Here is a 115,343-nt window from a genome sequence, read left to right as displayed (position 1 = left end):
GGTAGTGGTAAAACGCGAGTGTTGGTGCATCGTATCGCTTGGCTGCAAAGCGTTGAGCAAGCATCACCGTTCTCTATCATGTCGGTTACCTTCACCAACAAAGCGGCAGCAGAGATGCGTGGTCGTATTGAAGAGTTGATGATGGGTAGCTCGTCAGGCATGTGGAACGGTACCTTCCATGGTATCTGTCACCGTATCCTTCGTGCTCACTACCTAGATGCAAAACTGCCAGAAGATTTCCAGATCATCGATTCAGATGATCAGATTCGTTTGCTGCGTCGCTTAATCAAAGCGCAAAACCTCGATGAAAAACAGTGGCCTGCTAAGCAAGCTTCTTGGTGGATCAATGGTAAGAAAGACGAAGGGCTGCGCCCAAGTCACATTGACGCCTACCATGATCCAATAACTCAAACGTGGTTAAAGATCTACTCTGCTTACCAAGAAGCATGTGACCGTGCTGGATTGGTCGACTTTGCGGAAATCTTGTTGAGATCGCATGAACTATTGCGCGATAAGAAACACATCCGAGAGCACTACCAAGCTCGCTTCAAGCATATCCTTGTCGACGAATTCCAAGATACCAACAATATCCAATATGCTTGGCTGCGTATGATGGCAGGCCCAGATTGTCGCGTGATGATCGTAGGCGATGATGACCAATCTATCTATGGCTGGCGTGGTGCGAAGATCGAAAATATTCAGAAATTCTTGGATGAATTCCCAGGTGCTTCGACGGTTAGACTTGAACAAAACTACCGTTCAACCAAAACCATTCTGCAGGCGTCGAACGAGCTTATTTCGAACAACACCGAACGTATGGGTAAAGAGCTGTGGACCGATGGTAACGATGGCGAGCCAATCTCTGTGTACTCGGCTTATAACGAGTTAGATGAAGCGCGTTTCACGGTTAGCAAAATCAAAGAGTGGCAGGAGAAAGGCGGTGCGTTAGAAGATACGGCAATGCTATATCGTAACAACGCACAATCGCGTGTTCTTGAAGAAGCTTTGATCCAAGCTGGTCTACCTTATCGAATTTACGGCGGCATGCGATTCTTCGAGCGTCAAGAAATTAGAGACGCCTTGAGCTACATGCGCCTAATGAGCAATCGCGGTAATGATGCGGCGTTTGAGCGTGTGGTAAACACGCCAACGCGTGGCTTGGGTGATAAAACGTTAGAAACGATTCGTCTTGCAGCGCGTGATCGTGGTGCAACCATGTGGGAAGCAAGTGTTGCTTTGATAGAAGAGCAAGTGCTACCCGGTCGTGCTGCGGGTGCATTGAGCCGCTTTATCGAGCTGATTAATGCGCTTGAAGATGACACTTTAGAACTGAGTCTGCATGAACAAACTGACCACGTGATCAAATCGTCGGGTCTGTTTGCGATGTACGAGCAAGAGAAGGGTGAGAAGTCGAAGGCACGTATTGAGAACTTGGAAGAATTGGTAACGGCAACGCGCCAGTTTGAAAAGCCGGAAGAAGCGGATGAGATGAGCATGCTGACGGCGTTCCTAACTCACGCAGCTTTGGAGGCGGGTGAAGGTCAGGCCGATGAGTTTGACGATGCGGTTCAGTTAATGACATTGCACAGTGCCAAAGGCCTAGAGTTTCCAATGGTATTCATGGTGGGTGTCGAAGAAGGCATGTTCCCAAGCCAGATGTCGGCCGAAGAAGCGGGGCGTTTAGAAGAAGAGCGTCGCTTGTGTTACGTAGGCATGACCCGTGCGATGGAGAAGCTTTACATCACTTACGCAGAAATGCGTCGTTTGTACGGTCAGGACAAGTACCACAAACCATCACGTTTTATTCGTGAGCTGCCAGAGACCTGTCTGGATGAAGTGCGTATGAAAGCGCAAGTGAGTCGCCCGGCAAGCAGTGGTCGCTTTAGCCAAACTGCTGTGAAAGAGAACTTCAATGAAACAGGCTTTAGTTTGGGGTCTCGTGTGAAGCACCCTAAGTTTGGTGAAGGTACTATCATCAACTTCGAAGGGAGTGGTCCACAGAGTCGAGTTCAAGTGGCATTTAACGGTGAAGGGATTAAGTGGTTAGTGACAGCTTACGCGCGTTTAGAGCAACTGTAATCGTTACTTCATCATCTAATAACCGTTCATTATTGAAAACAAAAAGAGCAGCCAATGGCTGCTCTTTTTTATTGCGTATCGCTTTAAGCGATCGCAATACATGACTGACTAGAAGGGAGCTTACAGTGCTGCAAGTGCAGCTTCGTAGTTTGGTTCTTCAGTGATCTCTGCAACCAACTCGCTGTGTGTTACCACACCTTTTTCATCAACAACGACAACTGCACGTGTTGTTAGGCTTGCTAGTGGGCCTTCAGCAATTGCTACGCCGTAGTCTGATGCGAATGCAGGAGAACGGAAAGTCGAAGCGTGCTGAACGCCTTCAATGCCTTCAAGTTCGCAGAAGCGACCCGCAGCAAATGGTAGGTCAGCAGAAATACAAACAACAACCGTGTTCTCAAGTTCTGCCGCTTTTGCGTTGAACGTACGTACGCTCGTTGCACAAGTTGCTGTGTCGATGCTTGGGAAGATGTTTAGAACCACTTTCTTGCCTGCAAGAGAAGCAAGAGTCAGTTCAGAAAGATCGCCTGCAGTCAGTGCAAAGCTTGGTGCCTGTTCGCCAGTTTGTGGGAATGTGCCAGTTAGCGGTACAGCAGCGCCTTTGAAGGTAACGTGTGACATGAATTTGTCCTTAATTTAATTATGGTTATGAAACTAGTTGAGCCTAGTAAGACTTACGTTACTCGGAAGTGGTTAAGAAGTGAATGGTTTAAATGTCAGAATTGTAATCAAAGGTCTTTGATTTATTTGTTTTAGATGAAGAAAAGGTGAGACGACAGATAAAGAAAAACCCCGAGAGCTTGCGCTCATCGGGGTCTATAGTCTTACTCGCAGCAATCCGGCTACTAAGTGTGCTCCATGCATCAAATCCATGATAGTGTGCTGTTATCCTTCAGCGTATTCCTTTCGTCGCCTTCCTAGCGGTGTCCTTGATCCTATCCTGATCTGCCAACAATCCTCGTTAGCGCGCGTCACTTGTTCCTTGAGCGGTGTCCTTTACATCATCCTGATGTTCAGTCCTTTCCTCGTCCAGAGGTGTCCATTGTCTTTCCTTAGTAGCAACCATCCTAGTTACTATTGCGTCCATTCAATGTCCATTTCGCTATCCATGCCGATTATTCATCCTGAGTAATCGAATCTTCATCCTGAAGATAACCAAGTCCTTGGCGTTTCCTGTTCCGTGTCAGCATCCTTCCGACACCATTCATATTACCGATTCCTTATTTATCAGCAATGGTGCATAAGCGAATTTCTATATAATTATTTGAGCGATAAATGCACGTATTGTTTTATTTCAATTGCTTACAATATATTAGTGCCTAAATTCGCAGTTAGATATCGATATTTACTCACTGCCTTGTGAGAGATCTCGCACAAGACAGGGAGTAAAAAGGGAGTATTTTCCCTTATTGGCCGATAGCGGCACCTTCACGACGAGGGTCTGCAGCACCTTCTAGACCATCTTTTGTGATGCGAATAGCGTGTAAACCCGAGTTAAGATCGCGAACGTTGACCTCAAATCCCATCTTTTCGAGCTCAGGTTTAAAGTTTTCCGCCGATGTTCCTTTTTCCAAATCTAGCGTACCGAAGCGGTTTAGGAAGTGTGGTTGGTTGATCGCTTGTTGAATATCCATATCCCATTGGGTGTGGGCAATAATGGCTTGTGCCACATAACCTATGATTCGACTGCCGCCCGGAGAACCGATCGCCATGTAAGGTTTATCGTCTTGCATGATGATGGTCGGTGCCATTGAAGAGCGTGGACGCTTACCCGGCTCAAGTCGGTTCGCGATAGGCTTGCCATCGTTATGAGTCTTGAACGAGAAGTCAGTCAGTTCGTTGTTCAGTAGGAAGCCTCTCACCATCAAGCGTGAGCCAAACGCATTCTCAATGGTGGTGGTCATGGAGACGACATTGCCATCGCTATCGACAATATTGAAGTGGCTGGTGGACGGCAATTCAATAGATACATCTTGGCTGCGCAGCATGGCATGATCCCACGGTGGGGTACCTGATGGTGCACTGTCTAGTGCCTTTCCAGCAGTAATTAACTGGGCTCGTTCCTGCAAATAGTCAGTATTCACTAACCCTTGGGTTGGCATCGGAACGTAATCTTGGTCTGCCATGTACATACCACGGTCTGCAAAGGCTAGACGAGAAGCGTCCGCTAACACTTGCCAAGATCTCGCGTCGTTTGGCCCCCATGATTTAAGATCAAACTGTTCGGTCATCGCTAAGATCTGCCCAACCGTTAATGCACCTGAACTCGGTGGTCCCATTCCGCATATATCGTAACTCTCATACGCGGAACAAACCGGTTCACGTTGCTTAATTGAATACGCATCGAAGTCTTTCTGTGCCAATACGCCAGGATTACCTTTGGCGGTTTGAACTGTATTGATGATGTCAGTGGAAATTTCGCCTTGATAGAAAGCTTTAGCACCATCTTTTGAGATAGCGTTTAACGTTGCCGCGTATTCTGGGTTCTTAAGTAGCGTACCTGCGGTTTTCGGGCTGCCATCGGCATTAAAGAAGTAGGCTTTGGTTGTGGCAAAGCGGCTTAGTCTTTCTTGGTCATTTTCAATCAAGGTGGCTAAACGTGGACTGATGGTAAAACCTTTCTCAGCAAGTTGAGCGATAGGTTTGATTAGGGATGCCCACTCTAATTTGCCGTATTTCTGGTGAGTGTCCCACAATAGTTGGACTGTACCCGGAGTAGCAACAGAACGACCACCAACCACGGCATCATAAAACTTAAGTGGTTGACCGTTTTCGTCTTGGAACAGACGTGGTGTTGCATCAAGTGGTGCGGTTTCACGGCCATCGTAGGTTTTGAGTTGCTTGTCCTTGCCATCAAAATAAACAAGGAACGCGCCACCGCCAATACCTGATGATTGAGGTTCCACTAAGCCAAGCATAAGCTGCACAGCAACCATGGCGTCAATCGCGTTACCACCACGAGCAAGTACATCGGCTCCCGCTTGGGTCGCCAGTGGGTTAGCCGCAGTGACCATCCAGTCGTTGGCTTTAACGAGTTGTTTGGTTTCTAAACCACTACTTTGTTCGGGAGCGACGGAATCGGCAGCTTGATTTGCCCAACTGACGTGAGAGGCAAAAAGTAGGGTAGAAGTGGCGAGGGTTGTTAGTTTTGTTTTCCACTGCATGATCTTCTCCTTTTAATATGCAGAGCTAGATTGGCAGTGGAAAGATAAGATAGCCAGTATGTTGTTAACGAATTGTAATCTTGATTCGAATTTAAGCGATTAAACCAGACAGCGACTGCCAAAGAATACTCAGGCCAATCAGGCTGAATACCACGCCACATAAGCCATCAATGTATACCGTTGCTTCGCTCAGCTTTTTCTGCAGTGCTTTAGTTGAAAGCATCCAAGCCAGTAGCGAGAACCAGAATAGCGAAAGGCCGAATAGGATAAGCAGAGCAAAGCCTTTACCGGATAGAGACATGTCGGCAGGTACTAGGCTCGACATCAAGCTGATAAAGAACACTAATGCTTTTGGGTTGAGAATATTGGTCGCAAAGCCTTTCGAAAATGCTTGGCGCTTGTTGGTTAGAATTAGATCTTTCGAATTGACTGTATCGTCGTCATCGTCGTGGTTCTGAATGATTTGCCAGGTTGCTTTAAGTGCACCGTAGCCTAAGTACAGCAAGTAGCTACCGCCGGCCAATTGGATAATGGCAAATATGGTTGGTTGCTGGTGGACTAGGTAACTGATTCCCGTCAAGCTCAGTAACGAATGCAGCAAGATTCCGCAAGATAAACCAAGCGCAATGTACAAGCCTGTCTGGCGCCCGTGACGCGTCGCATTTTGCACGACTAACGCAAAGTCTGGGCCGGGGCTCATCAAAGCGATGAAGTGGATAGAGGCGAGGGTGATCAGTATGGTGACTTCGTTCATGTCAGTTCTCAATAACGTTGCCGCTATTTTTTAAATAAGTAATCGTATTGAGCGTAGCTTACCGTGATTTGAAATCGAGCAATTGTAAATTATCAACACTTAGTTGATTTGTGAGGGTGGTACACCGAATGTGGTTTTGAACGCCTTGGAGAAGTGTGCTTGATCATAGAAGCCCACTTGGTGCGCGACTTTGGTACCACATATCCCAGACTTAATCAGGCGCATGCTCTGCTCCATGCGTAAACGGCTCAGCCAAGCGTATGGGGTAATGCCCATCTTGTTTTTAAAATGGCGCTGAAACTGTGTTGTGGTGAGATCGCACAGTTCAGACAGCTGCTCTAGACGCACCGGTTGGTCGAGGTTTGCCATCAGATAGTCTTTGAGCGTGTAAACCGACTGAGTACCAAGCTGTACCTGAGTTCTCGATCCAAACTGCGCGTAACGATCAACTATTGTCGAGAATCCTTCGAATGGTAAGCAATCTTGAGCGAGTTGGCTGATGTTTTGACTGATTAATAGGCCATGTAAGTTACACAATTGTAAAAATGTAGCTTGATCGGAGAGGATCAGTTCAGAGAAGCCTAATGTGTGACCATTTTGCTTGGGATCGGCAAGATCTTGAAACCATTGGGGAGAAACTGCAAATACACTGACTTGATAGCCCGAATCGAGTTTGGAGTGCCCATCATGCAGCTCATCAGGTGGCATGATAACAACTTGGCCAGCACCAACATGGTGGCTCGTCCCTTTATAGGCGAATTTTTGCTGCCCTTGGGTAATCAAACCGATGTGAAAGTCCAAATGATAGTGGCGTTGAAAGGCAAACTCTTGGTATTGAGCTTGGATCAGGCTGATATCTTCTGTTGGTGTTGAGTAATAGTGGACTTTATCCATGGTACAAAAAAGCTTGGTTAAATAGTCATCAATTCAACCAAGCTTATCTTCGTATTCAGCGATTGTCTTGTAAAAAACGATCAATATCACTGTTTCGCGCGTTTGTTCTTCTTGTTGTTACGCAGGCCATCAAAGCTGAAAATAACCAGTGCTCCCCATATGAAAGCAAAGGTGATCGCTTTATCTGAGGTAAAGGCTTCACCGTAAATCAGAACCGCCAGTAAGAACATCAAGCTTGGACCGATGTACTGGAAGAAACCGAGTGTTGATAGCTTCAAGCGAGTTGCAGCGCCAGTGAAACATAGTAATGGAACCGTTGTAATCACACCGGCAGCAACCAATAACAGGTTGAGTTGCATCGGGTTCATCGATAGGTTTGAGGTCGGGCTATCGGCAATAAACAGTAAGTAGGTTGCGGCAAGAGGGAGCATCACCAGAGTTTCAATGAACAATCCTGTTTGCGCTTCTAAGCTGACTTTCTTACGTAGTAAACCATAAAAACCAAAGCTGAAGGCTAGGGCAATGGCGACGATCGGCACTGAGCCAAATGCAATCAGTTGGACTAATACACCAATGGCAGCCAGAGCAACCGCAAACCATTGTAGTTTACGCAAGCGTTCGCCTAGGAAGAGCATACCGAGCAACACGTTAATCAGCGGGTTGATGTAATACCCTAAACTGGCATCAAGCATGTGATTGGAGTTGACCGCCCAGATAAAGATCAGCCAGTTGGCACCCACTAAAGTAGAGGTCGCCACCAAATAGAGCATTTTTGGTTTTGATGTCAAGGTGTCGCGAACTTTACGCCAGCTGCGGCCAATGTGTAGTAAAAAAGCGAGTAGGAAAAAAGACCATACTACACGGTGGCTAAGGATCTCTAACGGGGAAACGTCACTTAAAGATTTGAAATATATAGGGGCGATACCCCACATGGTGTAAGCACCGACAGCAAGCAAAATACCTTGGCGCGTACGTTGTTGTTCTTCTGGAGTCATGCATCTTTCTCTAGCACAGAGTGCTTATTAATAAGATTTATAAGAGAGTTGGTCAGTATAGGAGCGATAACCCTTTTCACCTAACAATTTGCGGTTTAATTCACCAGCGTTCCCCTCTACAATGTGCGACTTGCTTGCCGAAGATGCTTGCTGATTTCATACCTCGATTAGGAACCACAATGACCGCCACTCTGATTGCTGAGCAAATACCAACTCCCGCGAATGATGCGCAAACCATCTTACAAGATGTGTTTGGCTATCAAAGCTTTCGCGATGGTCAGCAAGAGGTCATTGACCTGGCCGTTGAAGGCAAAGACAGCTTGGTGATAATGCCAACCGGTGGTGGTAAATCTCTGTGTTACCAAATCCCCGCTTTGGTTCGTGAAGGTCTGACTCTGGTTATCTCACCGCTGATCTCGCTGATGAAAGACCAAGTCGACCAACTGAAGGCCAATGGTGTTGCAGCTGAGTGTATTAACTCTTCCATGCCCCGTGACCAGTTGCTGAATGTGTTCAATCGTATGAATTCAGGCCAATTGAAGATGGTTTACGTGTCACCAGAGCGTGTGTTGATGCGCGACTTTATCGAGCGTCTTCAAGGTTTACCGCTTTCGATGATTGCGGTAGACGAGGCGCACTGTATCTCTCAATGGGGACATGACTTCCGCCCGGAATACGCATCATTAGGTCAACTTAAGCAATATTTCCCACATGTGCCTTATATGGCGCTGACGGCAACCGCTGATGATGCAACACGTAAAGACATTATCTCGCGTCTGCAGCTTGTGGATCCGCATACCTACTTGGGCAGCTTCGACCGTCCTAACATTCGCTATAACCTCGTCGAGAAGCATAAGCCCGTGTCACAGGTGGTTCGCTACTTAGAAACACAGAAAGGCAATTGCGGTATTATCTATTGTGGTAGCCGTAAGAAAGTGGAGATGGTGACTGAGAAGCTGTGCAACAACGGTATTCGCGCCGCGGGTTATCACGCTGGTATGGACACCGATGAGCGCGCTTATGTTCAAGAAGCCTTCCAACGTGATGATATTCAGATCGTTGTCGCGACTGTAGCTTTCGGTATGGGTATCAACAAACCCAATGTGCGCTTTGTGGTGCACTTTGATATCCCACGCAACATCGAATCTTACTATCAAGAAACAGGCCGTGCGGGTCGTGATGGTTTGCCAGCAGAAGCAATGATGCTGTTTGATCCGGCTGATATGGGTTGGCTGCGTCGTATGCTGGATGAGAAAGAAGAAGGCCCGCAAAAGCAGGTTGAGATGCACAAACTGAATGCGATGAGTGCTTTTGCTGAAGCGCAAACCTGTCGTCGTCAGGTTCTGCTTAACTACTTTGGCGAATATCGCGAGAAGCAATGTGGTAACTGCGATATCTGCCTCGATCCACCTAAGCACTTTGATGCGACTCAAGAAGCGCAGAAGGCGTTGTCTTGTGTGTACCGTGTGAATCAGTCGTTTGGTATGGGCTACGTGGTTGAAGTGATGCGCGGTATGCAGAACATTCGTGTCCGCGATAATGGTCATGACAAGCTTTCTACCTATGGTATTGGCCGCGACCACAGCCATGATTACTGGATCAGTATCTTCCGTCAGTTAATCCATAAAGGTTTGTTGTTCCAGAACATCACCCGTAATTCGACTTTACAGTTAACAGAAGAAGCGCGTCCGCTACTGCGTGGTGAGATGTCTTTGGAATTGGCGGTGCCTCGTTTGGATACGGCGGTGCGCAATGCTAAGTCCGATAAACTCAGCAGCAAGAATTACGATAAGAAGTTGTTTGCCAAACTGCGTAAGCTGCGTAAGTCGATTGCTGATGAAGATGGTTTGCCACCTTATGTGGTATTCAGTGATGCGACCTTGATTGATATGGCTGAAGTACTGCCTACCTCATACGGTGAGATGCTGGCGGTTAACGGTGTTGGTCAGCGTAAACTCGATAAATACGCCGACCCATTCTTAGATTTGATTCAAGCACATATCACGACACACGGCTAATTTTCAGGATCGTTTTCAGATAAGTCATAGTTTATAAAAACGATTGGATCATAGAACAAGAATAAGGTTGATAGGGACATGACAACACCAACAGAATTTGGCTTAAGAGAGTATTTGGCTGAGGAAGGACGTTTATTGATTACGTCTCCAAGTTTTGATTTTGATTCTTACGAAGTGTTAGGTGAAAAGCTGGTGGCATTGTTATCTGCTTCTGTGGTTGAAAAACAATGGGACGCTGACATGCACTCTTGGTTGATCGATTTTGAAGATTGTCGGATGTTCTTAAAGTCTGAGCATTACAGTGAATCCATTTGGTTTGAGTCGTTAAACGCGGAAGAGAGCCGAGAAGAGTTTGATTATCTCGCGACGCTTTTCAAACGCGGTTTTTAACTTCGCTCACCAATAAAAGTGAGAATAAACGTTTGCGTCTGTTCTCACCGTTGCAGCCAATATTGATTAATGTATAATCGCCCGCCGCTCGATAGAGCAAATTTTAGAAACATTTTAAATTCACATTATTGGTAAGAGCTTTCTTAGTTTATTCGAAGAATTGACTCGATTTGGGTTCCCTCACCCCCAAACCAAACTAAAAAGGTACAGCATGAGTAACTTTACCCCTGCGCAACAGCGCAAAGCCCTAGCACTATTAGTTTTGTTCCATTTAGTCATCATTGCGTCAAGCAACTATCTGGTTCAGCTACCTTTTACCGTTTTCGGTATGCACACCACTTGGGGTGCTTTCACTTTCCCGTTTATCTTCCTAGCGACTGATCTGACTGTACGCATTTTTGGTGCGCAGCTTGCTCGTAAAATCATTTTCTTAGTGATGCTACCTGCACTGGCCGTTTCTTACTTTTTGTCAGTGGTGTTCTTTGAAGGTTCATTCCAAGGGTTTAGCCAACTAGGCGAGTTCAACCTGTTTGTTGCACGTATCGCCGCGGCGAGCTTCATGGCTTACCTGCTTGGTCAGATTTTGGATGTGCATGTTTTCAACCGCTTACGTCAGCTTAAACAGTGGTGGGTTGCCCCAACGTGTTCAACGTTGTTCGGTAATGCGATTGATACCATCGCTTTCTTTGCGATTGCTTTCTACCAAAGCCCAGATCCATTCATGGCTGAACACTGGACTGAGATTGCACTGGTTGATTACGGCTTCAAACTTATCATCAGCTTAGGTTTATTCGTTCCGATGTACGGCGTGCTTTTGAACTACATCGTTAAAAAGCTGACGGCGGTAAACCCAGACTTTAAAGCGACAGGTGTTAACGCTTAAGTTTGAGATTTGTAACACAAAGCATTAATTCAGCGATAGAAAAAGCCCAAGTTAGTCTACTAACTTGGGCTTTTTTAATTTCTAGCGTCAGATACTAATATCAGAGGCATTCAATATTCAATGGCCAGCCAATATCGGTCTGTCTATTCGACTCGATCTCTAGCTCAGCAGCTGTCAGCGGATTGTCTGCTAGCCATTGCTTAGAAAGCGTCAAGGTCAGGTTGTTACCATCAGTTGCAAGCTTAAAATCAGGCTCTAGCGCTGGATTGCGACGGTGGGTCAGCAAAATAGCTAAACGCAGAATTCGTAAAATACGCTTGCTGCTGGTGCCTGAGATTGCATGTTGCTCTGGCAATGAGGTTAACTGTTCACGGTAGCGACGAGTTAACTCACCCAAGTAGTGCTTTTGCGCTCGAGTAAAGCCTGGCAGGTCTAAGTTCTGCAGTAGGTAAGCGCTGTGCTCGCCGCCTTTTTTGAAATCGATGGTTAAACCAATCTCATGAAGCTTAGCTGCGGTTTGTAATAGCACGCCAGCTTGAGGCTCTGAAACCCACTCTTCGGCGCCCGCTTGCTCTAACAGAGTTTGTGCGACTACAGCAACTTGTTCACCGTAGCTTACGTCCATTTGATAGCGTGATTGCACGCTCTTGACGGTACGCGCTCGAATATCTTCTTGGCGAAGTTCATCCACCATCTCGTAGGCTAGGCCTTCACGGAGTGCACCGCCTGCGAGTGTCATTGAATCAATTTCAAGTAGCTCAAAAATAGCGATAAGAATAGAAAGGCCACTTGGGAACACTAATGCACGCTCTAGTGTTAATCCTTCTATTTCTAGCTCTTCCAAGCGCTCGGTAATCATGGCTTGTTTCTGTAGACGCTTAAGCTTGGCATGAGTAATGACTTCATCCATGCCTTGCGCCAACATGATTTCTTGCAGTGCTTGAACGGTACCACTGGCACCAACACACACATCCCATCCAATATCCGTGTAGCTATCTAGAATAGGAGCCAACGTAGACTTAGCCGCTTCAATGGCATTGTTAAAGTTGGTTGCGGTTAATTGGCGATCTTTAAAGTGGCGCTCAAGCCAGGTAACACAGCCCATCTTCAGGCTAGTTAGTGCTTTCGCTGAGAAGCCTTCACCTATGATCATTTCGGTGCTTGCGCCACCTATATCAACGACCAGTCGGCGGCCGCTGCCACCAGAAGTGTGTGCTACACCTTTATAGATAGTCGCAGCTTCTTCTTCACCAGAGATAACATTGATGTCGTAACCAAGGATCTGGTTCGCTTTCTCTAGAAAGATATCCACATTGATAGCGGTACGTAGGGTCGCTGTACCGACAATGCGGATATTTTCTTTCGGAATATCTTGCAGTCGCTCTGCAAAGAGACTCAAACAGTCCCAGCCGCGCTGCATGGCTTCTGTACTCAGCGCATTATTTTCATCTAAGCCTGCAGCTAAACGCACTTTACGCTTAATTTTAGCCATGGTTTGTACGCTGCCATCGATATGACGCACAACGAGCATATGAAAACTGTTCGACCCGAGGTCGATTGCAGCGTAAAGCGGGGGTGACACTGTTTGACTCATAAGCGACTAAGCTTCCTTGTTATGACGCGGTTGGCGTGGGCGACGGTTCTGGTTTGGTTTACGGTTACCGTTGCGTGGGCCATTATTGTTTGAGCGGCGTTGTTGCGGGTTACGTGTGCGTAAACGCAATGGTGCTGGTAGATCTTCTAGCAGTGCAGAAGCATCGTAGTCAGACACAGGGATAGCGTGCTCAATGTATTCTTCGATTGGTGGCAAGTTGATTGCGTAATCTTCACAAGCAAAGCTGATCGAGTGACCACTTGCGCCAGCACGACCGGTACGGCCGATACGGTGAACGTAATCTTCACAGTCATCAGGTAGATCGAAGTTGAATACGTGTGTTACTTGAGGAATGTGTAGGCCACGTGCTGCAACGTCGGTTGCGACAAGTAGGTCAACATCACCTTTAGTGAATTGCTCAAGAATCTTTTCTCGTTTCTTTTGAGGAACATCGCCAGTTAGCAAGCCAACGCGGTGACCATCTGCAGCTAGGTGACCCCAAACAGACTCACACTTGTGCTTCGTGTTAGCGAAGATGATGGCGCGCTCTGGCCACTCTTCTTCAACTAGCGTCTGTAGCAGTGCCATTTTGTGTTCGTTTGATGGGTAGAATAGCTCTTCCTGAATACGGTGACCTGTTTTACGCTCTGGCTCAACAACAACATGCTCTGGGTTGTGCATGTGTTCGAACGCTAGTTCTTGCACGCGGTAAGACAATGTCGCAGAGAACAGCATGTTCAGGCGATCTTTTGGCTCAGGCATACGGCGGAACAAGAAGCGGATGTCTTTGATGAAACCAAGATCGAACATGCGATCGGCTTCGTCTAGAACAACGGCTTGAATGTGGTTAAGGTTAAATACCTTTTGCTTGTAGAAATCGATGATGCGGCCAGTCGTACCAATTAAGATATCTGCGCCTTCTTCGATCTTACCTAGTTGTTTGTCGTAGCTTTCGCCACCGTAAGCAAGTGCTGCCTTGATACCTGTGCTTTCAACCAGAGAGTCAGCATCGTTGTAGATCTGAATCGCGAGTTCACGCGTTGGTGCCATAATAATCGCACGTGGCTGGTTAGGCTTACGCCCTTCATGCTCAGGTGTTTTTAGCAGGTGGTTAAAAGTAGCAGTAAGAAACGCAAGCGTTTTACCAGTACCCGTTTGGGCCTGGCCTGCAATGTCTTGGCCGGTGAGCAGTACCGGGAGCGCCAAGGCTTGGATAGGGGTACAATAATCGAACCCTTTTTTCTCCAATCCTTCAATGACTTGCGGAAGTAAATCCAAGTCGGCGAACTTTTGCTCTGTGATATGCGTCTTTTTCATTGCTATAGAATATCAGCTTAAGCTTGCAATACGAAAGTAAATACATTCCAATAGGGCATCTATTTACTGGTTATCATCCAACCAGTTCTAAAAAACACATTGGAGTGGAAGATGAGTGATAAGATTTTGCAGCTAACTGATGACGGTTTTGATAACGATGTAATCAACGCTGCAGGCCCTGTTCTTGTTGATTTTTGGGCAGAATGGTGTGGTCCATGTAAAATGATTGCGCCGATTCTTGACGAAATCGCAGACGAGTACGAAGGCAAGCTCACAATCGGTAAATTAAATATCGACCAAAATGCTGGTACTCCACCAAAATTTGGTATTCGCGGCATTCCAACGCTACTTCTTTTCAAAGATGGCGGCGTAGCAGCGACTAAAGTTGGTGCATTATCTAAAACTCAACTTAAAGAGTTCTTAGACGCTAACCTTTAATCAGGTCAGCATTTGAAAAGAAACCGTGCAGTTAACAAATGCGCGGTTTTGTTTTTTCTAAGCTATGGACTAGTCTTAGTTTTAGTGCTAATTTATCGCACGTTAATTGAACGAATTTCTCTTCTTGGTCGATCCTGTGACCAAATCCTTCTTAACTTAAGAAAACAGATCCTATTTTGACTAAACAAACTTCCACCACTATGAATCTTACTGAACTGAAGAACAGACCTGTGTCTGAGCTTGTTAAACTTAGCGAAAGCTTAGGTCTTGAAAATCAAGCTCGCCTAAGAAAACAAGACATTATCTTCTCCATCCTTAAAGCGCATGCAAAAAGTGGTGAAGACATCTTTGGTGATGGTGTTCTAGAAATTCTTCAAGACGGTTTTGGTTTCCTACGTAGCGCCGACAGTTCATACCTGGCTGGCCCAGATGATATCTACGTATCTCCAAGCCAAATTCGTCGTTTTAACCTTCGCACAGGTGACTCTATTGGCGGTAAAATCCGTCCACCTAAAGATGGCGAACGTTACTTTGCACTGCTTAAAGTAAACACGGTTAACTACGACAAGCCAGACAACGCTCGTAACAAGATTCTTTTCGAAAACCTTACTCCTCTTCACGCCAACGAACGTATGGTGATGGAAGCGGGTAATGGCGCGACTGAAGATATTACGGCTCGTATTCTTGACCTTGCATCTCCGATTGGTAAAGGTCAGCGTGGTCTGATTGTTGCTCCGCCTAAAGCGGGTAAGACAATGCTTCTGCAAAACATTGCTCAAAGCATTGCTCGTAACCACCCTGAGTGTGAACTAATGGTTCTGCTTATCGATGAGCGTCCAGAAGAAGTAACGGAAATGCAGCGTCTAGTTAAAGGCGAAGTAGTTGCTTCAACATTCGATGAGCCAGCATCTCGCCACGTACAAGTTGCAGAAATGGTTATCGAGAAAGCGAAACGCCTTGTTGAACACAAGAAAGACGTAGTTATCCTACTGGATTCTATTACTCGTCTAGCTCGTGCTTACAACACTGTGATCCCTTCATCAGGTAAAGTTCTTACTGGTGGTGTTGACGCGAATGCTCTACATCGTCCAAAGCGTTTCTTCGGTGCGGCACGTAACGTAGAAGAAGGCGGTAGCTTAACGATCATCGCAACAGCACTGGTTGATACTGGTTCTAAGATGGATGAAGTTATCTACGAAGAATTCAAAGGTACAGGTAACATGGAACTGCACCTTAACCGTAAGATTGCTGAAAAGCGCGTATTCCCAGCTATCGACTTCAATCGTTCTGGTACTCGTCGTGAAGAGCTTCTTACCAAGAACGATGAACTACAGAAGATGTGGATCCTGCGTAAGATTGTTCACCCAATGGGCGAAATCGATGCAATGGAATTCCTTATCGACAAGCTAGCAATGACCAAAACGAACGATGAGTTCTTTGACGCAATGCGTCGTCAGTAATATTGATTAGCTGATCGTTATTTAATAAGCGCTGCCCTCGGGTGGCGCTTTTTATTTGCATTTTGTAGCGGCAGCTTGCAGAATGAGCAAAAGTGTTACAAGGAAGTTAAAATGCAACATGGACTGTTGTCATCATTACTCTTGTCTACTTCACTGTTATTTTCACCGGTTGGTATGAGCTATGCCACCGAGATGTCTCCACTTACAGTAGAGTCTTGGCTTGAGAATGATCAAGTAAAACTGAAAACTGCTGAACTACTCGAGCTTGTCGTACGTGACGAAGTCAATTCACTACGCTTTGCGCTTGAGCGCCTGACATTTCCCCAGCAAGAGGTGGCTCGTTACCAACTCTTGAAGAAGCTTGAACAGCAAAAAATCGTACTCACACCCAAGATGTCTATCTTCATCGAGCAGCAACTCGCTATCACGCCCACTTATCAAGTATTAGAGCGTGGAGATGGTTACGAGTTTACGGTACCTGCCTTTAATTATCCTTCAATTGCTAATCGTCTCATCAAGCAGTGGCGTCAAGATCAGAAGACACTGGTGTTTGTGCTAGATGCAGAGAAGCAGGACCTCGACTTAAAAGAGTGGTTATCTGGATCTGAACATCAAGTTCAAACGCGAGAAGCGCTGCTCATTAGAGAGCTAGATAGTTTGTCTCCTGAAGCGGTTGGTTATCTAACTAAGCAACTCACCGCATCTTCTATTGTTAGCTGGTTACCTTCCACTGAGGTGGTGGTTCGATTAGCGCAAGTGAGCGAAGATCCAGAGGCCTATAAGATTTTATGGCGAATGAAGGCCGATTATCATAGCCAAGCTGAGCTAGTTCGCCTTGCTGACACCAAACAAGCATTCGCGTTAGAACAAGTAATGGCTGCGACTAAAAATCCGCGTTTGAAAGATGAAGCGATTACCTTGCTCACTAAGGTTAACCCGTTATCAGAAGAGGTGAAGCAGTTTCTTGTCTCTAGGATGGCGATTGCCGATGAAGCCCCATTAGTCGCGCGTGAACTCGCCAAACAAGGTCATACGCGATGGTTGCAAGATCTCGTCAATGATAACCCTCAGGTGAAGAGCTCTTTGATTGAGCAAGCATTACCGTAAAGTGGATTTTGCCTCTCAATAACCACACTAAAAAGGGGGATCTCAGCGTCACCCTTTTTGATATACTGAGCGCAGAATAATCAGCATGTAGAAGTCCTATGAGTTTTAAAGATTTACGTGATTTTATCGACCATCTTGAAAGTATTGGTCAGTTGAAACGCATTTCTCACCCAGTCGATCCAGACTACGAAATGACCGAGATTAGCGACCGTACTCTACGTGCTGGTGGCCCGGCTCTTTTGTTTGAAAACCCAGTAGGCTATGACATGCCTGTTTTGACTAATCTATTTGGTACACCTAATCGGGTTGCTATTGGTATGGGGCGTCAGGAAGTCAAAGAACTGCGCGAAGTGGGTAAGTTGCTTGCTTACCTAAAAGAACCAGAGCCACCAAAAGGCTTTAAAGACGCTCTTGATAAACTGCCTGTGTTTAAGCAAGTCTTAAACATGCCAGCTAAACGCCTTCGCAAAGCGGCTTGCCAACAAGTGGTATGGCAAGGCGATGACGTCGACTTAGATAAAATCCCCGTGATGAGCTGTTGGGCTGACGATGTCGCGCCATTGCTAACGTGGGGATTAACGGTTACTCGTGGTCCGAACAAGAAACGCCAAAACTTAGGTATCTATCGTCAGCAGAAGATCGGTAAGAACAAAATCATCATGCGTTGGTTAGCCCACCGTGGTGGCGCGCTGGATCTACACGATTGGATAGAAACCAACCCAGGTAAACCATTTCCGGTATCGGTAGCATTTGGTGCCGACCCTGCCACCATTCTTGGTGCGGTTACGCCAGTGCCGGATACTTTATCTGAGTACGCGTTTGCAGGCTTACTACGTGGTAGTAAAACTGAGGTCGTTAAATCAATCAGCAATGACTTAGAGGTTCCTGCAAGTGCGGAAATCGTGATGGAAGGTTACATCGACCCGAATGAATTTGCGGATGAAGGGCCTTACGGAGACCATACTGGTTACTACAACGAGAAAGAAAAGCACCATGTGTTTACTATTACTCATGTAACTATGCGCGAAAACCCTATCTATCACAGCACCTATACTGGCCGTCCACCTGATGAGCCTGCGGTATTGGGTGTTGCACTAAATGAAGTGTTTGTGCCTATTCTTCAAAAGCAGTTCCCAGAGATTGAAGATTTTTATCTACCGCCTGAAGGTTGTTCGTACCGAATGGCAGTCGTGACCATGAAGAAGCAATACCCAGGTCACGCCAAGCGAGTGATGATGGGTGTATGGTCTTTCTTACGCCAATTCATGTACACCAAATTTGTATTGGTGTGCGATGAAGATGTCAATGCACGCGATTGGTCTCAAGTAACCGCAGCGATGTGCGAACATATGGATCCGTCACGCGATAGCTTGATGATAGAGAACACGCCGATCGATTCATTGGATTTCGCATCGCCCGTGGTTGGGTTAGGTTCTAAGATGGGCCTAGATATCACTAAGAAGTGGGATGCAGAGTTAGCGCTATCTCCAGATATTCAATCAGCACCTACAAATAGTGAACATATAGAGGGTAGCTTGGCTGAGTTAACTAAGGCTCACCCTGAAATTATTGATATTCACCTACAGAACGACAACGCCAGTATGGTTGTGGTGTCTATTGATAAGCAAGCTACAGGTAATGGTAAGAAAATCATGGAAGCAGTTTGGTCTCAATTTGATGAGAACAAGTTTGTTATCGTGTGTGACGGCGATGTCAACGTGAGTGATTGGAATGACATTATTTGGGCGGTAACGACAAGAATGGATCCGGCGAGAGATACGTTATTCCTACAGAATGAAAATGGACACTCCAAAATGGGTCTCGATGCGACCAATAAGTGGGAAGGTGAATGCCTTCGTGAGTGGGGTGTACCAATCACAAAAGATCCTGATGTCGTCAAAAAGATTGATAGCATCTGGGAACAGCTAGGAATTTCATGAGCTACCAAGTAGTCTTATACCCAGAAAACATCAGTTTCACCGTAGAAAAAGGGCAAACGGTCTTGGATGCTGCGCTCAACAGCGATATCTATTTCCCAAACCGTTGCCAAGTTGGCGCATGCGCAATGTGTATGTGCAAAAAATTAGAAGGGCAAGTGAGTTACCACCTTGAACCCATGCTCACAGAGAAAGAGCAGCAACAAGGCTGGATTTTTGCTTGCCAAGCATTTGCAGAAAGTAATTTAGTTCTAACCTTTGCCGATTAAGGGTTAGTAAGAGGAAGAACATGACTATTAAATGTAAAGTGAAGTCTATCGAGCCTTTGGCTTGTAATACTTACCAAATCCTACTTCACCCAGAAACACCCGTCGCTTTTAAAGCGGGCCAGTATCTGATGGTTGAAATGGGCGAGAAAGATAAGCGCCCATTCTCTATCGCAAGTAGCCCTTGCCGTCACGAAGGTGAACTTGAACTACACATAGGCGCTGCTGAGCACAATGCTTACGCACTAGAAGTGGTTGAAGCGATGAAGAAGGCACAAGCTGAAAATGGCGATATTGCTATTGATGCTCCACACGGAGATGCTTGGATTAAAGAAGAAAGCGATCGCCCTCTATTATTGATTGCTGGTGGTACTGGTTTCAGTTACGTGCGTTCTATTCTGGATCATTGCATCGCGCAAAATAGCTCGAAAGAGATCTACCTATATTGGGGCGCGAAAGATGAGTGCCAGTTATATGCGAAAGAAGAGCTGGTTGGCATTGCAGAAAAGCATAGCAACGTACATTTTGTACCAGTAGTAGAAGAAGCACCGGAAGTGTGGCACGGTCAAACAGGTAATGTGCTTGAGGCTATCACGCAAAGTTTCGAATCATTAGCTGATTTTGATATCTATATTGCAGGTCGTTTTGAAATGGCGGGTGCTGCAAGAGACCTATTTACTCAGAATAAAGAAGCAAAGCGTGCTCATATGTACGCTGATGCTTACGCATTTATCTAACAATACCTTTAGATTTTGAGTAAAAAGAGAGCAGAAATGCTCTCTTTTTTACGTTTAGGTGAACTATTAGGCAGTTAACCCCTATTTATTCATTTTTTATGAAAAAGTAGTTGCTAAGCTGAGAGGGTTCCCTATAATGCGACACCACTGAGACGGCAGACGCCACAAGGCTTCAGCAAGAATCAGTAAGACGGAAAGCGACAAAAAATTAATTTTCAAAAAGTGTTTGACACTGAATGTTAATTCGCTAGAATGGCCGTCCACTTCGAGAGGCTCCTTACTTAAAAGGAACGCTTAAGAAGTTAAGCTCTTTAACAATTTAAACCTATCAATCTGTGTGGGCACTCGTTGATGAATATCAAAACGTTATTACTTAGGTAATAGCAGTTACTTCGGTAACAAAATTGATTTCAATGAACTGAGTGACCAATACAAATAACCTCGGTTATTTGGCACAGTCAATTCATTACCATTCTGTTGGAATGGTAATAGCTTTAAAATTACATAGTAGTTTTGAAGTCAGTATTCGTTGAGTCACAAAATCTTAAATTGAAGAGTTTGATCATGGCTCAGATTGAACGCTGGCGGCAGGCCTAACACATGCAAGTCGAGCGGAAACGACACTAACAATCCTTCGGGTGCGTTAATGGGCGTCGAGCGGCGGACGGGTGAGTAATGCCTAGGAAATTGCCTTGATGTGGGGGATAACCATTGGAAACGATGGCTAATACCGCATAATGCCTACGGGCCAAAGAGGGGGACCTTCGGGCCTCTCGCGTCAAGATATGCCTAGGTGGGATTAGCTAGTTGGTGAGGTAATGGCTCACCAAGGCGACGATCCCTAGCTGGTCTGAGAGGATGATCAGCCACACTGGAACTGAGACACGGTCCAGACTCCTACGGGAGGCAGCAGTGGGGAATATTGCACAATGGGCGAAAGCCTGATGCAGCCATGCCGCGTGTATGAAGAAGGCCTTCGGGTTGTAAAGTACTTTCAGTTGTGAGGAAGGGGGTAGTGTTAACAGCGCTATCTCTTGACGTTAGCAACAGAAGAAGCACCGGCTAACTCCGTGCCAGCAGCCGCGGTAATACGGAGGGTGCGAGCGTTAATCGGAATTACTGGGCGTAAAGCGCATGCAGGTGGTTCATTAAGTCAGATGTGAAAGCCCGGGGCTCAACCTCGGAACTGCATTTGAAACTGGTGAACTAGAGTACTGTAGAGGGGGGTAGAATTTCAGGTGTAGCGGTGAAATGCGTAGAGATCTGAAGGAATACCAGTGGCGAAGGCGGCCCCCTGGACAGATACTGACACTCAGATGCGAAAGCGTGGGGAGCAAACAGGATTAGATACCCTGGTAGTCCACGCCGTAAACGATGTCTACTTGGAGGTTGTGGCCTTGAGCCGTGGCTTTCGGAGCTAACGCGTTAAGTAGACCGCCTGGGGAGTACGGTCGCAAGATTAAAACTCAAATGAATTGACGGGGGCCCGCACAAGCGGTGGAGCATGTGGTTTAATTCGATGCAACGCGAAGAACCTTACCTACTCTTGACATCCAGAGAAGCCAGCGGAGACGCAGGTGTGCCTTCGGGAGCTCTGAGACAGGTGCTGCATGGCTGTCGTCAGCTCGTGTTGTGAAATGTTGGGTTAAGTCCCGCAACGAGCGCAACCCTTATCCTTGTTTGCCAGCGAGTAATGTCGGGAACTCCAGGGAGACTGCCGGTGATAAACCGGAGGAAGGTGGGGACGACGTCAAGTCATCATGGCCCTTACGAGTAGGGCTACACACGTGCTACAATGGCGCATACAGAGGGCAGCAAGCTAGCGATAGTGAGCGAATCCCAAAAAGTGCGTCGTAGTCCGGATTGGAGTCTGCAACTCGACTCCATGAAGTCGGAATCGCTAGTAATCGTAGATCAGAATGCTACGGTGAATACGTTCCCGGGCCTTGTACACACCGCCCGTCACACCATGGGAGTGGGCTGCAAAAGAAGTGGGTAGTTTAACCTTTCGGGGAGGACGCTCACCACTTTGTGGTTCATGACTGGGGTGAAGTCGTAACAAGGTAGCCCTAGGGGAACCTGGGGCTGGATCACCTCCTTATACGAAGATATTCACGATAAGTGTCCACACAGATTGATGGTTTAGATTTAGTTAAAGCCAGAGCTTTAATTAATAACGTAAGTTATTGATTAAAGCTTTTTGCTTTATGCTCTTTAACAATTTGGAAAGCTGACTGATTGATTACTTACGAGTAATTCAATCAAATTTAAAAGTTCTCAATGTTTACCTTTATGGTAAACACAACAAACACATTCAAGTGTCTTGTATTCGAATCAAACTTAGTTTGATTCACATTGAGTCCGGCAAACAGTCATTGAGAATTAACCCTTCTTAATGACAACCAAAAACCTTGGTTAGTTGCCATACGCTAAGACCCTTTCGGGTTGTATGGTTAAGTGACTAAGCGTACACGGTGGATGCCTTGGCAGTCAGAGGCGATGAAAGGCGTAATAACTTGCGATAAGCCCAGATTAGGTAGTAATAACCTTTTGAGTCTGGGATTCCTGAATGGGGAAACCCACTTACATAAGTAAGTATCCTGTTGTGAATACATAGCAACAGGAGGCAAACCGGGGGAACTGAAACATCTAAGTACCCCGAGGAAGAGAAATCAACCGAGATTCCGAAAGTAGCGGCGAGCGAAATTGGATTAGCCCTTAAGCTTTTAATGAGACAGATGAAGGCTCTGGAAAGTGCCGCAACAAAGGGTGATAGCCCCGTAATCGACATCTCATAATCAGTGAAAACGAGTAGGGCGGGACACGTGATATCCTGTCTGAATATGGGGGGACCATCCTCCAAGGCTAAATACTACTGACTGACCGATAGTGAACCAGTACCGTGAGGGAAAGGCGAAAAGAACCCCTGTGAGGGGAGTGAAATAGAACCTGAAACCGTGTACGTACAAGCAGTAGGAGCACCTTCGTGGTGTGACTGCGTACCTTTTGTATAATGGGTCAGCGACTTAATTTTAGTAGCAAGGTTAACCGTTTAGGGGAGCCGTAGGGAAACCGAGTCTTAACTGGGCGTACAGTTGCTAGGATTAGACCCGAAACCAGGTGATCTAGCCATGGGCAGGTTGAAGGTTGAGTAACATCAACTGGAGGACCGAACCGACTAATGTTGAAAAATTAGCGGATGACTTGTGGCTAGGGGTGAAAGGCCAATCAAACCTGGAGATAGCTGGTTCTCCCCGAAAGCTATTTAGGTAGCGCCTCGGACGAATACTACTGGGGGTAGAGCACTGTTAAGGCTAGGGGGTCATCCCGACTTACCAACCCTTTGCAAACTCCGAATACCAGTAAGTACTATCCGGGAGACACACGGCGGGTGCTAACGTCCGTCGTGGAGAGGGAAACAACCCAGACCGCCAGCTAAGGTCCCAAAGTATAGCTAAGTGGGAAACGATGTGGGAAGGCTCAGACAGCCAGGATGTTGGCTTAGAAGCAGCCATCATTTAAAGAAAGCGTAATAGCTCACTGGTCGAGTCGGCCTGCGCGGAAGATGTAACGGGGCTAAGCTATACACCGAAGCTGCGGCTACGTACCTTAGGGTATGTGGGGTAGGGGAGCGTTCTGTAAGCCGTTGAAGGTGGTCTGTAAGGGCTGCTGGAGGTATCAGAAGTGCGAATGCTGACATGAGTAACGATAAAGGGAGTGAAAAACTCCCTCGCCGGAAGACCAAGGGTTCCTGTCCAACGTTAATCGGGGCAGGGTAAGTCGACTCCTAAGGCGAGGCCGAAAGGCGTAGTCGATGGGAAACGGGTTAATATTCCCGTACTTCTTACAATTGCGATGGGGGGACGGAGAAGGCTAGGTGGGCCTGGCGACGGTTGTCCAGGTTCAAGTACGTAGGCGGGTGGTTTAGGTAAATCCGGACCGCTACTAACGCTGAGATACGATGTCGAGCTACTACGGTAGTGAAGTCATTGATGCCATGCTTCCAGGAAAAGCCTCTAAGCTTCAGATTGTAAGGAATCGTACCCCAAACCGACACAGGTGGTCGGGTAGAGAATACCAAGGCGCTTGAGAGAACTCGGGTGAAGGAACTAGGCAAAATGGTACCGTAACTTCGGGAGAAGGTACGCTCTTATCAGTGAAGTCCCTTGCGGATGGAGCAGACGAGAGTCGCAGATACCAGGTGGCTGCAACTGTTTATTAAAAACACAGCACTGTGCAAAATCGTAAGATGACGTATACGGTGTGACGCCTGCCCGGTGCCGGAAGGTTAATTGATGGGGTTAGACTTCGGTCGAAGCTCTTGATCGAAGCCCCGGTAAACGGCGGCCGTAACTATAACGGTCCTAAGGTAGCGAAATTCCTTGTCGGGTAAGTTCCGACCTGCACGAATGGCGTAATGATGGCCACGCTGTCTCCACCCGAGACTCAGTGAAATTGAAATCGCTGTGAAGATGCAGTGTACCCGCGGCTAGACGGAAAGACCCCGTGAACCTTTACTACAGCTTGGCACTGAACATTGAACCTACATGTGTAGGATAGGTGGGAGACTTTGAAACCGCGTCGCTAGATGTGGTGGAGTCGTCCTTGAAATACCACCCTTGTAGTTTTGATGTTCTAACGTTGGTCCCTGAATCGGGATTACGGACAGTGCCTGGTGGGTAGTTTGACTGGGGCGGTCTCCTCCCAAAGAGTAACGGAGGAGCACGAAGGTGGGCTAAACACGGTTGGACATCGTGTGGTTAGTGCAATGGCATAAGCCCGCTTGACTGCGAGAATGACAATTCGAGCAGGTGCGAAAGCAGGTCATAGTGATCCGGTGGTTCTGAATGGAAGGGCCATCGCTCAACGGATAAAAGGTACTCCGGGGATAACAGGCTGATACCGCCCAAGAGTTCATATCGACGGCGGTGTTTGGCACCTCGATGTCGGCTCATCACATCCTGGGGCTGAAGTCGGTCCCAAGGGTATGGCTGTTCGCCATTTAAAGTGGTACGCGAGCTGGGTTTAGAACGTCGTGAGACAGTTCGGTCCCTATCTGCCGTGGGCGTTGGAAAATTGAAAGGGGCTGCTCCTAGTACGAGAGGACCGGAGTGGACGAACCTCTGGTGTTCGGGTTGTCATGCCAATGGCATTGCCCGGTAGCTAAGTTCGGAATCGATAACCGCTGAAAGCATCTAAGCGGGAAGCGAGCCTTGAGATGAGTTTTCCCTGACGCTTTAAGCGTCCTAAAGGGTTGTCGTAGACTACGACGTTGATAGGCAGGGTGTGTAAGTGCTGCGAGGCATTGAGCTAACCTGTACTAATTGCCCGTGAGGCTTAACCATACAACACCCAAGGGGTTTTGTGGACTCAAAGACAGACCTTGAATGAGTTTGAAAGAGACTTTTAAATCAGTTTTCCGAATTTTAAAATTTGCTTGGCGACCATAGCATTGTGGACCCACCTGATTCCATGTCGAACTCAGAAGTGAAACACAATAGCGCCGATGGTAGTGTGGGGCTTCCCCATGTGAGAGTAGGACATCGCCAGGCTTTAATTTCGACTTTGTCTACAAAGTAGACAAGTCACCATAGAGTTCTAAGTTTTCTTAGTATTTTATGTTGACTTTCAAAGTAGAAAGCGTATTATACGCGTCCTGCTTGAGTGCTAAGGCACTGAAAGCAAAGCTCTTTAACAATTTAAACCTATCAATCTGTGTGGGCACTCGTTGATGAATATCAAAACGTTTTATCGTTAGATAAAACAGATTCTTCGGAATCAAAATTGATTTCAATGAACTGAGTGACCAATACAAATAACTACTTTCTCTTGTAGAAAGAAGGTATTTGGCACAGTCAATTCATTATCATTCTGTTGGAATGGTAATAGCTTTAAAATTACATAGTAGTTTTGAAGTCAGTATTCGTTGAGTCACAAAATCTTAAATTGAAGAGTTTGATCATGGCTCAGATTGAACGCTGGCGGCAGGCCTAACACATGCAAGTCGAGCGGAAACGACACTAACAATCCTTCGGGTGCGTTAATGGGCGTCGAGCGGCGGACGGGTGAGTAATGCCTAGGAAATTGCCTTGATGTGGGGGATAACCATTGGAAACGATGGCTAATACCGCATAATGCCTACGGGCCAAAGAGGGGGACCTTCGGGCCTCTCGCGTCAAGATATGCCTAGGTGGGATTAGCTAGTTGGTGAGGTAATGGCTCACCAAGGCGACGATCCCTAGCTGGTCTGAGAGGATGATCAGCCACACTGGAACTGAGACACGGTCCAGACTCCTACGGGAGGCAGCAGTGGGGAATATTGCACAATGGGCGAAAGCCTGATGCAGCCATGCCGCGTGTATGAAGAAGGCCTTCGGGTTGTAAAGTACTTTCAGTTGTGAGGAAGGGGGTAGCGTTAATAGCGCTATCTCTTGACGTTAGCAACAGAAGAAGCACCGGCTAACTCCGTGCCAGCAGCCGCGGTAATACGGAGGGTGCGAGCGTTAATCGGAATTACTGGGCGTAAAGCGCATGCAGGTGGTTCATTAAGTCAGATGTGAAAGCCCGGGGCTCAACCTCGGAACTGCATTTGAAACTGGTGAACTAGAGTACTGTAGAGGGGGGTAGAATTTCAGGTGTAGCGGTGAAATGCGTAGAGATCTGAAGGAATACCAGTGGCGAAGGCGGCCCCCTGGACAGATACTGACACTCAGATGCGAAAGCGTGGGGAGCAAACAGGATTAGATACCCTGGTAGTCCACGCCGTAAACGATGTCTACTTGGAGGTTGTGGCCTTGAGCCGTGGCTTTCGGAGCTAACGCGTTAAGTAGACCGCCTGGGGAGTACGGTCGCAAGATTAAAACTCAAATGAATTGACGGGGGCCCGCACAAGCGGTGGAGCATGTGGTTTAATTCGATGCAACGCGAAGAACCTTACCTACTCTTGACATCCAGAGAAGCCAGCGGAGACGCAGGTGTGCCTTCGGGAGCTCTGAGACAGGTGCTGCATGGCTGTCGTCAGCTCGTGTTGTGAAATGTTGGGTTAAGTCCCGCAACGAGCGCAACCCTTATCCTTGTTTGCCAGCGAGTAATGTCGGGAACTCCAGGGAGACTGCCGGTGATAAACCGGAGGAAGGTGGGGACGACGTCAAGTCATCATGGCCCTTACGAGTAGGGCTACACACGTGCTACAATGGCGCATACAGAGGGCAGCAAGCTAGCGATAGTGAGCGAATCCCAAAAAGTGCGTCGTAGTCCGGATTGGAGTCTGCAACTCGACTCCATGAAGTCGGAATCGCTAGTAATCGTAGATCAGAATGCTACGGTGAATACGTTCCCGGGCCTTGTACACACCGCCCGTCACACCATGGGAGTGGGCTGCAAAAGAAGTGGGTAGTTTAACCTTTCGGGGAGGACGCTCACCACTTTGTGGTTCATGACTGGGGTGAAGTCGTAACAAGGTAGCCCTAGGGGAACCTGGGGCTGGATCACCTCCTTATACGAAGATATTCACGATAAGTGTCCACACAGATTGATTAGGTTTAGAAAAGTTAAGAGACGATATTGGGTCTGTAGCTCAGCTGGTTAGAGCGCTCGCCTGATAAGCGGGAGGTCGGTGGTTCAAGTCCACTCAGACCCACCAATATCGACCTAGATGGGGCTATAGCTCAGCTGGGAGAGCGCCTGCCTTGCACGCAGGAGGTCTGCGGTTCGATCCCGCATAGCTCCACCATCTTTAAGGGTTTTTCCCTAAGAATCTTTAAAAATGGTTTCGAAAGAAATCAAGCTCTTTAACAATTTGGAAAGCTGACTGATTGATTACTTACGAGTAATTCAATCAAATTTAAAAGTTCTCAATGTTTACCTTTATGGTAAACACAACAAACACATTCAAGTGTCTTGTATTCGAATCAAACATAGTTTGATTCACAATTGAGTCCGGCAAACAGTCATTGAGAATTAACCCTTCTTAATGACAACCAAAAACCTTGGTTAGTTGCCATACACTAAGACCCTTTCGGGTTGTATGGTTAAGTGACTAAGCGTACACGGTGGATGCCTTGGCAGTCAGAGGCGATGAAAGGCGTAATAACTTGCGATAAGCCCAGATTAGGTAGTAATAACCTTTTGAGTCTGGGATTCCTGAATGGGGAAACCCACTTACATAAGTAAGTATCCTGTTGTGAATACATAGCAACAGGAGGCAAACCGGGGGAACTGAAACATCTAAGTACCCCGAGGAAGAGAAATCAACCGAGATTCCGAAAGTAGCGGCGAGCGAAATTGGATTAGCCCTTAAGCTTTTAATGAGACAGATGAAGGCTCTGGAAAGTGCCGCAACAAAGGGTGATAGCCCCGTAATCGACATCTCATCATCAGTGAAAACGAGTAGGGCGGGACACGTGATATCCTGTCTGAATATGGGGGGACCATCCTCCAAGGCTAAATACTACTGACTGACCGATAGTGAACCAGTACCGTGAGGGAAAGGCGAAAAGAACCCCTGTGAGGGGAGTGAAATAGAACCTGAAACCGTGTACGTACAAGCAGTAGGAGCACCTTCGTGGTGTGACTGCGTACCTTTTGTATAATGGGTCAGCGACTTAATTTTAGTAGCAAGGTTAACCGTTTAGGGGAGCCGTAGGGAAACCGAGTCTTAACTGGGCGTACAGTTGCTAGGATTAGACCCGAAACCAGGTGATCTAGCCATGGGCAGGTTGAAGGTTGAGTAACATCAACTGGAGGACCGAACCGACTAATGTTGAAAAATTAGCGGATGACTTGTGGCTAGGGGTGAAAGGCCAATCAAACCTGGAGATAGCTGGTTCTCCCCGAAAGCTATTTAGGTAGCGCCTCGGACGAATACTACTGGGGGTAGAGCACTGTTAAGGCTAGGGGGTCATCCCGACTTACCAACCCTTTGCAAACTCCGAATACCAGTAAGTACTATCCGGGAGACACACGGCGGGTGCTAACGTCCGTCGTGGAGAGGGAAACAACCCAGACCGCCAGCTAAGGTCCCAAAGTATAGCTAAGTGGGAAACGATGTGGGAAGGCTCAGACAGCCAGGATGTTGGCTTAGAAGCAGCCATCATTTAAAGAAAGCGTAATAGCTCACTGGTCGAGTCGGCCTGCGCGGAAGATGTAACGGGGCTAAGCTATACACCGAAGCTGCGGCTACGTACCTTAGGGTATGTGGGGTAGGGGAGCGTTCTGTAAGCCGTTGAAGGTGGTCTGTAAGGGCTGCTGGAGGTATCAGAAGTGCGAATGCTGACATGAGTAACGATAAAGGGAGTGAAAAACTCCCTCGCCGGAAGACCAAGGGTTCCTGTCCAACGTTAATCGGGGCAGGGTAAGTCGACTCCTAAGGCGAGGCCGAAAGGCGTAGTCGATGGGAAACGGGTTAATATTCCCGTACTTCTTACAATTGCGATGGGGGGACGGAGAAGGCTAGGTGGGCCTGGCGACGGTTGTCCAGGTTCAAGTACGTAGGCGGGTGGTTTAGGTAAATCCGGACCGCTACTAACGCTGAGATACGATGTCGAGCTACTACGGTAGTGAAGTCATTGATGCCATGCTTCCAGGAAAAGCCTCTAAGCTTCAGATTGTAAGGAATCGTACCCCAAACCGACACAGGTGGTCGGGTAGAGAATACCAAGGCGCTTGAGAGAACTCGGGTGAAGGAACTAGGCAAAATGGTACCGTAACTTCGGGAGAAGGTACGCTCTTATCAGTGAAGTCCCTTGCGGATGGAGCAGACGAGAGTCGCAGATACCAGGTGGCTGCAACTGTTTATTAAAAACACAGCACTGTGCAAAATCGTAAGATGACGTATACGGTGTGACGCCTGCCCGGTGCCGGAAGGTTAATTGATGGGGTTAGACTTCGGTCGAAGCTCTTGATCGAAGCCCCGGTAAACGGCGGCCGTAACTATAACGGTCCTAAGGTAGCGAAATTCCTTGTCGGGTAAGTTCCGACCTGCACGAATGGCGTAATGATGGCCACGCTGTCTCCACCCGAGACTCAGTGAAATTGAAATCGCTGTGAAGATGCAGTGTACCCGCGGCTAGACGGAAAGACCCCGTGAACCTTTACTACAGCTTGGCACTGAACATTGAACCTACATGTGTAGGATAGGTGGGAGACTTTGAAACCGCGTCGCTAGATGTGGTGGAGTCGTCCTTGAAATACCACCCTTGTAGTTTTGATGTTCTAACGTTGGTCCCTGAATCGGGATTACGGACAGTGCCTGGTGGGTAGTTTGACTGGGGCGGTCTCCTCCCAAAGAGTAACGGAGGAGCACGAAGGTGGGCTAAACACGGTTGGACATCGTGTGGTTAGTGCAATGGCATAAGCCCGCTTGACTGCGAGAATGACAATTCGAGCAGGTGCGAAAGCAGGTCATAGTGATCCGGTGGTTCTGAATGGAAGGGCCATCGCTCAACGGATAAAAGGTACTCCGGGGATAACAGGCTGATACCGCCCAAGAGTTCATATCGACGGCGGTGTTTGGCACCTCGATGTCGGCTCATCACATCCTGGGGCTGAAGTCGGTCCCAAGGGTATGGCTGTTCGCCATTTAAAGTGGTACGCGAGCTGGGTTTAGAACGTCGTGAGACAGTTCGGTCCCTATCTGCCGTGGGCGTTGGAAAATTGAAAGGGGCTGCTCCTAGTACGAGAGGACCGGAGTGGACGAACCTCTGGTGTTCGGGTTGTCATGCCAATGGCATTGCCCGGTAGCTAAGTTCGGAATCGATAACCGCTGAAAGCATCTAAGCGGGAAGCGAGCCTTGAGATGAGTTTTCCCTGGCGCTATAAGCGTCCTAAAGGGTTGTCGTAGACTACGACGTTGATAGGCAGGGTGTGTAAGTGCTGCGAGGCATTGAGCTAACCTGTACTAATTGCCCGTGAGGCTTAACCATACAACACCCAAGGGGTTTTGTGGACTCAAAGACAGACCTTGAATGAGTTTGAAAGAGACTTTTAAATCAGTTTTCCGAATTTTAAAATTTGCTTGGCGACCATAGCATTGTGGACCCACCTGATTCCATGTCGAACTCAGAAGTGAAACACAATAGCGCCGATGGTAGTGTGGGGCTTCCCCATGTGAGAGTAGGACATCGCCAGGCTTTAAATTAAATCTTTAGGTTGACCAACCTGGAGATATGGACGCTCACTTAGTGAGTTGACCACTGCGGAGTGGTAGTTCAGTTGGTTAGAATACCGGCCTGTCACGCCGGGGGTCGCGGGTTCGAGTCCCGTCCACTCCGCCACTTATTAGAAAAGCCCTGCTAGTAATAGCAGGGCTTTTTTACATTTGAAGAAAAGTGTTTTGCTGTTAGGTTGTATGAGTGTTGTAAAGGTACCGAGCCCCTGCACTTCACGCTATTCCTGCACATATTAGAAAGCCTAGTCTGACGACTAGGCTTTCGTCGTTTCTGACGTATGAATGTTATTACTCAACTGCGAGTTTTGTAGAAGTGTTACCCGTTGATAGCGAACTTTGATATTTCGACATCTATTAAGCAGCCCTACTATTTTTAGTAGGGCTTGGTTGCGTTAGTTGATGTTGTTTACCGCCTTAACGATTAACCTTTCCTGAGTCTCTTCTAAGAGCTTGTTTCTAAGAATTGTAAAACTACGTACAGACACAATTAAAGCAGTTCTCCGTGTGTTTGATAGACCCTAATGCACAACTTCATAGTTACTTTAATACACTTGGTTTGGTGGCGGTAGACGAGTAAAGACTCGATAGATTATGGTTTATAAGTATCGTTGAAGTTATTTGGGGATAAACAACAGATATAAAAAAGCCGATGCTTGGCATCGGCTTAGTTTGAGTTGTTTTGACTTAAGCTGGCTGAACTAGAGCGAGCGCTTTACGAGAAACCTCGTGAGCTGCTTTCGTCAAGTTTTGCTTCTCTAGTGCGTCGGATAGGTATCCGTAATCTGAAACATTTGAGCGAAGTGCTAGGGCTTTTTCGAAGTGGCTTTGTGCTTCCGCCCACTTCTGCTCTCTTAGGTAGAACTGAGCCAACGCGCTGTGTGCTTCGGCATTACCACTGTCTTTACTGATTGCACGTTCTAGCATGACCACTACTGGATGGTGATCGGCAAGGTTAAGCTCTGGAAGCAGCATGTAGAGCTCATTTGAACTGCTCTTAGCAATGTTCTCTTTGATCACTGTGAAGGCTTCTGAGTCGGCTTTACGAGCGATCAGTTGTTTCACAAAGCATGATACAAGGTGTGAGCTCTGCTTCTGCTTTCTTGAAAGCTTGTTCCAGTGACTAATTAAGCCTTCGCTACCTTGCTGTTGTGCGACATCATGAAGTAAACCACATTGTGCTTTCTGTTCTAACTCAACTTGCTCATCAGTCGTAAGAAGCTTGTTTTTAGCTAGCTTAGGCGTTAACTCTAGTAATGGCTGCCAGAGTTTAAGCTGCATGTAGGTGGCTTTTAATAGGCCAAGTACAGCGGTGTTATTAGGGTATGTACCTTTTAAGGTCGAAAGTGTATCGAATGCGGCTTCGTAGTTCGACTCACTGATCTGTTGTTTTGCTTTAGTTAGCTCAACAGCCAGTAGAGAGTCGTCCTGCTGGCTAGCAAGCTCGATGTACTTATCACGCTCTTTCGTATTACCCTGTTCGTGAGCCGCTTGAGAAGCGACTAAATAACAAAGTAGAGGCATGTCGTGATGGTTAGCCCAGCGAGTTACCTTTTTCTCTGCGCCTTTCCAATCACCCTCAAGAAGCTTGATGATGCCTTCATTGGTATAACGACGCGAGCGTTTTAGTTTACGAACGCTGAACCAGTTCCAAGTTGTTGAGCTCGCGTACATAAGCTTCTTAAATAGGTACTCTAAGCCAAACAGTGCGGCCAAAAGGGCAATCACAAAGATAGCCATTGTTGTCACACTCATCTCAATCGTCTTATTGGCAATTGAGATCAGCACATAACCTTGTTGACCCGAGAACTGAGTACCGACAAACAGACCCGCACCGAGTACAAGGAAAAGAAAAATCAAACGAATCATTATTTCTCCTCCGAGGTCATTACCGTTACCTCACGGCGTAGACGTTCACGAATGACATCTGACAACTCATTTTGAGATTCAAGCTTTACAGGGTATTTCACAGAGATGTTCTGTTCACTTAACTGTTTAATTGCTTTCTCAAATTCAATCACTGAGTTGTTATCTTGGTTTAGGTACGCTTTCGACCACTCGCTAGCGGTATTAAGAGCTGCACTATAGAGTTCACCTTGTTCTTTGTAGACGGCGCGAATCGCGGTTTCTAATTTACCTTTGATGTTTTCACGCAGGTAGAAATGCTGTTCTGGTGATAGTAGAGGGATAACTTCGCCATCACGACTGCGGAATGTGATGAAGTTTTCTGAGAAGTCTTTCATCGACGTCATCAGGTTGTTTTGCCAATCATTAATATCTTGCGATACTGCTTTTTTCTCAACAACTGCGGCTTCAGGAAGAATCGCATTGGCAAGCGGAAGCGTATCGACTTGCTGTTGCAGACTTGTGATGCGTAGAACTAAACCGTCACGGTCGATCAGAGGAATTGTGCGAAGTTTAGTAATATCATTGGTCATTGATTGACGCAGTGACACTAAGCTAGGGTCGTTCAGTGCTGCGATACGTTGATCGGCACTTTCCATTAACTTGGTTGCGCTAACGGCATCATGCTCTAGGAACAGTTTACGTCCCGCTAGTTTCACAAGGTAATCGGCTTCGGCAAGTAACCAGTCATTCGGGCGGCGACCTTTAACGTCAGCCACTGCTAACTGTAGGCTTTGAATACTCTTCTGCTGTTGAGACTGTACGACCTGAGTTTTCTCCACCGCGTGTGACGCTTCTTGGATAGTCTCTTGCTTGATGGTTTGTAGGTCTTTATTTACTGCAGATTGGGTATTTTGAAGCTGTGCTTGAAGAGCGGCGATTTGAGCTGAATACTCAGCGCTCTTTTGCTGCATTTGAAATGCGATACCGCCACTGAAAATAATCGAAATAGCGATCGCAATAGCGCCTAGTTTGACACCGCGCTTACCTTGCTTTTCTGCTTTCTCTACTTGCTCTTTATGCTCAGTTTGAGGCTGTTCATTTTTAGCGGTCTTTGACGCAGAGGCGTCAAGCTTCTGTTCGGGCTGTTTTGTCTCTGTAGAGTCAGCTTTTTCGTTTTCAACAACTACTGGCTGAGTGTCTTGTTTCTTTTCAGGTTCAATATGCTCGTTATTTTTTTTGCTTGTCATGCTTATTTCCTGTTCTAGCTAGGGCCGGAGAGCAGCCAGTAATATTTGGTTCGTAGCACTGTGAGTATTGGTCACGTTCGAGAAGCCGAGTTGTTGTGCTCGTTCTACTATGCGCTGACTTGGGACAAATAGGTGTCTTGTTGAAAGCCAAGTCAAATACTCATCAGGGGTAATTGAGCAGAGATACTCCAATTGTTCCTGACTAGTGATGACAACTTTGGACGCTTTTTTGTTTATCCATGTTTGATAGGTATTGTGGTCGCTAATGGGAATATATTCTCTACGGTAGGTCTCACAATAAGAGACTTGTGCACCTCGGTTGAGTAGATAATCTCTAATGAGCTCACGCCCACCATTACCACGTAGTATCAAAATGGACTTATTTTCTACGCCATTAAGTTCAGTAAGTTTAAGAAGGTGTTCACTATCACTAACTTGAGGGTAGTTTACTTTTTGTTTACAGACTTTGCTTAAAACGTGCGCAGTTTTTTGACCAACGCCAAGATAAAGCGGCGAAGTAGGCCAAATGGATGAGGTTTTCGAAAGGATGTTTTGGGCAGCGGTCACGGCGTGGTGACTGACGGCGATGATGATATCGCTGTTACTGAGCTTGGTGCTTAAATCCGCAGAGTTTGGATTATCAACGATACGAATCAGCGGATGATGGATTGCTTGAATCCCTTCATCCGCTAGTTGTTGGCAAAGCGATTGCCCCTCTGAACCGGGGCGAGTCACCAACACTGTCATGATTATTCTTGGTCAGCGTAGAGCTTGGTTAGGATTTCTCTTGCACCATCATCCAGCAATTGATTTGCTAGAGTCACGCCAAGCGCTTCTGCATCCTTACGAGAACCAGAGATCTCACCACGAACCATCTTAGAACCATCCGGTTCACCAACTAATGCACGTAGCCAGATATTGTCGCCGTCTAATAGTGAATAGCTACCGATAGGCACCTGACAACCACCTTCTAGAGTAAGGTTCATTGCTCGTTCGCAAAGCACGCGATCGGCTGTGTCTTGGTGGTTTAGTGGTTCAAGAAGTTTAATCAGACGCTCATCATCAAGACGACATTCAATGCCAACAGCACCTTGACCGACAGCCGGTAGAGACTGCTCTGGTTCGATAAAGCTACGGATACGCTCTTCAAGTTCTAGGCGCTTAAGGCCAGCTGCCGCTAGGACGATAGCATCGTATTGGCCATCATCGAGTTTACCTAGGCGAGTACCCACGTTGCCGCGTAGCTCCTTGATGATTAAGTCGGGGCGAGACTCAAGTAATTGACACTGACGACGCAGGCTGCATGTACCCACGACAGCACCTTGTGGTAGCTCATCAATATTGTTGTAAGTGTTTGATACGAATGCGTCACGTGGGTCTTCACGCTCACAAATCGTTACCAGACCTAGACCTTCAGGAAAGTCGACAGGTACATCTTTCATTGAGTGAACGGCTAGGTCAGCACGACCTTCTAGCATTGCTACTTCAAGTTCTTTAACGAACAGTCCTTTACCGCCCACTTTAGCAAGGGGAGTGTCGAGGATGATGTCACCTTTGGTCACCATAGTTACCAACTCAACCTCTAAACCAGGGTGAGCAGCTTGCAGTGCATCCCTTACAAAGTATGCCTGCCAAAGGGCAAGAGGGCTTTTTCTGGTCGCGATACGGATTGGTGCTGAATTTGTCATGGTGGTTCCGATATAGGTTCTGTAATAGCCTAATCCTACCATTATGAGGCGAGAATTCTTACTGTTTGATCATTTGATACTTTGATAGCTGAGAGATTTTCATTAGTTCACCAAAATAGTGTGATTGGTATCTCATTTGAAACATGGGCTATTATTAGAAATAGTCAATAAAGAGGACACTACGGCGCCGTGAGTTTAACTTTCTGTCATCAAGGAATTGACCAGTATGACGGGTTCCTTTGCTTTACCATTAAGGCTAAAAGTGTTAAATTGATCACGTTTTGTTGCTGCTTTCGTTCAGTAACTAAACAGAACTGCACTTAACCTCAAACCAAGGACTTACCTTGCAGGCTTACACTCAAACTTTGATTCAACGATTAGACAATCTAAATCAGCAGCGCATTGATCGTGCGTTGGCGTTGATGAATGTGCAAGGCCAGCGAGTTTTCAACCTTATTCCCGCACTGCTTCACTTTAATCACCCGATGATGCCTGGTTATTACGACCAACAAGTTCCTTTTGGAATTCGTAGCTTCACGCTTAATGAATTCCAAAAGCAATTTGTCTCTGATACCGAATTAACGCTGGGTGGTAAACTTACCGAGGCTGCTGAACCTGCCATCCTTGGCTTGTACACCATGGGCAGTACTTCTTCTATTGGTCAAAGTACTTCAAGTGATCTTGATATCTGGGTATGTGTGTCTCCAGATATGGATGGCGCATCTCGCGACAGCCTAACCAACAAATGTCTGCTGATTACCGATTGGGCTGAAACCTTAGGGGTTGAAGCTAACTTCTTCTTGATGGATGAAGAGCGTTTTCGTTCGAACCATTCAGAAGAGATGACCGGTGATAACTGTGGCTCTTCGCAGCACTTGTTATTGCTTGATGAGTTCTATCGTTCTGCGGTTCGTTTGGCTGGCCAGCGCTTGTTGTGGCAAATCATTCCTCCAGAAATGGAAGAGTGTTACGACGAGTATGTTCAAGGCTTATGTCAGGATGGCTATCTTGACTGCTCACAGTGGATCGATTTCGGTAAGCTGAATCGTATTCCCGCTGAAGAGTACTTTGGTTCTAACCTGTGGCAGCTCTACAAGAGTATCGACTCACCGTATAAATCGGTGTTAAAGGCGATCTTGTTAGAAGCTTATTCATGGGAATACCCAAATACTCAATTGTTGAGTATTGATACCAAGCGCCGTTTCTTTGCGGATGAACCTGATCTGTATGGTATGGATAGCTACTATCTGATGCTAGAGAAGGTGACGCGTTACCTAGAGCGTATCAATGACCACACTCGATTGGATTTGGTAAGACGTTGTTTCTACCTAAAGACTCACGAGAAGTTGTCACGCGAAGCTGGCATTGGTTCTGTTGCATGGCGTCGTGAAGCCTTAACTGAGATGACTAAGTCTTGGGATTGGGGACAGGAAATTATTGCTGAGCTCGATAACCGCCGTAACTGGAAGGTTGAACAGGTTAAAGTGGTACACCATGCACTACTTGATGCCTTGATGCTGAGCTACCGCAACCTGATTCAATTTGCGCGTCGTAATGACATCACTTCAGCCATCAGCCCACAAGATATCAGTATCTTGGCACGTAAACTTTACGCTGCGTTTGAGGTCTTGCCTGGTAAAGTGACGCTACTGAACCCACAAATCTCTCCTGATCTGCATGAACCCGACTTGAGCTTCATCGAAGTTCGTCAGGGTCAGTCGAATAAAGCCGGTTGGTACTTGTATAAACAGCCACTGGTAGCGCATCGTATTCTTGGTCAGCCTTCTCTGGAACACCATGAGTACTTGAGTAAGTTGGTTGCTTGGTCATTCTTTAATGGCTTGATTACTGAGTCGACACGTCTGCACTCTGTGGTGCGTGATGCCCATATTGATATCGATAAGTTCTATCAAATGGTGAGTGATCTGCGTAATACCTTCTCTTTACGTAAGCGTCGCCCAAGTATGCAGGCCCTGGCTAGCCCATGTGAGATTAGCCAGTTGGCGATGTTCATCAACTTTGAAAATGACCCGACTTCTGAATTAAGTGGTCGTGCATTAAAAGTGGATCTCAAGAATGCGGATATCTTCAGCTTTGGTGAAGAAGGTAAGAGTTTAGTCGGTAGTGTTGATTTGGTTTATCGTAACTCTTGGCATGAAGTACGTACGCTGCATTTTCAAGGTGATACGGCGATGCTGGATGCGCTTAAGACGGTACTTGGCAAAATGCACCAAGATGCGTTGCCGCCAGAGTCGGTCGATGTGTTCTGTTACAGCAAAAACCTGCGCGGTGTGATGCGTAACATGGTGTATCAACTGCTTGCCGAGTGTATCGACCTAAGGTTGAAACCGATTGAACCAGAGAAGCGCCGTCGTTTTAAAGCCATTCGCTTAGCTAATAAGATGTTTGGCCTGTTCTTTGAGCGCCGTGGTGTGTCGGTTCAGATGTTGGAAAACTCGGTCGACTTCTACCGTAGTATCTCAACCAATAAGCTGAAGGGTTCGCCTTTACTGATGCTCGATAAAGAGCAAGAGTATCAACTGCCAGAAGTGGTGGATGGCTTTGCGAGTGAGGGCTTAATTCAGTTCTTCTTTGAAGATACCGATAAAGGTTTCAATATTTATGTATTGGATGAGTCGAATCAGGTAGAGGTGTATCACCAGTACAGCGGCGAAAAAGATGAGATGATCGCGAGTGTGAATTCTTTCTATACGTCGGTAAAAGATGAGTCGAAGATGTCGTCTAAGTTGATTAACTTTAATTTACCTCAGTACTACCAGATTGTTCACCCTGAAGAGGGTAGCTCCTACGTTGTGCCTTACCGTAACGATGCGACGTTAGCTTCTCGGAGTTCAAAGATAGTCAACATCTAGGCTTATTAAGACTGATTGATATTAAAAAAGGAGTGATTGATTCACTCCTTTTTAGTTTTGCTTACAAATGATTAGACCCAATCGATCTCTTCACCTGCATGCTTCACGCATTCTTCTTTCACCATCTCAAACAGCTCCATGCCCGTCTTTGAACATGTCCACTTGTCGTCAACTAGCTTGAAGTGAAAGCCACCAGATTTAGACGCTAACCAGATTTCTTTCATTGGTTCTTGGCGGTTGATAATGATTTGGCTGCGGTTCTCAAACTCGAGTGTCATTACGTTACCAGTCACTTCGTAATCAATATCTGCCTCTGATTCATCGATAGCTTCTTCGATGTTTTGCATCTGTATATCGACCAGTTGATGAAATTCAGTCTCGTTCATCCTTTCTATCCTATTGCTTTTCCTGAGTGTGGTGCGATTATAGGGGGCATTGAGTTAATAATCACGATATGCAAAATGAAAAAATTAATTACCGCTCTGTTTATGGTGTCCGTTATTGGACTTTCTGGTTGTGGTCAAACGGGTCCGTTATACGATCCTGATGAAGTTCAGCAGACTGAACAATCACAATAAGTGAAACACGCAGAAATCGTTATTTATAAGGGATAAGAACTTTGGATTACTTCAACTATCAGGAAGATGGCCAGCTTTGGGCTGAGGACGTCGCACTTTCACAACTAGCTGAGCAATATGGTACACCGCTGTATGTATATTCTCGTGCAACATTAGAACGCCACTGGAATGCGTTTGATTCATCGGTTGGTGAGCATCCACACTTGGTGTGTTATGCCGTTAAAGCTAACTCAAACCTTGGCGTATTAAACACTTTGGCTCGTTTGGGTTCAGGCTTCGATATCGTTTCAGGCGGTGAGCTAGAGCGTGTGGTTGCTGCCGGTGGCGATCCAGCTAAAGTTGTATTCTCTGGCGTCGGTAAAACAGCTGCTGAAATGAAGCGTGCGCTTGAGTTGAACATTAAGTGTTTCAACGTAGAGTCTGAACCAGAACTAGAGCGACTGAATAAAGTGGCTGGTGAGCTTGGTGTTAAAGCACCGATTTCACTGCGTATCAACCCAGATGTTGATGCCAACACTCACCCTTATATTTCTACAGGTCTGCGTGATAACAAGTTTGGTATTGCTTTCGACCGTGCTCCTGCTGTCTATGCGTTTGCACAAACACTCGATAACTTGTCTATCCATGGTATTGATTGCCACATCGGTTCTCAGTTAACGGATATCGAACCTTTCATTGATGCGACTGACCGTTTGCTTGCTCTGATCGACCAACTACGTGCTGATGGTATTAACATTAAGCACCTTGATGTTGGTGGTGGTTTGGGTGTGGTATATCGTGATGAATTACCACCACAACCTTCAGATTACGCAAAAGCACTATTGGCTCGTCTAGACAATCATTCTGATCTAGAGCTGATTTTCGAGCCTGGAAGAGCGATTGCTGCTAACGCTGGTGTACTATTAACGAAAGTTGAGTTCCTCAAGCCAACAGAGCACAAGAACTTTGCCATCATAGATGCAGCAATGAACGACCTAATGCGCCCAGCACTTTACCAAGCTTGGCAGGATATTGTTCCTGTGAGCCCGCGTCAGGGTGAAGCGGTGACTTACGATTTGGTTGGCCCAATTTGCGAGACAGGCGATTTCCTAGGTAAAGATCGTGACCTTGTTCTTGAAGAAGGTGATCTGCTAGCGGTTCGTTCTGCGGGTGCTTATGGCTTCGCGATGTCATCTAACTACAACACTCGTTCGCGTGCGGCTGAAGTGATGGTGGATGGCGATAAAACTCACTTGGTTCGTCAGCGTGAAGAGCTTACGAGTCTGTGGGAACTTGAAAACATTCTTCCGGAGTAATTTTAAGCGTTATGCACTTCCACTTTTCTAAAATGCATGGTTTGGGCAATGATTTCATGGTCGTGGACTGCATTACTCAAAATATTTTCTTTTCTCCAGATTTGATCCGTCGTTTGGCGGATCGTCACACTGGCGTGGGCTTTGATCAGCTACTTGTGGTTGAGGCTCCCTATGATCCAGAAACTGATTTCCATTATCGCATATTTAATGCGGATGGCAGTGAAGTGGAGCAGTGTGGTAATGGCGCTCGTTGTTTTGCACGATTCGTTCGCATGAAAGGCTTAACGAATAAGTACAGCATCAACGTGAGTACCAAGAAAGGTAAAATGGTTCTCAAGATTGAAGAGAATGACCTGATCACGGTGAACATGGGCATTCCTGAGTTCGAACCTGGCAAGATTCCATTTAAGGCGAAGCAGCCAGAGAAGACGTATATCCTAAGAACGGATGTACACACTTTATTCTGTGGTGCAGTAAGCATGGGTAACCCGCATGTGGTGACTGTTGTTGATGACGTCGACACGGCTGATGTGGATACCTTAGGCCCGCTTCTTGAATCACATGAACGTTTCCCTGAACGTGTTAATGCTGGCTTTATGCAGGTGGTTAACCGTGAAGAGGTTCGCTTACGTGTTTATGAACGTGGTGCTGGTGAAACTCAAGCATGTGGCAGCGGTGCATGTGGCGCGGTTGCGGTAGGCATTACTCAAGGCTTATTGGCTGAGAATGTAAAAGTTCGTCTACCTGGCGGTGACTTACACATTAGCTGGCAAGGCCCGGGAAAACCTCTGTATATGACGGGCCCAGCGACGCATGTGTTTGATGGTCAACTTTCTTGCTAATAATGATTTATAACCAATAGATTCATAAAATATAAAGGATAGGTTTTGTCTTACGTTGAAGCCGACGCACTCACCGCAGAAGTGGTCGCGGAATATTTACGTGATAACCCAGATTTTTTCCAAGACCGAAAAGATTTGGTTGATCGCCTTGCTATCAATAACGTTGAGCAGGGCGCTGTTTCTCTGGTTGAGGTTCAGCTTAAACGCCAGCGTCATCGAATCGAAGAGCTTGAAGAAGAGATCACTGGCTTGATGTCGTTGGCGGCAAATAACGATAAAACCTTCTATGAGTTTATGGATCTGCAAGCGCAAGTGCTGAAATGCAGTGACTTCATGCAGGTGATAAAAGCCGTTGAACAAAAAGCGTTAGATCTTGGGCTTAAAGCGCATGTTCGAATTCTTTCGCAACCGGGTTTTTATCAACTTAGTGCCGAGGGTTACTCGAAGTTTTCGCTTAACCATTTTAATGGCAAAGATGCTTATCTAGGACGCCTGAGAAAAGCCGATAGACACGATTTGTTTGGTGATTATCCAGTTCCAGAGCTAGGCTCTTATGTAGTACTACCGCTTGCTAAGCAGTCTCCATTGGGCTTGCTCGCCTTTTCTAGTGAAGATGGCGGACATTTCCAACCCCATATGGATACGCTCTTTTTACGCCATTTAGCACTTGTTGTCGCTCATTTGGCGGACACCTTACCTTGGCAGATAAATAATGAGCCTAGAGCCCAAAATACCTCTTCCTAACAGCCTTCAAAAGCCACTTTCTCGCTTCTATGAATATCTCAGAAGCGAGAAGGGACTCAGCTTACACACCCAACGTAATTACAAACAACAACTTGAAACCATGGCCGGTCATTTAGTCACGCTAGGGCTAAAGGATTGGGGCCAGGTCGATGCGGCGTGGGTAAGACAACTTGCCAGTAAAGGTATGCGTGAGGGAATGAAAGCGAGCAGCATCGCAACTCGCTTGTCGTCACTGCGCAGCTTCTTTGATTTCCTTGTGTTGCGTGGCGAAATGACCGCCAATCCAGCCAAAGGTGTCTCTGCACCACGCAAGCAACGCCCTTTGCCTAAAAACCTCGATGTCGATGAAGTCGGTCAACTGCTTGATGTGAATGAGGACGATCCATTGTCGATTCGTGACCGGGCGATGATGGAGGTGATGTATGGTGCGGGGTTACGATTGGCAGAACTGGTCGGCATCAACCTGAAAGATGTGTTGGGTCGACAAGGCGAAATTCGAGTGATTGGTAAAGGCGACAAAGAACGCAAAGCGCCTTTTTCTGGTTTAGCTAAAGAGTGGGTCGATAAATGGCTCAAAGTCCGTGGTGAGTTGGCTTCACCGGGTGAAACCGCACTGTTTGTCTCTAAGCTCGGGACTCGTATTTCTCATCGAAGCGTGCAAAAACGTATGGAAGAATGGGGCAAGAAGCAATCTGTCGCGAGCCACATCAGCCCGCATAAACTGCGTCACTCCTTTGCAACGCATGTGCTGGAGTCGAGCCAAAACCTTCGTGCTGTTCAAGAATTGCTTGGCCATGAAAACATCTCGACGACCCAAGTGTACACCCACTTAGATTTCCAACACTTAGCACAAGCCTATGATCAGGCTCATCCGAGAGCGCGTAAGAAGAATAAAGACTAGATTTAAGGGTTTACTATGCGAATTTATCGAGGGTTAAAGCCCATCAAAGCCATGACCTTTGACTTAGATGACACCCTGTATGACAACTGGCCTGTGATCATGAAGGTTGAGAAGGAGATGGCACAGTGGCTTTATCAAAAGCACCCAGTGTCGGCTTCTTTATCGCTCGAAGAGTGGCAGGGCATTAAGCAGCAAGTCGCATCTGAAAACCCAGCTTTGAAACATGATGTCACCGTGTGGCGTGAAACTCAGATTAAGAGTGGTTTGCTGCAATTGGGTTATTCTCAGCAGCAAGCAAAACAAGCGGCTCGAGAAGGTATTGAGCATGCCTTGTGGTTGCGTAATCAAGTCGATGTGCCTCAAGAAACGCATCGAGTGATGACTGAGCTTAGCCAACGTATTCCTCTAGTTGCGATTACTAATGGCAATGTCGACCCACACAAAATTGGCTTAGGGCTGTACTTTCAGTTAATCCTTAAAGCCGGCCCTGATGGCAGAGCTAAACCTTACCCAGATATGTTTGAAAAAGCTCAGCAACACCTAGATTGTAATGCTGAGAATATTCTTCATGTTGGTGATCACCTCAAAACGGATGTCTACGGAGCCAAGCAAAATGGCTTCCAAGCATGCTGGTTTAATGACACTGGTTCCAATTTATACCACTCTCCGAAGGCGAGCCTGCTTCCTGATGTTGAAATAGACCAACTTAGCGATCTTATGCGACTAATTTAATGGCTCGGTAGGCTTATTGTGTCGCATTTATGATAGTGAATTGTTACATTAGTCGCCTATAAAAGCCTGATTAGGTTAGGATAATTGGCGACTACTTTTAGCGATTCATTTCAGTCATAGCAGTGGTTGCGGGTTGTTACTTCACTCGATTTTGAACAAGGGTTGGCATGCAAACATTTACATTTCTCGCAAATACTGAGGCGTTATTTAGAGCTCAATTTGATCAGCGAGAATGGTGTGACAACAAACAGTACCTTATTCAAATCTTCTCAGCTCAATCTTCAGATCTGGCTCGTCAAATCGCGAGTGTTGCCCTCAATCGCTTAAACAATGCGACGCTAATCGGTCAGAGTGCTCGTCATGTTATCTGTGACAACTGTCTTGAGAGTACATGTACTTTAGTCATCATCAGTGAGTTTAACGAAACCCATCTAACCTCTGCGGTTCAGCCGTTTACTGGCAATCCAACTCAAGACAGCCAAGCGCTTGCTTCTCAGCTAGGCCTAACCAAAGACACCAAAACCGTTATCAGCCTATGTGATCAGGTAGAAGGGCGTGATTACCCTATCTATGGCGCTTTTGAAAACCTGCCTTACGCATTGCCGATTGCTGGTGGACTGTGTCATGAGAATGAATTTGGCCGCTGGGTTATGTATAACGAGCAAACCTACCAGCATGCCTGCGTTGCGGTGGCTCTGACTAACCCAAGATTGAAGGTTTGGTCGGACGCGTACTCTGAGTGGAACCCGATTGGGATGAAGCTACGAGTCACACACGCAGTCGGAAATCGCTTATACGCGTTGAATGACAAGCCGGCTATCGAAGTATTCAAACATTACCTTGCGGATGGCAAAGACCTTCCTTTTAGTCAACTGATGAGCTTTCCGCTTTATCGAGAGCTTGGCAGAAAGAAGGGTATCTCGACGCCTCTGCGTATTAATGATGATGGCAGTATCGAGTTTGATAGCCCTTGGAATGTTGGTGAAGAGGCGCAGTTTTGTTATAACCACCCCTCTTTGACCGCTGAAAAGGTACGTCATGGTGCCGAGATGCTTGCGATGCATCAGCCTGAATCGGTGATCATCTATAACTGTGTATCTCGACTTGAGTTTATCGACAGTAAACTTGAGCTCAAGCCATTTGAAGGGATAGTGAACACGTGTGGTGCCTACTGTATGGGGGAGCTATACCGTAATGAAGACCGTCAAGAAATACTGCATCACAGCCTGACTTATATTGCTATGCGCGAGTCTGACGAGATCAAAGAGTTTCATTGTGAAGACTTTCAGTGTGGCTCAACAGTGTCGCCATTACTTAACCTGGTCAGAAATGCAGTCGCTGATCTCGACAGTATGAATACTCAGATGGAAAAGAAGCTCCATCAACAAGCGCGTCGTTTAACCGAGAGCTATCGCATTGACTCACGCACTGGCTTGCCGAATCGTATCGTATTAAAAGAACGCCTCAATACGATTTTATTTAGTGAACACTTACTCACGTTAAAGCTAACGAACTTTCATCAAGTTAACGAAAAATACGGCTACCAAGTGGGTGACCAGTTACTGCTTGATCTGTCTAATCACTTTATCGAACGATTGCAGCTTCGTGTCGTGAAAGAGCCTCGCGTGAAGGTTGAACTGTTCAGTATTGGTGTCGGAGAGTGGGCGATTATCTTTAATGCCAGTGTTGGTAGTGCGAGAATAAAAGAAGGTTTCGTTGAGTTCGCGGATGACATCGAACACATCAACTTTGAGCCGTATGGTTTGGCTGATATTGATTACCTGTCAGTTTCTTTGTGTGGCGGCTTTACCAGTCGTTGTGATTTCTTAACCGACAGCGGTGACGAAATCTTATTGAAAGCGATCGAAGCTCGACGTTATGGGGTTCGGAACAATACCCACATCACCAATGCCAAAGACATCCAGGTGAGCGAAGAAGACCGCAAAGAGCAACTCGGTTGGTTGAGCTGTGTAAGTCGTGCGATTTTAGATCAGAACATCATCACCTACTCACAGCCGATTGTGGAATCGGGTACGCACGAAATGATTGGCCAAGAGTGTTTGGTCAGAATCATGGAGTCGGACGGTACCATTGTACCACCAGGAAAGTTCTTACCTATCATTGCTGACACCCATCTATACACGCGTCTTAGTCGACACATGATTAAGAGTACTATTGGCTATATGGCGGATAAGCAGAGCTCATTTTCTATCAATCTATCCCCACAAGATTTGTTGAGCGACAAGACGCTTGAGGTGCTCGAGGCTGCGATCAGTGGCATGAACGATCCCACTCGACTAGGTTTAGAGGTTCTCGAGTCAGAACAGATTAAAGATTATGGCCGCATGATCGAGGTGTGTGATCACTTCCGTGCACTCGGGGCGAGAATCATTGTTGATGATTTTGGCTCTGGTTACTCCAATATCGATGAAATCATCAAGCTAGAGCCGCAGATCATTAAGCTCGACGGTAGCTTGATTCGTAATATCGATAAAGACCAAAAACAAAGAAATATCGCCTCTCAGTTGGTTCGCTTATGCCAAGTGTTCAATGCCAAAACGGTCGCTGAATTTGTCCACAACCAACAGGTTTGTGAGATAGCAGAGCAAATGGGTGTCGATTATCTACAGGGTTACTACTTCGGTGAGCCTAAGCGACTGTTTTAGCTGTTAAAGATTACGAGTTCCTATCATGACTGACATCGAAAACGCTCAATCACCATTAATGACTACTTTTTGGTGGAATGGGTGATGTCTAACTAAGGTCACATTATTCACAAGATGATTGTAAGTATTCCGTGCAAGCCTTATCTATAATAAGCACAATAACAAATCATTAACGTAACGATTAATGTGAATATGCAGTCGACTTCTCTCCTGATACAAGACATTGAGCAAACCCAACGTGAATTGGAAAAGATAGATTTTCATCAACATGAAAGCCTACTGATTCAGGTGTTTTCGTCTTTCGAGAAAGGTTCTGTTTTGGCTGCCTGCCAAGTGATTCAATCGACATTCCCCAATGCCAAACTGATTGGTTGCAGTGCTAACCACTACATCAGCCAAGGCGTAATCCTGCACCAAGGTCTTTATCTGATTGTTACCCGCTTTGACACGACGTCATACTCCTGTGGTGTTGTCGAATATAGCGAACAACCATTGTCTGATAGCCACGCTATGTGGCAACAGCTTGAGTGCAATAATAATACTCAAAGCATCATTTGTTTCGCAGACCGCTTGCAGATAAATAACCGAGATCTATTTTCAGCGTTTGAGCAGTCGAGATATTCATTACCGATCTGTGGCGGTGCATCGACCATCACAGAGAATGGACGTTGGGTGATGCTAGACGGCATTTGCTATGAGAATGCCTATGTGATGCTTGCGCTGCACAGTGTTGAGCTCGCAATCACAAAGGGTTACTTCACTGAGTGGAACCCTATTGGCCGGACTTTCCGAGTAACAGGTGCTCAAGATAACCGGTTGCTGGAGTTGGATGGCATGCCTGTTCGCGAACTCTATAATCGTTACCTCGCTGATGGTCTCGAAGTGCCTTTGGAACAACTGCATAACTTTCCGTTGATGGTCGGTGAGCCGAAAGAGCAAAACATTCACTTACCGCTCAAGGTAGCGGAAAGTGGAGAGATAGAATTCAGTGGCCAGTTTCAAGTGGGCGATGAGGTCCGGTTTTGTTATGACCATCCATCACTGACCTTAGAGCAGATACGACTGGGCGTGCAACAGATCGCCTCTCATAGACCAGAACAGTTCTTTATTTACAACTGCACCTCTCGCATCGACTTTATCGATGGCAACCAAGAGGTTGAGGTTTTTCAAAAATTGGCCGACAGCTATGGCGTTTACTGCATGGGAGAACTTTATCAAGAGAATAGCCAACAGCGAATCTTGCACCATAGCCTCACTTACCTCACGCTTAGAGAGGGCGAGGGTAAGGCGGTATTGCCGTTAGAGACACAACCCGCGACTAACATATCCCCTCTGTTTTCATTGATCCGAAATGCACTGCTTGATGTCGATGACATGAACAACAGCATGGCGAGTAAGATTCAGCAGCAAGCTACTGCATTGACGGCGAGCTACCGAATTGATCACCGTACTGGCTTGCCCAATCGAAGTGTGTTGCGTGAGAAGCTGTCGAAGATGAGCAGTGACAGCCATTTGTTAGCTTTGAAGGTCACGACCTTTGGTCAGATCAATGAGAAGTACGGCTATCGAGTGGGTGACAAGCTTCTGCATGATTTGAGTGAGTACTTTCAAAAGGCGCTGTGGCAGTTCTTTGATGAGGGTTGTCAGCTTTACAGTATCGGTATTGGTGAGTGGGCGGTGGTGTTTGATAGCTGGGCGAGCCAAGAACATATTCATCAGCGATTTTCGGAATTTGCCGATCAAACCGAGCATGTAAATTTTGAGCCGACCGGTTTACCCGATATTGATTACTTGTCGGTGTCTATCTGTGCGGGTATTGCCAGCCGTCGAGATTTCCCGACTACCTCTATTGATGACTTATTGTTGAAGGCGATTGATGCGCGGCGTAGCGCCGTCAGCCAAAACAAACACTTAGTGAGCGCCAAGGCACTCATTCAATTGGAGAAGCATCGCCAAGAACAACTTGGTTGGCTGTCGTGCGTGAGTCGCGCTGTGCTTAATCAGAATATTGTGGCGTGTTCTCAACCGATTGTCTCAGCACACAGTCATCAGGTAGAGAGCCACGAGTGTTTGGTTCGAATTGAAGAGGACGGTCAGCTGATTGCACCGGGTAAGTTCTTACCAATCATTGAAGGAACCCATCTCTATACACGCCTCAGTCGTCAGATGATAACGCGCACCTTCGATTTTATGAGTCAGCGAACCGATTCGTTCTCAATTAATTTAGCACCACAAGATTTCAGCAATGAGAAAACCATTCTTCACCTTGAGCAAGCGATCAAGAAAATCAGTCACCCACAGCGTATTGGCTTGGAGGTGCTAGAGACGGAACAAATTCAGGATTACGGTCGCTTGATCGAGGTGTGTAACCACTTCCGCGATCTTGGTGTGAATATTATTGTTGATGACTTTGGTTCGGGCTATTCGAACATTGATGAGATATTGAAGCTAGAACCACAGGTGATCAAGCTTGATGGCAGTTTGATTCGCAATATTGATAAAGATAAAAAGCAACGCAAGATCGCTCAGCAGTTAGTGAGCTTATGTCAGATTCTGAATGCTAAGACGGTGGCTGAGTTCGTTCATAATGAGCAGGTGTGTCGTATTGCCGAAGACATGGGGGTCGATTACCTGCAAGGCTATTACTTTGGTCAACCTCAGCGTTTGTTTTGATGGAGCGAGCGTTTCACGTGAAACACTGGTTGGCTCAATAACTAAAGTACGATGTAAAAAGGGTGAGCTTATGGCTCACCCTTTTTGTTTTTAGTATCGGTCTTGTCCTGAAATGTGTTTATTGCCTCGCGCGCGCCTGCTTGGTCTATTTGAGGGCGTGGCCACACTTGTCGGCATGGAAGACTTTTAGATAATGCTGGTAGTAGTCATCAATGAGCTTGGCTGACTCGCTGTCACCTAAAGATTTGAGTAACTCAATACCCACTTCACAAGTACACAAGTGGCCGCTGTCTTGATTTCGGCGCAAGGTGTAAGAGGATTCGCTGGTGATGTCGAGGTGAACTTGTGGTACAGCTTGTAACCACGAGCTCTTGTTAAGCATCTTCTTCGCTTCTTGCCATGTGCCATCCAAGATGATGAATAGCGGCTTACGACGCTGGGCTTGGGTCATCACGGCTTGCTGGCACTCGATACTTTGATCACTTGGGAATAAAAGAAACGGTTGTCGTGTTTCATCTTCAAGCAGCGCGATTAGCTCCGCTGGTGGTGTTTTCCTTTGCCATACAATGGACTGACACTGCTCAAGGGATTGCTGAAGCAGCTTTCCGGTGTTGGTATCGCGTGACAGTTCATTCTCATGAGTGAGCAGCACAAGATCGATTTGGCTTTTGACACTAGGTATCAAGTGACAAATACATTGGTGAGTGAAGCCACAACCAGGGCAAGCTTGTTGGTTACTCATGTTTACAGCTTCACTCCACTTTGTGCGGGTGAGATACCATCAGCAAACAACACCACGTCGCTGATATCAGCATCATCTGCAACTGGAGCGACACTTGGGTTTAGCGGGTAGCTGACACCTGAGTATGACAGGGTGTGTTTTGCAGGTGTAGTACCGCCGCCACTGACATTGAAGATCAGATCCTGCCAGCCGTGGTTTTGCGATTTACCTAAGCGTATGTCGCCCTTAACCAGTGTCACTCGGCTATTGAAGCGCCAGTTATCTTGATGGTTTTCGAAAATCAGCAGTGTACAGCCACCAGAACCACACCAATCGAGTTGGGCGAACAGCTCTTCTTTGCCGTCACCGTTGAGGTCGTAGGTTAACCAGCGGTACTTGGTATCGTCAGGTGAGCTGTTGTTGATCTTAAAATACTCGCGGATCGCTTGGTCGACTTTTGGAGCAAGTTGATCACTGGAGTTCACCTGCTTCGCGGTCAGATCAACGTTAGCTTTGGTGTTTACTTGCGCTTGCGCACTCTTAGCTTCGAACAGTACCAGACCGCCATTGGCAATCGGATAGACAACGTTGCCCACTTTCTCTTTTTCAGCGACCAGCTTGCCGTTATCAAGCGTGAAGATGCGCTCGGAGATCAAATACTGTTGCTGATGGCGAGTCATCACCACTTGTACCTGATTTTGGTTCAGTTGCTGCCAGAAGCCCTGCTCAACAATAGAAGGGTCTCCATTGCTGTATGAATAAGTCGTGATAGCACTGTGGTCATCGTTGAGTTCAAGATTGATAGAGAACCCTGAGTTTTGCGTTGAGCTAGCGAAGTAGAGTCCGCTCCAGTTCAGCGTTGGATCTTGGTTAGAGAGCGTTGCACAGCCATTGTAGCTGCTGTCGTTGAGGTTGAGCTTGGCTTCCCAGCCATAGATAGAGTCGCTCATGCCGTCGCTACAGCTTTCTTTGATCAGGTTGAGTTCGCCTTGCGCTGATTGACCTTCTAGTTGGTAGTCACGAGTGCTTGGAGTGGTGCGGCTGGATTCAATGCTGAGGATCTGTGGCTGTTCGCCCATCTTGGTGTATTTCAGCTGGTCTTTATCAAAAGTCGCTGACCAGAATGGTTCATTACCGAACACACGAGTAGAGCGCAAAGGTTGGCCACAACGATCAGGGTTCTCTGCAGTGAGGATATTGACTTGGTCAACCACGAAGCGTGCGGTGAAGTCGGCATTGTATCCAGTTTGGCTTGGTACCGTTAGGTGACCGATGAGCTCACCATACAAGGCTTGATAAGGTCTGGTCGCTAAGCCTTGAGCCTCGAGTGCTAGCTCTGGCGATAAGTCTAACCAGTATTGTTGCTGGCTACCGCAAGGGGTAAAGGTTCGGCTCTCATGGCCAACCACAACCTGACCACGCATGATGAAGGTTTGCGGTTGAATGCTCAATGGCTCGTCCAAGGTTGCTGGTGGAACTTCAGGTTGTTGCTGCGTATCTGGCGCCGTTACACAACCTTGTAGCGCGAATGCGACTAACCATGTCACTGGGTTTTTCATTACCTTCATGTTATATCTTCCTCGGAGCAACCGTTAATTGGATTTATTATGGCATATTGGTTATTTAAAACAGAACCTGACACCTTTTCTATTCAGACTCTTAGAGTACAAAAAACCTCTTGTTGGGAGGGTGTACGCAACTATCAGGCTCGAAACATGATGCGTGATGACGTCAAGCTTGGCGATCTGGTGATGATATACCACTCATCATGTAAAAAAGTTGGCGTAGCGGGGATCGCTAAAGTAACCAGAGAAGCCTACCCAGACCACTTTCAATTCGATCCTGAGAGTGATTACTACGATCCTAAGTCTTCACCCGATAACCCACGTTGGATAATGGTTGATGTCGAGTTTGTACGAGTGACTGAGCGTTTGATTCCCTTAGCAACATTGAAAGCAATGCCAGAGCTATCAGAAATGCCATTGGTGAAGCGCGGTAATCGCTTGTCCATCATGCCTGTTACAGCGCAGGAGTGGCAGAGCATCTTAAGTAAAGAAGTACTCGGTTCTCGATAGCGTTAGAGAGAGCTTTTAGCGTAAGGTTCAAAAAAGGCAGCCATTGGCTGCCTTTATGTTTTATTGGGACCGCTTAGAGTAGGTACTTTTCTAAGTAGTGAGCAACGGCATCATCTGCGTTGCTGCCAATCACTTCATTGTCTGGCAGAGCTTTCATCACTTTTTCATGTGATGTGCCCATGATTAGGCCTTTACCCGCCATAGCCAGCATTTCAGCGTCGTTCATACCATCACCAAAGGCAACACAGTTATCCAGTGTCAGGTTCAATGATTTCGCAACAGCGTCTAAGGCGTGGCCTTTAGATACTTCAGCAGCCATCACTTCTAAGCACCAAGGTGTAGAGAAGGCGATGTTCAGTTTGTCGCCAAAAGCATCTCTTAGCTTTTGTTCAAACGTGACGAGATATTCGTGATCCTGATCTGGGTGTGTGAAGAAGACTTTCGCGATGCCTTCGCTTGGTGCGTTGTCAGCTTCAAAGCGTTTGTAACTAAAGCCAGATTCACTGTGGAACTTAGCTAGCATTTCATCTTCACGGTCTAGTAGCCAATCTTCATTCTGGTACATGTGAATAAAGAGGTTTGGATCTTGGCGAACGATATCAATAACAGGCTGAACGAGTTCCTGAGGTACGTTCTGGCTATACATCAATTGATCGTTCTGGTCATGCACACGTGCACCGTTTGATGTGATCATGTACGCCGGAATGCCTGCGATCTGACGAATACCCGCCACATCGACGTGGTGACGACCCGTAGCGAAGATGAAGGTATAACCTTGGTCGTGTAATTTCTTTAGCGTCAACTTGGTAAAGTCGCTTAGCTGATGGTTGGGAGCCAAAAGCGTACCATCTAAATCAGAAGCGACAATTTTCACGGAATCTTTAAGTGCAGGAATACTCATTTAACCCTCATTGCAAAATGCTGAATCAATATTGACGCTAGCCAACGCTAGAATCGTTTTAACTACAATATCTCTAGGTAGAAATTGTATGCCAAATTCATGCAAGAAAAGAGGGCAAAGCTCACTTACTTCTCTTCCTCTTTAGCGACTATCTCTTCTGTCCGTTACTTTTCTTGTTGTCATGCTAACGCTAAGCAAAAAACTGAGTAATAGCACCCAATGTTGGATTGCGATACTCATCTTTCTCAAACAACACCTCATGTCTAGAACCTTCGATGACCTTAAATTGGCAATCCGAGTTGGTTTTCTTCAGCTTGTTGATGAACTTCACTTGAGCATCGTTACTGACAATCTTCTCTTCTCCAGCTTGAATCAATAGTAGAGGGATTTTGATTTGGCGAGTTTGTTGAATCGCTTGCTTGGCTGCCATTAATCCTTGCCATACCCAGCGCGTGCTTGGCCCACCCACCTGCAAAGAGGGTGACTCGTCATATAAGCGACGGAACCACTGGTAACGAACCTTGCTGTGGCTCAGTAAGTTGTTTTCGAAAGGCTTTGAGTAATACGCTTGCTGCCCCGGCGCGTAAACTGGCTTGGCGTGATATGCGGTAAGCACTTGTCCAACAATCATCGCGATAGGTTTTAGGTACCATTCAGTGTTGATGCCAAACATCGGCGCACACAGAGTGACCTTATCAAACGGGTGGTCTGGATGAGTTTGTAGGTAGCGAGTCGCGATGGTACTGCCCATTGAATGCGCGAGCAGATAGCGATTGGAATACTTACTGAGATCAAAACTGGCAATGACGTCAGACATGTCAGATGCATAATCATCAAACTCATGAATGTGACCGATGTCAGAGTCTGTTACCATACGTTCAGACTGGCCTTGACCTTGGTGGTCAAATGAATAAACGTCATAGCCTTGTTGATAGAAATCATAAAAGAGTTCTTGGTATTTTTGGCAGCACTCGATGCGGCCATTTGAAATAACAATCGCCTTGGTATGCGCCTCTGAAGTAAGGCTACACCAGTACAGCCTCTTTTTACCGGATGATGTTACATACCCATCTTTTCGTTGTTGCCAAAGGGTGGGGATCGGGTGTTTAATCGCTTGCTCGAATTGAGGTTCTTGCGTGTACGAAAACGGGGCGGCGCTGTGGTTTTCCATGGGAAATTACCTGAACTGGTGCATGTGAGAGCTTTATCGCTACTAATGTTGTTAGATTAAAGAACTAGTAAGGAAATGCAAATGGATACTCATGTTTGGCTTGCTTATGTCGTCACGGCGATTTTGTTCAGTTTGGCTCCGGGCTCAGGTACCGTTAACTCAATCAGTAATGGGCTAAGTTATGGCACTAAGAAGTCACTCGCGTCGATCGCAGGCTTACAGCTTGGCCTTGCATTTCACATCATGCTGGTGGGAGCGGGTATTGGTGCATTAGTCGCTCAATCTGCATTGGCGTTCACCATCATCAAATGGGTGGGGGTGGTGTATCTTCTTTGGTTGGGTATCCAAAAGTGGCGCGACAACTCTAGCTTAATGGCTTCTGAAGAAAGCTCAACGTTATCGAGTGGCAAGCTGCTAAGAAATGCGGTGCTGATTAACCTTACCAATCCTAAATCTATCGTGTTTTTGGTGGCTCTGTTCCCTCAATTTATCGATCCAACACAACCGCAAGCACCACAGTTATTAGTGCTAGGTGTGACGACGGTATTCATTGATAGCGTTGTTATGTTGGGTTACACCTCATTAGCGTCACAAATGGGACGTTTTATTCGTTCAGATCGCATAATGGGTAAGATAAATAAAATCTTTGGTGGTATGTTCATGGGCTGCGGCGCATTGCTGGCTGCCGCTAAAGCCTAGTGAAAGCAATAGAGTTATAGTTCAACCAATTAGAGTTATCAAGAAATGACCGCTACCTACGTTGCTCGACAACCTATCTTAAACCGAAACAAAAACACGCTTGGTTATGAGCTGCTGTTTCGTGACGGAGAAAGGAATGCCTATCCAGCGCATATAGAGTCTAATCGAGCAACGTATCGTCTGATTGTTGAGAATTTCTTGTCGGTCGGGCTGAACCCTTCGATCCCTTCTTCACGCTGCTTTATTAACTTCCCGTATCAAAGCCTGATTCGTCGGCTGCCACTGAGCTTGCCGAAAGACAAGGTGGTGGTTGAGATCCTTGAAACCTGCCAGCCGACCGACGAGTTATTAGAAGCCGTTAAAGAGCTCTACCAAGCGGGCTACATGATCGCCCTAGATGATTTTACTTCGACTCCAGAATGGGAACGTTTCCTCAGATATACGCATATTGTTAAGCTCGATATCATGCAGATGGGCTTAGATGAGGCGTGTAATTTGGTTAGGGCGCATCAAGGGAAGAAATTTAGCTTTCTTGCTGAACGAGTCGAAAACGAACAAGAATTCCAGCAAGCGAAAGAGGCGGGTTTTAAGTTCTTCCAAGGCTACTTCTTTAGCAAACCGGAAATCATCAAGACCAAGTACATCAGCCCTGAACAAGTGATTGCCATGGAGCTGTTCCAAGAAGTGTGCAAGCCGGATGTCGACTTTCAGCGTGTCGAGAGCATCGTCGCAAAGGATGTCGCTTTGTCTTATAAGCTACTGCGTTTTGTGAACACTATGTCGCCTCGTCTTGAGGTGACCATCTCGTCATTTCGTCAAGCCTTGGTTTACTTGGGGCAAGAGAAGCTGAAAATGTTTGTTTCGCTGGCGGTGGCGTCTTATGTCTCTGATAAAAAGCCGAAAGAGTTGTATGGCTTGTCTTTACAGCGGGCGCAATTTTGTCAGCGCATGTCTCGTTACCAAGCGTTTGAAGGGCACACTGAACAAGCCTTTATGATTGGTTTGTTCTCGTTGCTGGATGCATTGCTCGACCTATCGTTAGAGAATTTAGTTGAGCAACTGCCTTTGTGTAAAAGTATCAAGGTGGCTCTGCTTCGTAGAGAAGGACCATACGGTACCTTACTCGCGCTTGAAGAGAGCTTTGAACATGCCGATTGGCAACAGATTGATGAGCACTGCGCTGATTTAGGGTTAAGCGTGGATCAGGTCAAAACGGAGCTTACTGAAGCTCGCCGTTGGAGTCATACCGTGACCAACAAGCTCTGATGTTTATTCGTTAAACTTTTATGACAATTGAAACGCACGCCTTGACGTGCGTTTTTTTATAACTAAGATATACGCATATCCATATATGAGTATGTACTTATGCTTCCTCACCAATTTTTTAAATTACTGTCTGATGAAACGCGAGTGCGTTGCTTAATGATGATTGTGCGCCAAGAGTGCCTCTCTGTTGGTGAGTTGACACAGGCATTACAAGAAAGTCAGCCAAAGGTTTCACGCCACCTTGCGCAGTTGCGCTCAAACGGTATTTTGACTGACGTTCGCCAAGGGCAGTGGGTGTTTTACCGCCTGTCACAAGATTTACCGGGTTGGATGCTAAAGTTAATTGATGACCTTATCGCATCGAACTGTTTGAAAACTGAATACCAACAAGACATTGAGCGCTTAGAAGCAATGACTTCACGCCCTCAATGTTGCGTTTAATTGAATATTTTTAGATTCACCACTAGCTGAGAGAGCATACGATGACAGTTAAAGTAGGTATTAATGGTTTTGGTCGTATTGGCCGTCTAGCACTTCGCGCAGCATTCGACTGGGCAGAGCTAGAGTTTGTACAAATTAATGATGTAGCGGGCGATACCGCAACGTTAGCACATCTTCTAGAGTTCGATTCAGTTCAAGGTCGCTTTCACCACGAAGTAAATGCAGAAGGCGATGAGATGATCATTAATGGCCAGCGCATCAAGACCACACAAGAGCGCGACATCGATGCGATCGATTGGTCTGGCTGTGATGTGGTTATCGAAGCGACAGGTGTTCACCGTAAGACATCTTTCCTAAACAAATACCTAGAGCAGGGCGTGAAGCGTGTTGTGGTATCGGCGCCAGTGAAAGAAGAAGGCATCGCAAACATCGTTGTTGGTGTGAACGACAACATCTTTGACCCAGCAGTACACAAAATCGTAACGGCAGCGTCTTGTACAACAAACTGTATCGCACCTGTGGTTAAAGTGATCAACGAGAAGCTGGGTATCGAGAATGCCTCTTTCACCACGATTCACGATCTAACCAACACGCAAACTATTCTTGATGCGCCCCACAAAGACTTACGTCGTGCACGTGCATGTGGCATGAGCCTTATTCCTACAACAACGGGCAGTGCTAAAGCGATCGTTGAGATCTTCCCTGAGCTTGAAAACCGTATTAACGGCCACGCGGTTCGTGTACCACTAGCGAACGCTTCTCTGACTGACATCATCTTCGAAGTGAAGCAAGACACAACAGCAGAAGAAGTTAACGCGATGCTAAAAGAAGCGTCTGAGAACGAACTGAAAGGTATTCTTGGCTTTGAAGAGCGTCCGTTGGTTTCTATCGATTACAAAGGCGACCAACGCTCAACCATCGTAGATGCACTATCAACTATGTTAGTGGGTAAGCGCATGGTTAAGATCTACGCTTGGTACGATAACGAAATGGGTTACGCGACACGTACGGCTGAGTTAGTTCGTACTGTCGGCCTTTCTAAATAAGAATCTGGGGAAGACACAATGACACATCCAACGTGGCAACTAGACCTTGAGAAAGGTGCACTTATCCTGACTCCATGCCCAGGCACTAAAGACGCAGACCTAGATGCATCTCTAGCTCAACTTAAAGCGCAAGGCGCAGAAGCAATTGTGACGGCTTTAGACAGTGAAGAACTGGCGAGCAAGAATGTTTCTGAGCTAGGCGAGAAAGCACAAGCACTAGGCATGCAATGGTTCCAAATTGAAATCGAAGATGATTGTGCACCGGGTGCTGACTTTGCGCAGAAGTGGCAAGCAGCAAGCCCAGAGCTACATCAAGTTGTGGATAATGGCGGTAAGGTAGCGATGCACTGCATGGGCGGTTCTGGCCGTACAGGTTTATTCGCAGCTCATCTGCTTTTAGAAAAAGGCTGGGACCTCGATAAGATCGTTCAAGAAGTTCAGGCACTGCGTCCAGGTGCCTTCACTAAATCTATCCAGGTTGAGTACATTAATGGCGTAGCGAATAGCTAATAGTCATCAGTGTTAGACAGGGAGCTTTTGGTATCTGGAGTGTTGAACTTATCATGATCCAAAAGCTCTTTTTGTTTTGGTTGCAGAGATAGCATTATGTTTTCAAATCTAAGTAAGAGCGTTCGCCAATACATGTTGGTGACCTTCAACTACTGGAACTTCACCATTACTGATGGTGCACTTCGTATGCTGGTGGTTTTGTATTTTTACGACCTTGGCTACAGTTCGTTAGAGATCGCCTCGCTGTTCCTTTTCTATGAATTCTTTGGTGTGGTGACGAACCTAATCGGTGGTTGGTTGGGCGCACGTCTTGGCCTCAATAAGACCATGAACATTGGTTTGGGGATGCAAGTTGTCGCCTTGGGTATGCTCGCGGTGCCAACGGCGATGTTGACTATTCCTTGGGTAATGGCGGCGCAGGCCTTGTCTGGTATCGCTAAAGACCTCAATAAGATGAGCGCCAAGAGCTCAATTAAGACCTTAGTGCCGGATGAACAGCAAGGCGCGCTGTATAAGTGGATTGCAATTCTGACAGGCTCTAAGAATGCCCTGAAAGGTGCAGGCTTCTTTATTGGCGGTTTACTGCTTTCAACGATTGGCTTCCAATATGCAGTGCTTGCGATGGCAGCTGTGCTGACTTTGGTCTTCATTGGCAGTGTGCTGAGCTTAGAAGCGGACATGGGTAAAGCGAAAACCAAGCCTAAGTTCAAACAGATCTTCTCTAAATCTGAATCCATCAACATCCTATCTGCAGCTCGCATGTTCTTGTTTGGTGCTCGTGATGTGTGGTTTGTGATTGCTTTGCCAATTTATCTCGGCAGCGTGTTTGGTTGGGATCACTCATGGGTTGGCGGTTTCTTAGCGGCTTGGACTATCGCTTATGGCTTTGTACAAGGCATAGCGCCGAAGATTACGGGTAAGGCGCAAGGCAAAGTTCCAGACGGTCATGCAGCGTTATTATGGGCGGGTGCTCTGGCTATCGTGACCGCTGCCATTGCTTATGCGGTACAGATTGGTTGGCAACCAGAGCTAGTTATCGTGGGGGGTTTGATGGTGTTTGGTGCCATCTTCGCGGTGAACTCGTCCCTTCACTCATACCTGATTGTGAGTTATGCGAAAGGCGACGGGGTATCGCTTGATGTTGGTTTCTACTACATGGCGAATGCAATGGGTCGCTTGATTGGCACAATCTTGTCAGGCTTAGTATTCCAAATGGGCGGCTTGTCTGCGTGTTTGTGGGTATCGTTCGCGTTCTTAGCAATCACAACGGTGATTTCTTTGCGTTTACCTAAGGTGCCGCAAACATCTGCCGCATAGGCCTCATTCGTAAGGGCGAAAGTTGCAACTGCTCATTCGTATAAGATTAATTCGCGATATGCTTCTCCTTTAACAATAAGCTGACTTGGTATTTATTCCGGTCAGCTTTTTTATTGCTATAGTAGAATGATTGAATATTAATCAGGCATTTACATGAAGCAGCGAATTCTTTTTTTTGATTTAGCACGATGTGTCGCGGCCGTAGCGGTTATCGCGATTCATGTTTTGGCGCCTTATCGCAACGAACTAGGAACCATTCCTTTCGGCGAATGGTTAACAGCAATCACCGTAAATGGCTTCAGCCGCTGGGCGGTGCCTGTCTTTATATTGATAACGGGTGCTTTGATGTTAAGCGATCAGCGCCCGTTTGACGCTAAGTACTACCTCAAGCGACGTCTAGGCAAAGTATTGATACCTTTCATCGTTTGGTCGCTTTTCTATACCTACCTATCTGGTTGGTCTGCGATGGGCTTTGATGCCGACGTCAGTTGGGACGTGTTGCTCAATAGCTACCATCATTACACCTATTACCACCTCGGTTTCTTCTATTACTTTATCCCGCTCTACTTTGTGATTCCGTTCTTGCAGATCATGGTCAGAAAGTACGGTGATAGATCGGTCTATGCCTTTACGGCGGTATGGCTGCTCACAACATTACTGTTCTTACTGAAAATCGACGGCCCTTGGAGCCACGAATTGTGGCTGTACACCGGTTACTTACCATTGGGATACTTGCTGTATAAGATTGTGCCACTTAACAAGGTGACAGTCGGCGTGAGTGTGTTACTGGGTGGGTTAGCGTTACTAACCACGGTTTACATGGTAGTTGATGCAAGCTTGGTAGCAGAAGAGTACACGGTGGGGCGCTGGTTATCTTACAAGACGTTGAATACGGTATTAGCAGCGAGCATGGTGTTTATGCTGTGTCGTTATTATGGAGAAGGATTATCTGAGAAAAGTAACCAAGTGGTTGGCTTTATCAGTAAGCACAGTTTAGGTATCTACCTGCTGCATCCTATCTTCTTGTGGCCAATGAAAGAGTTTGGTTGGTACCAGGGACACCCTGCGTGGGTTATCCCATTATGGATTGTGATCAGTGGCGCAGGTGCGCTTTGGATGAGCTGGATGGTATCTAAGTCTGAGAAAACGCGTTGGTTATTGCCTTAGTCGTTAATACTAAGGCCATTAGTTATTATCGCTGATGGTCGGTTTTTGATGAATCGTTGAAGCGGCTTACGACTAGCGTTTCAACGCAAAGTGTAAGAACTTATCGCCTTGGTAGGTTAAGGTTCCTTTGTCGCCGGGGTTAAGGGCGTGGAAATAGTGGATTCCGACTTGGAATTCGCGTTTCGGACCAACCACACCACGTTGAACGTAAATCCAGTACTCTTGATCTTCTTGGCCAGGTTCTGCGTCAGGAAGGTCGATGGATTGTTTGTCTAACACAGTGACATTCACTTTCTTCTCTGGCGCATTTTCACCTTGCGAGTGTTTTCGATAGAAACCAATAAATACCCAAGCCGCTAGAGCAGCGAGTGCAAAAATGGCAAAAAAGAGTGAATTAGGCATATAACCTCCATGTAGTCGTGATGGTTATTCTAGTCTTTCAGGCAATAGGGATATGTGTTTAAAGCCGTTATTCGTGAACTGTTGTAAGCCAAGCTGATTATTTTTCGGCGGACATCACATTTAATGGCCAGTTTGGGATAAAGCATTGTTATTTATTGTCTCTTTCTCTCGTAAATAACAGTGATTTTGTATAAGAATAGGGAAATGCTCGACTAGAATTATAGTGTGGAGTGGGAGGGCCAAGATGACCGATATTGAAAAAGTGGTGACAAGAACTCGCAATATAGAGAAATTATTGAGGCTTCAATATCATGCCGAAGGCGAAGGATTGCATGAGCTTGTAACAAGCTGTGAAGAAAGGCTACCGCACGATATGGTGAGCAAGCTGCGTTATATCGCAACGTGTCGTAACAAGGTAGTCAATGAACATGAGGCTAAGTTGGAAGACCAACATAAGTTCATCATGATGTGTAACGACTGTGAGAAGGAGCTGACTCCACGTAGTGGTCGTTTTATTTGGCGAGTTGCGATCTTACTAATGATGGCAATGACTTTGGCTGCCGCAGGTTTCTATTATGCGAACTGGGATGTGCTAACACTGCATCTGTTTTCGAAATGAAAAAATTGAACAAAAAAAGGGACGCTCATGGCGTCCCTTTTTTTATCTGTAACTTGCTTAGTACATCATCGGTAGTGTCATTAGACCTACAACTACCGCGATCATTACAAGTCCTTGTCTTTGCGAAGATGAAATCATAACACTACTCCTAAATTTGGTTGTCTCTCGCTATGTTTTAAAGAATAGCACTACTTATGGCTTTAGATCAAGAATTACTTTCGAAAGCTTTAAAAGTAGTAGAAAACTATGAGTTTTTTGCTTGTTTGAGTGTATTTAACTGTGTTTTATGGTGTGCTCTTATTTTGTTCGTTGTGATTTATGTTTGTTCTAATTTAATTTAACCTATTGTTTTATAATGGTTGTTTTGTGTAATTTATATTGTTAAAGGTTGTTAAACTGTATTAATGAGGGTTGGCGGTGGTTAGGTTTGTTTTGGTTGATTTTTTAAGTTTTCGACTTGGTTTTTGTGGCGATTTTTACCGGGGGCTTGAAATAACCTGACAAAACTGGGCTCTAAAAAAGAAAACTGGCTACTTTACAAGTCTAGGGTTGGTCGGAGTTTTTATTTTCCTATTAAGCTTGAGTTTGTTTTTTAAGTTATTGTTATTGTTTGTTTTAAATGTATTTATTTTAATTTTTTAAGTGTGGTTTTTGCCGGGATTTGGCCGGTTTTTATGGAACCAATAGGTTAGAATTGACCAAAATTCAAGTATGGCGGCTCTAATGTCAGTTTGAATAGGTTTTATGATGATTCGCTCTAGTTTTAAACGAATAGTCATTGTCACTGTGGTAATTGTTACGACTTCAATCTAAAGAGACTCTTTTTAGTGGAAGCGTAATCAAGATCCAATTTTGAGGGGCTGAGGCTTTACATCAACACTCGTGTGCCTAGACTGGCGACGATTTAAAGCAATAGGGCAAATGGTATGTGGAGTTGGTTGGCGGTTTCCTTGTCTGGTATCGGAGCAATAGCAGGAACGAAGCATGGACATATCGGTCAGGCCTTATCGTATAAGGTTTTTACCTTTGTATTATTAGCGACCATTGCTTTAACTCAATCTGTCGTTGCTGATTTTACCTATTGGGTCGTTGCTGGGTTGGCGGTTTCTGCGATCGCAGATGTCTTGCATACTGTGACTCAAAAACGTCCTCTGCATTTTGTTTGCTTCTTGCTGGCTCAGCTCTGTTACAGCAAAGCATTTTGGTTACAGCTATCAGGAGAAATGGTCTGGTGGTTGTTCGCACTCCTGTTAGCGGCTTGTGTCGTTGCTTTCTTCTTACTTCTGCCTCGCTTAGACAAACTCGTCTTTCCTGTGGTTATCATGGGTATCGTGCTTATTCAGCTTGCATGGGCTTCTGGTGAGCTCTGGTTGCTTGATCCTCAACTGTCGCATGCGGTGGGTTTTGCTGGTTGTGCCGTGTTGCTGCTTTCTGCATTAGCATACGCGCTAAACTTCTATCGTAGCCCCATTAAGGGTGCCTACTTTTGGGTGACGGGCAGTTACTTTCTGGCTCATGCTCTCATTGTTGCTTCCCTTACCATTTAGGGTAGAGCTAGCTTAACTCTGAGCTACATCAAGGCAGCTAAGATGAAAGTAGGTAATCTACGTCTACTTCATTAAACATGAGATAGAGTTATGACTACCGAAATTCATGCACACAACGTTTTAAACCTACTGAGTGAAAAGCCACTGACTCGTGAAGAGTTGACGCAAGAGCTTGCTCAAACTTATGGCGCAGAAGCTCGTTTCCATACCTGTAAGCTGAACGGCCTGGATTTAGATGGATTGCTGAAGTTTTTCCTGAAGATGGAAAAGGTCGTAGTTATTGATGACAAGCTTTGCACTAATCGCGAACGTGTGTGTAACCACTAATTCCCAGTGACTTGGTTTCAGAGCCTTTTGGCTTTTATATATAAGAAGAGTGGATGCTATGTTTTCGGTTCCACTCTTTAAATTAACTTTTTACTTTTTACTTTTTACTTTTTACTTTTTACTTTTTACTTTTCTCCTTTGTGCCTTTCTACCTTTCTAGTTGCTCTCGAAAAACCATCTTCTAATTACATAAGTTAATCCTTTTATTACTGCGTTCGAAAATCAATGTTGAGGCTGCTATACTCCGCGCACTTACGCTTTTCGAGACAAACTTATGGAAATTTTATCTGCAGCAACCATGCTGTTTCTTATTATGGATCCGCTTGGCAACCTGCCAATCGTGCTCTCTATCCTTAAGCATATTGATCCGAAGCGTCGTCGTATTGTTCTTGTTCGTGAACTGATGTTTGCGCTGATTATCCTGCTGTTGTTCTTGTTTGCTGGTCAAAGCATTATGAACTTCCTGCATGTGCAGCCTGAAACCTTGAGTATCTCTGGCGGTATTATTCTGTTCATCATCGCGATTAAGATGATTTTCCCAAGTGCGGGTAGTATTACTGGCCTCGCGGCGGGTGAAGAACCGTTTATTGTGCCGATGGCGATCCCAATGATTGCTGGCCCTTCAGTGATTGCGGCATTAATTCTGTTGTCGACACAGCACCCTGACAACATGTTAGAGCTTTCAGCCGCGGTGATGTTGGCTTGGGGCGCTACCTTCTTCATTCTGATGTTTAATGGCTTCTTCCTGCGAGTGTTGGGTGAGAGAGGCCTTAAAGCCATCGAACGCTTGATGGGCTTGTTGCTGGTTATGCTGTCGACGCAAATGTTCCTAGATGGTGTGAAAGGCTACATGGGTTAACATCAGTATCATCGCTGAATAAAAAAACGCCGCTCAAATGAGCGGCGTTTTTGTCTCTACTGTTTCTGTCATGATGTTTTCTGTAGCTAAGCGTTTTATATCTGAGCTTAAGCTTGATTACATCATGTGCTTGCGTCGGATATCGAGTAGGGCAAAGACACCGAAAATCAATATTGACCACTTCTCCCAACGTGACATTTCGATCTTGTCGCCGAAAGCACCGATAAAAATCAGCATCTGCAGGCCGTGCATGAAGAACAAGAACGCTGTCATGATATAAAGCGCAATCGCCGCATTACCCGGGAACGGGTAGAAAATATTTACGATTAAGATAAACCAAACAAAGGCGATGGCTGCTTTTGCTAGTGGAAGCAAGAACTTCATTCAATAACTCCTATTCTTCAGTGATTCGATTGAACAGTCGGTAACTTGACTGTCCGGTAGTCTTATCGCGATGCAATTCCCAGTTCTCTGGCATAGCTTCGAGTTTCAGCTCTTTCTCTGTCTCGACGTAAATGATGGCATCGTCTGCAAGCCAACCGTTACTCTCAAGCAGTTGTACTGTTTCTGCCAATAAGCCTTTACGAAATGGTGGATCAAGGAAAACCATATCGTAAGGGGTGCCTGGCTTCTTAAGGAAAGAGATAGCGTCAGTATTTACAACATTGATGTTGTCTGCTTTGAGCTCTTTCGCGTTATCAGAAAGTTGTTTAGCAGCCTTTTGGTTCATTTCGAGCAGCGTCACCATTTTTGCTTGGCGAGAAGCTGCTTCAAAACCTAAACCGCCAGAACCGGCAAATACATCCAAGCAAGTTGAATGTGGGATATCTTGAGCCACCCAGTTAAAGAGTGTCTCTTTTACTCGGTCAATGGTTGGGCGTAATCCTTCTAAATCATGGACGGGCAGTTTTCTACCTCTCCATGAGCCACTAATAATTCGAACAAAGCCTCCGGATGGCTTTTTTTGTGATGTGTTTTGCTGGCGACGTCTTACCATAGATTTTTTGACCGCTAATAAAGTGATACTATACCGAGCCCAATTTAAGTGGGTTCGTGTATTAAATAAATTTGCAATGACAAAGTGTATCAAGCTAAAAGCAAACTTATCACTGCTTTGTCATTTTTCTTTACTATTCGTTTGTACAAGCTTGTATTGTATAACAATAGCAAAGAGTCGACGTGTATTAAGTCAATACAGCTAATTAGTAGATCTAGGAAACTCCTCTGATGACGGAAAAAAAGAAGCGCGGATTATTATCGTGGCTTGGTTTTGGTGAAGAAGAACAAAGCCCAAAAACTCAGAATGAAGCGAACGTAGAAAGCGTTGAAGATCAAACTGAAGTTGAATCACAAGTTGAGGCTGAACAGGTCGCGCCTGAAGCTGAAGTCGCTAAGCCAACTGCATCTGAGCAAGCGCTTGAAGAAACTCAACAAGAACAGCAACCTGTCGCAGCAGAAGCAGAAGCAGAAGCAGAAGCAGAAGCAGAAGCAGAAGCAGAAGCAGAACAGGAAGAAGTGGTTGTTCCTCAAGCTAAGGTTGAAGAAGTACAAGAGAAGCCAACAGAAAGCTTCTTTGCTCGCCTTAAGCGCAGCCTAAGCCGCACTAAAGCAAACATCGGCGCCGGTTTCTTCGGTCTGTTCAAAGGCAAGCAAATCGATGAAGATCTGTTTGAAGAGCTAGAAGAGCAACTTCTGATCGCTGATGTGGGTATGAATACCACGGTTAAGATCATTGAAAACCTGACAGAAAAAGCATCTCGCAATGACCTAAAAGACGGTGAAGCGCTTTATGGTCTGCTCAAAGAAGAGATGGCAGACATCTTAAGCCAAGTAGAACAGCCACTGGTTGTTGATACCACTAAAACACCTTACGTTATCTTAATGGTTGGTGTGAACGGTGTAGGTAAGACAACCACGATCGGTAAACTGGCAAAACAATTCCAAAATGAAGGCAAGAAAGTGATGCTAGCGGCGGGTGATACCTTCCGTGCTGCAGCCGTTGAACAGCTTCAGGTTTGGGGTCAGCGTAATGATGTGCCGGTTATCGCTCAGCACACAGGTGCGGACAGTGCGTCTGTTATCTACGATGCGATTGAAGCAGCGAAAGCACGTGGCGTTGATGTTGTGATTGCCGATACAGCGGGTCGTTTGCAGAACAAGAGCAACTTGATGGAAGAGCTGCGTAAGATTGTTCGTGTAATGAAGAAGATTGATGACTCTGCACCACACGAAATCATGCTAACGCTCGATGCCGGTACGGGGCAGAATGCTATCAGCCAAGCGAAACTATTCAGTGAAGTGGCTCCAGTAACCGGTATTACACTGACTAAGTTAGATGGTACGGCGAAAGGTGGCGTAATTTTCTCAATTGCTGACCAGTTCCAGATTCCAATCCGCTACATTGGTGTGGGTGAAGGTATTGATGACCTGCGCCCATTTGAATCTAAAGACTTCATTGAAGCACTATTTAGCCGCGAAGAGTAACGCGAGTAGCAAAGTGGTTTATCCTTAATCTGCTACCGTTTTTAAATTTGATATTAGTGATCGTAAGAGGAATTTTCGGTGATCAAATTTCAGCAAGTGAGTAAAGCCTACCGAGGTGGAAGACAAGCGCTCCAAAAAGTGGACTTTCACCTGAAACGTGGAGAGATGGCTTTTTTGGGTGGGCACTCTGGGGCTGGTAAAAGTACCTTGCTGAAGTTGATCTGCGCGATAGAGCGTCCAACCGATGGACGTGTCTGGTTCAACGATCACGATATCACTCGTATCCCAGCCAAAGACATCCCTTTCTTACGCCGTAATATTGGGATTGTTTTTCAAGACCATCGCCTGCTGATGGACCGTTCGATTTTCGATAACGTCGCTCTGCCTATGCGTATTGAATCTATTTCTGAAAACGAAATAAAACGCCGAGTCAGTGCTGCGTTGGATAAGACAGGCCTATTAGATAAAGCCCGTTGTTTGCCAAGCCAGCTTTCTGGTGGTGAACAGCAACGTGTGGGCATTGCTCGGGCTGTGGTGAACCGTCCAACCCTACTGCTTGCGGATGAGCCGACGGGTAACCTAGACCCTGAATTATCTAACCGTGTGTTGCGATTATTTGAAGAGTTCAACCGCGCAGGTGTGACGATCATCCTAGCGACGCACGATATCGGGTTAGTGAACACTCGCCCTCAGTACCGCCATCTTGAATTAAACCAAGGATTTTTGAGTGAGGTTGAAGACTATGGCCGCGAATAAGCGCATCAAAAAACCTCAATCTAATCGAGCAGCAAACCGCGCTTCAAGCGACGGCTTCTTTGTTGTTCACTGGAAACAAGCCAAGTCATCGTTCTCGCAAATGTGGCAGCGCCCGTTAGGCAACTTGCTGACCCTTGCGGTGATCTCTATGGCGTTGGCGATGCCAGCTTGTTTGTACCTGTTGGGTAAAAATGTGGGTGAAGTAGCGCAAGATGTCACTAGCCCGTCACAAATAAGTGCTTATGTAGAGGATGGTATTCCTGAGCCACGAGTAATGGTGCTCAAGGATGAAATCGAAAGTTGGGATCAAGTTGAGCTGGTGGAGTACATATCTCCGCAGCAAGGGCTTGCAGACCTCAGCCAGTATTCTGGTTTTGAAGACGCCCTAACTATCCTAGATGATTATTCACTGCCAGGTGTGCTGGTGATTACGCCAAGCGTACACAGCGATACCTTAATTAAAGAACTGGCAGGCACAGTTAAACAACAAGAATTAGTAACCGATGTTCGTCTAGACGAAGATTGGTTAGCTCGATTAGATGCGATCAAAGCACTCGCGGCTGTCATCGTGATTACCTTAACGGTATTGATGTTGGGCGCGGTATTTCTGATTATCGGCAATACACTACGATTTAATGTGTTGGCGCATAAAGAAGAGATTCAAACCATGAAGCTGATTGGTGCGACCGACAGCTACATTCTTCGACCATACCTTTATGCTGGGATGTGGTTTGGCGTATTAGGTTCGATTAGCGCTTGGGTAATGACGGCATTAATTACCGTATTACTGAACAGTGCAGTGGATGACTTGGCTCAGTTGTATGACAGCCACTTCCGCTTAATTGGCCTGAGCTGGGATGAATCTTTACTGCTTTTGATCGTCGGAACTCTGCTTGGTAGTGTGGCTGCGAAGCTTTCTGCACAGCGTCACCTAAAAGAAATTGAACCAGTTTAGGTGAATAGAGTCATATTTAGACGAAAAATAGGCACTTCTTAACCAGTTTTTGCCTTGTATAGACGAATTGATTATGCATAATTACTTCCCCCTCCTTGAAACCTGTTCATTTTAGGTTCAAGATTGTCGGGTTTTAATAGATGTATTACTCCAGATCAGAGATTGATGAGGAACCGAATGGCAAACCAAGCGTATCAAATGGCTTTAGTCACACAAGATAGTTTAGATAGCTATATCCGCTCAGCGAACAGCTACCCAATGCTGACACCTGAAGAGGAACGTGGACTTGCAGAGCGATTACATTACAAAGGTGAGATCGATGCTGCGAAAGGCTTGATCCTTTCCCACCTACGATTCGTGGTGCATGTCGCAAGAGGCTACTCTGGCTACGGGCTGCCAATGGCTGATCTCGTCCAAGAAGGTAACATCGGCTTGATGAAGGCTGTTAAGCGCTTCAATCCAGAAGTTGGTGTTCGATTGGTTTCTTTCGCAGTTCACTGGATCAAAGCTGAAATCCATGAATACGTTCTGCGTAACTGGCGCATCGTTAAAATTGCGACAACTAAGGCACAGCGTAAACTGTTCTTTAATCTTCGTAAGTCTAAAAAGCGTTTAGGTTGGTTTAATAACGGTGAAGTTGAGACAGTTGCTCGTGAACTGGGCGTTGAGCCTTCTGAAGTTCGTGAAATGGAATCTCGCTTAGCGGCACAAGACGCGACGTTTGAAGCGCCCATGGACGATGACGACGGCGGTTCTGCTTACACAGCTCCAGTTTACTACCTAGAAGACAAAGCATCAGACGTTGCTGAAACGGTAGAAGCGGCTAACTGGGAGTCACACACCAATAATCGCCTAGGACTCGCACTAGCAAGCTTAGACGAGCGTAGCCAACACATTGTTCGCTCACGTTGGTTAGACGACAACAAAGCAACCCTGCAAGACTTAGCGGATACCTACAGCATTTCTGCAGAGCGTGTTCGCCAGTTAGAAAAGAATGCGATGAAGAAATTGAAGCAAGCCGTTGGCGACTTCTAATAGCATCTAGTTTCTATTAGCTTCAGAGCTAGCAAATAACTGAATTTTGAAAAGGCCGAGATCGAGAGATCTCGGCCTTTTTATTTTGGATCGATTTCTCAACTTTTGCGATCGAAATTTGCAAAATGATTTTGTGGATAACTCTGTGAGAAGTTTATTCGTCAGCTGTCTAAAAGCAGGGTGTAGTAAGGCTTTGACGGGGTTTTTCGAGTGGGGATATTTTTCAGTTAACCCACAGTTAGATCAGGATCCTTACTACATGTTGTGGATCTATTTTTAAAAAGGCACTTTATTCACGCAATTCACAGATTTATCCACAAATGGTGTAAAAGTGATCGCTGGTGGATAACCTTATTAAGTGGATGTGAATGTTAGCCTTGGGATAGGTTACAATGGCAGCAAAGTAAATCAGTATAAAAGAGAAAGTCATGGACCAGTTTAAACATATCGATGTTAAAGGCGCTCAAGCCCTCATTGAACAAGGCAACGCTCGACTTGTCGATATACGTGACCCGCAGTCTTTTGCGGTTGCCCACTCACAAACAGCCTACCACCTGACTAACGATACGATGGTGTCGTTCATGGATGAGGTTGAGTTCGAACAACCTATCTTGGTGATGTGTTACCACGGTATTAGCAGCCAAGGTGCAGCGCAATATTTAGTGAACCAAGGCTTTGAAGAGGTATATAGTGTAGATGGCGGTTTCGAAGCTTGGCACCGTGCTGAACTTCCTGTGATTGCTGGTTAATTACCTTTATCGCTCCAAGCATCTCTCATAGTATGAATAGGAAGTACCAATGATTAGATTGATGGTGTTAGACAACCCACGTCTTGCTCAAGCATTTATTGATTATATGGCGTCTCGTCAGATCCCTATTCAGATGTCTCCTGAGGGGGAAGGGCGTTTTGCGCTTTGGCTTATTGATGGTCAATTTCAAGTTGAAACCGAAGCTGAGCTCAATCGCTTCTTGTCGGAACCCAATCATAAGCGCTATCAAGCGGCGTCTTGGGACATGGCAGAGACCAGGAAGAGCAACTTTCATTATCATACACCAAGCTTCATGGGCATGATAAAAGCCAAAGCAGGCCCTGTGACACTCAGTATCATGCTGGTATGTGTGGTGATTTTTGCTCTGCAGCAGATAGGTTTCGGGCAGGCGATTTTTAACGCCTTACATTTCCCTGCGGTTGATGGGCAGCAATGGCAATTATGGCGCTGGCTCAGTCATGCTGTTTTGCATTTCTCGGTTATGCACATCGCATTCAACATCTTGTGGTGGTGGCAACTGGGCGGAGATATTGAGAAAAAGTTAGGTGGTCTTAAGTTACTTCAGATCTTTGCCGTATCTTCAGCGCTTTCTGGTGCTGGACAATACTGGGTCGAAGGGGCGAACTTCGGTGGTTTATCTGGAGTAGTGTATGCCTTGGTTGGTTACTTATGGGTTGTCGGAGCAAAGGCGCCGCAACTCGGTTTAGGTATCCCAAGACAGATCGTTGGCTTTATGTTGGTGTGGTTAGTTCTTGGATACATGCAGCCATTTATGGCCATCGCTAATACCGCTCACTTGGCAGGTTTAGTCGCAGGTGTGATTATCGGCTTTATAGATTCAATGAAAGCGCCGAAATCGGCAACAAGCTAGCGCGTTAGTTACCGAGAATCGATAGATACAAAAAAGCGGCCAGATGAGCCGCTTTTTTATTAGGATTCGTTTTTACATCATTACTGATAAAGGTATTTGGTAAACAGTAAGTCAGCAATCAGGGTTTTGCCCGTCTCAGGCAGAAGAATCTTGTTGAGGTGTTCAACCAAAGTCTTTCTCAAATCTTCACGACCAGACAGAGACTTAATCGTTTCTTCGTTTTGTTTACCAAGTAATTCAATCACGGCATCGCGGATTAATGGTTGGTGATGCTCAATGGCAGCTAGGTCATTGCTGTTCGCAACCATAATATCGAGGCGAACCTGAATGTAGCCCAGTTTTTTACCTTTAGTGTAAAAATTGGTGGTCAGGTCTGGCTCTAGCGTGAAGTAGGCTAGTTTGGGTGCCAATTCCTCTTCAGCGAAACTTGATGCTGAAAAGAGTAGGGTAATCGCAAGAATTATTTGGGCTACATAACGTTTGTGCATATTTGTGACTTTTCTTTAGTTTATTCGCGATATTCGAAACGCATTAGTCTTGTTACAATGAGCGGTCTAAATCTAAATACGTTTACAATTCGAAGAACGCTTTAATTTTGTTCGAAAGTTGAAGCTTTATTGTACGTGTAAAGTCACCTATTGAATACTAGTATGAATCAGCCAATATCGCTGTATCTTAATTCGTTAATGAATGTAGATTGGCAAAGTACAGAAACATTTGATTTTCCTAATGAAACCACCAAAGAGTGGCTTATGGAGCAAGGTTCTCTTTCCCGCAAGTTGGGTAAGAGCTGTCAGCACCTGTCTGTTGAGTTGCTTCATAATCAAGTTGTAGAACGCTCAAGGCTACAACAAGACGAGGAACATCTTTTATCATCGTTTGATTGCTTACTGCGTAAAGTGATTTTAAAGGGTGATGATGAACCGTGGGTGTTAGGTCGAACCTTGATTCCCCGAGTCACGCTAGAAGATCATCAGCACTCTGACCTTTCTCAACAAGGTAATGTCCCGCTTGGATTGACCGTTTTCAGTGCTGAGAACGTGGAGCGAGATGCGCTGCAAGTCGGTTGGGTTATCGCGGGCGATGAGCAATTACTCGCACGTCGTTCTCGATTATGGATGAACCATAAACCGATGCTTGTGGCTGAACTGTTTTTACCAACATCACCCATTTACTCTAAGGAGAGTGTGTAAATGCTTGCCACCAAAGCGAAGGCGTATTGGCAATTAACGCGAATGAATCGCCCGATTGGTACCCTGTTACTTCTTTGGCCGACCTTGTGGTCACTGATTATCGCCGCACAAGGTATGCCTGATTTTGATGTCTTGGTTGTTTTCGTACTCGGTGTGGTGTTGATGCGTTCGGCTGGCTGTGTGATCAATGACTTTGCTGACCGTAAAGTAGATGGTCATGTTAAACGTACCAAGCAGCGTCCATTACCTTCAGGTTTGGTTTCCAGTAAGGAAGCGATTCTGCTCTTTTTAGTGCTAGCCGTGGTTTCCTTCTTGCTGGTACTGACCATGAATCCACTGACCATTAAGCTCTCATTTATTGGTGTTGGTCTGGCGTTCATTTACCCTTTCATGAAGCGTTTTACGCATCTTCCACAGTTGTTTCTCGGCTTAGCGTTTAGTTGGGCGATACCAATGGCTTGGGCGGCACAAACCAATGAACTGCCAAGCATTGTGTGGTTTATATTCGTGATTAACGCGTTGTGGACGATTGCTTACGACACGCAATATGCGATGGTTGATCGAGATGACGACCTGAAGATTGGTATTAAATCGACGGCGATTTTATTTGGTCGCTTCGATAAACTGATTGTTGGCTCTTTGCAACTCGTCACCCTAGCGATGCTGATTGCGTTAGGCATGTATTACCAACTAGGTGATACCTTCTATTGGGCATTGTTGGTAGCAGGAAGTTTGTTTGTGTATCAACAACACCTGATGCGCCACCGTGATCGAGACCTTTGTTTCCAAGCATTTCTCAACAATAATTATGTTGGAATGGCAGTGACTGTAGGCTTATTCATTACCTTCTGGTAAGCATCAGCTTTTCGAGTTAACGAACGCTAAAGAAAAAGGCACCCAGTGGGTGCCTTTTTTGATCGTGTTTCGCTTTGCTATGAAAGCGACGCCAAACGGATTGTTACTCTGCTTGGTGGATACTCTCTTGAATCGTCAAACGTACTTCTGGGTAAAGCATTGAGTAGAGAAGCTTAGCGAATTGCTGAGTCTTTTCTAAATCACAGTTACCATCGTTATCCAGATATTGCTGCTGTTTCAGAGTTGCAAACATCGATGCAAACACGCCTTTATCGAAGAACTCTGGTGCATTGATGCCTTGTAGACGACCAAGTCGCTGTGCAATGTCTTGGCTCTTCTGTTCAAGATCGGATTTATCCAGGTCAGGATTCTCTGCCAACAGGTTTAGAGCAATCGAGTAGCGCTGTAGCGTCTCTGAAATCGTACGACCTAATAGCATCAGTGCTTGGCTGTTTGATTGGTTGATGGTGACTTCGTTATCAGAAATCACAAGCATACCTTGGTTAACCAGCTCTTCAATGATGTTAGAAACCACGCCTTCAAGCTTGTCTTCTTCGTAGCTTAGGAATAGCTCTTTCTTCAAGAACGGGTAGATAGTAGCAACGTTCTCTTGAATCGCGTCAATCGATAAACCGCGCTGACGAATGGTCATCTGTGCAATTAACGATGGCAGAGCAAACAAGTGAATGATGTTGTTTCGGTAGTAGGTCATCAGAATTGACTGGTGACGGTCTAGTGAAATGATGTCGCCCATTGAGTCTGATTCAATCAAGAACTTGTTAAGTGATTCAGCATGTTTTACCAATTCTTCAGCGCTGTCTTTTGGCACTGTGAACGTTGCCGAATATGGAACGTTCTTAAGCAGAGACAGGTAGCAATTGATCTGAGAAACCAAAGAGTCACGAGACAATGCGCGCTGTCTTGAAGCCAATAGTGCCGTTGCACAAAGGGTCAGGGCATTGGTTGCTGCCGCATCGTTAATGTGCGTCATCATTTTGGTCGCTAAGTCATTAACCACTGGGTTCATCCATTGTGGCTTGCTGGTGCCCATTGGGTCGATGTCTTTGGTCCACTCTGGTGAGTGCTCATTCAGGTATTGGTTCAGTTGAATCGGCTCACCGAAGTTCACGTAGCCTTTACCAAAGTTACGCAGCTTACGAATGGTACGAATCACCAAGCTCGCGTTTTCTTTCTCTTTACGCTTACCTCGAAGCTCTTTCGCGTAAGTCGCTACTTCCATCACGTGCTCGTAGCCGATGTATACAGGAACCAAAGTCACCGGACGGTTCATGCCGCGCAGCATTGCTTGGATTGTCATCGCTAGCATGCCCGTTTTCGCTTGCAGTAGACGACCTGTACGAGAACGACCACCTTCACTGAAGTACTCTACTGAGTAACCTTTAGCGAACAATTCCGCTAGGTATTCACGGAAAATCGTCGAGTACAGTTTGTTGCCTTTGAAGCTACGACGAATAAAGAACGCACCACCATGACGGAAAATAGGACCGGCAGGGAAGAAGTTTAGGTTGATACCCGCAGCGATGTGCGGAGGCACCATGCCTTCGTGGTAAAGCACATAAGAAAGCAGCAAGTAGTCCATGTGGCTACGGTGACAAGGCACGTAAACAATCTCGTGACCATCTTGAGCCAGCTTACGAACCGTTGAAGCGTTACTGATATGTAGGCCTTGGTACAGCTTATTCCACAGCCAGCCAAGAATCTTCTCACCACGCTTGATCAGCGAGTACGAGAAGTTCGCAGCAATCTCGTCCATGATGTCTTGAGCTTCTTTGCTCGCTTTCTCGATCGAGATGTTCTTTGCTTGTGCTTCGTCTTCAATCGCTTTCTTGATCGCTTCTGATTTTAATAGGCGATCAAACAGAGCTTGGCGGCTTGGCAGGTTAGGACCTGATGCAGCAAGCTTTTGGCGAGAGAAGTGAATACGTGCCACGCGCGCCAATTTGTGCGCGATGGTGCTGTCGGTGCCGTGTGAGTTAGCCATGTAGCGTAGAGAAACCACTGGGCTGAAACGAACCAGACAGTCACGACCGGCTAGCAATACAGCTTTTGATTTCTCTAAGCCGTTCATTGCCTGTAGGTAAGGCTTCTGGTTATTCTCTTTACCAGGCTTACGTCCCCACAGCACTGTAGCAGGGATAACTTGAACATCGAGTTCAGAGTCGTCAGCGTGCAGTGAAAGCAATTCAGAGAACACTTCAATTGAAGAGCTTGGTACATAATCATCGTCTTGCAGCAGAGTTTTTCGAGAAGAGATGAAAACGTAGCGTTGCAGTGATTTGCCGTTGATTTCAAGCTTGCTCAACGGATCAGGTAGGCCTAATTCAAGTGCATGTTTTTGTAATGTAAGAATGTCTACACTTGAGCGAAACGGTAAGGAGTATACAATCGGTTTGCTCAAATCAATGTTCAAATCCTCAACAGGGTTTGAAGGAATTGATGTGCCCTTTACCAATACGGATAAAGGTAGCTTCATTAATGAACGTGAAAAAGATTGTCCAGAAGACATATAGGTTCACTGCCTCAATAGTTATTTCAATGTGCTGAAGCGTATCTCTATTTCTATGATAAAAAGGATAAATCCTATGAGTGAAATAGGGATAAGCCTAGGCGTAAATTTAATCGATGCAAGAATACCAGAAACTGGTCTAACCTTTTAATGGAAATAGTCATATTGCCGTTAAGTTTGTGGAAAATCATTCATCGACTGATTGAGTATAGGGTTAAAAATGACCAAAAAATCAAACACCGGATTCAAACGCATCATCAAAGCAGCAGGCTTTTCATGGCAAGGCATTACGAGTTCGTTTAAAAACGAGGCTGCATTTCGACAAGAAGTGTTCATGGCGGCCGTGCTTATTCCGTTGGCATTTTACTTAGATGTAAGCCAAGTTGAGCGAATCTTGATGATCTCATCTGTGGTATTGGTGATGGTTGTCGAGCTAATCAATACCGCGATTGAAGCGGTTGTCGACCGAATCGGCAGTGAGCATCATGAGTTATCTGGAATGGCGAAAGATGTCGGCTCGGCAGCGGTTTTCATCTGTTTGGCACTCGCAGGTTATGTGTGGCTAGAGATCTTGTTTTTGTAATTTGCTAAAAATGAACTAAAAACAACCAATTGCTTTGCTTTTGTTCAGTTACTGGATATACTCACAGTCAACTGTATAAAAAGACAGGTGAATCATGAAGCCGTTAACGCCCCGCCAGCAACAAGTCTTTGACCTTATCAAAGGTAAGATCGAAGATTCCGGTATGCCACCGACACGTGCAGAAATCGCGCGTGAACTAGGTTTCCGTTCTGCCAATGCTGCAGAAGAACATTTGAAAGCTCTTGCTCGTAAAGAAGCGATTGAGATTATCCCGGGTGCGTCTCGCGGTATTCGTATTTTGCTTGAAGATGCAGCAAACGAAGAGCAAGGTTTACCATTAATCGGTCAGGTTGCCGCTGGTGAGCCTATCTTGGCTCAAGAGCATGTAGAAATGCATTACCAAGTTGATCCAGGCATGTTTAAACCACAAGCAGACTTCTTACTTCGTGTAAATGGCGAAAGTATGAAAGACATCGGTATTATGGATGGTGATTTATTAGCTGTTCATAAAACACAAGATGTCCGCGATGGTCAGGTTGTAGTGGCTCGTGTCGATGATGATGTAACGGTAAAACGCCTAGAACGTAAAGGTTCAACGGTTCTGTTACATGCTGAAAATGAAGAGTTTTCTCCAATTCATGTCGATCTAGAATCTCAACACTTGTCTATTGAAGGGCTTGCGGTTGGTATTATTCGCAACACCGACTGGATGTAGTCAGTACAAACAGCTTATTGATATTTATTCTCAATAACTTGTTATTGTAATTGATATTCATTATCATCTTCTTTGTCGAGATACAAGGAAGATGATGATGTCAAACCCAACCAAACCTCAAATGAAGCCGCTTACTCGTAAGCCGCGCTCCTCTGTGCAAAAGGCTTCTTCTGAACAAGGGTCTGCACATCAAGAATTACAAGTTCCGACCAACCTCGTTCAACACCTTTGGTTTCGTAGTCGTGAAAGCCTAGCCGATGACGGTCTCGTTTATGACCCTATCGCAGCTCAAGCTTGCAAGCGCTGCCAACTCGCACCTGAATGTCTTACTGGCGAGCTAGACCAGCAACAACTTCTCTACGCAACACTGACTCAACTTTGTGACTCTCAAGTTCAGCAATTTCTATCTCACAACCCAGATGCTTGGATCATCAATGTTGGGGCAGGGCTCGACACCCGTTTCTACCGTTTGGATAATGGACGCTGCCATTGGGTTGAGTTGGATGTCACGGAAAACCTAGTGTGGCGCCAACGCCTGTTCCACAAAAATGAACGCTATCGTTTGGAGTGTGGTTCTGTCGATGACCTAACTTGGCTGGATGAACTTAATATTCCAGAACAAGCCTCGGTGATGGTGGTGTGTGAACATGCTCTGCTCGATTGCAATGAACAACAGACCGCGAACTTTATTCAGTCTTTGAGCCGCTACTTTACTCATGCACACGCGTGTTTAGTGTTAGCTGGAGATAAAAGCTCTAGTGCTCTTGGGCAAAAGCTCGGTTCTGGAAAGTATGCGCATGGCCTGTCTTCTCCAATAAACAGTGTTCTCAATTGGCTGCCATGGGCACAATGGGTAAAAGCGTTTTCTCCCCTAGACCAGCAATGCAATCGTTGGAAATTGTGGCAGCGATTATTGTGTAAGATCTCTCAGGTCAAAAAGCGTTTAACGCCACAGTTAGTGCTCGTTAAGTGGTAACCCTAGCGGCTCTGTATTTCGAGTAACTGAGTACATAGCCGGTATAAGTAAAATTCCACAACATAGTGAAAGCCCACCCATTAGGTTAAACTATCGCCTCTAATCTAAGAGGTGATCGTGAAGCTATTTAATCCCCAAACTATTTTTCAAACGCTATCCAATCAGGCGATGCACAAAAAAGTGCTGTTGCTCGCGATCCCGATGGTTCTCTCTAATATTACTGTTCCACTGCTGGGCTTAGTCGATGCGGCGGTTATCGGTCACCTCGAGCACTCTTGGTATTTAGGTGGTGTGGCACTGGGCGGCACAATGATCAGCGTGACCTTTTGGTTGCTCGGTTTCCTGCGTATGTCGACAACAGGGCTAGCCGCACAATCTTATGGTGCGAATGATGGCAAGCAACTTGGTTTGGTCTTCGTGCAAGGTGTGACCATGGCCTTAGGGTTTGCTGGTGTCTTTTTGCTTTTACACAGTCTAGTCGCCGATTTAGTTTTCTCATTGAGTAGCGCCAGTGATCAAGTTAAGCACTATGGTCAGCAATATTTCTCAATCCGCGCCTGGAGTGCACCTGCTGCGCTAACTAACTTTGTAATTCTAGGTTGGCTGCTCGGGACTCAAAATGCCAAAGCGCCAATGTGGGTGGTGATCATCACCAATATCACCAATATCGTTTTGGATATCGTTTTTGTTATCGGCTTAGGATGGCAAGTGGAAGGTGCAGCATTTGCATCTGTAATGGCTGATTATGCCGGTCTAACATTTGGCTTGATTTGTGTTTACCGAATCTGGGCGAAGAAGCAGTTACCATCGCCATGGGATCTGCTTAAGAAAACCAGCCATGGTTTGAGTCGTTTCGTAAAACTGAATCGCGATATCTTTCTTCGTTCATTGTGTCTACAAGCGACTTTCACTTTCATGACCTTCCAAGGAGCAAGCTTTGGCGATGATGTCGTGGCGGCCAATGCAGTGTTGATGAGTTTCTTGATGATCATCTCTTATGGGATGGATGGTTTTGCCTACGCAATGGAAGCGATGGTCGGTAAAGCGATAGGCGCGAAAGACAAAGATGAACTGAACCAGTCATTGATTGGTACTTTCTTCTGGAGCTTTAATATTTGTTTGGTGTTGACCATAGTGTTCGCAATCGCTGGCTCTAGCTTAATTAATATGATCACCACAATCCCAGATGTAAAAAGCCAAGCTGAGGTGTACCTGCCTTGGTTGATCGCAATGCCACTGGTTTCAATGTGGTGCTTCTTACTCGATGGTATTTTTGTTGGAGCAACTAAAGGCAAGGACATGCGCAATAGTATGTTTGTCGCGACCTGCTGCTTCTTTGTTATTTTCTTCCTAGCGTCCAGTTTAGAAAATCATGCTCTGTGGCTTGCGATGCTGAGCTTTATGGCAATGCGTGGTATTGGTCTTGGTGTGTTATTTGTTTCTCAGTGGAAGAAGGGCGAATTCCTCGCTTAGTTCTAACGGGTACAAATAGAAGATGTACAGACTAAATGGCATTTAGAACATCATGATCTAATTACTTTAGTTACTATATTTTTCAATGGTTTAAATGAAAACAGCAAGCTCATGGCTTGCTGTCTATGTATTTAGCCTATGGGTGGTCAAATACTCCTGTTAGTTCTTTATTTAGAACAAACGGTTAAGGCCGTTAAGAGCGGCAACACGATAAGCCTCTGCCATCGTTGGATAGTTAAAGGTGGTATTTACAAAGTACTCGATGGTATTTGCTTCACCTTTCTGCTCCATAATCGCTTGGCCGATATGGATGATTTCAGCGGCACGCTCACCAAACACGTGGATACCCAAAATCTCTTTGGTTTCGCGATGGAACAGGATCTTCAAGCTACCAATATCTTTACCAGCGATTTGAGCTCGAGCTAAGTGTTTGAATGAAGAACGTCCCACTTCGTACGGTACTTTCGCAGCCGTTAGTTCTTGCTCGGTTTTACCAACAGAACTGATCTCAGGGATGGTGTAGATACCGGTTGGGATGTCTTCAATAAGGTGGCGTTCAGCTTCACCTTTCACAATTGCCTGAGCAACAAATCGACCTTGGTCATAAGCCGCACTCGCTAGGCTAGGGTAGCCAATCACATCGCCTACCGCGTAAACATGGTCAACATTGGTTTGGTAATTGGTGTTGACTGATACTTGTCCACGAGAATCCGCCTCTAAACCAACCGCACCAAGGTTCAACTTATCGGTATTACCGGTTCGGCCATTGGCATACAGTAGGCAATCGGCACGCATTTTCTTGCCGGATTCTAGGTGAATGATCACGCCATCGTCCGTGCCTTCGATTTTCTCAAAGGTTTCGTCGTTACGAATCACTACACCGCTGTTCCAGAAGTGGTAAGAAAGCGCATCAGAGGTTTCATTGTCTAGGAATGACAGTAGGCGGTCTCGAGTATTGATGAGATCGGTTTTGACACCTAAGCCGCGGAAGATAGACGCGTACTCACAACCGATAACGCCAGCACCATAAATGATGATGTGTTGAGGGTCGTGTTTAAGAGAAAGAATTGAGTCACTGTCGTAAACACGCTCGTGTAAGAAGTCCACGTTGTCTGGTTGGTAAGGGCGAGAGCCTGTCGCGATAACAAACTTGTCTGCACTGTAATGTTCTTCAGTGCCATCGCTTTGCATTACCGAGACAGTGTTGGTATCGATAAAACGTGCAGTACCAAATACCAGCGTGCACTGGTTGCGGTCGTAGAAACCTTGACGTAATCGAGTCTGCTTGTCGATTACGGATTTAGCATGACCCAAAATGTTGGAAAACGTTGAGTGAATGCTTTTATTGTTCTGACAAAACAGCGGATTGCTGTTGAATTCGATAATACGGCTTACGGCATGACGCAGTGCTTTTGAAGGAATGGTTCCCCAGTGAGTACAACCACCACCAACGCTGCTCTCTTTCTCAATGATTGCAACGTTCAACCCGGCTTTGGTTAATCCCATCGCTGCCCCTTCTCCTCCGGGGCCACTACCAATTACGATTACATCAAAGTGGTTGGAGTGCGGCATAGATATCTTCCTTGTTATATTTGATTAACATTGCTTTAGCGAGATTTTAACTGATTCTGTTCTTTGGTACATGAAAAGGGCATCAGAGAGTCGGTGGGATCACGCAGTGTTATCGAAAAAATAATATTTGGTATGTCGTATGTCTCCAAATGACAGTGTGGATATTGAAATTTTTTCTTCGAACGTATTTACTTCGATACGTGAACAAAGAGGTATGTTTAGTGTCTTATATAACCAGAGTGCCTTATATAAATAAGTGATTCGCGTTATATTGAACAGAGTATTAGACATGCCTGTTTAGGCTGTAAAAGAAGAAATTGATAAAGTATGAAACCAATGGGCATTCGCGCACAGCAAAAAGAAAAAACTCGTCGCAGCTTAATCGATGCAGCATTTAGCCAACTCAGCGCTGATCGTAGTTTTTCCAATCTAAGCTTGAGAGAAGTCGCTCGTGAGGCTGGAATAGCACCGACTTCCTTTTATCGTCACTTCAAAGACATGGATGAGCTTGGCTTAACCATGGTTGATGAAGGTGGCTTACTGTTGCGCCAGTTAATGCGTCAAGCTAGACAACGCATAGTAAAAGAAGGCAGTGTGATTCGCACATCGGTTGAAACCTTTATGGAATTCATTGAAAGCAGCCCTAACGTATTCAGACTGTTATTGCGAGAGCGCTCAGGAACTTCATTTGAGTTTCGTGCAGCGGTAGCTCGTGAGATACAGCACTTCTCTGCTGAGTTAACCGAATATTTGATAACGACTGGCATGACAAGGGACGAAGCTTTTACTCAAGCTGAAGCCTCGGTCATCTTAGTTTTCAACTCAGGGGCAGAAGCATTAGATTTAGATCGACGTCAGCGAGATGAATTGGCTGAACGCTTGATCATGCAATTGCGAATGATGGCCAAAGGAGCTTTTTGGTATCGTAAAGAACGTGAACGTAACCGATTAAAAGGCGGGATTGAATAATGTCGAATGAAAATAATACTGTAAACCGTGGTTCTGAAAGAAAGACACTCGTACTTGCTGTTGTAGCCGGTGTGTGTGGTGATGCATTGTTATCTTGGGTAACAATGAGCGAAGTGGGCTTCTCTATTTTTCCGCTTATCGCTTTAGTTTTGGCTGTACAAGCGCTTTACCAAGAATACCTAACTAACCCAGTATCTGAAGATATCCCACTAGTAGGTTTAGCTTGTTTCTTCGTGGGTGCATTTGGCCACTCGGCTTTCGTGAAAGCACAACACCCAGACGCTGGCTCAAACTTCTTCGCGATTATTGTCGCGATGCTGCTTTTAGCCTGGGTAGGTAAGAAACTAGGCTTTATCGGTAAAACGGCTTAAGCTGATTTAGAAATAAAAAAAACGAGCCAATGGGCTCGTTTTTTTGTATCTGCTGTTTGTCTTAGGTCGAGAAAGCGAGGTTTATGCTTTACGCTCTAAGAACACACCCGCTTCCATGTGGTGGGTGTAAGGGAACTGGTCAAACAGAGCAAAACGAGTGATATCGTGTGTTTCGCTTAAGATCTCTAGGTTCTCTTTCAACGTTTCAGGGTTACAAGAGATGTACATGATACGCTCGTAGCCTTGAACCATCTTACAAGTATCAACATCCATGCCTGAGCGTGGTGGATCAACAAAGATAGTGTTGCAGTTGTAGCTCTTCAGATCGATGTTTGCTTGTTGCAGACGGCGGAATTCACGTTTACCTTCCATTGCTACGGTAAAATCTTCCGCAGACATACGAATGATCTGAACATTATCAATCTTGTTCGCCGCAATGTTGTACTGTGCTGACTCTACAGATGGCTTCGCTAGCTCAGTCGCTAGTACACGCTCAAAGTTTTGTGCCAGTGCTAATGAGAAGTTACCGTTACCACAGTAAAGTTCTAATAAGTCACCTTTGCTGTCTTGAGTACAGTCGACAGCCCATTCCAACATTTTCTCTGCTACTTTACCGTTTGGTTGAGTAAAGCTGTTCTCTACTTGTTGGTAGATGTAGCTGTCACCATTCACATCTAGCTTTTCAATTACGTAATCGCGATCAAGGACGATTTTCATCTTACGCGCACGACCAATCAGGTTTAGGTTAAAACCTTCATCATTCAATTGTTGCTTAAGTGCTTTAGCATCTTGAATCCATTGCTCACCCAATTGACGGTGGTAAAGCAGTGATACCAAAATCTCACCACTCAACGTAGAAAGAAAATCTACTTGGAATAGCTTGTGGCGTAGAGAGTGGTTCTCTTTCATTGCATCTGTTAGTAGAGGCATCAAGTCATTGATTAGACGGCTAGCAGCAGGGAATTGGTCTACGCGATATTTTTCTTTAGTCTCTTGATTGAACATGACGTAATACATATCGTCACCTTCATGCCACACGCGGAACTCAGCACGCATGCGGTAGTGTTGTTCTGGAGATTCATACACTTCCAGCTCAGGCACATTATATTCTGAGAACATTTCAGTAAGACGTTCAGTCTTTTCTGCCAGTTGTTCTTGGTAGCGTTGCGGGTTTACATCTAAATTCGCCATTGTTATGCCTTTTGCTGTCGTGCTTTTAAATCAAGAGCGCAGATTTTATTCAATCACAGGCGCTTGTCCAGTGTTGAGAGCCAATCAGTGTAAATAGGCCATGAAAACTATAGCTTATAACTATCTTAGACTAGACAAATGATTCAGAGGTCAATACTATCTTCGGCAAGCTGGTGCCATTTGGATGTATAGATGGCTGAAGAGGGAATCTGGTGCGAATCCAGAACTGACGCGCAGCGGTAAAAGAGAACAAGTATTCATAAGACACTGCAAATAGCTTTTTGTGGGAAGTCGAATACAAGGTAACCATAAGGTTGTGCTCTTGAGTCCGAATACCTGCCAGCGGCCAAACCATAAATGTGGTTTGGTAGGACTTTACGCGATTTAGGATCACAACATGAACAAATCCCTTTTAGCGGTTGCTGTAGCATCGCTGCTTTCACCTATCTCCAATTTACACGCCCAACAAGCATCTGCCGACGAAACCATGGTGGTTACGGCTAACCGTTTTGAGCAAAGCACCGAAAGTGTTGTAGCTCAAGTTGAGGTTGTGACACGTCAAGATATAGCTCGTATTCAAGCTAAGTCACTAACTGATGTATTCAAACGATTAACGGGCATTCAAGTTACACAGAATGGTGGTAGAGGCCAGCAAGCTTCGATCTTTGTTCGAGGTGCTAACTCTGATCAGGTTCTTGTGTTAATTGACGGCATTCGTTTTGCTCGCGCTGCAAAAGGTGGTGTCGATTTCAGCCAGCTGCCAATCACATTTGTTGAACGAGTCGAGTATGTACGAGGCGCTCGTGCTGCTATGTATGGTTCAGAAGCTATTGGTGGTGTGATTAATATCATTACAGTTGCCAGTTCTGACAATGAAGAAACGGTAGTGAGTGCGGGATTAGGCAGCCGTGATTATGAAGAGTTAAGTTTTGTTAGTGGTACAAAAGTTGGCGAAAATGGTCATTTGAATGTATCGGTTGGTTACGATTCTGATGAAGGCTATAACGTTCACCCCATGCCTGGAGTAAACGATGGCGACCGTCATGGGTTTGAATCACGTAATGCTTTGATTGGGTACGTACATAACTTCGACCAACAGTGGAGTGGCTTTGCGAACTTCCGCATGTTTGAAACCATTTCTCAATATGATGGTTCGTATGTTGATTTTAATACCGGTAACCCAGTCCATTCTTACAAAGAAGCTGAAGTTCAAAATTCTACCTTTGCTACTGGTGTTAAATATAGTGGCAGTGAACTTAAGTCTGATTTCCTAGTTAACTATCAGAATCAAGATAACTGGAACTACGAACAGTCTTTAGGCAAGAACTCTGCGTCAGCAACATCTGATGAGCTTGAACAGTTAAATGTTCAATGGGTGAATTCATACAAACTAACTTCGGCACTGACTCTTAGTGGCGGTGTAGATTGGCGTGATGAGGCTTATATTGTTAAGCCTTCGAATACTGAATACGACAGAACGAATGTTGCGTACTTCGCTGCATTAAATGCAGATGCGGATAAAGTGTTTGGCGAGCTGAGCGTCCGTGTGGATGACAATGAACAGTTTGGTATCGAAACCACTTACAACACAGGGTTAGGCTATCGTTATGCTGAGTGGCTTGTCGTGAAAGCAGCTTATGGCACATCCTTCAAGGCACCTAACTTATATCAACTATACAGCTACTACGGTAATGCACAGTTAGAAGCTGAAAAGGCAGATTCATTCGAGCTGACTTTTGGTGGCTTAATCAAGGATGTTGATTGGTCGATTACTGGCTATGACACGAACGTCGAAGACTTAATTGATTACAACTACGCGACAAGCAAGTACTACAATACCGATGGCGAAAGCCAACTACGTGGTGTGGAAATGGTCGTTGGATTTGATACTAGCTTTATTAATCATCAAGTGAGCGCTAACTTTCAAGACCCAGAAGATCAATCTGGTGATCAATTGATACGCAGAGCTAAGAAGATTTACAAGTATAATGCAGTGGCTAGTTTCGATGAGGTTGATGTTTCGCTAGGCTACCAATATGTAGGTGAGAGACCGGACTTCTCTGAAGATCTTGCAGCGTATAGTCTGTTTGATGTTTCGGTGAATTACTATGCGAATGAAAACCTTACTTTAAATGGTCGAGTGGATAACTTAACTGACGAAGAGTACGAGACTGCTGGTGGATACCCATCACCAGAGCGTACATATTACGTAAATGCTACTTACCAATTCTAATTTACACCTAAACCGCCTTCGGGCGGTTTTTCTTATTGGGTATATCAATGAAAAAGAAAGTCGTCATAAGCTGGTCATCAGGTAAAGACTCTACCTTAACCCTAGAGCGTTTGCTTGAGAGTGCTGAGTATGAAGTTGTTGCTCTTTATACTACCTATGTTGGAGATGAAGTCCCTTTCCAGGTAACTCCTATTGATGTCGTTGCCATGCAGGCACAATTAATCGGTTTGCCACTCATCACCATAGAGCTTCCTGAAGTGTTCCCGAGCAATGAGATTTACCAAAGTACGATTGTCTCAGCATTGGAAGGGTCTTGCTTATCAATTGATGCGGTCGCATTTGGCGATATGTTTTGCAATGGCATTGCCGACTATAGAAAAAGCTATATAGAACCGGCTGGCTGGGAGTGTGTGTTTCCACTAATGGGAGAGAGTAGCCAGGCTCTTGCTAGTGAGATAATAAACAGAGGAATCGAAACCTTACTCGTCACAGTTGATAGAGATGCACTAGATATGAGCTATTGCGGGAAAGAATACACGCCTGAACTAATAGACAGTTTGCCAAGTCACGTCGACCCATGTGGAGAAGATGGTGAGTTCCATACACTAGTGACGTCAGCACCGTGTTTTAAAGGAAAGCTCAAGATAGAGTTAGAAAATGTAGAGCAAGGTGAGCGTTTTGTTCATCAACGCTATCAGGCTTGCATTATATAGAGTGAAGATTGGCGAAAACTAAGCGAAGGAGTATCATTGCAGCGAAACTTATTATAGGTAATCGTTGTGTCGGATAGTCTACAAAAAAACATATTGATCTTTGATTCTGGAGTTGGCGGTCTGTCTGTATATAAAGAGATAAGCCAGTTACTACCAAATCACAACTATATCTATGTATTCGATAACGAGGCTTACCCATATGGTGAGCTCGACCAGCAAGTCCTCATTCAGCGAGTCCAAAATATCGTCGCCAGTTTTGTGGCGAGTCACGCTATTGATATTGTGGTGATAGCTTGTAATACGGCCAGTACGATAGTCCTGCCTACACTTCGCGCTAATAACCTTATCCCTATTGTCGGTGTTGTCCCGGCAATCAAACCTGCCTCGTTACTGGCTAATAAAGCGGTTGGACTTATTGCAACTCCTGCGACGATTACTCGTGAATACACACACGAGCTCATCAAAAACTTCTCGAGTAATAAAAGAGTAGAGCTGTTGGGTTCAACTCGGCTGGTGGATATGGCCGAAGATAAACTCAGAGGTGAGGAGATTAGTCTTGAAGAGTTACAGCAAATCCTTCAACCGATGATCAACACAATTGATGTGGCCGTATTAGGGTGTACCCATTTCCCACTGATCAAATCAGAGATTCAACAAGTATTAGGTGAAAGTGTAGTGCTGATAGATTCTGGTAAAGCGATAGCTAAGCGGGTTCAAGATTTGTTAGGTTTGGAAAGCATTAATAAAGAAGGGGGAGTGCGTGAGGTTTTTTGTAGTGCACTTCCTAAAAAAGAAAGTGCACTAAATAGTATGTTAAAGCAGTTAGGGTTTAACTCAGTTCAGATTCGTCCGCTTCAGGATGTTTAGGATCATTTGCAACACGTACTTTTAAAGTGCGTTGCATGTAATCTTTATCGTTAAGTGCAGAGATTGCATGATTCACATCATTACTTGCCATAACAACAAATCCAAAGCCTCTTCTTTTACCAGTACGTTTGTCTTTCATTAAACGTACTGCAAATACTTCACCATGCTCTGAGAATAATTCACGTACATGTGATTCGTTCGCTTTATATGGAAGGTTACCCACATAAAGTGTTTTGGTTGAAGCCTTAGGTTCTGAATCTGATTTTGAGTCGGTGCTTGAAAAGTTAACAACAAAAGCGGAAGCCAAGACACCAAGGATAAAGGTAATTGCAGGCGATATATCTACCTGAGAGAAAACAATGCCGCCTAATACAGCCAGTGCGACAATTAACAACATCGATTTTTTTGAGTTCATATCGGAATACTACATATTAATAAACGAAATAGACGCATCTACCATTAACAAAATAGACACATGAATCTTACGTTCATGGCTTCCATTTTTCCAATGTATTGCTGTGATACGTCTCAAATGTTTAGTTTTTATTCGAAAAATGCGGATCTGGTGGCTTTTTAGGCGAACAAAACTTTTATTTCAAAAAGCCCTTGTGCTCCATCTCAATCTCTCTATAATGCCGCCACACCGACACGGAGTGAGACGAAAGTCACACAGCGAAATCGGTAGAGAAAAAGAGTTTGAAAATAACCCTTGACTCTCAAAGTGGTGCAGGTATAGTACGCACCCCTAGCGACTGAGATGTGAATCACAAAACGCTAGCGCTCTTTAACAATTTAAACCTATCAATCTGTGTGGGCACTCGTTGATGAATATCAAAACGTTATTACTTAGGTAATAGCAGTTACTTCGGTAACAAAATTGATTTCAATGAACTGAGTGACCAATACAAATAACCTCGGTTATTTGGCACAGTCAATTCATTACCATTCTGTTGGAATGGTAATAGCTTTAAAATTACATAGTAGTTTTGAAGTCAGTATTCGTTGAGTCACAAAATCTTAAATTGAAGAGTTTGATCATGGCTCAGATTGAACGCTGGCGGCAGGCCTAACACATGCAAGTCGAGCGGAAACGACACTAACAATCCTTCGGGTGCGTTAATGGGCGTCGAGCGGCGGACGGGTGAGTAATGCCTAGGAAATTGCCTTGATGTGGGGGATAACCATTGGAAACGATGGCTAATACCGCATAATGCCTACGGGCCAAAGAGGGGGACCTTCGGGCCTCTCGCGTCAAGATATGCCTAGGTGGGATTAGCTAGTTGGTGAGGTAATGGCTCACCAAGGCGACGATCCCTAGCTGGTCTGAGAGGATGATCAGCCACACTGGAACTGAGACACGGTCCAGACTCCTACGGGAGGCAGCAGTGGGGAATATTGCACAATGGGCGAAAGCCTGATGCAGCCATGCCGCGTGTATGAAGAAGGCCTTCGGGTTGTAAAGTACTTTCAGTTGTGAGGAAGGGGGTAGCGTTAATAGCGCTATCTCTTGACGTTAGCAACAGAAGAAGCACCGGCTAACTCCGTGCCAGCAGCCGCGGTAATACGGAGGGTGCGAGCGTTAATCGGAATTACTGGGCGTAAAGCGCATGCAGGTGGTTCATTAAGTCAGATGTGAAAGCCCGGGGCTCAACCTCGGAACTGCATTTGAAACTGGTGAACTAGAGTACTGTAGAGGGGGGTAGAATTTCAGGTGTAGCGGTGAAATGCGTAGAGATCTGAAGGAATACCAGTGGCGAAGGCGGCCCCCTGGACAGATACTGACACTCAGATGCGAAAGCGTGGGGAGCAAACAGGATTAGATACCCTGGTAGTCCACGCCGTAAACGATGTCTACTTGGAGGTTGTGGCCTTGAGCCGTGGCTTTCGGAGCTAACGCGTTAAGTAGACCGCCTGGGGAGTACGGTCGCAAGATTAAAACTCAAATGAATTGACGGGGGCCCGCACAAGCGGTGGAGCATGTGGTTTAATTCGATGCAACGCGAAGAACCTTACCTACTCTTGACATCCAGAGAAGCCAGCGGAGACGCAGGTGTGCCTTCGGGAGCTCTGAGACAGGTGCTGCATGGCTGTCGTCAGCTCGTGTTGTGAAATGTTGGGTTAAGTCCCGCAACGAGCGCAACCCTTATCCTTGTTTGCCAGCGAGTAATGTCGGGAACTCCAGGGAGACTGCCGGTGATAAACCGGAGGAAGGTGGGGACGACGTCAAGTCATCATGGCCCTTACGAGTAGGGCTACACACGTGCTACAATGGCGCATACAGAGGGCAGCAAGCTAGCGATAGTGAGCGAATCCCAAAAAGTGCGTCGTAGTCCGGATTGGAGTCTGCAACTCGACTCCATGAAGTCGGAATCGCTAGTAATCGTAGATCAGAATGCTACGGTGAATACGTTCCCGGGCCTTGTACACACCGCCCGTCACACCATGGGAGTGGGCTGCAAAAGAAGTGGGTAGTTTAACCTTTCGGGGAGGACGCTCACCACTTTGTGGTTCATGACTGGGGTGAAGTCGTAACAAGGTAGCCCTAGGGGAACCTGGGGCTGGATCACCTCCTTATACGAAGATATTCACGATAAGTGTCCACACAGATTGATGGTTTAGATTTAGTTAAAGCCAGAGCTTTAATTAATAACGTAAGTTATTGATTAAAGCTTTTTGCTTTATGCTCTTTAACAATTTGGAAAGCTGACTGATTGATTACTTACGAGTAATTCAATCAAATTTAAAAGTTCTCAATGTTTATCTTTTAGATAAACACAACAAACACATTCAAGTGTCTTGTATTCGATTCAAACTTGTTTGAATCACATTGAGTCCGGCAAACAGTCATTGAGAATTAACCCTTCTTAATGACAACCAAAAACCTTGGTTAGTTGCCATACGCTAAGACCCTTTCGGGTTGTATGGTTAAGTGACTAAGCGTACACGGTGGATGCCTTGGCAGTCAGAGGCGATGAAAGGCGTAATAACTTGCGATAAGCCCAGATTAGGTAGTAATAACCTTTTGAGTCTGGGATTCCTGAATGGGGAAACCCACTTACATAAGTAAGTATCCTGTTGTGAATACATAGCAACAGGAGGCAAACCGGGGGAACTGAAACATCTAAGTACCCCGAGGAAGAGAAATCAACCGAGATTCCGAAAGTAGCGGCGAGCGAAATTGGATTAGCCCTTAAGCTTTTAATGATGCAGGTGAAGAGTCTGGAAAGTCTCGCAGTAAAGGGTGATAGCCCCGTAACCGACACATCATAATCAGTGAAAACGAGTAGGGCGGGACACGTGATATCCTGTCTGAATATGGGGGGACCATCCTCCAAGGCTAAATACTACTGACTGACCGATAGTGAACCAGTACCGTGAGGGAAAGGCGAAAAGAACCCCTGTGAGGGGAGTGAAATAGAACCTGAAACCGTGTACGTACAAGCAGTAGGAGCACCTTCGTGGTGTGACTGCGTACCTTTTGTATAATGGGTCAGCGACTTAATTTTAGTAGCAAGGTTAACCGTTTAGGGGAGCCGTAGGGAAACCGAGTCTTAACTGGGCGTACAGTTGCTAGGATTAGACCCGAAACCAGGTGATCTAGCCATGGGCAGGTTGAAGGTTGAGTAACATCAACTGGAGGACCGAACCGACTAATGTTGAAAAATTAGCGGATGACTTGTGGCTAGGGGTGAAAGGCCAATCAAACCTGGAGATAGCTGGTTCTCCCCGAAAGCTATTTAGGTAGCGCCTCGGACGAATACTACTGGGGGTAGAGCACTGTTAAGGCTAGGGGGTCATCCCGACTTACCAACCCTTTGCAAACTCCGAATACCAGTAAGTACTATCCGGGAGACACACGGCGGGTGCTAACGTCCGTCGTGGAGAGGGAAACAACCCAGACCGCCAGCTAAGGTCCCAAAGTATAGCTAAGTGGGAAACGATGTGGGAAGGCTCAGACAGCCAGGATGTTGGCTTAGAAGCAGCCATCATTTAAAGAAAGCGTAATAGCTCACTGGTCGAGTCGGCCTGCGCGGAAGATGTAACGGGGCTAAGCTATACACCGAAGCTGCGGCTACGTACCTTAGGGTATGTGGGGTAGGGGAGCGTTCTGTAAGCCGTTGAAGGTGGTCTGTAAGGGCTGCTGGAGGTATCAGAAGTGCGAATGCTGACATGAGTAACGATAAAGGGAGTGAAAAACTCCCTCGCCGGAAGACCAAGGGTTCCTGTCCAACGTTAATCGGGGCAGGGTAAGTCGACTCCTAAGGCGAGGCCGAAAGGCGTAGTCGATGGGAAACGGGTTAATATTCCCGTACTTCTTACAATTGCGATGGGGGGACGGAGAAGGCTAGGTGGGCCTGGCGACGGTTGTCCAGGTTCAAGTACGTAGGCGGGTGGTTTAGGTAAATCCGGACCGCTACTAACGCTGAGATACGATGTCGAGCTACTACGGTAGTGAAGTCATTGATGCCATGCTTCCAGGAAAAGCCTCTAAGCTTCAGATTGTAAGGAATCGTACCCCAAACCGACACAGGTGGTCGGGTAGAGAATACCAAGGCGCTTGAGAGAACTCGGGTGAAGGAACTAGGCAAAATGGTACCGTAACTTCGGGAGAAGGTACGCTCTTATCAGTGAAGTCCCTTGCGGATGGAGCAGACGAGAGTCGCAGATACCAGGTGGCTGCAACTGTTTATTAAAAACACAGCACTGTGCAAAATCGTAAGATGACGTATACGGTGTGACGCCTGCCCGGTGCCGGAAGGTTAATTGATGGGGTTAGACTTCGGTCGAAGCTCTTGATCGAAGCCCCGGTAAACGGCGGCCGTAACTATAACGGTCCTAAGGTAGCGAAATTCCTTGTCGGGTAAGTTCCGACCTGCACGAATGGCGTAATGATGGCCACGCTGTCTCCACCCGAGACTCAGTGAAATTGAAATCGCTGTGAAGATGCAGTGTACCCGCGGCTAGACGGAAAGACCCCGTGAACCTTTACTACAGCTTGGCACTGAACATTGAACCTACATGTGTAGGATAGGTGGGAGACTTTGAAACCGCGTCGCTAGATGTGGTGGAGTCGTCCTTGAAATACCACCCTTGTAGTTTTGATGTTCTAACGTTGGTCCCTGAATCGGGATTACGGACAGTGCCTGGTGGGTAGTTTGACTGGGGCGGTCTCCTCCCAAAGAGTAACGGAGGAGCACGAAGGTGGGCTAAACACGGTTGGACATCGTGTGGTTAGTGCAATGGCATAAGCCCGCTTGACTGCGAGAATGACAATTCGAGCAGGTGCGAAAGCAGGTCATAGTGATCCGGTGGTTCTGAATGGAAGGGCCATCGCTCAACGGATAAAAGGTACTCCGGGGATAACAGGCTGATACCGCCCAAGAGTTCATATCGACGGCGGTGTTTGGCACCTCGATGTCGGCTCATCACATCCTGGGGCTGAAGTCGGTCCCAAGGGTATGGCTGTTCGCCATTTAAAGTGGTACGCGAGCTGGGTTTAGAACGTCGTGAGACAGTTCGGTCCCTATCTGCCGTGGGCGTTGGAAAATTGAAAGGGGCTGCTCCTAGTACGAGAGGACCGGAGTGGACGAACCTCTGGTGTTCGGGTTGTCATGCCAATGGCATTGCCCGGTAGCTAAGTTCGGAATCGATAACCGCTGAAAGCATCTAAGCGGGAAGCGAGCCTTGAGATGAGTTTTCCCTGACGCTTTAAGCGTCCTAAAGGGTTGTCGTAGACTACGACGTTGATAGGCAGGGTGTGTAAGTGCTGCGAGGCATTGAGCTAACCTGTACTAATTGCCCGTGAGGCTTAACCATACAACACCCAAGGGGTTTTGTGGACTCAAAGAAATACCAAACGCTTGAATGAGTTTGAAGAGAAACTTTTAAAGCTCTATTAAATAGAGAAGCAGCTTTCCGAATTTTAAAATTTGCTTGGCGACCATAGCATTGTGGACCCACCTGATTCCATGCCGAACTCAGAAGTGAAACACAATAGCGCCGATGGTAGTGTGGGGCTTCCCCATGTGAGAGTAGGACATCGCCAGGCTTTAATTTCGACTTTGTCTACAAAGTAGACAAGTCACCATAGAGTTCTAAGTTTTCTTAGTATTTTATGTTGACTTTCAAAGTGGAAAGCGTATTATACGCGTCCTGCTTAAGTGCTAAGGCACTGAAAGCAAAGCTCTTTAACAATTTAAACCTATCAATCTGTGTGGGCACTCGTTGATGAATATCAAAACGTTATTACTTAGGTAATAGCAGTTACTTCGGTAACAAAATTGATTTCAATGAACTGAGTGACCAATACGTTTAACTACTTGTAGTTATTCGGCACAGTCAATTCATTATCATTCTGTTGGAATGATAATAGCTTTAGAATTACATGTTCATTTTCGAATGAATATTAGTTTTGAAGTCAGTATTCGTTGAGTCACAAAATCTTAAATTGAAGAGTTTGATCATGGCTCAGATTGAACGCTGGCGGCAGGCCTAACACATGCAAGTCGAGCGGAAACGACACTAACAATCCTTCGGGTGCGTTAATGGGCGTCGAGCGGCGGACGGGTGAGTAATGCCTAGGAAATTGCCTTGGTGTGGGGGATAACCATTGGAAACGATGGCTAATACCGCATAATGCCTACGGGCCAAAGAGGGGGACCTTCGGGCCTCTCGCGTCAAGATATGCCTAGGTGGGATTAGCTAGTTGGTGAGGTAATGGCTCACCAAGGCGACGATCCCTAGCTGGTCTGAGAGGATGATCAGCCACACTGGAACTGAGACACGGTCCAGACTCCTACGGGAGGCAGCAGTGGGGAATATTGCACAATGGGCGAAAGCCTGATGCAGCCATGCCGCGTGTATGAAGAAGGCCTTCGGGTTGTAAAGTACTTTCAGTTGTGAGGAAGGGGGTAGCGTTAATAGCGCTATCTCTTGACGTTAGCAACAGAAGAAGCACCGGCTAACTCCGTGCCAGCAGCCGCGGTAATACGGAGGGTGCGAGCGTTAATCGGAATTACTGGGCGTAAAGCGCATGCAGGTGGTTCATTAAGTCAGATGTGAAAGCCCGGGGCTCAACCTCGGAACTGCATTTGAAACTGGTGAACTAGAGTACTGTAGAGGGGGGTAGAATTTCAGGTGTAGCGGTGAAATGCGTAGAGATCTGAAGGAATACCAGTGGCGAAGGCGGCCCCCTGGACAGATACTGACACTCAGATGCGAAAGCGTGGGGAGCAAACAGGATTAGATACCCTGGTAGTCCACGCCGTAAACGATGTCTACTTGGAGGTTGTGGCCTTGAGCCGTGGCTTTCGGAGCTAACGCGTTAAGTAGACCGCCTGGGGAGTACGGTCGCAAGATTAAAACTCAAATGAATTGACGGGGGCCCGCACAAGCGGTGGAGCATGTGGTTTAATTCGATGCAACGCGAAGAACCTTACCTACTCTTGACATCCAGAGAAGCCAGCGGAGACGCAGGTGTGCCTTCGGGAGCTCTGAGACAGGTGCTGCATGGCTGTCGTCAGCTCGTGTTGTGAAATGTTGGGTTAAGTCCCGCAACGAGCGCAACCCTTATCCTTGTTTGCCAGCGAGTAATGTCGGGAACTCCAGGGAGACTGCCGGTGATAAACCGGAGGAAGGTGGGGACGACGTCAAGTCATCATGGCCCTTACGAGTAGGGCTACACACGTGCTACAATGGCGCATACAGAGGGCAGCAAGCTAGCGATAGTGAGCGAATCCCAAAAAGTGCGTCGTAGTCCGGATTGGAGTCTGCAACTCGACTCCATGAAGTCGGAATCGCTAGTAATCGTAGATCAGAATGCTACGGTGAATACGTTCCCGGGCCTTGTACACACCGCCCGTCACACCATGGGAGTGGGCTGCAAAAGAAGTGGGTAGTTTAACCTTTCGGGGAGGACGCTCACCACTTTGTGGTTCATGACTGGGGTGAAGTCGTAACAAGGTAGCCCTAGGGGAACCTGGGGCTGGATCACCTCCTTATACGAAGATATTCACGATAAGTGTCCACACAGATTGATTAGGTTTAGAAAAGTTAAGAGACGATATTGGGTCTGTAGCTCAGCTGGTTAGAGCGCTCGCCTGATAAGCGGGAGGTCGGTGGTTCAAGTCCACTCAGACCCACCAATATCGACCTAGATGGGGCTATAGCTCAGCTGGGAGAGCGCCTGCCTTGCACGCAGGAGGTCTGCGGTTCGATCCCGCATAGCTCCACCATCTTTAAGGGTTTTTCCCTAAGAATCTTTAAAAATGGTTTCGAAAGAAATCAAGCTCTTTAACAATTTGGAAAGCTGACTGATTGATTACTTACGAGTAATTCAATCAAATTTAAAAGTTCTCAATGTTTACCTTTATGGTAAACACAACAAACACATTCAAGTGTCTTGTATTCGAATCAAACATAGTTTGATTCACAATTGAGTCCGGCAAACAGTCATTGAGAATTAACCCTTCTTAATGACAACCAAAAACCTTGGTTAGTTGCCATACACTAAGACCCTTTCGGGTTGTATGGTTAAGTGACTAAGCGTACACGGTGGATGCCTTGGCAGTCAGAGGCGATGAAAGGCGTAATAACTTGCGATAAGCCCAGATTAGGTAGTAATAACCTTTTGAGTCTGGGATTCCTGAATGGGGAAACCCACTTACATAAGTAAGTATCCTGTTGTGAATACATAGCAACAGGAGGCAAACCGGGGGAACTGAAACATCTAAGTACCCCGAGGAAGAGAAATCAACCGAGATTCCGAAAGTAGCGGCGAGCGAAATTGGATTAGCCCTTAAGCTTTTAATGAGACAGATGAAGGCTCTGGAAAGTGCCGCAACAAAGGGTGATAGCCCCGTAATCGACATCTCATAATCAGTGAAAACGAGTAGGGCGGGACACGTGATATCCTGTCTGAATATGGGGGGACCATCCTCCAAGGCTAAATACTACTGACTGACCGATAGTGAACCAGTACCGTGAGGGAAAGGCGAAAAGAACCCCTGTGAGGGGAGTGAAATAGAACCTGAAACCGTGTACGTACAAGCAGTAGGAGCACCTTCGTGGTGTGACTGCGTACCTTTTGTATAATGGGTCAGCGACTTAATTTTAGTAGCAAGGTTAACCGTTTAGGGGAGCCGTAGGGAAACCGAGTCTTAACTGGGCGTACAGTTGCTAGGATTAGACCCGAAACCAGGTGATCTAGCCATGGGCAGGTTGAAGGTTGAGTAACATCAACTGGAGGACCGAACCGACTAATGTTGAAAAATTAGCGGATGACTTGTGGCTAGGGGTGAAAGGCCAATCAAACCTGGAGATAGCTGGTTCTCCCCGAAAGCTATTTAGGTAGCGCCTCGGACGAATACTACTGGGGGTAGAGCACTGTTAAGGCTAGGGGGTCATCCCGACTTACCAACCCTTTGCAAACTCCGAATACCAGTAAGTACTATCCGGGAGACACACGGCGGGTGCTAACGTCCGTCGTGGAGAGGGAAACAACCCAGACCGCCAGCTAAGGTCCCAAAGTATAGCTAAGTGGGAAACGATGTGGGAAGGCTCAGACAGCCAGGATGTTGGCTTAGAAGCAGCCATCATTTAAAGAAAGCGTAATAGCTCACTGGTCGAGTCGGCCTGCGCGGAAGATGTAACGGGGCTAAGCTATACACCGAAGCTGCGGCTACGTACCTTAGGGTATGTGGGGTAGGGGAGCGTTCTGTAAGCCGTTGAAGGTGGTCTGTAAGGGCTGCTGGAGGTATCAGAAGTGCGAATGCTGACATGAGTAACGATAAAGGGAGTGAAAAACTCCCTCGCCGGAAGACCAAGGGTTCCTGTCCAACGTTAATCGGGGCAGGGTAAGTCGACTCCTAAGGCGAGGCCGAAAGGCGTAGTCGATGGGAAACAGGTTAATATTCCTGTACTTCTTACAATTGCGATGGGGGGACGGAGAAGGCTAGGTGGGCCTGGCGACGGTTGTCCAGGTTCAAGTACGTAGGCGGGTGGTTTAGGTAAATCCGGACCGCTACTAACGCTGAGATACGATGTCGAGCTACTACGGTAGTGAAGTCATTGATGCCATGCTTCCAGGAAAAGCCTCTAAGCTTCAGATTGTAAGGAATCGTACCCCAAACCGACACAGGTGGTCGGGTAGAGAATACCAAGGCGCTTGAGAGAACTCGGGTGAAGGAACTAGGCAAAATGGTACCGTAACTTCGGGAGAAGGTACGCTCTTATCAGTGAAGTCCCTTGCGGATGGAGCAGACGAGAGTCGCAGATACCAGGTGGCTGCAACTGTTTATTAAAAACACAGCACTGTGCAAAATCGTAAGATGACGTATACGGTGTGACGCCTGCCCGGTGCCGGAAGGTTAATTGATGGGGTTAGACTTCGGTCGAAGCTCTTGATCGAAGCCCCGGTAAACGGCGGCCGTAACTATAACGGTCCTAAGGTAGCGAAATTCCTTGTCGGGTAAGTTCCGACCTGCACGAATGGCGTAATGATGGCCACGCTGTCTCCACCCGAGACTCAGTGAAATTGAAATCGCTGTGAAGATGCAGTGTACCCGCGGCTAGACGGAAAGACCCCGTGAACCTTTACTACAGCTTGGCACTGAACATTGAACCTACATGTGTAGGATAGGTGGGAGACTTTGAAACCGCGTCGCTAGATGTGGTGGAGTCGTCCTTGAAATACCACCCTTGTAGTTTTGATGTTCTAACGTTGGTCCCTGAATCGGGATTACGGACAGTGCCTGGTGGGTAGTTTGACTGGGGCGGTCTCCTCCCAAAGAGTAACGGAGGAGCACGAAGGTGGGCTAAACACGGTTGGACATCGTGTGGTTAGTGCAATGGCATAAGCCCGCTTGACTGCGAGAATGACAATTCGAGCAGGTGCGAAAGCAGGTCATAGTGATCCGGTGGTTCTGAATGGAAGGGCCATCGCTCAACGGATAAAAGGTACTCCGGGGATAACAGGCTGATACCGCCCAAGAGTTCATATCGACGGCGGTGTTTGGCACCTCGATGTCGGCTCATCACATCCTGGGGCTGAAGTCGGTCCCAAGGGTATGGCTGTTCGCCATTTAAAGTGGTACGCGAGCTGGGTTTAGAACGTCGTGAGACAGTTCGGTCCCTATCTGCCGTGGGCGTTGGAAAATTGAAAGGGGCTGCTCCTAGTACGAGAGGACCGGAGTGGACGAACCTCTGGTGTTCGGGTTGTCATGCCAATGGCATTGCCCGGTAGCTAAGTTCGGAATCGATAACCGCTGAAAGCATCTAAGCGGGAAGCGAGCCTTGAGATGAGTTTTCCCTGGCGCTATAAGCGTCCTAAAGGGTTGTCGTAGACTACGACGTTGATAGGCAGGGTGTGTAAGTGCTGCGAGGCATTGAGCTAACCTGTACTAATTGCCCGTGAGGCTTAACCATACAACACCCAAGGGGTTTTGTGGACTCAATAGAAATACCAAACGCTTGAATGAGTTTGAAGAGAATTTAACAGCTTTCCAGATTATTTTGCCTTCAGTTTTTAAAAAACTGAAAGTAAAAGCAAAATTTGCTTGGCGACCATAGCATTGTGGACCCACCTGATTCCATGCCGAACTCAGAAGTGAAACACAATAGCGCCGATGGTAGTGTGGGGCTTCCCCATGTGAGAGTAGGACATCGCCAGGCTTTAATTTCGACTTTGTCTACAAAGTAGACAAGTCACCATAGAGTTCTAAGTTTTCTTAGTATTTTATGTTGACTTTCAAAGTGGAAAGCGTATTATACGCGTCCTGCTTAAGTGCTAAGGCACTGAAAGCAAAGCTCTTTAACAATTTAAACCTATCAATCTGTGTGGGCACTCGTTGATGAATATCAAAACGTTTTATCGTTAGATAAAACAGATTCTTCGGAATCAAAATTGATTTCAATGAACTGAGTGACCAATACGTTTAACTACTTGTAGTTATTCGGCACAGTCAATTCATTATCTTTCTGTTGGAAAGATAATAGCTTTAAAATTACATAGTAGTTTTGAAGTCAGTATTCGTTGAGTCACAAAATCTTAAATTGAAGAGTTTGATCATGGCTCAGATTGAACGCTGGCGGCAGGCCTAACACATGCAAGTCGAGCGGAAACGACACTAACAATCCTTCGGGTGCGTTAATGGGCGTCGAGCGGCGGACGGGTGAGTAATGCCTAGGAAATTGCCTTGGTGTGGGGGATAACCATTGGAAACGATGGCTAATACCGCATAATGCCTACGGGCCAAAGAGGGGGACCTTCGGGCCTCTCGCGTCAAGATATGCCTAGGTGGGATTAGCTAGTTGGTGAGGTAATGGCTCACCAAGGCGACGATCCCTAGCTGGTCTGAGAGGATGATCAGCCACACTGGAACTGAGACACGGTCCAGACTCCTACGGGAGGCAGCAGTGGGGAATATTGCACAATGGGCGAAAGCCTGATGCAGCCATGCCGCGTGTATGAAGAAGGCCTTCGGGTTGTAAAGTACTTTCAGTTGTGAGGAAGGGGGTAGCGTTAATAGCGCTATCTCTTGACGTTAGCAACAGAAGAAGCACCGGCTAACTCCGTGCCAGCAGCCGCGGTAATACGGAGGGTGCGAGCGTTAATCGGAATTACTGGGCGTAAAGCGCATGCAGGTGGTTCATTAAGTCAGATGTGAAAGCCCGGGGCTCAACCTCGGAACTGCATTTGAAACTGGTGAACTAGAGTACTGTAGAGGGGGGTAGAATTTCAGGTGTAGCGGTGAAATGCGTAGAGATCTGAAGGAATACCAGTGGCGAAGGCGGCCCCCTGGACAGATACTGACACTCAGATGCGAAAGCGTGGGGAGCAAACAGGATTAGATACCCTGGTAGTCCACGCCGTAAACGATGTCTACTTGGAGGTTGTGGCCTTGAGCCGTGGCTTTCGGAGCTAACGCGTTAAGTAGACCGCCTGGGGAGTACGGTCGCAAGATTAAAACTCAAATGAATTGACGGGGGCCCGCACAAGCGGTGGAGCATGTGGTTTAATTCGATGCAACGCGAAGAACCTTACCTACTCTTGACATCCAGAGAAGCCAGCGGAGACGCAGGTGTGCCTTCGGGAGCTCTGAGACAGGTGCTGCATGGCTGTCGTCAGCTCGTGTTGTGAAATGTTGGGTTAAGTCCCGCAACGAGCGCAACCCTTATCCTTGTTTGCCAGCGAGTAATGTCGGGAACTCCAGGGAGACTGCCGGTGATAAACCGGAGGAAGGTGGGGACGACGTCAAGTCATCATGGCCCTTACGAGTAGGGCTACACACGTGCTACAATGGCGCATACAGAGGGCAGCAAGCTAGCGATAGTGAGCGAATCCCAAAAAGTGCGTCGTAGTCCGGATTGGAGTCTGCAACTCGACTCCATGAAGTCGGAATCGCTAGTAATCGTAGATCAGAATGCTACGGTGAATACGTTCCCGGGCCTTGTACACACCGCCCGTCACACCATGGGAGTGGGCTGCAAAAGAAGTGGGTAGTTTAACCTTTCGGGGAGGACGCTCACCACTTTGTGGTTCATGACTGGGGTGAAGTCGTAACAAGGTAGCCCTAGGGGAACCTGGGGCTGGATCACCTCCTTATACGAAGATATTCACGATAAGTGTCCACACAGATTGATTAGGTTTAGAAAAGCAAAGAGATGAAGAACTCCCAAGTTCTTCAAAGTTTGTTTCTACTTTTTAAAGTGGAAATAAATTAGCAGTGTCCCGTTCGTCTAGAGGCCTAGGACACCGCCCTTTCACGGCGGTAACAGGGGTTCGACTCCCCTACGGGATACCATTGGGTCGTTAGCTCAGTTGGTAGAGCAGTTGACTTTTAATCAATTGGTCGCAGGTTCGAATCCTGCACGACCCACCATTCTTTCTCCACGAAGGAATTAAAACTTTTAGTGGGCGATTAGCTCAGTTGGGAGAGCACCTGCCTTACAAGCAGGGGGTCACTGGTTCGAGCCCGGTATCGCCCACCATTCTCTAAATATTCTTGGAAGTTAAAACTCCAAACCACTTCTTATGTCGCTGGTTGGATTTTTCGACTGTGAGAGTCTTTAGAAAATGTGAATTTTAGAACACTGGTTCTTAAAGTCTCATGCTCTTTAACAATTTGGAAAGCTGACTGATTGATTACTTACGAGTAATTCAATCAAATTTAAAAGTTCTCAATGTTTATCTTTTAGATAAACACAACAAACACATTCAAGTGTCTTGTATTCGATTCAAACTTGTTTGAATCACATTGAGTCCGGCAAACAGTCATTGAGAATTAACCCTTCTTAATGACAACCAAAAACCTTGGTTAGTTGCCATACGCTAAGACCCTTTCGGGTTGTATGGTTAAGTGACTAAGCGTACACGGTGGATGCCTTGGCAGTCAGAGGCGATGAAAGGCGTAATAACTTGCGATAAGCCCAGATTAGGTAGTAATAACCTTTTGAGTCTGGGATTCCTGAATGGGGAAACCCACTTACATAAGTAAGTATCCTGTTGTGAATACATAGCAACAGGAGGCAAACCGGGGGAACTGAAACATCTAAGTACCCCGAGGAAGAGAAATCAACCGAGATTCCGAAAGTAGCGGCGAGCGAAATTGGATTAGCCCTTAAGCTTTTAATGAGACAGATGAAGGCTCTGGAAAGTGCCGCAATAAAGGGTGATAGCCCCGTAATCGACATCTCATCATCAGTGAAAACGAGTAGGGCGGGACACGTGATATCCTGTCTGAATATGGGGGGACCATCCTCCAAGGCTAAATACTACTGACTGACCGATAGTGAACCAGTACCGTGAGGGAAAGGCGAAAAGAACCCCTGTGAGGGGAGTGAAATAGAACCTGAAACCGTGTACGTACAAGCAGTAGGAGCACCTTCGTGGTGTGACTGCGTACCTTTTGTATAATGGGTCAGCGACTTAATTTTAGTAGCAAGGTTAACCGTTTAGGGGAGCCGTAGGGAAACCGAGTCTTAACTGGGCGTACAGTTGCTAGGATTAGACCCGAAACCAGGTGATCTAGCCATGGGCAGGTTGAAGGTTGAGTAACATCAACTGGAGGACCGAACCGACTAATGTTGAAAAATTAGCGGATGACTTGTGGCTAGGGGTGAAAGGCCAATCAAACCTGGAGATAGCTGGTTCTCCCCGAAAGCTATTTAGGTAGCGCCTCGGACGAATACTACTGGGGGTAGAGCACTGTTAAGGCTAGGGGGTCATCCCGACTTACCAACCCTTTGCAAACTCCGAATACCAGTAAGTACTATCCGGGAGACACACGGCGGGTGCTAACGTCCGTCGTGGAGAGGGAAACAACCCAGACCGCCAGCTAAGGTCCCAAAGTATAGCTAAGTGGGAAACGATGTGGGAAGGCTCAGACAGCCAGGATGTTGGCTTAGAAGCAGCCATCATTTAAAGAAAGCGTAATAGCTCACTGGTCGAGTCGGCCTGCGCGGAAGATGTAACGGGGCTAAGCTATACACCGAAGCTGCGGCTACGTACCTTAGGGTATGTGGGGTAGGGGAGCGTTCTGTAAGCCGTTGAAGGTGGTCTGTAAGGGCTGCTGGAGGTATCAGAAGTGCGAATGCTGACATGAGTAACGATAAAGGGAGTGAAAAACTCCCTCGCCGGAAGACCAAGGGTTCCTGTCCAACGTTAATCGGGGCAGGGTAAGTCGACTCCTAAGGCGAGGCCGAAAGGCGTAGTCGATGGGAAACGGGTTAATATTCCCGTACTTCTTACAATTGCGATGGGGGGACGGAGAAGGCTAGGTGGGCCTGGCGACGGTTGTCCAGGTTCAAGTATGTAGGCGGAAGGTTTAGGTAAATCCGGACTTTCTTAACGCTGAGATACGATGTCGAGCTACTACGGTAGTGAAGTCATTGATGCCATGCTTCCAGGAAAAGCCTCTAAGCTTCAGATTGTAAGGAATCGTACCCCAAACCGACACAGGTGGTCGGGTAGAGAATACCAAGGCGCTTGAGAGAACTCGGGTGAAGGAACTAGGCAAAATGGTACCGTAACTTCGGGAGAAGGTACGCTCTTATCAGTGAAGTCCCTTGCGGATGGAGCAGACGAGAGTCGCAGATACCAGGTGGCTGCAACTGTTTATTAAAAACACAGCACTGTGCAAAATCGTAAGATGACGTATACGGTGTGACGCCTGCCCGGTGCCGGAAGGTTAATTGATGGGGTTAGACTTCGGTCGAAGCTCTTGATCGAAGCCCCGGTAAACGGCGGCCGTAACTATAACGGTCCTAAGGTAGCGAAATTCCTTGTCGGGTAAGTTCCGACCTGCACGAATGGCGTAATGATGGCCACGCTGTCTCCACCCGAGACTCAGTGAAATTGAAATCGCTGTGAAGATGCAGTGTACCCGCGGCTAGACGGAAAGACCCCGTGAACCTTTACTACAGCTTGGCACTGAACATTGAACCTACATGTGTAGGATAGGTGGGAGACTTTGAAACCGCGTCGCTAGATGTGGTGGAGTCGTCCTTGAAATACCACCCTTGTAGTTTTGATGTTCTAACGTTGGTCCCTGAATCGGGATTACGGACAGTGCCTGGTGGGTAGTTTGACTGGGGCGGTCTCCTCCCAAAGAGTAACGGAGGAGCACGAAGGTGGGCTAAACACGGTTGGACATCGTGTGGTTAGTGCAATGGCATAAGCCCGCTTGACTGCGAGAATGACAATTCGAGCAGGTGCGAAAGCAGGTCATAGTGATCCGGTGGTTCTGAATGGAAGGGCCATCGCTCAACGGATAAAAGGTACTCCGGGGATAACAGGCTGATACCGCCCAAGAGTTCATATCGACGGCGGTGTTTGGCACCTCGATGTCGGCTCATCACATCCTGGGGCTGAAGTCGGTCCCAAGGGTATGGCTGTTCGCCATTTAAAGTGGTACGCGAGCTGGGTTTAGAACGTCGTGAGACAGTTCGGTCCCTATCTGCCGTGGGCGTTGGAAAATTGAAAGGGGCTGCTCCTAGTACGAGAGGACCGGAGTGGACGAACCTCTGGTGTTCGGGTTGTCATGCCAATGGCATTGCCCGGTAGCTAAGTTCGGAATCGATAACCGCTGAAAGCATCTAAGCGGGAAGCGAGCCTTGAGATGAGTTTTCCCTGGCGCTATAAGCGTCCTAAAGGGTTGTCGTAGACTACGACGTTGATAGGCAGGGTGTGTAAGTGCTGCGAGGCATTGAGCTAACCTGTACTAATTGCCCGTGAGGCTTAACCATACAACACCCAAGGGGTTTTGTGGACTCAATAGAAATACCAAACGCTTGAATGAGTTTGAAGAGAATTTAACAGCTTTCCAGATTATTTTGCCTTCAGTTTTTAAAAAACTGAAAGTAAAAGCAAAATTTGCTTGGCGACCATAGCATTGTGGACCCACCTGATTCCATGCCGAACTCAGAAGTGAAACACAATAGCGCCGATGGTAGTGTGGGGCTTCCCCATGTGAGAGTAGGACATCGCCAGGCTTTAAATTAAATCTTTAGGTTGACCAACCTGGAGATATGGACGCTCACTTAGTGAGTTGACCACTGCGGAGTGGTAGTTCAGTTGGTTAGAATACCGGCCTGTCACGCCGGGGGTCGCGGGTTCGAGTCCCGTCCACTCCGCCACTTATTAGAAAAGCCCTGCTAGCAATAGCAGGGCTTTTTTACATTTGAAGAAAAGTGTTTTGCTGTTAGGTTGTATGAGTGTTGTTAAGGTACCGAGCCCCTGCACTTCACGCTATTCCTGCACATATTAGAAAGCCTAGTCTGACGACTAGGCTTTCGTCGTTTTTGATGTATGAACTTCGGACTTTTGCTACAGACCTCATTGCTACCTATTGAGGTGTCTCTATAGAAACCGACAGGCGCTGTTTGCTCTCAAATCTGACGAATGAAGGTGGCTCTTTCAACTTTTTCTGTTGCACCTTCTAAAGAGGGATTTAGCTATCTCGTAGATACAAAAACGCCTAGCGTTTGCTAGGCGTTGATAGATGGTTATTTTTAACATCGACTACAGTATTTGTTTAAGCACTCTATCGGCTTTCACGCGAGTGATCTTGCGAATCAACTTCTGAACTTCCGTCGGGTAGCTCTCTATCTTGTCTAACTGCTTATAAGTACAGATAAGCTGAGTGTGTTGAAGGATATTATCCACTTCAGCTTGGAATTTGTCTGTTAGGTGATGGTAGTTATCTTGGATAAAGATGCCGTTCTCTAGATCTAGCTTCCATGCTCGAGGGTTTAGGTTATTGCCTGTTAGTAGCATGTAGCGCTTATCGACCCAAATCCCCTTTAGGTGGAAGCTATTGGAATCGTGTTGCCAAAGTCGAATTGATAGATTACGGCTAGCTATATGAGCTTCATTCGCTTTAGCGAAACGACGTAAGTTCAATTCGTAAAGGTATGGTAAACCGCCAATCGTTTTAAACTCTTCTTCTGGCGAGATAAAGAAATCATTTGCTGTCTTATCGCCAACAACAATGCTGACCTTTACGCCTCGCTTAAGCGCTTTCTTCACTTCTTTAGCTAGGCTAGGTGGGAAGTTGAAGTAAGGTGTGCAGATAAAGATTTCATCTTTAGCTTGAGCGACGAGTTGATTAATTCCCTGATTCAGTCGGTTACGCCTCTTACCGATACCAACCAATGGTGTTACAGCAACTTGGTTTGCTGAAACCTCTTGACCATCGAATTGATACTGAGATCTTGCCAATGATGCACGAAACTGACGAATCGCTGGTTTCAGTTCTTTGGTCACAGGCTTGTTCTTATCAGCCAAGTCATAAACAGCGCTGTCAGCAACCATCTGTTCGTGTACGTAGGTAAACATCGAGTCCGCAAGAGTTGCGTTGTTTAAAACGTGGTAACGATCAAAGCGATAGCGGTTATGGTAATTTAGGTAGATATTGTTAAGGCTTGCACCGCTGTATATCACGCTGTCATCGACGATAAAGCCTTTTAAGTGCAATACGCCAAAGACTTCTTTACCGCGAACTGGAATGCCATAGACAGGCACAGCGTGCTGATATTTTTCTGCGAACTCTTTATACATGGCCGCATTGCCTTCAGAAGACTCTGCGCCAATCAATCCACGCTGCGCTCGGTGCCAGTCGACACAAACACTCACGTCTAATTCTGGATTCTTTTGCTTTGCTTCATATAAGGCAGTTAGGATCTCACGGCCAGCCTCATCATCTTCAAGATACAAAGCGACTAAACTAATACGAGTCGTTGCGCGAGATATCTCATCAAGTAGACGAGTTCGAAACTCTTGCGCTGATAGTAGTACTTCAAACTTGTCAGGATTCTGCGCTATGGTTGGCAACTGTATGAATGGATTCCTACTGGCAATCATATTGACTGTTTTACCTTAAAAATATGCAAAATTGCGAACCTTTAATTTTACCAAAGGGATAGCATCAAATACTAGATAATCGAGGCATTCTCTAACAATTTTGCTGAAAATGCATAGGAATGAGATCTTTTCCGCTATTCGAATAGCGCTCATATAAAACTCTTAAGCCATTGGGTAGCTGTTCTGGAGCGATCTGTACGAACTGATGTCGTGAGTAAAAGCTGGTGAGGTGAGCGTAGGCAAAGCAGTAGTCGTTTTCTGTCAATGTATGCTGAGCGCAATAATCCATAAGCTGAGAGCCTAATTGCTTACCACGATGTTGTTTTGATATAGCCATTCCAGTAAGCAAGCGAGCATTTGCTATCGTCCGAAAACGCACGACACCACAAAGCTCGTTATCCATCAGTAACGAATAGATAAGCTCACTCTTATTGGCTTTCCCTGTTGGATAATGTTCCTTGTAGAAACGTTTTACTAGGGGAACCTTTACTGGGTCTAATTGGGTAATGATGACATTGTTCATTCAGTCACTGCGCCACTGGTTTATCTGCTGTAGAATGGTTGCAGTGTAAGTTAATTGAATATCGTCATGCAATTCCATCTCAATGCTAGTTTAAAAAACGTTCATACTTTTTCCATCGATCAGACTTGTGATGCGTTGGTTGAAGTCTCGACTATCGAAGAACTGATTACGGTTTATCAAGACCCTAAGTGGTCAACTTTGCCAAAGTTAATATTGGGTAAGGGCAGTAATATGCTTTTTACTGAGCACTTTGCAGGTTTGATTATTGTGAACCAGTTAGCCGGGATTACGTTAACCGAGACAGATAGCCATCACCATCTACATGTTAATGGTGGTGAGGATTGGCCTAGTTTGGTTAAGTGGAGTGTCGATAAAGGGCTGGGTGGCCTAGAAAATCTAGCAATGATACCCGGTTGTTCAGGCTCTGCTCCGATTCAAAATATTGGTGCGTACGGCGTTGAACTGCAAGACATATGCGAGTACGTTGATATCCTATGTCTGGATACTTATACAGTTAAGCGATTAAGCAAGGAAGAGTGTCTCTTTGGTTACCGAGATTCTATTTTCAAACATGCTCTCTACGGTAAAGCGATTGTTGTTGCGATTGGTTTAACGTTGCCGAAAGAGTGGGAGCCATGCAATCACTATGGCCCGTTAAAAAGCCTAGCAGCCGATAGTCTCACTCCTCGTACTGTATTTGATGAAGTGTGTGCTATCCGTTCGAGTAAGCTGCCAGACCCTAGAATACAAGGGAATGCGGGCAGCTTCTTCAAAAACCCTGTGATCACCAAAGATCATTTTGATCGCCTGTTAGCTCTATATCCAAACATTGTCGGCTATGAGAGTAATGACATGATCAAAGTCGCTGCTGGCTGGCTGATTGATCAATGCCAGTTCAAGGGCGTGACAGAAGGTGGCGCTCAGGTTCACCCTAACCAAGCATTGGTTATCATCAATTCTGATGAGGCTTCTGCTGTGGATATCCTTAAGCTTGCAGAGCGAGTACGTCAGGCCGTTTTGAATAAATTCGATATTCGATTGGAACATGAAGTACGTTTTATGGGACGAGACCGAGAGACAAACCTAGATAAGGCTTTGGAGTCATTGGTATGAGAGAACACAGTACCAAGCTTGCACTATTGAGATGTCTTGCTGACGGTGAGTTTCATTCAGGTGAAGACCTAGGTGAAATGATTGGTGTATCACGAGCGGCTATCAGTAAGCACATTAAAGGTATTCAAGAGTGGGGTTTAGATATCTACCGAGTACAAGGCAAGGGTTACAAGCTAGCTAGCCGTTTAGATATGCTTGACCAAGAAAAATTGTCTGCAGTTAGTCGCGATGCTTCTCTTGAGCTGATTCCAATCATCGGTTCTACAAACCAACACCTATTAGAGCGTACTAACACCCTCGAATCGGGTTCTGTCTGTATTGCTGAATATCAAGCTGCGGGGCGTGGACGTCGCGGACGAGAGTGGGTATCGCCATTTGGTGCAAATCTCTACCTTTCAATGTATTGGAGACTCGACGCAGGGATGGCTGCTGCGATGGGCTTAAGCCTTGTGGTTGGAGTAGCCGTTGTAGAGGCTTTGGAAGAGATGGGCGTTGAAGGCATCAAGCTTAAGTGGCCGAATGACCTATACCACAATGACAAGAAGCTCGCGGGTATCTTGGTCGAGCTCTCTGGGCAATCGGGTGGCGCAGCTCATATTGTTATTGGTTTAGGGCTGAATCTATCTATGGATCCAACGACATCAGGTATTGGTCAACCGTGGACTTCTCTTAAAGAAGTGTGTGACGGAAAGGTGCCTGATCGTAACCAATTAGCGCAGGCTCTGATCAATGCTTGGGACAAGTCTCTTGTGGATTATGAACTGAAAGGAATGTCCAATTTTGTAGAGCGTTGGAATCGCTTAGATAATTTCTTAGGTCGCAATGTTAGGTTGATTATTGGACCTAGAGAAATTGAAGGTGTTGTTCAGGGCATCGATGAACAAGGTGCCGTGTTACTCAAAACAGAGAATGGCCTCGAGAGTTATATTGGTGGTGAAATATCGCTAAGAAAAGGCGATTAAGGCGTTACTATTTTCTGAGTAACACTTCTTCAACCATGTGATCGGCGCCTTTTCGCAAAATCAGGTGCGCTCTTTCTCTTGTCGGAAGGATATTTTGTTCAAGGTTCAAGCCATTGATTGAACTCCAGATACCTTCCGCTTTATCCAGTGCCGCTTGATTCGATAACTTAGTGTAATGACTAAAGTACGAGCCAGGTTTAGTAAACGCGCCATCGCGAAACTTCATAAAACGATTGATGTACCATTCTTTGATTTGCTGGCTGTTAGCATCAACATAGAGTGAGAAATCAAGGAAGTCTGAAATAAACACACGATGCGGTTCGTGTGGGTAGTTCATGCCACTCTGTAAGACATTAAGCCCTTCAATAATAAGTACATCGGGTAGGTCGACACACTTAACATCATCAGTAATGTTGTAAGTTAGGTGCGAGTATACCGGTGCGGTGACATTTCTTTTGCACGCTTTAACATCTGAGACAAAGTTCACAAGACGCTTGATGTCGTAAGACTCAGGGAAGCCTTTTTTACTCATCAACCCTTTCTCTTCCAACACTTCATTTGGGTATAAGAAACCGTCCGTTGTGACTAGCTCAACTTTTGGGTGGTTTTCCCAACGAGAGAGTAGGGCTTTAAGCAGTCGCGCAGTTGTACTTTTACCAACCGCAACACTACCTGCAATACCTATGATAAAAGGTGGCGCTTTCTCTTTCTTATCTAGGAACTCGTGAAGTACCGAGTTTCTGTTTTGTCTGGCTGCTACATAGAGATTCAACAGCCGAGAAAGTGGTAGATAGATCTCCACAGCCTCTTCCATTGTGAGTTTTTCATTGATGCCTTGAAGCTCTTTTAAGTCGCTTTCAGAAAGTGTCATCGGAACTAAATTCCTTAGCTCAGACCAGCGTTCGCGGTCAAATGACATAAATGGGCTCATACAAAACTCTATAGTGGATAACAAAACAAGTGCATGGAAAATACATCAAGCGATAGATAAATAAAATATCTTCCTGTGCTAGATGCGTGTTAAAGATGGAAACCTTGAGCTAAATTGGCGTATGTAGGAGTTTGGTAAGAGAATTTTGCACTTTTTTTCAATTTACTATTGCAAGGTGGAAAATCATTCAATAAAATGCGCCCCACTTGTGCCGACTTAGCTCAGTAGGTAGAGCAACTGACTTGTAATCAGTAGGTCACCAGTTCGATTCCGGTAGTCGGCACCACTTTCTCCCTTACTCTAAGGCAAGCGAGAGAAAGCTCAAAATTTGGAGAGGTTCCCGAGTGGCCAAAGGGAGCAGACTGTAAATCTGTTGGCACTGCCTTCGATGGTTCGAATCCGTCCCTCTCCACCATATTCTAAAGGTTAAATAGCTCAAACAGAGTTACGTGTTGCGTGCATCGTATAATGGCTATTACCTCAGCCTTCCAAGCTGATGATGCGGGTTCGATTCCCGCTGCACGCTCCAACTCATTTTGTGTGCTGATATAGCTCAGTCGGTAGAGCGCACCCTTGGTAAGGGTGAGGTCCCCAGTTCGACTCTGGGTATTAGCACCAGTCTAAAGCTTCTTCTCCTTTAATAAAGAAAACCATTTTTTTGGTTGCGTGGTCTTATTTTAAGCCACCTAATCCGTACCTAGAGGGACACCCCATGTCTAAAGAAAAATTTGAACGTACGAAACCGCACGTAAACGTTGGTACTATCGGCCACGTTGACCACGGTAAAACAACTCTAACTGCTGCTATCTGTACTACACTTGCAAAAGTGTACGGCGGTGTTGCTAAAGATTTCGCATCTATCGATAACGCTCCAGAAGAGCGCGAGCGCGGTATCACAATCGCAACTTCTCACGTTGAGTACGATACTCCAGCACGTCACTACGCACACGTAGACTGTCCAGGACACGCGGATTATGTTAAAAACATGATCACTGGTGCTGCACAAATGGACGGCGGTATCCTAGTTGTTGCTGCGACTGACGGCCCTATGCCTCAAACTCGTGAGCACATCCTACTTGGTCGTCAAGTTGGTATCCCTTACATCATCGTATTCATGAACAAATGTGACATGGTTGATGACGAAGAGCTACTTGAGCTAGTTGAGATGGAAGTTCGTGAACTTCTTTCTGAATACGACTTCCCAGGTGATGACCTACCAGTTATCCAAGGTTCTGCACTTGGCGCACTAAACGGCGAGAAGCAGTGGGAAGACAAGATCGTTGAGCTTGCAGAAGCACTAGATTCTTACATTCCTGAGCCAGAGCGTGCAGTTGACCAACCGTTCCTACTACCAATTGAAGATGTATTCTCAATCCAAGGTCGTGGTACTGTTGTAACTGGTCGTATCGAGCGCGGTATCCTACGAGTAGGTGACGAAGTAGAAATCGTTGGTATCAAAGAGACTACTCTTACTACTTGTACTGGTGTTGAAATGTTCCGTAAACTGCTTGACGAAGGTCGTGCAGGTGAGAACGTTGGTGCACTTCTACGTGGTACTAAGCGTGATGACGTTGAACGTGGTCAAGTACTTTCTGCGAAAGGTTCTATCAACCCACACACTAAGTTTGAGTCTGAAGTATACGTACTTTCTAAAGACGAAGGCGGCCGTCACACTCCTTTCTTCAAAGGTTACCGTCCACAGTTCTACTTCCGTACAACTGACGTAACAGGCGACATCACTCTACCAGAAGGCGTAGAAATGGTAATGCCAGGTGACAACGTTCAAATGACTGTTGAGCTAATCGCTCCAATCGCAATGGACGAAGGTCTACGTTTCGCAATCCGCGAAGGTGGCCGTACAGTTGGTGCTGGTGTTGTAGCTAAAATCTTTGCATAAGATTTGACGAACCACTAGTAAAAAGGGCATCATTTGATGCCCTTTTTCTGCGCTAAAAAAAGAGTTGGATGTTTTGACATCGATTTTTGCTCTTAGCAAAGAATTAAACGGTCTTTTTGACTAAAATGACTGTTAGATGTGTTGTTTTGCAACGCAAAGGAATGTGCCCTGCAACAGCGGGGTTATTGTCGTCTATATTTAAGACTTATCACAGGTTGGTTTTATGAAAGCAAACGCTGAAACTCCTGATAGCTCAGGTGCAGCAGATACAATGAAGTGGATTGTCGCTTTTGTTCTGTTGGCTGCTGCTGTTGTGGGTAATTACCTGTATGGTGAATTGTCTGTTGTAATTCGCGCTGCAGGTGTAGTTGTGCTGATTGCTGCCGCACTAGGCGTTGCAGCAACAACAACTAAAGGTAAAGCTGCGATCGATTTTGCAAAAGAATCTCGTATGGAGATTCGTAAAGTTGTTTGGCCTACTCGCCAAGAAACTATGCAAACTACATTGATCGTTTTAGCTGTATGTATTGTTATGTCTCTAGTGCTTTGGGGAATTGACGGCATTATGGTCCGTCTAGTTTCTCTAGCAACTGGGGTGTAGAGGGTTCTGATTCATGAGTGAAGCTCCAAAAAAACGTTGGTATGTAGTTCAAGCCTTTTCTGGCTTTGAAGGTCGTGTTGCACAGTCGCTACGCGAGCATATTAAAATGCACAACATGGAAGAACTATTTGGCGATGTGCTAGTACCTACTGAAGAAGTAGTGGAAATGCGTGCTGGCCAACGTCGTAAAAGTGAACGTAAATTCTTCCCTGGCTACGTATTAGTTCAAATGATCATGAATGATGAATCATGGCACTTAGTACGCAGCATTCCGCGTGTTATGGGCTTCATTGGTGGTACCTCTGATCGTCCTGCACCAATCACTGATAAAGAAGCTGATGCTATCTTGAACCGTCTAGAGAAAGCGAGCGAGTCTCCACGTCCTAAGACAATGTTCGAAGCGGGTGAAGTGGTTCGTGTGAACGATGGTCCATTTGCTGACTTCAACGGTACTGTTGAAGAAGTAGATTACGAGAAAAGCCGCATTAAGGTATCTGTATCGATCTTTGGTCGTGCAACACCAGTTGAGCTTGAATTTGGTCAGGTTGAAAAACTGGACTAAAACTCTGACCTTTGAGCAAGCTGTGGATAAATACTTCATAAGTTGTTCAAAATAAAAGAGTATAAAAAATCACCTTTTTAGGGTTGTTAAAGGCGCGAATTATGATTATAATTTCGCGCCTTTTTGCTTCTTCGGAAGTAAAAAAGAGTTAATTGAATTTATGGGGAGCTCGCCTTACGGCTAGCGCATGTACCCAAAATATTAGGAAATATCATGGCTAAGAAAGTTGAAGCTTATATCAAACTGCAAGTTGCAGCTGGTATGGCAAACCCAAGTCCACCGGTTGGTCCTGCTCTAGGTCAACACGGCGTGAACATCATGGAATTCTGTAAAGCGTTCAACGCAAAAACAGAGTCTGTTGAGAAAGGTCTACCTACTCCAGTAGTTATTACTGTTTACAACGACCGTTCTTTCACGTTCGTAACTAAGACTCCACCTGCTGCTGTTCTTCTTAAGAAAGCTGCTGGCGTTAAGTCTGGTTCAGGTCGTCCAAACACTGAGAAAGTTGGTACTGTAACTGACGCTCAAGTACAGGAAATCGCAGAAACTAAAGCTGCTGATATGACTGGTGCTGACATCGAAGCAATGAAGCGTTCTATTGCTGGTACTGCTCGTTCAATGGGCCTAGTGGTAGAGGGATAAGATCATGGCTAAACTTACTAAGCGTATGCGCGTAATCCGCGACAAAGTTGACGCGACTAAAGAATACGAAATCAACGAAGCTGTTGCTCTTCTTAAAGAACTAGCGACTGCTAAATTCGTTGAGTCTGTAGATGTTGCTGTTAACCTAGGCATCGATGCTCGTAAATCTGACCAAAACGTTCGTGGCGCAACTGTGCTACCTCACGGTACTGGCCGTGACATCCGTGTTGCTGTGTTCACTCAAGGTGCAAACGCAGAAGCAGCTAAAGCAGCTGGCGCAGATATCGTTGGTATGGAAGATCTTGCTGAGCAAGTGAAAAAAGGCGAAATGAACTTCGACGTTGTTGTTGCTTCTCCAGATGCAATGCGTGTTGTTGGTCAACTAGGTACAATCCTAGGTCCACGCGGCCTTATGCCAAACCCTAAAGTTGGTACTGTAACTCCTAACGTTGCTGAAGCGGTTAAGAACGCTAAAGCTGGTCAGGTTCGTTACCGTAACGACAAGAACGGCATCATCCACACTACTATCGGTAAAGCATCTTTCGAAGCTAACCAGCTTCAAGAGAACCTAGAAGCTCTTCTAGTTGCTCTTAAGAAAGCTAAGCCTTCTTCAGCTAAGGGTACTTACCTGAAGAAAGTAAGCATCTCTACTACGATGGGTGCTGGTGTTGCTGTTGATCAAGCTAGTCTTGACACTCAAGCAAACTAATTTGCTTAGGCGCAGATTTAGTGTATACTTCTGCGCCTAATATTTGTGGTTGGGTGGTTTTGAAGCAATTTGAAATCATCTATCCCAAGACCGTAGGCGCTGTCGATTTTCATTAGATTATTGATAGCTTAATAAAACCTACGTAGGCGATGTTGTGGTTTGAAGTGAATTTATTCATTTTTAAATAACATCGTAAACGCTCATTACATTTTGTATTGAGTGCTGTAATCACAACCAGAGGTTAATCCAAATGGCTTTAAATCTTCAAGACAAAAAAGCAATTGTTGCTGAAGTCAACGAAGCTGCCAGTGGTGCACTTTCTGCAGTTGTAGCTGATTCTCGTGGCGTTGAAGTTGGCGCAATGACTTCTCTACGTAAACAAGCTCGCGAAGCGGGTGTTTACATGAAAGTTGTTCGTAACACACTAGCACGCCGTGCGGTTCAGGGTACAGACTACGAGTGTCTAGTAGACACTTTCACTGGTCCAACTCTGATCGCATTCTCTAATGAGCACCCAGGTGCTGCAGCGCGTCTTTTCAAAGACTTCGCTAAAGAGAATAAAGATTTCGAGATCAAAGCTGCTGC

At 46.1% G+C, this 115,343-nt stretch carries 83 protein-coding genes, 13 tRNA genes, 15 rRNA genes and 1 riboswitch (2 of these 112 running past the window's edge); of the genes, 84 read left to right on the top strand and 27 right to left on the bottom strand.

Features of this window, described 5'->3' with window-relative positions; all coding sequences use genetic code 11:
* Positions 1 to 2,079, top strand: partial view of a DNA helicase II gene (gene uvrD, locus OC193_RS15335; protein ID WP_048662853.1) — the 3' portion only. It extends 96 nt beyond the left edge of the window; 2,079 of the gene's 2,175 nt are visible here — the last part of the coding sequence; its start codon lies beyond the left edge, outside the window; the stop codon is at positions 2,077 to 2,079.
* A gap of 120 nt (positions 2,080 to 2,199) precedes the next feature.
* Here uvrD and tpx read toward each other — a convergent pair whose 3' ends face one another.
* From tpx to rarD, 5 genes are all read right to left on the bottom strand, one after another.
* On the bottom strand, positions 2,200 to 2,697 hold the full coding sequence (gene tpx, locus OC193_RS15330) for a thiol peroxidase (RefSeq protein ID WP_048661181.1): 498 nt from the start codon (positions 2,695 to 2,697) through the stop codon (positions 2,200 to 2,202).
* Between the two features lie 785 nt (positions 2,698 to 3,482).
* A complete protein-coding gene (ggt, locus tag OC193_RS15325; protein ID WP_048662854.1) occupies positions 3,483 to 5,240 on the bottom strand; it encodes a gamma-glutamyltransferase in 1,758 nt (585 codons plus the stop codon).
* A 91-nt stretch (positions 5,241 to 5,331) separates the two neighbouring features.
* Positions 5,332 to 5,994, bottom strand: a complete 663-nt coding sequence (locus OC193_RS15320) for a LysE family translocator (protein ID WP_048662855.1) — start codon at positions 5,992 to 5,994, stop codon at positions 5,332 to 5,334.
* Positions 5,995 to 6,093: 99 nt separating this feature from the next.
* Entirely contained in the window at positions 6,094 to 6,888 is a 795-nt protein-coding gene (locus tag OC193_RS15315; protein ID WP_017069610.1) for a helix-turn-helix transcriptional regulator, read from the bottom strand.
* 86 nt (positions 6,889 to 6,974) lie between these two features.
* Positions 6,975 to 7,883: an EamA family transporter RarD gene (gene rarD / locus OC193_RS15310; protein ID WP_048661177.1), complete on the bottom strand. Its 909-nt coding sequence runs from the start codon at positions 7,881 to 7,883 to the stop codon at positions 6,975 to 6,977.
* Between the two features lie 179 nt (positions 7,884 to 8,062).
* On the opposite strand from rarD, the gene recQ reads away from it, so the two are divergent.
* From recQ to OC193_RS15295, 3 genes are all read left to right on the top strand, one after another.
* The gene (gene recQ / locus OC193_RS15305; protein ID WP_048662856.1) at positions 8,063 to 9,901 is read left to right on the top strand and encodes an ATP-dependent DNA helicase RecQ; all 1,839 of its coding nucleotides are present in this window, start codon (positions 8,063 to 8,065) and stop codon (positions 9,899 to 9,901) included.
* Between the two features lie 78 nt (positions 9,902 to 9,979).
* A complete protein-coding gene (locus OC193_RS15300) occupies positions 9,980 to 10,291 on the top strand; it encodes a DUF3630 family protein (protein ID WP_009848192.1) in 312 nt (103 codons plus the stop codon).
* A gap of 211 nt (positions 10,292 to 10,502) precedes the next feature.
* Positions 10,503 to 11,174 carry a 7-cyano-7-deazaguanine/7-aminomethyl-7-deazaguanine transporter gene (locus OC193_RS15295; protein ID WP_017631682.1) on the top strand — a complete coding sequence of 224 codons (672 nt, stop codon included), beginning with the start codon at positions 10,503 to 10,505 and terminating at the stop codon, positions 11,172 to 11,174.
* Between the two features lie 100 nt (positions 11,175 to 11,274).
* On the opposite strand, the gene gppA is transcribed toward OC193_RS15295, so the two are convergent.
* On the bottom strand, positions 11,275 to 12,768 hold the full coding sequence (gene gppA, locus OC193_RS15290) for a guanosine-5'-triphosphate,3'-diphosphate diphosphatase (RefSeq protein WP_048662857.1): 1,494 nt from the start codon (positions 12,766 to 12,768) through the stop codon (positions 11,275 to 11,277).
* A gap of 6 nt (positions 12,769 to 12,774) precedes the next feature.
* A complete protein-coding gene (rhlB, locus tag OC193_RS15285; RefSeq protein WP_048610414.1) occupies positions 12,775 to 14,085 on the bottom strand; it encodes an ATP-dependent RNA helicase RhlB in 1,311 nt (436 codons plus the stop codon).
* 111 nt (positions 14,086 to 14,196) lie between these two features.
* Between rhlB and trxA the strand changes: the two genes are divergently transcribed.
* The 15 genes from trxA to OC193_RS15210 all read left to right on the top strand — a co-directional run bounded on the left by trxA (position 14,197) and on the right by OC193_RS15210 (position 31,303).
* A complete protein-coding gene (trxA, locus tag OC193_RS15280) occupies positions 14,197 to 14,523 on the top strand; it encodes a thioredoxin TrxA (RefSeq protein WP_010440700.1) in 327 nt (108 codons plus the stop codon).
* Positions 14,524 to 14,723: 200 nt separating this feature from the next.
* On the top strand, positions 14,724 to 15,983 hold the full coding sequence (rho, locus tag OC193_RS15275; RefSeq protein ID WP_017062978.1) for a transcription termination factor Rho: 1,260 nt from the start codon (positions 14,724 to 14,726) through the stop codon (positions 15,981 to 15,983).
* A gap of 111 nt (positions 15,984 to 16,094) precedes the next feature.
* Positions 16,095 to 17,090, top strand: coding sequence for a hypothetical protein (locus OC193_RS15270; protein WP_048661172.1), 996 nt, complete (start codon positions 16,095 to 16,097; stop codon positions 17,088 to 17,090).
* Positions 17,091 to 17,188: 98 nt separating this feature from the next.
* Positions 17,189 to 19,030 carry a 4-hydroxy-3-polyprenylbenzoate decarboxylase gene (ubiD, locus tag OC193_RS15265; RefSeq protein ID WP_048662858.1) on the top strand — a complete coding sequence of 614 codons (1,842 nt, stop codon included), beginning with the start codon at positions 17,189 to 17,191 and terminating at the stop codon, positions 19,028 to 19,030.
* Complete coding sequence (locus tag OC193_RS15260) at positions 19,027 to 19,296, top strand: 2Fe-2S iron-sulfur cluster-binding protein (RefSeq protein ID WP_008224727.1); 270 nt, start codon at positions 19,027 to 19,029, stop codon at positions 19,294 to 19,296. Before ubiD ends, OC193_RS15260 begins: the two co-directional genes overlap by 4 nt.
* 20 nt (positions 19,297 to 19,316) lie before the next feature.
* Positions 19,317 to 20,030, top strand: coding sequence for an NAD(P)H-flavin reductase (fre, locus tag OC193_RS15255; RefSeq protein ID WP_048661170.1), 714 nt, complete (start codon positions 19,317 to 19,319; stop codon positions 20,028 to 20,030).
* A 546-nt stretch (positions 20,031 to 20,576) separates the two neighbouring features.
* A 16S ribosomal RNA gene (locus OC193_RS15250) occupies positions 20,577 to 22,131 on the top strand.
* Positions 22,132 to 22,481: 350 nt separating this feature from the next.
* Positions 22,482 to 25,375 (top strand): 23S ribosomal RNA (locus OC193_RS15245).
* A 91-nt stretch (positions 25,376 to 25,466) separates the two neighbouring features.
* Positions 25,467 to 25,582: ribosomal RNA gene (gene rrf, locus OC193_RS15240) — 5S ribosomal RNA — on the top strand.
* 391 nt (positions 25,583 to 25,973) lie between these two features.
* Positions 25,974 to 27,528: ribosomal RNA gene (locus OC193_RS15235) — 16S ribosomal RNA — on the top strand.
* A gap of 67 nt (positions 27,529 to 27,595) precedes the next feature.
* Positions 27,596 to 27,672: transfer RNA gene (locus OC193_RS15230), tRNA-Ile, on the top strand.
* A gap of 14 nt (positions 27,673 to 27,686) precedes the next feature.
* A tRNA-Ala gene (locus tag OC193_RS15225) sits at positions 27,687 to 27,762 on the top strand.
* Between the two features lie 296 nt (positions 27,763 to 28,058).
* Positions 28,059 to 30,952 (top strand): 23S ribosomal RNA (locus OC193_RS15220).
* A 91-nt stretch (positions 30,953 to 31,043) separates the two neighbouring features.
* Positions 31,044 to 31,159, top strand: a 5S ribosomal RNA gene (rrf, locus tag OC193_RS15215).
* The 16S, 23S and 5S rRNA genes sit together here with 3 tRNA genes alongside, the layout of an rRNA operon.
* Before the next feature lie 67 nt (positions 31,160 to 31,226).
* Positions 31,227 to 31,303: transfer RNA gene (locus tag OC193_RS15210), tRNA-Asp, on the top strand.
* Positions 31,304 to 31,881: 578 nt separating this feature from the next.
* Here OC193_RS15210 and OC193_RS15205 read toward each other — a convergent pair.
* The 4 genes from OC193_RS15205 to hemC are packed head-to-tail and all read right to left on the bottom strand — an operon-like array spanning position 31,882 to position 35,977.
* On the bottom strand, positions 31,882 to 33,063 hold the full coding sequence (locus OC193_RS15205; RefSeq protein ID WP_048662859.1) for a heme biosynthesis protein HemY: 1,182 nt from the start codon (positions 33,061 to 33,063) through the stop codon (positions 31,882 to 31,884).
* Positions 33,063 to 34,289 (bottom strand): uroporphyrinogen-III C-methyltransferase, encoded by a 1,227-nt coding sequence (locus OC193_RS15200; protein ID WP_048658902.1) that lies wholly within the window; start codon positions 34,287 to 34,289, stop codon positions 33,063 to 33,065. The genes OC193_RS15205 and OC193_RS15200 overlap by 1 nt, the downstream gene beginning before the upstream one ends.
* 18 nt (positions 34,290 to 34,307) lie before the next feature.
* Entirely contained in the window at positions 34,308 to 35,036 is a 729-nt protein-coding gene (locus tag OC193_RS15195; RefSeq protein ID WP_048662860.1) for a uroporphyrinogen-III synthase, read from the bottom strand.
* Between the two features lie 2 nt (positions 35,037 to 35,038).
* Positions 35,039 to 35,977, bottom strand: a complete 939-nt coding sequence (hemC, locus tag OC193_RS15190; protein WP_048658900.1) for a hydroxymethylbilane synthase — start codon at positions 35,975 to 35,977, stop codon at positions 35,039 to 35,041.
* A gap of 344 nt (positions 35,978 to 36,321) precedes the next feature.
* Between hemC and OC193_RS15185 the strand changes: the two genes are divergently transcribed.
* The gene (locus tag OC193_RS15185; protein ID WP_048662861.1) at positions 36,322 to 38,850 is read left to right on the top strand and encodes a class I adenylate cyclase; all 2,529 of its coding nucleotides are present in this window, start codon (positions 36,322 to 36,324) and stop codon (positions 38,848 to 38,850) included.
* 71 nt (positions 38,851 to 38,921) lie between these two features.
* Here OC193_RS15185 and cyaY read toward each other — a convergent pair whose 3' ends face one another.
* Complete coding sequence (gene cyaY / locus OC193_RS15180) at positions 38,922 to 39,236, bottom strand: iron donor protein CyaY (RefSeq protein ID WP_048658898.1); 315 nt, start codon at positions 39,234 to 39,236, stop codon at positions 38,922 to 38,924.
* A gap of 75 nt (positions 39,237 to 39,311) precedes the next feature.
* Here cyaY and lptM point away from each other — a divergent pair, with 75 nt between their 5' ends.
* The 8 genes from lptM (at position 39,312) to OC193_RS15140 (ending at position 49,281) form a co-directional block, all read left to right on the top strand.
* Positions 39,312 to 39,428, top strand: coding sequence for an LPS translocon maturation chaperone LptM (gene lptM, locus OC193_RS26145; protein ID WP_407829960.1), 117 nt, complete (start codon positions 39,312 to 39,314; stop codon positions 39,426 to 39,428).
* A gap of 41 nt (positions 39,429 to 39,469) precedes the next feature.
* On the top strand, positions 39,470 to 40,723 hold the full coding sequence (gene lysA / locus OC193_RS15170) for a diaminopimelate decarboxylase (RefSeq protein ID WP_048658897.1): 1,254 nt from the start codon (positions 39,470 to 39,472) through the stop codon (positions 40,721 to 40,723).
* Positions 40,724 to 40,734: 11 nt separating this feature from the next.
* Positions 40,735 to 41,565, top strand: a complete 831-nt coding sequence (gene dapF, locus OC193_RS15165) for a diaminopimelate epimerase (RefSeq protein WP_048662862.1) — start codon at positions 40,735 to 40,737, stop codon at positions 41,563 to 41,565.
* Positions 41,566 to 41,610: 45 nt separating this feature from the next.
* Entirely contained in the window at positions 41,611 to 42,309 is a 699-nt protein-coding gene (locus tag OC193_RS15160; RefSeq protein WP_048662863.1) for a DUF484 family protein, read from the top strand.
* Positions 42,278 to 43,210, top strand: coding sequence for a tyrosine recombinase XerC (gene xerC, locus OC193_RS15155; RefSeq protein ID WP_017061015.1), 933 nt, complete (start codon positions 42,278 to 42,280; stop codon positions 43,208 to 43,210). The genes OC193_RS15160 and xerC overlap by 32 nt, the downstream gene beginning before the upstream one ends.
* Positions 43,211 to 43,225: 15 nt before the next feature.
* Positions 43,226 to 43,942 carry a 5-amino-6-(5-phospho-D-ribitylamino)uracil phosphatase YigB gene (gene yigB, locus OC193_RS15150; RefSeq protein ID WP_048662864.1) on the top strand — a complete coding sequence of 239 codons (717 nt, stop codon included), beginning with the start codon at positions 43,226 to 43,228 and terminating at the stop codon, positions 43,940 to 43,942.
* 167 nt (positions 43,943 to 44,109) lie between these two features.
* Positions 44,110 to 46,608: a bifunctional diguanylate cyclase/phosphodiesterase gene (locus tag OC193_RS15145; protein WP_048662865.1), complete on the top strand. Its 2,499-nt coding sequence runs from the start codon at positions 44,110 to 44,112 to the stop codon at positions 46,606 to 46,608.
* A 192-nt stretch (positions 46,609 to 46,800) separates the two neighbouring features.
* Complete coding sequence (locus OC193_RS15140) at positions 46,801 to 49,281, top strand: bifunctional diguanylate cyclase/phosphodiesterase (protein WP_048662866.1); 2,481 nt, start codon at positions 46,801 to 46,803, stop codon at positions 49,279 to 49,281.
* Positions 49,282 to 49,426: 145 nt separating this feature from the next.
* On the opposite strand, the gene OC193_RS15135 is transcribed toward OC193_RS15140, so the two are convergent.
* Positions 49,427 to 50,023: a tRNA-uridine aminocarboxypropyltransferase gene (locus OC193_RS15135; protein ID WP_048662867.1), complete on the bottom strand. Its 597-nt coding sequence runs from the start codon at positions 50,021 to 50,023 to the stop codon at positions 49,427 to 49,429.
* Between the two features lie 2 nt (positions 50,024 to 50,025).
* Positions 50,026 to 51,570, bottom strand: a complete 1,545-nt coding sequence (locus OC193_RS15130; RefSeq protein ID WP_048662868.1) for a COG3650 family protein — start codon at positions 51,568 to 51,570, stop codon at positions 50,026 to 50,028.
* A gap of 39 nt (positions 51,571 to 51,609) precedes the next feature.
* On the opposite strand from OC193_RS15130, the gene OC193_RS15125 reads away from it, so the two are divergent.
* Positions 51,610 to 52,077, top strand: coding sequence for an EVE domain-containing protein (locus tag OC193_RS15125; protein ID WP_048662869.1), 468 nt, complete (start codon positions 51,610 to 51,612; stop codon positions 52,075 to 52,077).
* A gap of 73 nt (positions 52,078 to 52,150) precedes the next feature.
* Here the strand turns inward: OC193_RS15125 and OC193_RS15120 are convergent, their stop codons facing one another.
* Together OC193_RS15120 and OC193_RS15115 are read right to left on the bottom strand one after the other, a co-directional pair.
* Entirely contained in the window at positions 52,151 to 52,978 is an 828-nt protein-coding gene (locus OC193_RS15120; protein WP_048662870.1) for a Cof-type HAD-IIB family hydrolase, read from the bottom strand.
* Positions 52,979 to 53,168: 190 nt separating this feature from the next.
* The gene (locus OC193_RS15115; protein ID WP_048662871.1) at positions 53,169 to 54,149 is read right to left on the bottom strand and encodes an alpha/beta fold hydrolase; all 981 of its coding nucleotides are present in this window, start codon (positions 54,147 to 54,149) and stop codon (positions 53,169 to 53,171) included.
* Between the two features lie 81 nt (positions 54,150 to 54,230).
* Here OC193_RS15115 and rhtB point away from each other — a divergent pair, with 81 nt between their 5' ends.
* The 7 genes from rhtB (at position 54,231) to OC193_RS15080 (ending at position 60,595) form a co-directional block, all read left to right on the top strand.
* The gene (gene rhtB / locus OC193_RS15110; protein ID WP_048662872.1) at positions 54,231 to 54,848 is read left to right on the top strand and encodes a homoserine/homoserine lactone efflux protein; all 618 of its coding nucleotides are present in this window, start codon (positions 54,231 to 54,233) and stop codon (positions 54,846 to 54,848) included.
* A 45-nt stretch (positions 54,849 to 54,893) separates the two neighbouring features.
* Positions 54,894 to 56,114 (top strand): EAL and HDOD domain-containing protein, encoded by a 1,221-nt coding sequence (locus tag OC193_RS15105; protein WP_048662873.1) that lies wholly within the window; start codon positions 54,894 to 54,896, stop codon positions 56,112 to 56,114.
* Between the two features lie 99 nt (positions 56,115 to 56,213).
* Entirely contained in the window at positions 56,214 to 56,555 is a 342-nt protein-coding gene (locus tag OC193_RS15100; protein WP_048658886.1) for an ArsR/SmtB family transcription factor, read from the top strand.
* Between the two features lie 41 nt (positions 56,556 to 56,596).
* Complete coding sequence (locus OC193_RS15095) at positions 56,597 to 57,601, top strand: ArsJ-associated glyceraldehyde-3-phosphate dehydrogenase (protein ID WP_048662874.1); 1,005 nt, start codon at positions 56,597 to 56,599, stop codon at positions 57,599 to 57,601.
* Between the two features lie 18 nt (positions 57,602 to 57,619).
* Complete coding sequence (locus tag OC193_RS15090; protein WP_048658884.1) at positions 57,620 to 58,111, top strand: cyclin-dependent kinase inhibitor 3 family protein; 492 nt, start codon at positions 57,620 to 57,622, stop codon at positions 58,109 to 58,111.
* Positions 58,112 to 58,207: 96 nt separating this feature from the next.
* Entirely contained in the window at positions 58,208 to 59,428 is a 1,221-nt protein-coding gene (gene arsJ, locus OC193_RS15085) for an organoarsenical effux MFS transporter ArsJ (protein ID WP_048662875.1), read from the top strand.
* 153 nt (positions 59,429 to 59,581) lie between these two features.
* Complete coding sequence (locus OC193_RS15080) at positions 59,582 to 60,595, top strand: acyltransferase (RefSeq protein WP_048662876.1); 1,014 nt, start codon at positions 59,582 to 59,584, stop codon at positions 60,593 to 60,595.
* Between the two features lie 72 nt (positions 60,596 to 60,667).
* Here OC193_RS15080 and OC193_RS15075 read toward each other — a convergent pair whose 3' ends face one another.
* Positions 60,668 to 60,997: a DUF2500 domain-containing protein gene (locus OC193_RS15075; protein WP_017061032.1), complete on the bottom strand. Its 330-nt coding sequence runs from the start codon at positions 60,995 to 60,997 to the stop codon at positions 60,668 to 60,670.
* A 244-nt stretch (positions 60,998 to 61,241) separates the two neighbouring features.
* Between OC193_RS15075 and OC193_RS15070 the strand changes: the two genes are divergently transcribed.
* From OC193_RS15070 to OC193_RS15055, 4 genes are all read left to right on the top strand, one after another.
* Entirely contained in the window at positions 61,242 to 61,616 is a 375-nt protein-coding gene (locus OC193_RS15070; RefSeq protein WP_004736595.1) for a hypothetical protein, read from the top strand.
* Positions 61,617 to 62,542: 926 nt separating this feature from the next.
* Positions 62,543 to 63,163: a lysoplasmalogenase gene (locus OC193_RS15065; protein WP_048658881.1), complete on the top strand. Its 621-nt coding sequence runs from the start codon at positions 62,543 to 62,545 to the stop codon at positions 63,161 to 63,163.
* 90 nt (positions 63,164 to 63,253) lie between these two features.
* A complete protein-coding gene (locus OC193_RS15060; protein ID WP_017061034.1) occupies positions 63,254 to 63,490 on the top strand; it encodes a YecH family metal-binding protein in 237 nt (78 codons plus the stop codon).
* 274 nt (positions 63,491 to 63,764) lie between these two features.
* Entirely contained in the window at positions 63,765 to 64,349 is a 585-nt protein-coding gene (locus OC193_RS15055) for a YhgN family NAAT transporter (RefSeq protein WP_048658880.1), read from the top strand.
* Positions 64,350 to 64,466: 117 nt separating this feature from the next.
* On the opposite strand, the gene OC193_RS15050 is transcribed toward OC193_RS15055, so the two are convergent.
* Together OC193_RS15050 and rsmD are read right to left on the bottom strand one after the other, a co-directional pair.
* Entirely contained in the window at positions 64,467 to 64,733 is a 267-nt protein-coding gene (locus OC193_RS15050) for a DUF1145 domain-containing protein (RefSeq protein ID WP_016784000.1), read from the bottom strand.
* A gap of 10 nt (positions 64,734 to 64,743) precedes the next feature.
* Complete coding sequence (gene rsmD / locus OC193_RS15045) at positions 64,744 to 65,346, bottom strand: 16S rRNA (guanine(966)-N(2))-methyltransferase RsmD (protein ID WP_048658879.1); 603 nt, start codon at positions 65,344 to 65,346, stop codon at positions 64,744 to 64,746.
* A gap of 230 nt (positions 65,347 to 65,576) precedes the next feature.
* Between rsmD and ftsY the strand changes: the two genes are divergently transcribed.
* The 6 genes from ftsY (at position 65,577) to glpG (ending at position 71,220) form a co-directional block, all read left to right on the top strand.
* Positions 65,577 to 66,833 (top strand): signal recognition particle-docking protein FtsY, encoded by a 1,257-nt coding sequence (gene ftsY, locus OC193_RS15040; RefSeq protein WP_048662877.1) that lies wholly within the window; start codon positions 65,577 to 65,579, stop codon positions 66,831 to 66,833.
* A gap of 78 nt (positions 66,834 to 66,911) precedes the next feature.
* Positions 66,912 to 67,589: a cell division ATP-binding protein FtsE gene (gene ftsE / locus OC193_RS15035; protein WP_004736585.1), complete on the top strand. Its 678-nt coding sequence runs from the start codon at positions 66,912 to 66,914 to the stop codon at positions 67,587 to 67,589.
* Positions 67,576 to 68,544, top strand: coding sequence for a permease-like cell division protein FtsX (ftsX, locus tag OC193_RS15030; RefSeq protein ID WP_017061038.1), 969 nt, complete (start codon positions 67,576 to 67,578; stop codon positions 68,542 to 68,544). Before ftsE ends, ftsX begins: the two co-directional genes overlap by 14 nt.
* A gap of 177 nt (positions 68,545 to 68,721) precedes the next feature.
* Entirely contained in the window at positions 68,722 to 69,579 is an 858-nt protein-coding gene (rpoH, locus tag OC193_RS15025; protein WP_017055518.1) for an RNA polymerase sigma factor RpoH, read from the top strand.
* Positions 69,580 to 70,007: 428 nt separating this feature from the next.
* Entirely contained in the window at positions 70,008 to 70,328 is a 321-nt protein-coding gene (gene glpE, locus OC193_RS15020; RefSeq protein ID WP_048658877.1) for a thiosulfate sulfurtransferase GlpE, read from the top strand.
* A gap of 49 nt (positions 70,329 to 70,377) precedes the next feature.
* Positions 70,378 to 71,220, top strand: coding sequence for a rhomboid family intramembrane serine protease GlpG (glpG, locus tag OC193_RS15015; protein ID WP_048662878.1), 843 nt, complete (start codon positions 70,378 to 70,380; stop codon positions 71,218 to 71,220).
* 80 nt (positions 71,221 to 71,300) lie between these two features.
* Here the strand turns inward: glpG and OC193_RS15010 are convergent, their stop codons facing one another.
* Complete coding sequence (locus tag OC193_RS15010) at positions 71,301 to 71,708, bottom strand: flagellar basal body-associated protein FliL (protein ID WP_048662879.1); 408 nt, start codon at positions 71,706 to 71,708, stop codon at positions 71,301 to 71,303.
* 162 nt (positions 71,709 to 71,870) lie between these two features.
* On the opposite strand from OC193_RS15010, the gene OC193_RS15005 reads away from it, so the two are divergent.
* Complete coding sequence (locus OC193_RS15005) at positions 71,871 to 72,413, top strand: chorismate lyase (RefSeq protein WP_165886754.1); 543 nt, start codon at positions 71,871 to 71,873, stop codon at positions 72,411 to 72,413.
* Positions 72,414 to 73,268, top strand: a complete 855-nt coding sequence (gene ubiA / locus OC193_RS15000) for a 4-hydroxybenzoate octaprenyltransferase (RefSeq protein WP_048662881.1) — start codon at positions 72,414 to 72,416, stop codon at positions 73,266 to 73,268.
* Positions 73,269 to 73,371: 103 nt separating this feature from the next.
* Here the strand turns inward: ubiA and plsB are convergent, their stop codons facing one another.
* The gene (plsB, locus tag OC193_RS14995) at positions 73,372 to 75,795 is read right to left on the bottom strand and encodes a glycerol-3-phosphate 1-O-acyltransferase PlsB (RefSeq protein ID WP_048662882.1); all 2,424 of its coding nucleotides are present in this window, start codon (positions 75,793 to 75,795) and stop codon (positions 73,372 to 73,374) included.
* Between the two features lie 220 nt (positions 75,796 to 76,015).
* Between plsB and OC193_RS14990 the strand changes: the two genes are divergently transcribed.
* The 4 genes from OC193_RS14990 to dinF all read left to right on the top strand — a co-directional run bounded on the left by OC193_RS14990 (position 76,016) and on the right by dinF (position 79,542).
* Complete coding sequence (locus OC193_RS14990) at positions 76,016 to 76,378, top strand: diacylglycerol kinase (protein ID WP_048615036.1); 363 nt, start codon at positions 76,016 to 76,018, stop codon at positions 76,376 to 76,378.
* A gap of 94 nt (positions 76,379 to 76,472) precedes the next feature.
* Positions 76,473 to 77,093 (top strand): transcriptional repressor LexA, encoded by a 621-nt coding sequence (gene lexA, locus OC193_RS14985; protein ID WP_019820514.1) that lies wholly within the window; start codon positions 76,473 to 76,475, stop codon positions 77,091 to 77,093.
* Positions 77,094 to 77,190: 97 nt separating this feature from the next.
* The gene (locus tag OC193_RS14980; RefSeq protein WP_048658872.1) at positions 77,191 to 78,069 is read left to right on the top strand and encodes a class I SAM-dependent methyltransferase; all 879 of its coding nucleotides are present in this window, start codon (positions 77,191 to 77,193) and stop codon (positions 78,067 to 78,069) included.
* A gap of 117 nt (positions 78,070 to 78,186) precedes the next feature.
* On the top strand, positions 78,187 to 79,542 hold the full coding sequence (dinF, locus tag OC193_RS14975; RefSeq protein ID WP_196299419.1) for an MATE family efflux transporter DinF: 1,356 nt from the start codon (positions 78,187 to 78,189) through the stop codon (positions 79,540 to 79,542).
* Between the two features lie 171 nt (positions 79,543 to 79,713).
* On the opposite strand, the gene sthA is transcribed toward dinF, so the two are convergent.
* On the bottom strand, positions 79,714 to 81,114 hold the full coding sequence (gene sthA, locus OC193_RS14970; protein ID WP_048658871.1) for a Si-specific NAD(P)(+) transhydrogenase: 1,401 nt from the start codon (positions 81,112 to 81,114) through the stop codon (positions 79,714 to 79,716).
* A 327-nt stretch (positions 81,115 to 81,441) separates the two neighbouring features.
* Between sthA and fabR the strand changes: the two genes are divergently transcribed.
* A complete protein-coding gene (fabR, locus tag OC193_RS14965) occupies positions 81,442 to 82,083 on the top strand; it encodes an HTH-type transcriptional repressor FabR (RefSeq protein WP_010438693.1) in 642 nt (213 codons plus the stop codon).
* The gene (locus OC193_RS14960) at positions 82,083 to 82,454 is read left to right on the top strand and encodes a YijD family membrane protein (protein ID WP_004736696.1); all 372 of its coding nucleotides are present in this window, start codon (positions 82,083 to 82,085) and stop codon (positions 82,452 to 82,454) included. Before fabR ends, OC193_RS14960 begins: the two co-directional genes overlap by 1 nt.
* An 81-nt stretch (positions 82,455 to 82,535) precedes the next feature.
* Here the strand turns inward: OC193_RS14960 and trmA are convergent, their stop codons facing one another.
* Positions 82,536 to 83,645 carry a tRNA (uridine(54)-C5)-methyltransferase TrmA gene (gene trmA, locus OC193_RS14955; RefSeq protein WP_048666350.1) on the bottom strand — a complete coding sequence of 370 codons (1,110 nt, stop codon included), beginning with the start codon at positions 83,643 to 83,645 and terminating at the stop codon, positions 82,536 to 82,538.
* Between the two features lie 154 nt (positions 83,646 to 83,799).
* Positions 83,800 to 84,003, top strand: a riboswitch (cobalamin riboswitch).
* A 39-nt stretch (positions 84,004 to 84,042) separates the two neighbouring features.
* On the opposite strand from trmA, the gene btuB reads away from it, so the two are divergent.
* Genes btuB through murI form a run of 3 tightly spaced genes read left to right on the top strand, consistent with a single transcriptional unit; the run spans position 84,043 to position 87,458 of the window.
* Positions 84,043 to 85,878: a TonB-dependent vitamin B12 receptor gene (gene btuB, locus OC193_RS14950; RefSeq protein WP_048662902.1), complete on the top strand. Its 1,836-nt coding sequence runs from the start codon at positions 84,043 to 84,045 to the stop codon at positions 85,876 to 85,878.
* Positions 85,879 to 85,925: 47 nt separating this feature from the next.
* Positions 85,926 to 86,591, top strand: a complete 666-nt coding sequence (locus OC193_RS14945; RefSeq protein ID WP_048662903.1) for a Dph6-related ATP pyrophosphatase — start codon at positions 85,926 to 85,928, stop codon at positions 86,589 to 86,591.
* A 60-nt stretch (positions 86,592 to 86,651) separates the two neighbouring features.
* Positions 86,652 to 87,458: a glutamate racemase gene (murI, locus tag OC193_RS14940; protein ID WP_048662904.1), complete on the top strand. Its 807-nt coding sequence runs from the start codon at positions 86,652 to 86,654 to the stop codon at positions 87,456 to 87,458.
* On the opposite strand, the gene OC193_RS14935 is transcribed toward murI, so the two are convergent.
* Positions 87,421 to 87,873: an RNA recognition motif domain-containing protein gene (locus tag OC193_RS14935; protein WP_017061054.1), complete on the bottom strand. Its 453-nt coding sequence runs from the start codon at positions 87,871 to 87,873 to the stop codon at positions 87,421 to 87,423. The genes murI and OC193_RS14935 overlap by 38 nt on opposite strands.
* A 604-nt stretch (positions 87,874 to 88,477) precedes the next feature.
* Here OC193_RS14935 and OC193_RS14930 point away from each other — a divergent pair.
* The 15 genes from OC193_RS14930 to OC193_RS14860 all read left to right on the top strand — a co-directional run bounded on the left by OC193_RS14930 (position 88,478) and on the right by OC193_RS14860 (position 105,092).
* A 16S ribosomal RNA gene (locus OC193_RS14930) occupies positions 88,478 to 90,032 on the top strand.
* Positions 90,033 to 90,381: 349 nt separating this feature from the next.
* Positions 90,382 to 93,275, top strand: a 23S ribosomal RNA gene (locus tag OC193_RS14925).
* Between the two features lie 116 nt (positions 93,276 to 93,391).
* Positions 93,392 to 93,507: ribosomal RNA gene (gene rrf / locus OC193_RS14920) — 5S ribosomal RNA — on the top strand.
* Positions 93,508 to 93,903: 396 nt separating this feature from the next.
* Positions 93,904 to 95,458: ribosomal RNA gene (locus tag OC193_RS14915) — 16S ribosomal RNA — on the top strand.
* A gap of 67 nt (positions 95,459 to 95,525) precedes the next feature.
* Positions 95,526 to 95,602, top strand: a tRNA-Ile gene (locus OC193_RS14910).
* A 14-nt stretch (positions 95,603 to 95,616) separates the two neighbouring features.
* A tRNA-Ala gene (locus OC193_RS14905) sits at positions 95,617 to 95,692 on the top strand.
* Positions 95,693 to 95,988: 296 nt separating this feature from the next.
* Positions 95,989 to 98,882: ribosomal RNA gene (locus tag OC193_RS14900) — 23S ribosomal RNA — on the top strand.
* A 130-nt stretch (positions 98,883 to 99,012) separates the two neighbouring features.
* Positions 99,013 to 99,128 (top strand): 5S ribosomal RNA (gene rrf / locus OC193_RS14895).
* 378 nt (positions 99,129 to 99,506) lie between these two features.
* Positions 99,507 to 101,061, top strand: a 16S ribosomal RNA gene (locus OC193_RS14890).
* A 123-nt stretch (positions 101,062 to 101,184) separates the two neighbouring features.
* Positions 101,185 to 101,260, top strand: a tRNA-Glu gene (locus tag OC193_RS14885).
* 2 nt (positions 101,261 to 101,262) lie between these two features.
* Positions 101,263 to 101,338 (top strand) — tRNA-Lys (locus tag OC193_RS14880).
* 33 nt (positions 101,339 to 101,371) lie between these two features.
* Positions 101,372 to 101,447 (top strand) — tRNA-Val (locus OC193_RS14875).
* A 362-nt stretch (positions 101,448 to 101,809) separates the two neighbouring features.
* Positions 101,810 to 104,702, top strand: a 23S ribosomal RNA gene (locus OC193_RS14870).
* 130 nt (positions 104,703 to 104,832) lie between these two features.
* A 5S ribosomal RNA gene (gene rrf / locus OC193_RS14865) occupies positions 104,833 to 104,948 on the top strand.
* Between the two features lie 67 nt (positions 104,949 to 105,015).
* Positions 105,016 to 105,092: transfer RNA gene (locus OC193_RS14860), tRNA-Asp, on the top strand.
* 385 nt (positions 105,093 to 105,477) lie between these two features.
* On the opposite strand, the gene pssA is transcribed toward OC193_RS14860, so the two are convergent.
* Both pssA and OC193_RS14850 read right to left on the bottom strand, forming a co-directional pair.
* On the bottom strand, positions 105,478 to 106,818 hold the full coding sequence (gene pssA / locus OC193_RS14855; RefSeq protein ID WP_048661899.1) for a CDP-diacylglycerol--serine O-phosphatidyltransferase: 1,341 nt from the start codon (positions 106,816 to 106,818) through the stop codon (positions 105,478 to 105,480).
* Between the two features lie 91 nt (positions 106,819 to 106,909).
* Positions 106,910 to 107,341, bottom strand: coding sequence for a GNAT family N-acetyltransferase (locus OC193_RS14850; RefSeq protein WP_048661898.1), 432 nt, complete (start codon positions 107,339 to 107,341; stop codon positions 106,910 to 106,912).
* Between the two features lie 66 nt (positions 107,342 to 107,407).
* Here OC193_RS14850 and murB point away from each other — a divergent pair, with 66 nt between their 5' ends.
* The gene (murB, locus tag OC193_RS14845; RefSeq protein WP_048657854.1) at positions 107,408 to 108,454 is read left to right on the top strand and encodes a UDP-N-acetylmuramate dehydrogenase; all 1,047 of its coding nucleotides are present in this window, start codon (positions 107,408 to 107,410) and stop codon (positions 108,452 to 108,454) included.
* Positions 108,451 to 109,416: a bifunctional biotin--[acetyl-CoA-carboxylase] ligase/biotin operon repressor BirA gene (gene birA, locus OC193_RS14840; RefSeq protein ID WP_048657855.1), complete on the top strand. Its 966-nt coding sequence runs from the start codon at positions 108,451 to 108,453 to the stop codon at positions 109,414 to 109,416. The genes murB and birA overlap by 4 nt, the downstream gene beginning before the upstream one ends.
* Positions 109,417 to 109,423: 7 nt before the next feature.
* On the opposite strand, the gene coaA is transcribed toward birA, so the two are convergent.
* Positions 109,424 to 110,347, bottom strand: a complete 924-nt coding sequence (coaA, locus tag OC193_RS14835) for a type I pantothenate kinase (protein ID WP_048661896.1) — start codon at positions 110,345 to 110,347, stop codon at positions 109,424 to 109,426.
* Between the two features lie 210 nt (positions 110,348 to 110,557).
* On the opposite strand from coaA, the gene OC193_RS14830 reads away from it, so the two are divergent.
* The 10 genes from OC193_RS14830 to rplJ form a co-directional block, all read left to right on the top strand.
* A tRNA-Thr gene (locus OC193_RS14830) sits at positions 110,558 to 110,633 on the top strand.
* A 44-nt stretch (positions 110,634 to 110,677) separates the two neighbouring features.
* Positions 110,678 to 110,762, top strand: a tRNA-Tyr gene (locus tag OC193_RS14825).
* A gap of 39 nt (positions 110,763 to 110,801) precedes the next feature.
* Positions 110,802 to 110,876 (top strand) — tRNA-Gly (locus tag OC193_RS14820).
* A 13-nt stretch (positions 110,877 to 110,889) separates the two neighbouring features.
* Positions 110,890 to 110,965 (top strand) — tRNA-Thr (locus tag OC193_RS14815).
* A gap of 94 nt (positions 110,966 to 111,059) precedes the next feature.
* Positions 111,060 to 112,244 (top strand): elongation factor Tu, encoded by a 1,185-nt coding sequence (gene tuf, locus OC193_RS14810; RefSeq protein WP_010435158.1) that lies wholly within the window; start codon positions 111,060 to 111,062, stop codon positions 112,242 to 112,244.
* Positions 112,245 to 112,467: 223 nt separating this feature from the next.
* A complete protein-coding gene (gene secE, locus OC193_RS14805; RefSeq protein WP_010435558.1) occupies positions 112,468 to 112,845 on the top strand; it encodes a preprotein translocase subunit SecE in 378 nt (125 codons plus the stop codon).
* Positions 112,846 to 112,858: 13 nt separating this feature from the next.
* Complete coding sequence (gene nusG / locus OC193_RS14800; protein ID WP_010435556.1) at positions 112,859 to 113,407, top strand: transcription termination/antitermination protein NusG; 549 nt, start codon at positions 112,859 to 112,861, stop codon at positions 113,405 to 113,407.
* Between the two features lie 213 nt (positions 113,408 to 113,620).
* On the top strand, positions 113,621 to 114,049 hold the full coding sequence (gene rplK / locus OC193_RS14795) for a 50S ribosomal protein L11 (RefSeq protein ID WP_010435555.1): 429 nt from the start codon (positions 113,621 to 113,623) through the stop codon (positions 114,047 to 114,049).
* 4 nt (positions 114,050 to 114,053) lie between these two features.
* On the top strand, positions 114,054 to 114,758 hold the full coding sequence (rplA, locus tag OC193_RS14790) for a 50S ribosomal protein L1 (RefSeq protein ID WP_048659214.1): 705 nt from the start codon (positions 114,054 to 114,056) through the stop codon (positions 114,756 to 114,758).
* 250 nt (positions 114,759 to 115,008) lie between these two features.
* A protein-coding gene (gene rplJ, locus OC193_RS14785) for a 50S ribosomal protein L10 (RefSeq protein WP_010435550.1) crosses the window boundary here: on the top strand, positions 115,009 to 115,343 show its 5' portion. 160 nt of this gene lie beyond the right edge of the window; only the first 335 of its 495 coding nucleotides appear in the window; the start codon lies at positions 115,009 to 115,011; the stop codon falls past the right edge of the window.

The sequence above is a fragment of the Vibrio crassostreae genome, assembly GCF_024347415.1.
In the GTDB taxonomy this organism is placed as follows: domain Bacteria; phylum Pseudomonadota; class Gammaproteobacteria; order Enterobacterales; family Vibrionaceae; genus Vibrio; species Vibrio crassostreae.
Note: the sequence above shows the minus strand (reverse complement) of the source record. Positions and strands in the feature narration are given on the sequence as shown.

Excerpts from the sequence above, each read along its gene's own strand:
- tpx (WP_048661181.1), bottom strand. The coding sequence starts at position 2,697 with ATGTCACACGTTACCTTCAAAGGCGCTGCTGTACCGCTAACTGGCACA.
- ggt (WP_048662854.1), bottom strand. The coding sequence starts at position 5,240 with ATGCAGTGGAAAACAAAACTAACAACCCTCGCCACTTCTACCCTACTT.
- OC193_RS15320 (WP_048662855.1), bottom strand. The coding sequence starts at position 5,994 with ATGAACGAAGTCACCATACTGATCACCCTCGCCTCTATCCACTTCATC.
- OC193_RS15315 (WP_017069610.1), bottom strand. The coding sequence starts at position 6,888 with ATGGATAAAGTCCACTATTACTCAACACCAACAGAAGATATCAGCCTG.
- rarD (WP_048661177.1), bottom strand. The coding sequence starts at position 7,883 with ATGACTCCAGAAGAACAACAACGTACGCGCCAAGGTATTTTGCTTGCT.
- recQ (WP_048662856.1), top strand. The coding sequence starts at position 8,063 with ATGACCGCCACTCTGATTGCTGAGCAAATACCAACTCCCGCGAATGAT.
- OC193_RS15300 (WP_009848192.1), top strand. The coding sequence starts at position 9,980 with ATGACAACACCAACAGAATTTGGCTTAAGAGAGTATTTGGCTGAGGAA.
- OC193_RS15295 (WP_017631682.1), top strand. The coding sequence starts at position 10,503 with ATGAGTAACTTTACCCCTGCGCAACAGCGCAAAGCCCTAGCACTATTA.
- gppA (WP_048662857.1), bottom strand. The coding sequence starts at position 12,768 with ATGAGTCAAACAGTGTCACCCCCGCTTTACGCTGCAATCGACCTCGGG.
- rhlB (WP_048610414.1), bottom strand. The coding sequence starts at position 14,085 with ATGAAAAAGACGCATATCACAGAGCAAAAGTTCGCCGACTTGGATTTA.
- trxA (WP_010440700.1), top strand. The coding sequence starts at position 14,197 with ATGAGTGATAAGATTTTGCAGCTAACTGATGACGGTTTTGATAACGAT.
- rho (WP_017062978.1), top strand. The coding sequence starts at position 14,724 with ATGAATCTTACTGAACTGAAGAACAGACCTGTGTCTGAGCTTGTTAAA.
- OC193_RS15270 (WP_048661172.1), top strand. The coding sequence starts at position 16,095 with ATGCAACATGGACTGTTGTCATCATTACTCTTGTCTACTTCACTGTTA.
- ubiD (WP_048662858.1), top strand. The coding sequence starts at position 17,189 with ATGAGTTTTAAAGATTTACGTGATTTTATCGACCATCTTGAAAGTATT.
- OC193_RS15260 (WP_008224727.1), top strand. The coding sequence starts at position 19,027 with ATGAGCTACCAAGTAGTCTTATACCCAGAAAACATCAGTTTCACCGTA.
- fre (WP_048661170.1), top strand. The coding sequence starts at position 19,317 with ATGACTATTAAATGTAAAGTGAAGTCTATCGAGCCTTTGGCTTGTAAT.
- OC193_RS15205 (WP_048662859.1), bottom strand. The coding sequence starts at position 33,063 with ATGATTCGTTTGATTTTTCTTTTCCTTGTACTCGGTGCGGGTCTGTTT.
- OC193_RS15200 (WP_048658902.1), bottom strand. The coding sequence starts at position 34,289 with ATGACAAGCAAAAAAAATAACGAGCATATTGAACCTGAAAAGAAACAA.
- OC193_RS15195 (WP_048662860.1), bottom strand. The coding sequence starts at position 35,036 with ATGACAGTGTTGGTGACTCGCCCCGGTTCAGAGGGGCAATCGCTTTGC.
- hemC (WP_048658900.1), bottom strand. The coding sequence starts at position 35,977 with ATGACAAATTCAGCACCAATCCGTATCGCGACCAGAAAAAGCCCTCTT.
- cyaY (WP_048658898.1), bottom strand. The coding sequence starts at position 39,236 with ATGAACGAGACTGAATTTCATCAACTGGTCGATATACAGATGCAAAAC.
- lptM (WP_407829960.1), top strand. The coding sequence starts at position 39,312 with ATGAAAAAATTAATTACCGCTCTGTTTATGGTGTCCGTTATTGGACTT.
- dapF (WP_048662862.1), top strand. The coding sequence starts at position 40,735 with ATGCACTTCCACTTTTCTAAAATGCATGGTTTGGGCAATGATTTCATG.
- xerC (WP_017061015.1), top strand. The coding sequence starts at position 42,278 with ATGAGCCTAGAGCCCAAAATACCTCTTCCTAACAGCCTTCAAAAGCCA.
- yigB (WP_048662864.1), top strand. The coding sequence starts at position 43,226 with ATGCGAATTTATCGAGGGTTAAAGCCCATCAAAGCCATGACCTTTGAC.
- OC193_RS15145 (WP_048662865.1), top strand. The coding sequence starts at position 44,110 with ATGCAAACATTTACATTTCTCGCAAATACTGAGGCGTTATTTAGAGCT.
- OC193_RS15140 (WP_048662866.1), top strand. The coding sequence starts at position 46,801 with ATGCAGTCGACTTCTCTCCTGATACAAGACATTGAGCAAACCCAACGT.
- OC193_RS15135 (WP_048662867.1), bottom strand. The coding sequence starts at position 50,023 with ATGAGTAACCAACAAGCTTGCCCTGGTTGTGGCTTCACTCACCAATGT.
- OC193_RS15130 (WP_048662868.1), bottom strand. The coding sequence starts at position 51,570 with ATGAAGGTAATGAAAAACCCAGTGACATGGTTAGTCGCATTCGCGCTA.
- OC193_RS15125 (WP_048662869.1), top strand. The coding sequence starts at position 51,610 with ATGGCATATTGGTTATTTAAAACAGAACCTGACACCTTTTCTATTCAG.
- OC193_RS15120 (WP_048662870.1), bottom strand. The coding sequence starts at position 52,978 with ATGAGTATTCCTGCACTTAAAGATTCCGTGAAAATTGTCGCTTCTGAT.
- OC193_RS15115 (WP_048662871.1), bottom strand. The coding sequence starts at position 54,149 with ATGGAAAACCACAGCGCCGCCCCGTTTTCGTACACGCAAGAACCTCAA.
- rhtB (WP_048662872.1), top strand. The coding sequence starts at position 54,231 with ATGGATACTCATGTTTGGCTTGCTTATGTCGTCACGGCGATTTTGTTC.
- OC193_RS15105 (WP_048662873.1), top strand. The coding sequence starts at position 54,894 with ATGACCGCTACCTACGTTGCTCGACAACCTATCTTAAACCGAAACAAA.
- OC193_RS15100 (WP_048658886.1), top strand. The coding sequence starts at position 56,214 with ATGCTTCCTCACCAATTTTTTAAATTACTGTCTGATGAAACGCGAGTG.
- OC193_RS15095 (WP_048662874.1), top strand. The coding sequence starts at position 56,597 with ATGACAGTTAAAGTAGGTATTAATGGTTTTGGTCGTATTGGCCGTCTA.
- OC193_RS15090 (WP_048658884.1), top strand. The coding sequence starts at position 57,620 with ATGACACATCCAACGTGGCAACTAGACCTTGAGAAAGGTGCACTTATC.
- arsJ (WP_048662875.1), top strand. The coding sequence starts at position 58,208 with ATGTTTTCAAATCTAAGTAAGAGCGTTCGCCAATACATGTTGGTGACC.
- OC193_RS15080 (WP_048662876.1), top strand. The coding sequence starts at position 59,582 with ATGAAGCAGCGAATTCTTTTTTTTGATTTAGCACGATGTGTCGCGGCC.
- OC193_RS15075 (WP_017061032.1), bottom strand. The coding sequence starts at position 60,997 with ATGCCTAATTCACTCTTTTTTGCCATTTTTGCACTCGCTGCTCTAGCG.
- OC193_RS15070 (WP_004736595.1), top strand. The coding sequence starts at position 61,242 with ATGACCGATATTGAAAAAGTGGTGACAAGAACTCGCAATATAGAGAAA.
- OC193_RS15065 (WP_048658881.1), top strand. The coding sequence starts at position 62,543 with ATGTGGAGTTGGTTGGCGGTTTCCTTGTCTGGTATCGGAGCAATAGCA.
- OC193_RS15060 (WP_017061034.1), top strand. The coding sequence starts at position 63,254 with ATGACTACCGAAATTCATGCACACAACGTTTTAAACCTACTGAGTGAA.
- OC193_RS15055 (WP_048658880.1), top strand. The coding sequence starts at position 63,765 with ATGGAAATTTTATCTGCAGCAACCATGCTGTTTCTTATTATGGATCCG.
- OC193_RS15050 (WP_016784000.1), bottom strand. The coding sequence starts at position 64,733 with ATGAAGTTCTTGCTTCCACTAGCAAAAGCAGCCATCGCCTTTGTTTGG.
- rsmD (WP_048658879.1), bottom strand. The coding sequence starts at position 65,346 with ATGGTAAGACGTCGCCAGCAAAACACATCACAAAAAAAGCCATCCGGA.
- ftsY (WP_048662877.1), top strand. The coding sequence starts at position 65,577 with ATGACGGAAAAAAAGAAGCGCGGATTATTATCGTGGCTTGGTTTTGGT.
- ftsX (WP_017061038.1), top strand. The coding sequence starts at position 67,576 with ATGGCCGCGAATAAGCGCATCAAAAAACCTCAATCTAATCGAGCAGCA.
- rpoH (WP_017055518.1), top strand. The coding sequence starts at position 68,722 with ATGGCAAACCAAGCGTATCAAATGGCTTTAGTCACACAAGATAGTTTA.
- glpE (WP_048658877.1), top strand. The coding sequence starts at position 70,008 with ATGGACCAGTTTAAACATATCGATGTTAAAGGCGCTCAAGCCCTCATT.
- glpG (WP_048662878.1), top strand. The coding sequence starts at position 70,378 with ATGATTAGATTGATGGTGTTAGACAACCCACGTCTTGCTCAAGCATTT.
- OC193_RS15010 (WP_048662879.1), bottom strand. The coding sequence starts at position 71,708 with ATGCACAAACGTTATGTAGCCCAAATAATTCTTGCGATTACCCTACTC.
- OC193_RS15005 (WP_165886754.1), top strand. The coding sequence starts at position 71,871 with ATGAATCAGCCAATATCGCTGTATCTTAATTCGTTAATGAATGTAGAT.
- ubiA (WP_048662881.1), top strand. The coding sequence starts at position 72,414 with ATGCTTGCCACCAAAGCGAAGGCGTATTGGCAATTAACGCGAATGAAT.
- plsB (WP_048662882.1), bottom strand. The coding sequence starts at position 75,795 with ATGTCTTCTGGACAATCTTTTTCACGTTCATTAATGAAGCTACCTTTA.
- OC193_RS14990 (WP_048615036.1), top strand. The coding sequence starts at position 76,016 with ATGACCAAAAAATCAAACACCGGATTCAAACGCATCATCAAAGCAGCA.
- lexA (WP_019820514.1), top strand. The coding sequence starts at position 76,473 with ATGAAGCCGTTAACGCCCCGCCAGCAACAAGTCTTTGACCTTATCAAA.
- OC193_RS14980 (WP_048658872.1), top strand. The coding sequence starts at position 77,191 with ATGTCAAACCCAACCAAACCTCAAATGAAGCCGCTTACTCGTAAGCCG.
- sthA (WP_048658871.1), bottom strand. The coding sequence starts at position 81,114 with ATGCCGCACTCCAACCACTTTGATGTAATCGTAATTGGTAGTGGCCCC.
- fabR (WP_010438693.1), top strand. The coding sequence starts at position 81,442 with ATGAAACCAATGGGCATTCGCGCACAGCAAAAAGAAAAAACTCGTCGC.
- OC193_RS14960 (WP_004736696.1), top strand. The coding sequence starts at position 82,083 with ATGTCGAATGAAAATAATACTGTAAACCGTGGTTCTGAAAGAAAGACA.
- trmA (WP_048666350.1), bottom strand. The coding sequence starts at position 83,645 with ATGGCGAATTTAGATGTAAACCCGCAACGCTACCAAGAACAACTGGCA.
- btuB (WP_048662902.1), top strand. The coding sequence starts at position 84,043 with ATGAACAAATCCCTTTTAGCGGTTGCTGTAGCATCGCTGCTTTCACCT.
- OC193_RS14945 (WP_048662903.1), top strand. The coding sequence starts at position 85,926 with ATGAAAAAGAAAGTCGTCATAAGCTGGTCATCAGGTAAAGACTCTACC.
- OC193_RS14935 (WP_017061054.1), bottom strand. The coding sequence starts at position 87,873 with ATGAACTCAAAAAAATCGATGTTGTTAATTGTCGCACTGGCTGTATTA.
- pssA (WP_048661899.1), bottom strand. The coding sequence starts at position 106,818 with ATGATTGCCAGTAGGAATCCATTCATACAGTTGCCAACCATAGCGCAG.
- OC193_RS14850 (WP_048661898.1), bottom strand. The coding sequence starts at position 107,341 with ATGAACAATGTCATCATTACCCAATTAGACCCAGTAAAGGTTCCCCTA.
- murB (WP_048657854.1), top strand. The coding sequence starts at position 107,408 with ATGCAATTCCATCTCAATGCTAGTTTAAAAAACGTTCATACTTTTTCC.
- birA (WP_048657855.1), top strand. The coding sequence starts at position 108,451 with ATGAGAGAACACAGTACCAAGCTTGCACTATTGAGATGTCTTGCTGAC.
- coaA (WP_048661896.1), bottom strand. The coding sequence starts at position 110,347 with ATGAGCCCATTTATGTCATTTGACCGCGAACGCTGGTCTGAGCTAAGG.
- tuf (WP_010435158.1), top strand. The coding sequence starts at position 111,060 with ATGTCTAAAGAAAAATTTGAACGTACGAAACCGCACGTAAACGTTGGT.
- secE (WP_010435558.1), top strand. The coding sequence starts at position 112,468 with ATGAAAGCAAACGCTGAAACTCCTGATAGCTCAGGTGCAGCAGATACA.
- nusG (WP_010435556.1), top strand. The coding sequence starts at position 112,859 with ATGAGTGAAGCTCCAAAAAAACGTTGGTATGTAGTTCAAGCCTTTTCT.
- rplK (WP_010435555.1), top strand. The coding sequence starts at position 113,621 with ATGGCTAAGAAAGTTGAAGCTTATATCAAACTGCAAGTTGCAGCTGGT.
- rplA (WP_048659214.1), top strand. The coding sequence starts at position 114,054 with ATGGCTAAACTTACTAAGCGTATGCGCGTAATCCGCGACAAAGTTGAC.